Source organism: Luteimonas sp. A478, assembly GCF_054052025.1.
In genome coordinates this window covers 1-113,999 of sequence record NZ_JBSVRF010000004.1, presented here as the reverse complement: position 1 = coordinate 113,999, position 113,999 = coordinate 1, and the positions used below count along the sequence as shown (strand labels likewise).

The window sequence follows — 113,999 nt, the reverse complement described above, 5'->3', positions numbered from 1 at the left end:
ACGGCCTTTGCCGCGCATGCCGGGGCTGATTTCCACCAGCTCCAGCGGCAGCCAGTGCGACAGCCGCTTGCGATATTCGGCAAAGCCTTCCGCCACCCATGCGGGTGCGCGGTCGCCCACGGCAACCAGGCGCGCTTTCATCTATGCAGGGGATGCCGGCCTTCAGCCGGACCGGATTTGCCGCGCTCAGCGCGCGGCATCGTCGCCAGCGGGGCCATCAGACTCTGGCGCGGCGTCATCGCCCACCGACCACAGCCGCTCCAGCGCGTAGAACTCGCGCACCCGGGGCAACATCACGTGCACTACCACGTCGCCCAGATCCACCAGCACCCACTCCGCTTCCTGCTGCCCTTCGACGCCCAGCGGCCGCACATCAAGCACCTTGGCCTGACGCACCACTTCATCGGCAATCGATTTCACATGGCGGCTGGAAGTGCCGGAGGCGACGACCATGAAGTCGCACACGCTGGTCTTGCCGCGCACGTCGATCTCGGTGACCTCCTTGGCTTTCAGCTCCTCAAGGGCCAGGTGAACCTGGCGGAGCAGCGCGTCGGCGGCCGGCGGGGGATCGGGAAGGCGGGTCTTGATGACTTGTGCGGGGTTGCTCAAAGGGTCGGCTCGTGGGATTTGCGGCGATTATAGCGAAGACGCCGTGTTCGCAGCGTCGCGGTACAGGCCGCGGGCTTCGATCCTGGCCGCAACCGGCGCCGGCAGCAGGTGTTTCCAGGGACGGCCATCTGAAATCCTGCTTCTCAGGCCGGTAGCCGAGACATCATGAAGCGGCTGGCCGAGCCGCAACACCTTGCCGGCCGGGGTCGCCGTCAGGGCGTCCGCGGTCCCCACCCAGCGCTCCCGGACCTCTCCGGCCAGTGGCTCGGGCAGCGGATCCAGCACGCTGTCCTGCCCCGGCCGCGCGGCCACCACGAAGTGCGCCAGGCCGAACAGTTCGCGCCAATCCTTCCACCCGGGCAGGCCGAGGAAGCTGTCGGCGCCCAGCAGCAGGGCCACCGGCACGTCCGGCTGCCGGGCGCGGAGTTCGCGGAGCGTATCGACGGTATAGCTGGCGCCGGAGCGCTCGAGCTCGCGACGGTCCACGCACAGACCCTGCTCATCGCCCACGGCCAGATCGAGCATGGCTGCCCGTTCATCGGCCGAGGCGCCAGGCGGGGGGCGGTGCGGCGGATCGGCCGCCGGCATCATCCGTATCGGGCTGCCCAGTGTCTGCCAGGCCGCACGTGCAATGGCGAGATGGCCGTTGTGCACGGGATCAAACGTGCCGCCGTACAGGACAAGCAGGCCGGCCTGTGCCATCACGCCAGCATTGGCAGCGCGCGTCGGTCGGCCACCGCCAGCAGCAGGCGCTCCAGCGCCTGCCAGGGGTCGCCAGCGGCGCGCCCCTTGGCCATGCGGTCGATGTGGCCGGCCTCGGCCAGGAACTTTTCCCAGCGGGCGGCGCCATGGCGCTGCAGGGCGCGGCGGAATACCGCCTGCTTGGCCTCCCACACGCGCAGCGTGCGAAATTCGGACACCAGGTTGCCGCCGCGCGCTTCCACCCGTGCCAGCGCGGCCGCCCGCTGCAGTTCCATCACCACCATGCCCATCAGCGCGGGCACTGCAATGCCTTCGGCACGCAGGCCGGCCAGCATCCGCGCCACCTGGGCGGGTTGGCCGTTGAGGGCGCCATCGATCAGGCGGAACACGTCGAAGCGGGCCGCGTCGGCCACCAGCTCCTGCATCCTGCCCACGTCCAGGCGGGTGTCACCGGCCAGCAGGACCAGCTTGTCGATCTCCTGCGCCGCCGCCAGCAGATTGCCTTCAACCCGGTCGGCCAGCAGTTGCACCGCGTCACGGTCGGCGGCTACGCCGCGGCTGCGCAGGCGCTGCTCGATCCAGCTGGAAATCTCGTGCGGCTTGATCGCCCAGGCCACCACCAGGCAGCCGATGCGGGCGATTGCTTCGCTCCACTTCCCGCCGTGCTGCCGGCTCCATTCTCCGCCGGTGACCAGCAGCAGCACGTCGTCCGGCGGCTGCTCGCAGAACGCGCTGAGCACTGCCGCACCTTCCTTGCCGGGCTTGGTGCTGGGCAGGCGCACCTCGATCACGCGCCGGGAGGCAAACAGGCTCGGCGCGCGGAAGCTGGCTTCCAGCGCGGCCCAATCAAAGCTGCGCCCATCGGCCTCGAATACCTCGCGCTCGGTATAGCCTTGGGTAATGGCCTGGGCACGAACCGCATCGGCGGCTTCCAGCACCCGCAATGTTTCCGGACCGGCGATCAGGTAGGCCGGATGCAGGGTGCCGGCCTGCAGCTGTCGGATCAGCTCCTCGGGGGCCAGCTCGCGGCTCCGGCCCTGCGCGCGTCCTCGACCGGAAGCGCTCAAGGCGCGCGTGACGCGCCGTCGATCCGGCGCACGATCGAGACCACCATGTCGCGGCGCATTTCGCGGCTGAGCAGTTCGCGCTCGCTGTCCGCGCCGGTCAGGTCTGACGGACTCTGGATGTAGTCGCGCGCCAGCTCAACGGCCTGCTGGGGGACCAGGTCTTCGCCATCGGCCCGCACCAGTTCGAACACCACCGCATAGCGCAGGGTGTACTCCTGGGCACGGCCACGGGCGTCGATGCTGATCGGGGTGCTGCCCCAACGCTCGGACAGGATTCGCAGGCGGGCGACCTCATCGTTGCGGCCGCGGCCCTCGACCACGGTAGCGCCGGAGCGGATCAGGGCCTGGGCCAGCGAATCGGCCAGCGGGCTGTAACGCCCCTGCCCCTCCACCTGGATCGGCCCCAGGTCGGGTGGCAGGCTCAACGCGCTGCGCAGTTGGAACCCGCAGCCGGCAAGGATGAGGGCAAGAATGAGGGCGGTTGCGGCTCGGATCATGTGGGCAGTGTGGCTGAGCGGTCGGCGGGCGACAAGATTAGCAATCCGGCGGCGGGTGCACGCAGTGGCCCGCCGCCGGTGGGGGTGGGGTTCAGCCGATCACGATGTTGACGATCCGTCCGGGCACCACAATCACCTTGCGCACCTGTTTGTCTTCCAGGAAGCGGGCCACGGCGGGCTCGGCCAGCGCCTGTGCCTGGATGGCGTCGCGGTCGGCATCGGCCGCCACTTCGATGGTGCCGCGCAGCTTGCCGTTGACCTGCACCGCCAGCGTCGCCGTCTCACTGGCCAGTGCATCGGCATCGACCGCCGGGAAAGGCACGTCTTCCAGCAGGGCTTCAGGATGGCCCAGCAGCTGCCACAGCGCGTGGCTGGTGTGCGGGGTGATCGGGTTGAGCAGCAGCGCCATGGCACTGAACACCTCGTGACGCAGCGCCCGGCCGTTGGCGGACCGGTCGTCGTATCTGGCCACGCTGTTGAGCAGTTCCATCACCGAGGCAATCGCGGTGTTGAAGCTGTAGCGCCGGCCGTAGTCGTCGCCCACCTTCTGGATCGTCTGGTGCAGCTGGCGGTGCAGGGAGCGGCCGGCGTCATCCAGCGCGGCCTTGTCCAGCGCCGGCGCCGGGCCTTCATCGGCATGCTTCTGCACCTGCGCCCACAGCCGCCGCAGGAACCGGGCCATGCCTTCCACCCCGGCCTCGCTCCACTCCAGCGACAGTTCCGGCGGCGAGGCGAACATGGAGAACAGGCGCACGGTATCGGCACCGTAGCGGTCAATCATGGCCTGCGGGTCGACGCCGTTGTTCTTGGACTTGGACATCTTTTCGATGCCACCGATGCCCACCGGCCGGCCATCGGCCGTCAGCGTGGCCCCGGTGACCTTGCCCTTGTCGTCGCGGGTGACCTCGACCTCGGCCGGGTTGAACCAGGTCTTCGAGCCATCGAGGTTCTCGCGGAAATAGGTGTCGGCGATCACCATGCCCTGGGTGAGCAGACGCCGGGCCGGCTCGTCGCTGTCCACAAGCCCCTGGTCGCGCAGCAGCTTGTGGAAGAAGCGGAAGTACAGCAGGTGCAGGATCGCGTGCTCCACCCCGCCGACGTACTGGTCAACCGGCGTCCAGTAGTTGGCCCGGCCGTCCACCATGTCGCCCGCGCCGGGCGAGGTGTAGCGGGCGTAGTACCAGCTGGACTCCATGAAGGTGTCGAAGGTGTCGGTCTCGCGCTCGGCCGCGCCCCCGCACTGCGGGCAGGTGGTCCGGCGCCATTCCGGGTCGGCCTTGATCGGCGACTGCACGGTGCCGCAGGCGAAGGCGTCTTCGACGTCCTCGGGCAGCACCACCGGCAGCTGGTCTTCCGGCACCGGCACCGCGCCGCAGGCGTCGCAGTAGATCACCGGGATCGGGCAGCCCCAGTAGCGTTGGCGGCTCACGCCCCAGTCGCGCAGGCGGAAGTTGATCTTGCGCTGGCCGATACCCTCGTCCTCGAAGCGCTTGGCCAGCGCGTCGAAAGCCGCATCGAAATCCATGCCGTTGTATTCAGCGGAGTTGATCAGGTGACCCTGCTCCACGTAGGCGCCCTGCTGCTCGATGTGCTCCAGGTACTCGCGCACCACGGCCACCGCGGCCGAGGTGTCGTATGCATCCACGGTCGTTCCGGACAGCGCGGCCTGGAACGGGTCCACGTCTGCCGCCACGTCGCGCACCAATTCGTCCAGCGCATCGTGCACTGCAGGCGGCACCACCACCGGCCGCACCGGCAGACCGTACTGCTTGGCGAACTCCCAGTCGCGCTGGTCGTGGGCCGGCACTGCCATCACCGCCCCGGTGCCGTAACCCATCAGCACGAAGTTGGCCACGTAGATCGGCACGTCCTCGCCGGTCACCGGATGGATCGCCCACTGGCCGGTGGCCATGCCGCGCTTTTCCTGCGCGTCCAGCTCAGCCTCGGACACGCCGCCCTTGCGCAGTTCCTCGATGAAGGCGGCCAGTCCGGGATTGTCCTTCGCGGCCTTCTGCGCCAGCGGGTGCTCGGCGGCGATGGAAATGAAGGTCACGCCCATCAGCGTGTCCGGCCGCGTGGTGTAGACCGGCAGCAGCTCATCTTCGCCATCGACGCGGAAGCCGAATTCCAGGCCTTCGCTGCGGCCGATCCAATTGCGCTGCATGGTCTTGACCGACTCCGGCCAGCCATCCAGCGTGTCCAGTCCGTCCAGCAGCTCCTGGGCGTAGTCGGTGATCTTCAGGAACCACTGCGGGATCTCGCGCTTTTCCACGGTGGCACCGGAGCGCCAGCCCTTGCCATCAATCACCTGCTCGTTGGCCAGCACGGTCTGGTCCACCGGATCCCAGTTGACTACCGCGTTCTTCCGGTACGCCATGCCCTTCTTCATCAGGCGCACGAACATGCGCTGCTCGTGCACGTAGTAATCCGGCGAACAGGTGGCGAACTCGCGGCTCCAATCGATCGCGTAGCCCAGCGCCTTGAGCTGCTGGCGCATGTGGTCGATGTTGGCGTAGGTCCACTTGGCCGGCGCGGTCCGGTTCTGGATCGCGGCGTTCTCGGCCGGCAGCCCGAACGCGTCCCAGCCCATCGGCTGCAGCACGTTCTTCCCGGTCATCCGCTGGTAGCGGCTGATCACATCGCCAATGGTGTAGTTGCGCACGTGCCCCATGTGCAGCGCCCCGGAGGGATACGGCAACATGGACAGGCAGAAGAACGAAGGCTTGTCCGGATCCTCGGTCACCTGGAAGGCGCGGGTTTCATCCCAGAAGCGCTGGGCGTCGGATTCAACCCTGGCGGGCTGGTAGCCGGCCTGGTCGGCGGCGGCAGAAGAGGATTCGGACACGGGCATGGACAACTGTGCAAGGGGACCGGAAAGCCTACCGCAGCCCACAAAGTCCCGCCATTGGCCGGGCGGCTTGCCGTCCGGACCGGTCGTGCTTCTAATGGAAGGATTCTGGACCGGGGGACCAACATGCACCGATTCCTGATCGCGAGGCTGGTGGCGTTCGCTGCCCTGCCCTGCTTTCGCCGCCGGCGAAGCCAAAGCCCGCTGGAAAACCTGGAAGCGCTGATGGACGTGCGCTTCGTGATGAAGGACGGCACGGTGTTCAAGCACGCGGACGCGCCATGAGCGTCGAGTGGCTCGGCTACGCCGCGGCGATCCTGACCTCGATCGCATTCGTGCCACAGGCGGTCAAGACCATCCGCAGCCGCGACACCAGCGGCATTTCGCTCGGCATGTACGTGATCTTCACCGTCGGCATCGGCTTCTGGTTCGCGTATGGGCTGGCGCTTGGCTCATGGCCAATGATCCTCGCCAACATCACCACCTTCATACTGGCCGGGACCATCCTGGTGTTGAAGCTGCGACACGGCTGAGCCCGGACGCTCCCGGCATACCCGCGACTGCGGTACCCACTGCGTCTTGCCCCCCCAGTAGGAGCGCGCCATGCGCGCGAAGCCGCGTGACCCTGACGCGGGCGGGCCGGCGGGGCATTCCCGGACGGGACACGCACGTAAATACGTCCATGTAGGCTTATCGGCGCCGTCCATGGCGCCGATAGTCCCGCCCGGGAATGCCCCACCGGCCCCTCAGCATTCGCTGCGATCCCGGGGGGCGGAGTCACGCGGCTTCGCGCGCATGGCGCGCTCCTACATTGGACTACGGTGCAGGCTGGCCAGCCACGGGGCGAGGGCCAGCCATAGCAGCCAGGCGGCAAGCGCGATGCGCTGGGCGATGGGTGGCTCCAGCACCGTCGCAGGGATGAACATCATGGCCAGCACTATGCCCACCGCTGCGCCCGTGATGGCGCGGACGCTCGGCATGCCCACGGCCAGCAGCGGCGCGCCGGCGGCGAAGGCGATCCACCACACCAGCCAGGCGCTGGCATGCAGGCCGCTGGCTGGCGCGTCCAGGTCCTGGGGATCCAGCGGCAACAGCCCCTGGGCGGCAAAGGCGAGCGCGGACAGCAGCAGCATCCGTGCACCAATGCGCGCCAGCCAGCCGGCGCTTGCGGGAAGCCGGAGATACAGCCCATGCGCCACCACCGCCGCCAGAAGGCCCGGCACCGCGAACCCCACCACGTTGAAAGCCATCGCCCCGGGCACTCCATCGGCACCGAGCAGGCCCAGCGGATACAGCCCGTGCGAATAGCCTTCCAACGCCGACCCGGCCACCACCGCAGCTGCGACGCAGCACAGCACCGCGCACCAGGCGGACATCTGCATCCATCGGCTCATCGCTTTCCCTCCCAGCGGAATACCTCTTCCACACCCACCCCGAACGCATGCGCGATGCGGAACGCCAGCTCCAGCGACGGCGCGTAGCGCTCCGCCTCCAGCGCGATGATGGTCTGCCTGGTGACGCCGCAGGCATCGGCCAACGCCTGCTGGGTCATCTCGCCGTGCTCGAAGCGCAGGCGGCGGATTTCATTGGCGATCGGCGTGCCGGTCAATGCCGGTCCCGCCAGTACGCGCGTCCGCTGCCCAGCAGCAGCCACAGGCCGATGCCCGCCACCCCGAGCAGTCCACCCCAGCCCCATCGTTGGATCGTCATGATGTCAACTCAACCGGACTAAACGTAAAGTATCTTTTACTTTGAAGCGCCCGAATGTCAACTTCTTTTTACATCGGCTTGGATTCATGAACCGCCGCCACCATGCTTGCGGCATCGCATCAGGAATTCCCCAATGAACCAGCTGCCCTCTTCGCCCCACGTCTTTGACGCCACCACCGCCAATTTCGAGACCGACGTCCTGCAGAAATCCACGCAGGTTCCGGTGTTGATCGATTTCTGGGCCGAATGGTGCGGCCCGTGCAAAACCCTCGGACCGATCCTTGAAAAGGTGGCGGGCGAGTACAACGGCGCTTTCGTACTGGCCAAGGTGGATGTGGAGGCGGAGCAACAGCTGGCCGCCGCGTTCCAGATCCGCTCGATCCCCACCGTATTTTTGCTGGTCAACGGCCAACCAGTGGATGGATTCGCCAGCGCGGTCGCCGAGGGCGAGGTGCGCGAGTTCCTCAAGCGCAACGGTATCGAGCCCGCCGCGCCTGCGCTGGAAGGGTTTGAGCCGCAGGATGGCGACCCAGCCCCTGGCGCACCGGCCACACCGGCCGATCCGCACGCCGAAGTGGCGCGCGTGCGGGCACAGGTGGAGGCCGAGCCGGACAGCGAGGAACACAAGCTCGACCTGGCACTGGCCCTGCTGCGCACCGGTGCCACCGATGAGGCCCGCAAGCTGCTCGACGCCCTCCCTGCCAACCTGGCCACCGATGACCGCACGGTAGCTGCGCGCGCGCGCCTTGAATTCGCCGCCCTGCTGGCCGACGCGCCGGTGCCCGCTGACCTGGAAGCGGCAATCACGGCTGACCCGGCTGACCTGCGCGCCCGCCATCTGCTCGGCGTGCATCTGATCGTCGGCGGCGATGCCGAAGCAGGCCTGGAACAGTTCATCGAGATGCTGCAGCGTGACCGCGATTACCAGGACGGGCTGCCCCGCAAGGCATTGATCGACGCATTCCAGATCGTCGAGGATCCCGCCGTGGTGGGCCGCTACCGCAGGAAGATGGCCTCGCTGCTGTTCTGAGGCCCGGCATGAAGCCGTCCACCCTGCGCCACGGCATGAACCTGTGGCCCCCGTTCCTGTTCTCCGGCATCCACGTGGCGGCGATCGCGAACGACTGGCGCAGCGCCCGGGTCGAGCTGCGCATGCGCCCCTGGAACCGCAATTACGTTGGCACCCACTTCGGTGGGAGCCTGTTTGCCATGACCGATCCGTTCTGGATGATGCTGGTCAAGGAGCGCCTCGGCCGCGACCACTACGTCTGGGACCAGGCCGGCGAAATCGAGTTCCTCAAGCCCGGTCGCGGCACCGTGCACGCCAGCTTCGAGCTGGACGACGCCACCCTGGACACCATCCGTGAGGCCACCGCTGGCGGCGCGAAGTACCTGCACTGGTTCCAGACCGAGGTGATCGACGCCGAAGGCGACGTGGTCGCCCGAGTGCGCAAGCAGGTCTACGCCCGCCGCAAGCCCGGTCGCTGATACCCAGCGCTCAGTGCCTCGCTGCCGCATGCAGCTCCGGCGGCAGCGGGATCGTCCAGTGCGTCTGCCTGCCGTCATCGGAGAACGGCATGTGCGAAAGCGACATGCGCAAATGGGTGCCGTCAGGGCCCACCTCAAAGCTGCGATCCCCCTCTTGTGGCAGATGCGGGCTGCGGGCCAGCAATGCAGGCACATCGCGGATGTCGCCGGCGCTGGCCTGTTCACGCATCCACGCCAGGGTCTGCAGGAGCCGGATCTTTGCAGCCGCATCCAGCGCCCTGTCTTCGTAATGTACGTACGCCGGTGCCGCGATATCCGAGAGCACGCAGCCGACCAGGTTGGCCCAGCACTCCAGCCGTCCCAGACCCGCAGGCAGTTCCGGAATCGACACGGGCAGGTCCTGCGCGCGCAGGCGGCCGGCTTCATCGCTGCAAGGCCAGGCCAAATGCGCGGCAATGAGCGCGTCGGTCGTGCCGGGGTCATATACCAGTCGGCCGCCCGGGGACATCGTGCCAGCCATCCAGTTCCTCGCCTCCGCACCCCAGGCCCACTCGCCCCGCATGGCCCGGCAGGTACCCAGCTCCTCAGGCTGTAATGGCGCCAACGCTTCATCACATTCACCGGGGAGCACGTGCCCGACCGGCAGTTCGGCCAGCATCTCGGCGAGCAGTGCGCTCTGGCCCCCGATCACCGCGAAACCCATCGTGGAGAACAGCAGGGTGTCTGAATTGGTCGCCAGCCTGCGGTAGCCGGTAATGGCCCGGCAGCTGCCGGCCAGCGCACGGTCATGCTCGCCATCAACGAACCACAGCGCATGGCGTGTCGTCGGCAGGCCCAGCCATTGCAGCCGCGGCAGCCTCGCATCCAACACCGGCGAGATCAGGCTGTACATGTGGTCATAATCGGCGAGGGCTTCCACCCGGTCCACGAGATCGTTGGCCCCAGCCAAGCGGGCGGCATGTGCGTCACGATCGTCGCGCACATGCGCCAAGCAACCGCCGGCCCCCGGGCCGCCCCCCAAGCCGCATGACGCCGGCCCGTCGACCAGTGTCGGCCCCAGGTCGCGATAGCGCCCTGCAGCCACGCTTTCCAGCGCCGCCACCGCTGACTCCCGCTCCGCATCCCCAAACGGTGGCAGCGCGTTGAAGCGGGCGGCGTCCTCCGCCGCCACCGCGTCAACTTCGGACGCGGGCACATCCCATTGCAACAGCCACGCGAGCGGCCAGGCATTACGTCCGGATGGCTCTGGCATCTGCTCGAACAGTTCCAGCGCCGCACGCTGTTCCGGGCTGCCCCCCCGCACCCGCGAGATACTCCACAGCACTGCCACCAGCACAATCAACACCAGCAGCACGCTTCCGATCCGCAACACCCATCGCCGCATTCCCTGCCCTCCCTGACGACCAACCTGGCCACTGATTCTCCATAACCGTAGGCCATTTCACACGACGCAGCGAACGGGGCACCGTATGCTTGCGGGCAGTTCCAGGGGGGAATGTGATGACGATGCAGCCATCGCCACAGAACAGCGCGTCCATGCCGGTCATCGTGGGCTACCGGCTGCTGCGCGTGCTGGCCGAGGGCATCACTTCGATCGTCTATCTGGCCGAGCAGGAGTCACTCGGCCGCCAGGTGGCGCTGAAGGTGATGCGTCCGGATGCGCTGGCCGATGAAGTGAGCCGACGCAGGTTCGAGAACGAGATCCGCACCGTTGGCCGGCTGGATCACCCGCATATCGTCGGCATCTTCCACATCGGCCGTACCGCCGAGGGACTGCCGTATTACTCCATGCCCTATCTGGCCAACGGCCACCTGGGACAGCGTGATTTCCGCAACGACGAAGCAGGCGCACGCGAAGTCCTGCGCGGCCTGCTCTCCGCACTCGCGTATGCCCACGGCCGCGGGGTGATCCACCGTGACGTCAAGGCGGAAAATGTCCTGTTTGACGATGCCGGCGGTCCGTTGCTGGCGGACTTCGGCATCGCCCTGCGCCGGGGCTACGGCAGTCGCGTGACCAGCGCCGGGCTGGCCGTGGGTAGCACCGCCTACATGGCCCCGGAGCAGGCACGGGGCGAAGAAGTCGATCCCCGTGCCGATCTATACAGCGTGGGCGTGCTGGCCTGGGAAATGCTGGCCGGCGAACTGCCCTACCAGGCCCAGGACGCGCTGGCGATGGCGGTGATGCACGCGCGCGACCCGATCCCGCGCCTGCCGCCGCACCTGCGCCATTGGCAGCGCTTCATGGACCGGGCGCTGGCCAAGTACCCCCTCAAGCGCTTCCACGACGCCAACGACATGCTGCAGGCGATCGAGCAGGTGCCTTTGCCCGGCCGCCCGGGACGCCTCGCGCCGGGCGCCTGGCTGCGGGCCGCCGTCTCCAGACCGCGGCACGTACCCGGCTATGCCTGGATCATTGGCGGCTTGGTCCTGGCCGCGCTGCTGGGCCTGGGCCTGCAGCGCTATGGCAGCGTTCCAGGCACTCCGGCAGAGCGCTTCTTCCGTGCTGGCGCGGAAACAACGTCGGACACCCGGCCACGGCTGGGAGCCACGACCGCGGAAGACGGAACCCCGGTGGGCGACGCGGCCGCACCGCAATCGCGGGCCGGACACCTCATCGCCGACGCCCAGCGCCAGATCCAGGCCCGTCGGTTGACCACCCCGGCCGGTGACAACGCCTACGACACCCTGCTTGAAGCCATCGCCGAGGACACCGAGCACCTTGAACTCGGCCCGACGGCGGCGGCGCTGGTCAGTGCGCTGGGACAGGAGGCCGCGCGCAAGCTGCAGGCCGGCGATACCTCCGCGACCGTCGCCGCGCTGGAACGGGCCGGCCGGATCGGTGAGCTGGTGGCCCCCGCCGCAGAAGCGGAACTGGAAACGGCGCGGCGCACCCTGGCCACGGCGATCGAGGCACGGGTGCGGGAGGCCGCGCGGCAGTTTGACCGCGAAGCGGCCCAGCGCAGCCTCGAGCCGATCACAGCGATCGGGCTGGATACCAGTGCACGCGAGCACCTGGCCGGACTTGTACGGGCCATTCCCGCCCTTGGCCAGGTCGTGCCGGGGGATCCGGGCCGGATGACCGTGCAGCGTGGCGGCGATGGGGCGTACGCACTGACCCGGCTGCACATCAGCCGCAATGATTACGCCCGGTTCGCCGAAGCCACTGGACGCGAGCCAGCCCTGTGCCGCGAGCGCGCCTCGTTGCTGCGGATGTTCTCACCGCGTGACTGGACGTCTCCCGGCTTCGAACAATCCGGCAGTGATGCCGTGGTCTGCGTGTCCTGGGATGATGCCGACGCTTACGCACGCTGGCTGGGCCAGCAGAACGGTGCCCGTTACCGCCTGCCCACTGCCGGTGAAGCCGGCGCGCTGCCAGTCACCGCTGGCGTACAGGCGGTGGCGGAGTGGCTGCTGGACTGCAATGGCGATTGCCGCGCCCGCGCCGTGGCCGGTGACAGCTGGCGGCGGAGCGGCGCCGGCCCGCGCTCGACCGAGCGCGGCTACGACGACGTGGGCTTCCGCCTGGTGCGCGAACCCTGAGGCCCGGAAACCCGGCTTTCCGGGCCTGGAACCGGACACCAGAAAGCATGACGGGCGCAATTGCGCCCGTCATGCTGATTACTTCAGAGTCCGCCGTCAGGCGGTGTGGCGCGTCCGTCCGCCGCCACCGCGGTGCTGCTTGGGACCCGCGTGCGGGGTAGCACCACGCTGCTGCGGCTTGCCGTGTCCTCGGGCACCCGGCTTGCGCGGCGGGCGCTGTCCGTCGGGCCTCTGCCCACCACCGCGTCCACCACGACCCTGTGCAGGCCTGGCATCCATGCGCAGCGGCTGGCTGGGCTCGAAGCCCGGCACGGTCTCCAACGCGATCTCGGCCTTGAGCACGCGCTGGATGTCGCGCAGCAGGCCACCCTCTTCGGGAGCGACCAGCGACAGCGCCTCACCCTGCGCGCCGTTGCGGCCGGTGCGGCCGATCCGGTGCACATAGTCTTCGGCCACCATCGGCAGATCGTGGTTGATCACCAGCGGCAGGTCGGGAATATCCAGGCCGCGGGCGGCCACGTCGGTAGCCACCAGGATCCGTGCGCGGCCGGCCTTGAACGCGTCCAGCGCCTTCTGCCGCTGGGCCTGGCTCTTGTTGCCGTGGATCGCCACCGCCGGCAGGCCGGCCTCGCCCAGCTGTTCGGCCAGGCGGTTGCAGCCGTGCTTGGTGCGGCCGAATACCAGCACCCGGTCGGTGTGACGTGCTGCGAGGATGTCGATCAGCAGATCGCGCTTGCGGGCCGAATCAACCGGGTGCACGCGGTGCACGATGGTGTCGGCAATCGTGTTCTGCGTAGCCACCTGCACTTCCACCGGCCGGTCCAGCAGCTCCATGGCCAAAGACCGGATGCGCGGCTCGAAGGTGGCCGAGAACAGCATGGTCTGGCGCTGCTTGGGCACGCGCGAGAGCACCCGCTTGATCGAGGGCAGGAAGCCCATGTCGAGCATGCGGTCAGCTTCGTCCAGCACCAGCACTTCGATGGCGTCCAGCTTCACGTGGCCGGAATCAAGGTGATCCAGTAGGCGACCCGGGCAGGCAACCAGCACATCCACGCCGCGGCGCAGATTGTCGATCTGCGGCTGCATGCCGACGCCACCAAAGATCATGGTGACGTTGAGCCGCAGGTGACGGCCGTAGGCCTTGATGCTGTCGGCAACCTGCACCGCCAGCTCACGCGTGGGCACCAGCACCAGGGCGCGCGGCTTGCGCGGGCCCTTGGGCGGGGTCTCCTTGGCCAGGCGCTGCAGCAGCGGCAGGCCGAAGGCGGCGGTCTTGCCGGTGCCGGTCTGGGCCGCACCGAGCACGTCACGCCCTTCCAGCGCGCCGGGGATCGACTGGGCCTGGATCGGGGTGGGAATGTTGTAGCCGGTTTCATTCAGCGCGCGCAGCAGTGCCGGCGACAGGCCGAGGGTTTCAAACGTCATTGTTGTATTACTCCGAGAAAGCGATCGCGCCGGAGGCGGCACGCAGCTGCGCACCGTTGACCGGCCTGATCTTTGGCTTGCCCGGAGCTATCCAATACCGCGCTGCAGGCAAATTTGTGACGGCTGCCGGAGGTTCCGGGCCGTGTCTGCGCGACGAAAAGGACGTGCGGGATAAGAAGCCTGACCGGAGCCGAGGCGGGCATACCAGGATCGTCACTGCTTGAAAGCAGGGGGCAGCCGTTTTGCAGAACAGGGCGAGTTTACGACAAAACGCGAGCTGGCGCGCATTTACCATCGCGCCATTCACGCGGCGGAAGGCCGGGCCGGATGCCTGCGTGCTTGCTAAACTTCCGCGCTGTCGCGGCCCTGTCACTCCGGTCCGCCCCAAAGGAGCCAGCACATGCCGTTCGACCCGTCCCGCGCTTTCCTGCGTCCGACCGCCCTCGCACTTGCCACGATCCTGTTCGCCGGCCTGGCCGCTGATGCCAGCGCACAGCGCCGTGCCACCGCGCCCGCTGCGCCGACCGCCTGCACCGACTTCTATGCCTTCAGCAACAAGGACTGGCTGGAAGCGAACGCACTGCCCGGCCCGGGCATCGCTTCGGCATCTGCGCTGCAGGAGCTGCGCGACCTGGCTGCGCGGCAGCAGCGGCAGCTGCTGGACCAAGCCATGAATGCGCCGCAGAACGAAATCCAGCAGCTGCTGGGCAACTTCTGGGCCAGCGGGCTGGATGAGGCCGCTGTGGAAGCAGACGGCTCCACGCCCATTGCCCCGCTGCTCGCCCGTATCGATGGCATCCGTCGCGCCCGTGATATTGCGCCCACCATCACCGCCCTGCACCAAGTAGGCATCCCGGTGGCGTTCGGATTCAACGCCGACGTGGACCTTGCCGATCTCGACCGCCACATCGGCTACTTCACCCAGGGCGGCCTGGGTCTGCCGGGCGCGGACTTCTACAGCCGGGATGACGACGAAACCAGTGCCCTGATGGAGCGTTACCGCAAGTACGTGCGCAGCATCCTGGCCCTGACCGGTGTGACTGAAGACGCCCTGGACGCGCAGACCGAAGCAGTGGTGGATCTGGAAACCCAGATCGCAGGCCATTGGCGCGGCGCGGAACAGATGCGTGATCCGCGCACCAACTATGCGCTGGTCCCCGCCGCCGGGCTGCGCAAGCAGTTCCGCCAGCTGCGTCTGGACCAGTTCCTCGGCGAACAGGGTGTGCAGAGCGAACACGTGTCGCTGGCCAACCCGGAGCTGTTCGGCCTGCTGGATCACCTGGTGGCCAATGCCCCGGCTTCGCAGTGGCAGTCGTACCTGCGCTTCCACGTGGGCAATGCGATGGCGCCGTACCTGTCGCAGAGCTTCCGCGACGCGGAGTTCGAGTTCCACGGCAAGGTGCTGCGCGGCGAAACCGCGCCTGCCGCGCGTCCTGAGCAGGTGCTCGCCGCGATCAACCAGGCTGCCGGCCCCATGCTCGCCCGCGAGTACGTTGCCCGCCACCTGCCTGATGCCACCCACACCCGCGCCGAGCGGATCGCCGGGCAGGTGCGCGATGCCCTTTCGGCAGCCCTGCAGGACAACTCCTGGATGGACCCCGCTACCCGTGCCGAGGCGGCCCGCAAACTGCAGGGCCTGCGCATCGAGATCGGTGCGCCGGTCCAGGACCTTGATTTCAGCGTGCAGCCGATGGGCCGCGACAGCTTTGGCGCCAACATGCTGATTGCCTCCACCTGGCGCCACGCCCAGGAGATGCGCCGGATCGGGCAGGCCAACGTGTCCCAGCGCTGGGATGTCCTCCCGCAGCAGCCGGCGCTGGGCTATGACCTGGCCCAGAACCGCCTGATCGTCTCGGCCGCCGTGCTGCAGCCGCCGGTGCTGGACATGGCTGCCGACCCGGCCAGCCACTACGGCAGCTTCGGCGCGCTGGTGGGCCACGAGCTGGGCCGCAGCATCGATATCCTCGGCCGCAACGTGGACTCCGAAGGCAACCTGCGCGACTGGTGGGCACGTGCCGACCAGACCGCCTGGACCGAACGCACCCACGGTCTGGCCACCCAGTACCACGGGTATGTGTTCCCCGGCGCGCCCGACACCATGGTGGACGGCACCCGCAGCCGCGACGCCAACGCAGCCGACCTGGCCGGGCTGGAGCTGGCCTGGGCCGCCTTCCAGACGGCAGAAGACACTGCCTCGGAGGAAGCGTCACAAGGGTTCTTCCGCGGATGGGCCGGCCTCTGGCGCCAGCAGATGTCACCGGATGCGGCCGCCGTCGCCGCGGCCAGCCAGCTGCAGACGCCGGGCCAGTGGCGCACCAACGGCCCGCTGGCCAACCTGCCCGCCTTCGGCGAGGCCTTCGACTGCAAGCCCGGCACGCCAATGCAGCGCGCCGAGGCGGAACAGGTCAGCATCTGGCGCTGAGCTACCCCTAGAACCGGCGTACGTTGCCGCCACCGCCCGGTCGCCTGCTGAAAGGCGGCCGGCCGCGCCACTGCTGGATCAGCAGCCAGCCGAACAGCATGCCGCCCAGGTGGGCGAAATGGGCCACGCCTGAACGCGTGCCGCTGATGCCGGCGACCAGTTCGATCACGCCCAGCGCGATCACCAGGGTGCGCGCCTTCATCGGAATGGGCGGGATCATCAGCATCACCCGCTGGTTCGGAAACAGCATGCCGAATGCGAGCAGCACCCCGAACACGCCGCCCGAAGCGCCAAGGGTGGGATACGGCGGTCCGCCCTGCGCCAGTGACCACGAGACGACCACCAGCTGGCACAGCCCGGCACCCACCACGCAGACCAGGAAATACGTCAGGAAGCGACGCGGCCCCCAGGTATGCTCCAGCGGCGCGCCGAACATGAACAGCACCACCATGTTGAACAGCAGGTGGAACAGGCCGGCATGCAGGAAGCCGTAGCTCACCAGCTGCCAGGGCAGGAACGGCATGCCGCCGGCCTCGCTGCCGCCCAGCGGCCAGAGCATGAACGAGTAGAACAGCTGATTCCCGATCAGTGCCTGCAGCAGGAACACAACTACGTTGATACCCAGCAGGGCCCTGGTAACGGGGGGAAGGTTGGAAAACATCCGCACTCCTGAGATGACTGGCCATCATAACCGCCTGGCCTGTGGCTGTCGGCGCCTACGACAGGATTACGCTGCCGGCATTTGCAATCATGCCTTGCGGCGGCCCTGCGGGCCGGTTGGCTTTGCCTCGCTGCCGGGCCCCCACAGCAGCTGATCCAGCCGCTCGCCGGGCACCGGCGACGACCGGCGAACCCGCCCGTCGGTCACCTCGACGCCTTCGTCGCGCAAGCGCTGCACCTGCTCAATCCAGCTGGCGCTGCCGGCCTCGAACGCGATCCGGCCGTCGCTGCGCAGCACCCGGTGCCAGGGCAGTGACGGGTCTTCGTTGCCTGTCAGGATGCGAGCCACCAGGCGTGCCCGGCCCGGCAGCCCGGCATGCTGGGCCACCTCGCCATAACCCGCCGTCCGACCGTGGCCGATGGCACGCACTGCGGCCAGTATCCGTTTGCGGGCTGCCTCCGAGTCCATCGGAGCAGCATAGCGGGCGCGCTCCCCCGGGGAGGGCAAACCACAACCCGGGCTTACGCCCAACCCAGCGCCTGCAGGGCGCGGAACATTCCGTAGGCCATGCCGCCCGACATCGGGATGGTGAGGATCCAGGCCCAGACCATCTTGTTGACCACGCCCCACTTGATCGCGTTCAGGCGTTTGGCAGTGCCCACGCCCATGATCGCCGAGGAGATGTTGTGGGTGGTCGAGACCGGGATACCCAGCGCCGAGGCGCCAAGGATCACCGAGGCGGCGCTGGTTTCAGCGGCGAACCCGTGGATGGGATGCAGCTTGACCAGCTTGTGGCCGAGGGTCTTGATGATCCGCCAGCCGCCGGCAGCCGTACCGGCCGCCATCACCACCGCACAGGTGATCTTGATCCACAGGTCGATACCGCCCTCGCTGAGGGCTTCCTCGGACGGATGCAGGAAACCCAGCAGGGCCGGCAGGTTGTCCAGCGCACCCGTGGCTTCCGCGCTGACCAGGGTCAGGGCCACGATACCCATGGTCTTCTGCGCGTCGTTCAAGCCGTGGGCAAAGCCCATGCCGGCCGCGGACACGATCTGGCTCTTGCCAAAGAAAGCATTGACCCAGCGCGGACGCACCATGCGCGCGAACACGCCGCCCGCGCGCGCCAACATGGCGATGATGAAAAACAGCACCCCCATCATCAGGAAGCCCGAGGCGAAGCCGAGCACGGGCGAGCCCACCATGGGGATGACCACCTTCCACAGCACCCCGGCGCTGCGCCACACCGGCTCGGTCGGCTCGGACCAGATCACCACGTCGAAATTCATCTCGGCCGCGGCCAGCGCTGCACCGATCAGGCCACCGATCAGCGCGTGCGAGGACGAAGAAGGCAGCCCGAACCACCAGGTGATCAGGTTCCAGATGATGCCGCCCAGCAGCGCGCACAGGATCAGCTGCGATCCAACTTCCACCACGCCGGCGTCGATCAGGCCCGAGGCGATGGTCTGCGCCACCGCGGTACCGGCCAGGGCGCCCAGCAGATTCATGGATGCCGCCAGGCCCACCGCCTGCATCGGCGAGAGCACCTTGGTCGCCACCACGGTGGCGATCGAGTTGGCGGTATCGTGGAAACCGTTGATGTATTCGAACACCAGCGCGGTCAGGACCACGATCAGGACAAGGGTAAGCATCCCGACGGTCCCTTACGAGTTCTTGAGCACGATTTCGTAGGCGACCACGCCGGCTTCGCGGCAGCGGTCGATGGCCTTTTCCAGGATTTCGAAGAACTCCTTGAGCAGGAACATGTGCAGCGGATCGAGCTTGCCCGAATAGATGTCGCCGTAGAGCTCGAGCATCAGCCGGTCGGCCTCGTTTTCGATCGAACGCAGCTCGTCGTTGAGCGCCTTCATCGGCTCCAGCTTCATCTTCGGCAGCAGGCGCACCATCGCCACCACCACGCCGGCGGCCTGCTCGAGCATGGCCGCGCGCGGGGCGAAATCAATGTGCTCCAGGTTCTGCACGGCCAGCGCGTAGCGATCGGCGAACTTTTCGATCTGCTTGGGAATCCGGTACAACGCCGACCCCAGCGCCTCGATGTCCTCGCGCTCCATCGGGGTGATGAAGCTGTCCACCAGCTCCTGGCTGATGAGGCTGGAGGTTTCGCGCGTGCGCGTGCGCGCCAGGCGGAATGCATCCAGCGCAGGCTGGCGATCAGCTTCCCGCAGCATCAGGTGCAGGGCCTGGGCAGCATCCTGGGCGGACACGGCCGCGTCCTCGAGCAGCGAATAGAACCGGTTGCCCCGGCCGAAGATGGTTTGCAGGGAAAACATCTGGAGACCTTTTCAAATGCCAGCGGCGGATGCCCGGCGTCTACGGGGAGCGGATTATGACGGTTTGAAGACGCTTTCGCCTAGTTGTCACACTTTTCGTACAGCGGGGCGTGGTCCCGCCGGCACCGGCCGGCACCGGCCCCTTAGGGGCCGCCAACACATGCTGGCTGGTATCATCCTGCTCCGCGCTGTTGCGCTGAAGATCCCATGGACGACATTCCCCTACCGCCCCGCCGCACCGCCCTCCGCGCTGCCGGCCAGCCCGCCCCGCTCCACCCCGCCCCGGCACGGGAACTCCCCTGATGCTGGAATTCCTGATCGTGCTGGTGCTGATCGCCTGCAACGCGTTCTTCGCGCTGTCGGAAATGTCGGTGGTGACCTCGCGCAAGTCGCGGCTCAGGCAGCGCGCCGGCGACAGCCGCGCCGCCCGCAAGGCACTGGAGCTGGCCAACGAGCCCGAGCGATTCCTGTCCACGGTACAGGTGGGAATCACCCTGATCGGCATCCTGACCGGCATGTTCGGTGGGCGGGCGATCGGCCAGTCGATCAGCGAGCAGCTGCTCCTGGCGGCGCCGGGGCTGGCGGCCACGGTCCCGTTCATGGAGGCCAACTGGGCCGACACCACCGGGCTGCTGCTGGCGGTGGGCCTGATCACCTACCTGACCATCATCTTCGGCGAACTGCTGCCCAAGCGCCTGGCCCTGCTGGCCCCCGAGCGCATCGCCTCGCTGATTGCCCTGCCCATGAACGCCGTCTCGCGGGTGGCCAAGCCTGCCGTGTGGCTGCTCAGTTCCAGCGTGCATGCGGCGTTGCGGCTGCTGCGACTTTCCGACACCGAAGCGGCCAAGGTGAGCGAAGAGGAGATCCTGCTGCTGGTCAGTGAAAGCCATGAGCAGGGCGTGATCGACGACGACGAGCGCAACATGATGAACCGGGTGCTGCAGCTGGGTGACCGCAGCGCCGAGAGCCTCATGACGCCTCGCACCCGGATCGTGTGGCTGGATGACACCGAGAGCTTCGAGGAGAACATGGCCTGCATGCGGGCCACGCCGTTCTCGCGCTATCCGGTCTACCGCGATTCCGATGCCGAGGTAATCGGGGTGCTTGAGGTGAAGTCCCTGCTCGACCGGCTCGATTCGGGCGGTTTCGACCTGTTCACCAACCTGCGCAAAGCCCTGTTCGTGTCCGAATCCACGCCGGCGCTGAAGCTGCTGGAAATATTCCGCGAGGAAAAGCAGTCGCTGGCCCTGGTGGTGGACGAATACGGCGACATCTCCGGCCTGATCACGGTCAATGACCTGCTGGAGGCGGTGATCGGCCGCACCCGCAGCGGCGAGGGTGAGGGCGCGACCCCCCTGGTGATCACCCGTGACGACGGGTCCCTGCTGGTGGACGGCGGCGTGACCAATGACACCATGCGCGAACTGCTTGGCGCGCGCCTGCCCGACGAGCTGGACCACGATTATCACACCGCCGCCGGCATGGTGATTGCGCACTTCGGCCGCATCCCCAATACCGGCGAATGGTTCGAGTGGGCCGGCTGGCGGATCGAAGTGGTGGACCTGGACGGCCCCCGCGTGGACAAGCTGCTGCTGCAGAAGCTGCCCGAACCTGCCCCCGGCGATGACGACTGACGCCACCGGCTCCGGACCTGCCGGCGCCCACGGGCACGGGGACGGCGGGGGCGGCGCCGGCGGGGGCAGGAAGCACCGCCGGGAGGCAGGCGTGCGGGCCCTGCTGGCCGCCTACACCGTAGGTGATCCCGACGAGCCGCTGCGCCTTGATGACCTGCTGGCCGGGCTGGGCAAGCGGGTCTTCGGCATGTTGCTGGTGATCGCCGCGATCCCCGCCTTCATTCCGGTCCCGGGCCTGGCCGGGGCGATCAGCGGGCCGCTCACCGTGGTCGTGGGCGTGCAGCTGCTGTTGGGCTTCCGACGGCCCTGGCTGCCCGGTTTCCTGTCCCGTCGCGGCCCTTACCGGCACACCCTGATCGGCTTTGAACGGCGCATCTCACCGCTGCTGGCGCGGATCGAGCGCCGTATCGGCCCGCGCATGGCGGGAATGCTCGACCACCGCCTGGCCGCCTCGTTCACCGGCCTGCTGGTTGTGCTGCTGGGCATCCTGCTGGCACTGCCAATCCCGTTCACCAATTACCTGTTCGGCGCCCTGCTGATGGCCTACGCGCTGGCGCTGCTGGAGCGCGACGGTGCGCTGATGCTGCTGTGCTGGGCAGCCGGGCTGATTGCGATCGCGGTGTTCGGCGTGGCCAGCGGCGCCCTGGCTGCCGCAGCGGCCCATTGGCTGGCGCCCCTGCTCCAGGGCGCGGGCTAGATCAGCATGCGCAGTTCTTCGCCGCTGACCGGGTGGCCCAGCCAGTAACCCTGGGCCAGGTCGCAGCCGCGCTCACGCAGCAGCTCGAACTGCCCTTCCCGCTCCACCCCTTCGGCCACCACGGTCATGCCCAGTGAACGGGCCATGGCGATGATCGCGGTGGTCAGGGCCAGATCGTCCGGATCGCGCAGCACGTCGGCAATGAAACTGCGGTCGATCTTCACCCCATCGATGGGTATCCGCCGCAGATGACTCAGCCCCGAGAACCCGGTGCCGAAATCATCCAGCCATACCTTGACCCCCGCCTCGCGCAGGCGCGCCAGCGGCCGGTCGGTGCGCAGCTCATCGCCCAGCACCGCGGTCTCGGTCAGCTCCAGGTGCAGTCGCGCGGGCGGCAGGGAAGTCTGGCGCAGCACGTCTTCCACCTGCTGGGCCAGATCGCCGCTGCGCAGCTGGCGCGGGGACACGTTGACCGAGACGAACATGCCTTCCGGCCCGGCGCGCTCCTGCCAGCCCACGGCCTCCTTGCACGCGGCCGCCAGCACCGCCACGCCCAGGCCCTCGATCAAACCGCTCTGTTCGGCCACGTCGATGAATACCGATGGCGCCACCATGCCCTGGGTCGGGTGGCGCCAGCGCAGCAGCGCTTCGGCACCCACCAGGCGGCTGTCCGCCATGTTGAACAGCGGCTGGTACACCACGCTCAGCTCGCCGCGCTCCCAGGCGCCGCGCAGGTCCTGTTCCATGCGCACCCGGCGCTCGACCGCCTGGTCCATGGCCCGGCTGTAGAAGCGATGGCAGTTCTTGCCGGCCACTTTGGCCTGGTACATGGCGATATCGCCGTTTTTCATCAGCAACGCCGCACTGGCCGCATCGTCGGGGAACAGCGTCACGCCGATCGACAGGCCGAGAAACACCGGCCGCTCTGCCACCATCAGCGGCCGACCCACCTCTTCGACAAGTATCCCGGCCAGCTGTCCGGCCGCCTGGCGCGCATCGGCACTGGCCGGGACCGGCTGCAACACCACGAATTCGTCACCGCCAAACCTGGCCACCACCGCCGACGCAGCATGGCGCTCGACCACGTCGCGAATGCGCTCTGCGAACTGCACCAGCACTTCATCCCCGGCATCGTGGCCCAGGGTGTCGTTGATCCGCTTGAAGTTGTCGATATCGGCAAACAGCAGGGCCATGTTGCCGCCAGCGCCGTTCGCAGCAATGCGCTGGTCCAGGATTTCCCGGAACGCCAGCCGGTTGTGCAGCCCGGTCAGGGCGTCGGTATAGGCCATGCGACGGATGTCGCGGTCGTGACGGGCGATGCTCTCGCTCATGCGGCGGAAGCCGCGTTCCAACTCGCCCACCTCGTCGTTGCGGCGGCTGTCGGGCACGTTGACATCGAAGTTCCCCGATTCGATCTCGCGCGCCACTTCGGCCAGGCGGCGCACCGGGCGCACCAGGGTGCGCTGGGCCAGCAGCACCATGATTGCGGCCACCACCACCAGCAACGAGAACAGCGCCGCGATCGCGATTCCGTGGCGGCTCGCAATCTCCTCAAGGCCCGCACGCAAACCGCCGGTCGCCTGGCGCGCGTCCTGGCGCACGGAGTCCAGCGAATAGCCCACCCGTACCCCGCCCAGGCCCTGGTCGCCGATGGTAATCGGCGCCGATACCTCGAATCCGCGGCCTGCGCCGGCCCCCTGGCTTTCCTCGGCACCGATCGCGCCGGAAGCCAGCGCTTCATCCACACTTTGGCCGAAGGTGGCGATCTCACGTGATCCGTCATGCAGCACTTCGCCGGTCGGGGAATACACCACCACGTATTCAACGTCGGCCTGCCGCTGCACGCTGGCGATGGTCTTGCCGATCGCTTCCATGTCGAAGTAGTAGAGCGGATTCACCAGATCCCCGGCCAGCCGGTCCACGCTGGCCTGGACGTTGGCCTGCAGCCTGCTGTGCACCAGCGCATTCATGGCGTCGCGGGCACCGTCCAGCATGTCCTCGCGCATTGCCTCCTGCCGCTGCAGCACCAGGGCCATCACCGTCAGCGTGATCACCAGAGCCGCCAGCAGCGCGGTGAAAACCCTGGCTTGGAGGCCGTAGCGCATCTTCATTCGATTTCGTCGCTGACCCGCAGCACCGCGGCGCGCAGATACTGCAGCTGCTGCGTGGCTTGCCCGTCAATCGGCAGGAAGCGGGTGGTGCCAAAGAAATGCCGCAGCGCCTCTGCGGCCTCCGGATCCCCGGCGGCCTCCACCAGCACATCGCGCAGCCGTTCGCGCACCTTCGGGTCCATGCCGGCCCGGGTGACTTCAAGCGCCCGCGGAAAGTCCGGCGTCTCGTGGATCAATATCAGGTCCTGGCGGTAGGCAGGTGGCGTGGCCCGGGGGTTGTTCCAGTCCAGGTCGCTCATTGCGCCCGCATCCACCAGCCCCTTGTGCACCCAGGTGGCGATGTTGGACTCCGAACCGGCGAACAGGTAACCCACGGAGTCCGGCGACGGCTGGTCGACGGGCGAAAGCAGGATCTCCATCGACAGGCCGCGCGAGAGCAGCTCGGTGGCGGGTACGAAGTAGGCACTGGTGGAGGAGCGGTTCTGGAAGGCGACGCTGCGGCCGCGCAGCGCTTGGAGGGTCTGGATCCCGCTGTCGCGGCGCACAAAAAATAGTGTGCGGTAGCGGCTTACACCGCTGCGCTCGGTCAGCAGCAATGGTTCTGCGCCGGCCAGGCTTTCCAAGAGCATCGCAGCGGCAGCGGTCTCGGTGACCCAGTCCACCCGGCCACGGCGCAGGTAGCTGAGCATCTGCTGCGCATCACGCGCCATCAGGATCCGGCCCTCGCGGATTCCGACGTCGGCCATCCGCGGAACCACGTAATCCAGCAGCGGCTTGAGCTGGGCATAGTGGCTGGCCGGATCATCACTGATCCGCCCCAGCACCAGCTCGTCACCGCCCTCGGCGGCGGCGGGCAACGCGGCCAGCAGCACGGCGAAAGCACCGGACAGGAGAAAAAGAAGGCTGCGGGCCACGGCGCTCAGATGGTTGTCCCCCGGATGACCGGAATCGAGACTAGCCCAATCCCGACGCGCCTGACAGTAACCTTCGTCCCGATCTAGTCGCGGGCCAGGCGGGCCATGCGCTGGCAATCAGCCAGCACTCCACGCAGCAGGCGCACCTCGCCAGCGTTCAGGTCCGTGCGCACGAAAATGCGGCGCAGCTTGCGCATGGCCGCATCCGGGTTGCGGCCCTTGTGGAAGTCGATCTCGTCCAGGGTGTCGTGCAGCTGGCCGAAGAATCCCTCGACTTCGGCATGGCTGGCCAGCTGGTCCCCGCTGGCCGTCCCGGGCACCGGACCTGCCTGGCTCCGCTCCAGCAGGGCCAAGCGCAGCTCGTAGCTGATCACCTGCACCGCCGCAGCGAGATTCAGCGAGCTGTAGCCGGGATTGGAGGGGATATGGATGGCCCGGTGGCACAGCTGCAGCTCGGAGTTTTCCAGCCCGGTGCGCTCGCGCCCGAACACCAGCGCCACTTCCGCAGACTGCGCAGCCTCTACGGTCTGCGCCGCCGCTTCGCGCGGAGCAAGCTGCTGCAGGGCGATCCGCCGATCACGGGCGGTACAGCCCAGCACCAGGTGGCAGTCCGCCACCGCTTCGGCCAGGTCCGCGTGGATGGTGGCCTGCTGCAACACGGAATCGGCGCCGGCAGCCATGGCTTCGGCCTCCGCGTGCGGGAAATGGCGCGGCGCCACCAGCGCCAGCCGGGCCAGGCCCATGGTGAGCATGGCCCGCGCCGCGGCGCCGATATTGCCGGGGTGCTGAGTGCCCACAAGCACGATGCGGATCCTGCTGGACGCACCGGACTGTGCTGCGGAGGGTTCAAGTTCGATCGGATCGTGTGCCATGCGCGGATGTTAAACTGTCCGGCCAGCCAACAGCGCTGCCCGTTCTTTCCCCCTGCTGTTCCCCCAAGCGCCCGGAGCCCGTCGCGATGCTAAAACCTGCCGTCAACATCATGATCAAGGCGGCCCGCGCAGGCGGCAACGTGCTGCTGCGCCACATGCACCGTCTCGATGCGCTGAACGTGGTTGAGAAGGACCGGTACGACTATGCCAGCGAGGTTGACGGCCTGGCCGAGGCCGAGGTCATCAAGGAGCTGCGCCGCGCCAACCCCGAATATGCCGTGCTGGGCGAGGAGAGCGGCCTGCTGAAGGGCAACCGCGGCTCCAGCCGCTCCACGTGGGTGATCGATCCGCTTGATGGCACGAGCAACTACCTGCGCGGCATTCCCCACTGGTGTGTGTCGATCGCGCTGGTCGAGGACGGCGAGCCGCAGCACGGGGTGATCTTCGATCCGCTGCGCAACGAGCTGTTCACCGCCAGCCGCGGCGGCGGCGCGCAGCTCAACGAGCGCCGGATCCGGGTTGCCGATCGCCGCGAGCTCTCCGGCGCGCTGGTGGGTACCGGCTTTGCCCCGCGCGAGCGTGCCCGCGCCGGTGCCCAGCTTGAATGCGTGCGCCAGGTGCTTCGCGACGCGGAAGATGTGCGCCGCAGCGGTTCCGCGGCGCTGGACCTGGCCTACGTGGCCTGCGGCCGCCTGGACGCGTATTTCGAAGCTGGACTCAAGCCCTGGGATATCGCCGCGGGCGCGCTGCTGGTGCGCGAAGCGGGTGGCCGGGTGGCGGATTTCAAGAACGCTGCCACCGGTCCGATGGATGACCGCGGTACGGCCAGCCGCCAGCTGCTGGCGGGCAACGTACGCGTTACCGAGCCGCTGCAGAAGATCATCGTTTCCTCCGGCTATGCGGCGGCATTCACCGGCCTGGCGACCGTGGTTTCGGACTGACTCTTACGGGGCTTGGCTTCGGGGTGGACCCGGCACAAAAAAGGCCGCGCAGTGCGCGGCCTTTTTTGTGGGAACGGCTGAGCCGGATCAGGGGCGCCTTGCCAGCGCCTCTTCATCCTTGGCCTTGGGCAGCAGGTCCTGCTTGGTGACGGTCAGGAAGCCAACGGTCAGCAGCGGACAGGCCAGCAGGATCGATGACAGGGTACCGATCACGGCGCCCATCATCTGGGTCAGTGCCAGGCCTTCCAGTGAGCCGCCGCCGTAGAAGTACAGCGCGGTCACGGACAGCAGGAACACTACCGAGGTGATGATCGTGCGGGAGAGGGTCTGGTTGATCGAGGCGTTGAACACCGTCAGCGGGTCGGCGCGCATGCTGCGGAAGTTCTCGCGCACGCGGTCGAACACCACGATCGTGTCGTTGATCGAGAAGCCCATTACCGCCAGCAGCCCCGCCAGCACGGTCAGGTCGAATTCGCGCCCGGTCATGGCCCAGAAGCCCGCCACCACGATCACGTCGAAGAACGTGGTCACGCTGGCCACCACCGCGAACTTCCACTCGAAGCGGAAGCCGATGTAGATCAGGAACCCGACCAGGACGAAGATCACCGCGTTGATGGCCTTGGCGGCCAGCTCCTCGGACACCTGCGATCCAATCGACTCGCTGCTGATCACCGTGGCCTGGTTGTCCGGCGTGCTCACCGCAGCGATCACGTCCTGCACCACCTGGGCGTTCTGGTCCACGGTCAGCTGCTCTTCTTCAGCACGCAGGCGCACCAGCAGGTCCGCACCGCTGCCGAAGGTCTGCACCTGGGCGTTGTCGTGCCCGGCTTGCGCCAGTTGCTCACGCACGTCGTCGACATCGGGGGCCTCGTCGAAGCGCAGGGTGACCGATGTACCGCCGGTGAAGTCCAGCGCGTAGTTGAAGCCCTGGGTGGCAATCGCACCGATTGCGGCGATGAACACAACCAGCCCGGCGATCATCGTGACCCAGCGCATGCGCATGAAGTCGATGTTCGGGTTCGCGGGAAGCAGGGAAATCGGGAAAATCTTCATATCGTCGGTTCTCCCGTCAGATGGCCAGCGTCTTAAGCTTCTTGCGACGCGCATAGATCAGCGTTGCAATCCCGCGCGTCACCACCAGGGCGGTGAACATCGAAGCACTGATACCGACCACCAGGGTGATGGCGAACCCGCGCAGCGGGCCGGTGCCGAAAGCGTACAGGGCCACACCCGCCAGGATGCCGGTGAGGTTGGCGTCCAGGATCGAGCTCGATGCCTTGTCGTAGCCGGTGGCGATTGCCGACTTGGGCGGCATGCCGTTACGCAATTCCTCGCGTATTCGTTCGTTGATGAGCACGTTGGCGTCCACCGACAGGCCGATCGACAGCGCGAGTCCGGCGAATCCTGGCAGGGTCATGGTGGCGGTGAAGATCGACATAACTGCGATTACCAGAACCAGGTTCATCAGCAGCGCGACGCTGGTGATGAGTCCGAACATCCGGTAATACAGCATGAAGAAGAACAGGGTGAACAGGAACGCATAGCCCACCGCGGTGATGCCCCGGGAAACGTTCTCGGCGCCCAGGCTGGGGCCGACGATGCGCTCCTCGATGAAGTCCATCGGCGCGGCCAGCGAGCCCGAACGCAGCATGCGGGCCAGGTCATCGGCCTCCTGCTTTTCCAGGCCGGTGGTCTGGAACTCACGGCTGAAGACGCCGGAGATGTTGGCGACGCTGATGATCTCTTCGCTGTCGCGGAAGGTACGCACTTCCTCGCCGTTGACCATCCTCACCTGCGGCACGCGCTCGATGTAGACCACCGCCATCGGCTTGCCGACGCTCATGCTGGTGAAGTCGAACATGCGCTTTCCGGCCGACGCGTTCAGGGTCACGCTGACCGCGGGCAGGCCGTTCTGGTCATAGCTGGACTGCGCGTTCACCATTTCCTCGCCGGTGGCGATCACCCGGCGGCTGAGGATGTAGGGAATCGGGTTGCCGTCCAGGCCCATTTCGCGGTGGTAGTAGATCCGCCCGTCCGGTGGCACCACGCCGGTGCGGGCGGCCTCGTAGGCATCGCCGTCCAGCACCGCGTGATAGGCCAGCGTGGCCGTGGCGCCGATCATGCGCTTGGCTTCGGCGGTGTCCTGCACGCCCGGCAGCTGCACCACAACACGGTCGTCGCCCTGGCGCTGGATGACCGGTTCGGACACGCCCACTTCGTCCACGCGGTTGCGCAGGGTGGTGATGTTCTGGTCGATCGCGTCGATGGCGATCTGGTTCAGTTCCGAATCCGGCACCCGGGTAGTGATGCGGTTGCCGCTCACGCTGCGGTTGAGCGTGGGCTGATCGGCGGCCATCAGCCGCATGGCGCGGCTGACATCGGCTTCATCGGCGAGCACAGTCTGGATGCTGCCGTCGGCGCGCCGCTCCACCGAGGTGTAGCGCACGCGGGCATCACGCAGGCTGGCGCGGATGCCCTCGGCGTAGGAATCAAGCCGGCGCTCAAGCGCCGCCTGCTGATCCACCTGCATCACGAAGTGCACGCCACCCTGCAGGTCCAGGCCCAGCACCATCGGGTTGGCACCGAACCGCGTGAGCCAGTCAGGCACCGTGGACGCAAGGTTCAGGGTAACGGTGTAGCCCTCGCCCAGCGATTCGCGCAGCAGGTCCGATGCCAGGGTCTGCGAATCCAGATCGGGCAGGCGCACCATCAGGTTGCCGCCCTCGGTATCGACATCGATCGCCTTGAGCGCGATTCCGGCCTCGTCCAGCTGGGCCCGGATGCGGTCACCCAATGCCTGGCTGATCTGGCTGCCGCGCGTAGCCGTCACCTGCACCGACGGATCCTGCGGATACATGTTCGGCGCCGCATACAGCAGGCCCAACAGCGCCACCAGCACGATCAAGGCGTATTTCCAACGGGGAAATTCCAGCATTGCGGGTCCCTGCGCGCCGGCCTCTCAGCCGGCGCCTGTCATGATTTTGAAGTGGGGTCCGCTCAAGCGGACTTGAGGGTGCCCTTGGGCAGCACGTTGCCGACCGAACCCTTCTGCACGCGGATTTCCACGCGCTCGGAGATCTCCACGGTCACGAAGCTGTCGCCGATCGCACGCACCACGCCGGCGATCCCGCCACCGGTGATGACCTCGTCACCCACCGAGAGCTTCTCGAGCATGGCCCGGTGCTCCTTGTTGCGCTTCATCTGCGGACGGATCAGCAGGAAGTACATGATCGCGATCAGCAGCAGCGGGAACATCAGCGCCTGCAGCATGCTGCCTCCGGCGGGTGCTGCGGCGGCGTGGGCGGGGGCGATGAAGAAGTCGAGCAGGGTCATCGGGAAGTCCATGAAGGGAAAACAGCCGGGAATTATGCCACGGCGGCGGAGGTTGGCGCTTGCGGGGCGCGGCGACGGACTACCCGCCACCCCGGAGAGCCCGCTTAAGCGATGGTCCGGTTCGCGTAGAAGGACTCGCGGAAGGCGGCAAAGGTTCCCGCGGCGATCGCCTCGCGCATGCCGGCCATGAGCTGCTGGTAGTACCAGAGGTTGTGCAGGGTGCCCAGGATCGGCCCCAGCATTTCGTTGCAGCGCACCAGGTGGCGCAGATAGGCGCGGGTGTAGCCGCCGGCGCACGCGGCGCAGCCACAGCCCTCCTCGATCGGTCGCAGATCGCGCTCGTATTTGGCATTCCGGATCCGCACGGTGCCGGTGGAAGTGAAATAGTGGCCGTTGCGGGCGTTCCGGGTGGGCATCACGCAGTCGAACATGTCGACCCCGCGGGCCACCGCCTCCACCAGGTCCTCGGGCCTGCCGACCCCCATCAGGTAGCGCGGCCGGTCAGTCGGCAGCTGCGGGCAGGTGTGGTCGAGCATGGCGTTGCGCTCGTCCTCGGTCTCGCCCACCGCCAGACCGCCGATGGCGTAGCCGTCGAAGCCAATGGCCTTCAATCCTTCCGCCGAGCGCGAGCGCAGATCCTGGAATACCCCGCCCTGGACGATCCCGAACAGCGCCGCGTCGTTGCCCTCGTGCGCGCGCCTGGAGCGCTCGGCCCAGCGCAGAGACAGCTCCATCGAGCGCTCGATCACCTTGCGCTCCACCGGCTTGCCATCCACGTGTACCGGCGGACACTCGTCGAAGATCATCACCACGTCCGAGTCGAGCACCTTCTGGATGCGCATGCTCTCTTCGGGGCCCAGGAACACCGTGCTGCCATCGGTCGGTGCCTGGAAGGTCACGCCCTCCTCGCTGATGCGGCGCTTGTGCGCCAGCGAAAACACCTGGAAGCCGCCTGAATCGGTGAGGATCGGCCCATCCCAGCGGGTGAATCCGTGCAGGCCGCCGTGATCGCCGATCACCTCCAGCCCCGGCCGCAGATACAGATGAAAGGTGTTGCCCAGGATCATCTGCGCGCCCAGCGCGCGTACCTGGTCCGGCAGCACTCCCTTGACCGTGCCGTAAGTGCCCACCGGCATGAACGCCGGTGTTTCCACCGTGCCACGGGGAAAGCTCAGCCGCCCGCGCCGGGCCGCACCGTCGCTGGCCAGCAGTTCAAAATCCATGCGTGAAGTCATTGCGCCTTCCCGGCTCCCTGTCCTTGCGCGGCCGGGCGGGCCGGCACCAGGAGTGGCTCGCCAACCAGGCACAGCCTGATCTCGGCGCCCACCTGGGCCGCGTGCTCATCGCACAGATCCACTTCCACCACTTCGCCGCCACCCAGGCGTACGCAGCCGGTATGGTGCGGACCGCGGAAACCCACGCTGACCAGCTGGCCACAGATGCCGCCAGCGGAATCACAGCTCAGCGATTCCGGTCGCAGCAGCACTTCGCCCCCACCGGCCAGACCCACCGCTGCAGCGGACACAAGGCTGCCGCGACCGATGAAATCCGCCACGAAACGGTCGGCAGGGCGCCGGTAAAGCGTCACTGCCGAGTCCCACTGCAGGATCCGACCGCTCTCCATCACCCCGATCCGGTCCGCCATGGCGAACGCCTCGGACTGGTCGTGGGTCACCATCAACACGGTCGTGCCGGTGGCCTTGAGCAGCACACGCAGTTCGGCAGCCAGGCGCTGGCGGGTATCGATATCCAGATTCGAAAAAGGTTCGTCCAGCAGAAGCAGCGCCGGCTCCGGTGCCAGCGCGCGCGCCAGCGCCACCCGCTGCTGCTGTCCGCCGGACAGCTCATGCGGATACGCACCTGCCGAGCCGGCCAGTCCCACCAGCTCCAGCAGCTCGCTTACCCGCTCAGCGCGCCGCGCCCGCGGCTGGCGCTGCAGACCGAATGCCACGTTGGCAGCCACATCCAGATGCGGGAACAGCGCGTAGTCCTGGAACATCATCCCGACCCTGCGCTGCTCCGGGGCCATGCCGCCGTGCGCGTCGGCGATCGGCTTGCCCTCCAGCTCAAGGCTTCCGGCAATCAGCGGCTCAAAGCCGGCGATGGCCCGCAGCACGGTGGTCTTGCCGCAGCCCGAAGCTCCGAGCAGGCAGCCGATCTCACCAGCCTGGAGCTCCAGCGACAGACCATCCACCACCACTTTCATGCCGGCGGACGTCGGATAGCCCACCTGCACATCGTCCAGCCGCAGCAGTGTCTGGTCGCTCACGATGTCTGCTCCCGGCCATAGCCCAGGCCGGTCCGCGCCAACAGCACCACCGGCAGCAGCCCCACCAAAACGATCATCAAGGCCGCCACCGCGCCCTCCTCATAGGTCCCCCGCGAGGCTTCGGCATACAGCCAGGTCGCAAGGGTTTCGAAATTCAGCGGCCGCAGCAGCAGCGTGGCCGGCAGTTCCTTCATGGTATCGACGAACACCAGCAATGCCGCCGCGGCCATTGCCGGGCGCAGCAACGGCAGGTGCACCCGCTGCAGCATCGCCACCGGCGAATGGCCAAGGCTGGCCGCGGCCTGGTCCAGCGAACGCGGCACCCGGGTCAGCCCGGCCTCGATTCCGCCGGCGGATATCGCCAGGAAGCGCAGCATGTACGCGATCACCAGCGCCGTCGCCGAGCCCATCAGCACCATGCGCGGGGCACCGCCAAAGGCGGCGATCACCACGTTGGCACCGTCATCGAACCAGGCCAGCGGCACCAGCAGGCCGATGGCCAGCACGGTGCCCGGCACGGCGTAGCCGAGGCTGGCGATGCGCAGGTTCAGCCCTGCCAGCCTGCTGCGCCGGCGCCCCTGGGCAAGGCGCAGCGCCCAGGCCACCGTGAGGCCGGCCACCACCGTCACCACCGTTGCGGCCAGCGCGATCAGCAGGGTGTTGCGGGCGCTGGCCAGCAGCTGCGGCGACACCCCGCCATTACCCAGCCGATCAAAAGTTTCCCAGGCCAGATGCGCGGCCGGCACCGCAAAGCCGATCAACACCGGCACCACGCCCAGCCCCAGCGCCAGCAAGGCCGGCGCACCGCGCAGCTGCAGCGGGCGCATGGGCCGCGGTCGTTGCGTGGCGGCGTAGCGCTGGCGGCGGCGTCCATAGCGTTCGATCAGGATCAGCAGCACCACGATCGCCAGCATTGCCAGCGCGATCTGCGAGGCCCCCGGCAGGTCGCTGCGGGTCACCCAGGTGGTGTACACCGCCACGGTCAGGGTCTGCACCCCGAGGAATTCCGAAGCGCCGATATCGTTGAGGGTTTCCAACAGCGCCAGCACCGCGCCGATCGCAATCGCCGGCCGCGCCATCGGCAGCGCCACCCGGGTGAACACCCGCAGCGGCGAGGCGCCCAGCGAGCGCGCCGCTTCCAGCAGGCTGGCCGCCTGGGTCATGAACATGGCCCGGGTGGTGAGATAGACGTAGGGATAGAGCACGAAGCCAAGCAGCACGATGCAGCCGGTCAGCGAACGGATATCCGGCAGGCGGAAATCACGCGGACTGTCGTAGCCCAGCAGGCTGCGCAGCACCCCCTGTACCGGCCCCAACGGATGCAGCAGGTCCAGGTAGGAAAACGCCACGATATAGGTGGGCACTGCCAGCGGAAGCAACAGGCCCCAGGACACGAACCGGCGGCCGGGAAACTCGTACGCCGTGACCAGCCAGGCCGCGCCGGTGCCAATCGCGATCACCAGCGCGCCCACCCCGGCCAGCAGGATCAGCGTATTGAGCGCGGAGCGCGGCAGCACATGGACCGCAATATGCGACCACAGCCCGTCGCTGCCCTGCAGCGCGCTCCAGCCAAGCGCCAGCAGCGGCAACAGCATGACGGCCGCGATCACCGTGGCCGCGGGCTGCCAGAAGTCGGGGCGCAACCGCGAAATCGGTTGCGCCCGCCAGGCCGATGCCAGCGTCATCCCACTGCCGCGCTGGCCCGACACCCAGGCATCAGTTGTCGAACCCGACCTTGTCGGCCAGTTCGCTCGCCTGCTTGCGATAGCGCGCCACCTCGGTCAGCGGCAGCGGATCGATCTTCATCTCGCCAAAGCTGGCCACTACCGGATCCAGTTCCACACCTGCCTTCACCGGGTATTCGTAGTTGGCCATGGCGTACATGCTCTGGGCCTCGTCGGACACCAGGTATTCCAGCAGCTGCACCGCGTTGTCGCGGTTGGGCGAGTTGACGGCGATCGCCCCGCCACTGATGTTCACGTGGGTGCCGCCGTCTTCGGCGCTGGCGAACACCGGCCGCACCACCTGGATCGCATCGCCCCACTGGCGCTGCTCGCTGCCCTCTTCGCTGTTCTTCATCCGGCCGACGTAATAAGCGTTGGCAATGCCGATATCGCAGATCCCGGCGAGGATGTCGCGGGCCACGTCGCGGTCACCGCCGGCAGCTTTGCGGGCCAGGTTGTCCTTGACCCCGCGCAGCCACTGCTCGGTAGCCTCGGCGCCGGCGTGGGCGATCATTGCCGCGAACAGACTGGTGTTGTACGGGTGCTGGCCCGAACGGATGCACACCCTGCCCTTCCACTGCGGGTCGGCCAGGTCCTCGTAGGTGAAACCTTCAAGCTCCAGATCCTTGTCGGCATACAGCACGCGGTCACGCAGCGACAGCGCGAACCACTGGCCGTCCTCGCCACGCAGGTGGGCCGGAATCGCCTCTTCAAGCACATCCGAGTCCACCGCCTGGGTGTAACCGGCGTTGACCACGTCCAGCAGATTGCCGGTATCCACGGTCATCAGCACGTCAGCCGGCGATCGCTCGCCTTCGGCGCCCAGCCGCTCCATCAGGCCGTCCTTGAGGAACACGGTGTTGACCGCGATGCCGGTGTTGCCGGTGAATGCGTCCAGCAGCGGCTGGATCAGGCCGGGCTCACGGGTGGTGTAGAGGTTCACCTCGCCGGAAGCGACGGCGTCCGCGCCGCCCGTTGCGGTTGCGGACGGGGAATCCTGCTGCCCCCCGCACGCGGCCAGCAGCAGCGCAGCGCAGGCGGCGGCCAGCAGGCCGGAGGGACGGGACAGGTGGAATGAACGGGACATCGGACGCATGGGCAACTCCACAGAATTGGTCGACGCTCTGGCTTGCCCGGTTGTTAGGTGGCTGGAGCGAAGATGGGAATTGTAATCATTAACGCCGAACGGCGGGGAACAGCAGCATTGCGTCGCCATAGGAAAAAAAGCGGTAGCGCTGCTTTACCGCGTGTGCGTAAGCCCCCAGCACCCGGTCCTTGCCGGCGAAAGCGGACACCAGCATCAGCAGCGTCGACTCCGGCAGGTGGAAGTTGGTCAACAGCGCATCCACGCTGCGGATCCGATAGCCCGGGAAGATGAAGATCTGCGTCTCGCCGGAAAACGGGTGCAGCTCGCCGTCGCCGGCTTCGTTCAGGCGCATGGCGCTCTCCAGCGCCCGCACCACCGTGGTGCCGACCGCGATCACCCGCCTCCCGGCCTCGCGGGTACGACGGATCTGCGCGACCAGCCCCGCGCCCACGTTCAACCACTCGCTGTGCATGCGGTGCGCGTGCACGTCATCCCCCCGCATCGGCAGGAATGTGCCTGCGCCCACGTGCAGGGTGACGTGGCCGAATTCCACCCCGCGCGCCCGCAGCGCCTCCAGCAGCGGCTCGTCAAAGTGCAGGCCCGCCGTGGGCGCCGCCACCGCCCCGGCCTCGCGGGCGAAAACGGTCTGGTAGCGCTCCGCATCGTCCCGGCCCGGGGGGCGCTGGATATACGGCGGCAGCGGCATCCGGCCCGCGTGCAGCAACCACGACTCCAGCGCCTCCGACACTTCAAAGCGCAACAGGTAAAAACCGCCCTCGCGCTCCAGCACCTGCGCGCTGCCGCCGCCATCCAGCTCGATCAGCGATCCCGGTTTCGGCGGTTTGCTCGCCCTCAGCTGCGCGCGGGCCTGCGAATCCGAAAGCACCCGCTCGATCAGGATCTCCACCCTGCCCCCGCTCTGCTTGTTGCCGAACAGGCGCGCGGGAATGACCCGGGTGTCGTTGAACACCAGCAGGTCGCCGGGCTGCAGCAGCGCTGGCAGATCAGCGACGCTGCGGTCATCGAACCCCGCGCTGTCCGGCGGCACCTGCAGCAGCCGGCTGGCGGATCGTTCCGGCAGCGGCGCCTGGGCGATCAGTTCGGGCGGAAGGCGATAGTTGAAGTCGGACTTTTTCATCAGCGCGAAAACTTGGTGGAGAGAATGATGGAGGATGTGGTGCGTTCAACGCCATCGATGGCGCCGATGCGATCGGTCAGGACGTCCATGTCGCCCACCGTAGGCGCGGCCCCGAGCGCCACCAGGTCGGAAGCCCCGCTGACCGAGTGCAGCTCCCGGACTTCCGGGATGTCATGCAGGGCCTGGACCACCGACGCCATCTGCCGCGGCAGCACCGCGATCAGGATGTGCGCCCTGATCTGGGCGCGCTCGTAATCATCCGAGACCCGCACCGTATAGCCCTCGATCACCCCGCGCCGCTCCAGCCGCTCGACCCGGCTGTGCACCGTGGTGCGCGAGAGCTTCAGCCGCCGCGCGATCTCGGCGGTCGACAACCGTGCGTTTTCCCGCAGCACCGAAAGCAGCTGTTCGTCGGCAGGCGTGAGCTTCATGCAGGCCCCATTGGATTCGTCGTTATGACGAAATTATGCACCAATCCGTGCAATCCATACCTTTCAAGCGACGATTTAATTTCCGACAATGGATAGCATGCGTGTCTGCGTGGGCATCTGCCCCCTGCACACGCCGCGCCCCATCTGGGGCGCCCCAACACTTTTTCGAACCTGAGGAACACGCCCATGTCCGTGATCGACAAGCTTTCCGCGCTCCGCGCTCACTCCGGCGCACGCCGCACCAACGGCCTGGACGACGCCATCATCGAGCGCTTCGCCGCTGGCCACCCCGAGCTGGTGGAAGCGATCGAGGCGGCCGCGGAGGAATATGCGCTGATCCGCGCCGAGCACCCGGAGCTGCTGGACCTGGATGAAGACCAGCAGATCGAGAAGACCCAGGCCGACTTCGTCAACTTCTATCCGCAGGACGGCGTGAACCCCTACGTGGCCCTGACCGCCCGCGGCCCATGGATCGTCACACTCAAGGGCGCCGTGCTTTATGACACCGGTGGCTACGGCATGCTCGGCTTCGGCCATGCCCCCAAGCCGGTGATCGACGCCATGGTCAAGCCGCAGGCGCTGGCCAACATCATGACCCCGAGCGTGTCGCAGATGCGCCTGGCCCAGGTGCTTCGCGCCGAGATCGGCCACACCCGCGGCGGCTGCCCGTTCACGGCCTTCATGTGCCTCAACTCCGGCTCCGAGTCGGTGTCGCTGGCTGCGCGCATCGCCGATACCAACGCCAAGACCATGACCGACCCGGACGGCCGCCACGCCGGCCGCACGGTCAAGCGCCTGGTGGTCAAGGGGGCCTTCCACGGCCGCACCGAAGCCCCGGCCCTGTATTCGGACTCCACCCGCAAGGCGTACGAAGGCGCGCTGGCCAGCTACCGCACCGAAGACAGCGTGCTGGTGATCGAGCCGTACGACCTGGACGCGCTGAAGCAGGCCTTCGCCGATGCCGACAGCAACGGCTGGTTCATCGAAGCCATGTTCCTGGAGCCGGTGATGGGCGAAGGCGACCCCGGCCGCAGCGTGCCGCCGGAGTTCTACGCCGCTGCGCGTGAGCTCACCAAGGCCCACGGCTCGCTGCTGCTGATCGACTCGATCCAGGCCGGCCTGCGCGCCACCGGTACCCTGTCCATCGTCGACTACCCAGGCTTCGAGGGCCAGGAAGCCCCCGACATGGAAACCTATTCCAAGGCGCTCAACGCCGGCCAGTTCCCGCTGTCGGTGCTGGCGTGCAACGAGCGCGCCGCCGGCATCTACAAGCGCGGAACCTATGGCAACACCATGACCGCCAACCCGCGCGCCGCCGATGTCGGCTCGGCGGTGCTGGGCATGGTGACCCCGCAGGTACGGGCCAACATCCAGCAGCGCGGCCGCCAGGCGGTGGAGAAGCTGGAGGCGCTGAAGGCCGAGCTGGGCGGGCTGATCACCAAGGTGCAGGGCACCGGCCTGCTGTTCTCGTGCGAGCTGTCGCCGGAGTTCAAGGGCTATGGCGCGGGTTCGAGCGAGGAGTGGCTGCGCGAAAACGGCCTGGGCGTGATCCACGGCGGCGAGAACTCGCTGCGCTTCACCCCGCGCTTTGAAATGGGCGAGGACGAGCTCGACCTGCTGGTCGACATGGTTCGCCGGGTGCTGAAGGAAGGCCCGCGCAAGGCCTGACTACACGGCCCGGGCACCCGCCCGGGCCTTTGCTTGCCTGTGCAGGAGTGCGCCATGCGCGCTCCTGCCGGGATCATGGGCCGATCAGGGAATCGCTGACCAGGGCGCGGGCTTCTGCGGCATCGCCGAAGCCGTGCAGGCGCACCGGGCTTGCCTCTTCGCCGCCTGGCAGGTCCTTGTACACACGGAAGAACGCTTCGATCCTCTCGAGCTCCATTGCCGGCAGGTCGGCAAGTTCCCGCACGCCCGCATAGTGCGGATCCACATCGTCGGCGGGCACGCCGATGAGCTTGGCGTCTTCCTCTCCGCCGTCCAGCATGCGCAGCACCCCGATCGGACGGAACCTGATCAGCACGCCCGGATGCAGCGGCGCCCGGGTCAGCACCAGCGCGTCGAGGGGATCGGCGTCGCCGGCAAGCGTGCCGGGCATCGAGCCGTAGTTCGCCGGGTACACCACCGGCATCGACAGGAAGCGGTCCACATGCACGTGGCCGTCCGCGTCGATCTCGTACTTGGTGAAGCTGCCGGCGGGGATCTCCACCATCAGCAGGGCCTCGTCCGGCGCCATCGCGGGCTGCAAAGGCCCGCCCGCGCTGGCCATGCCTGCAGCCATCAGCGCAAAGGCCACCCCCATGCAGGAGCGCGTCACGCGTGTGATGCTCATTCCCAGCAGCGGTCGGTGCGGCCCTTGAGGGTCGCGGGACGGGGGCAGTCACGCTGGTCGATCCTGCCTTCCATACGCTCCACCAGCTGGCGACCCGAAGCACGATCCCCCACCAGCGAGAACGCGTCGTACAGGCGACCGGTCACGGTGCGGGACTCGTAGCGCAGTTCGCCGTCTTCGATCCGGATCACCTGGAACAGCTGGGTGTCCTCAGCCACTGGCGCCATGGTGTCGCGGGCCTCCGGCGACAGCCGGTACTGCTTGGCGCCCACCACGCTGACCAGGTACTGCGGCGTGCCCTGCCCTTCCACCAGGCCGCCGCGACGGCCGTAGACGTGGTCATGGCCCTGCAGCACCAGATCCACCCGGTGCCGCTCGAGCACCGGCAGCACGTGTTCGCGCAGCAGCGCGTTGTCGCGATCCTGGCGGGGCGAGAACATCGGCTGGTGGATGGCCACGATGAGCCACTCCGGCGGATTCGCCGACAGCACGTCGTCCAGCCATCGCGCCTGTGTCCGGGCGGTGCCCAGGTCCAGCGCGGAGGTGCCGTCCAGCACCACGAAGCGCGCATCGTGCATGTCGAACCAGTAGGTGCTTGCTTCCGCACCCGGCGCGCCGTTGTCCGGCAGCGCATGCGCGTGTGGCCAATGGGCACCGAGCACGCGCCGCTCCTGCGGCGTGTCCTCGAATTCCTTGGCGTATTCGTGGTTACCGGTCACCGGTGCGACCAGCATGGTCGCCGTCACCGGCGCGACTGCATCAAACCACTCACCCCACTCGCTGTCGTCCTCGCCGTCGCCACCGCTGACCTGGTCACCGGTGAACAGCGCCAGGCGCGCCCGCGGCGCATGGCGCAATGCTTCCAGCACCGCACGGGTGGAATGGCTGGCGTTCTTGTTCTGGGTGTCGGCAAAGTACAGAAACTCCAACGGCTGGCCTGATTGACCGGCGGTACGCAGCTGCCGCCAGGGGCTCCACCAGCCGTTCGCCCCTTGCACCCGGAACGCGTACAGCGTGTCCGGCTCGAGCCCGTCAACCTCGACCCGATGCTGGTGCCCTGCCCCGGTCTCCGACTCCAGCCTGCTGCTGCGGGCCACCAGTCTGCGCGGCTCGCCCGGGTCCGGTGAATCGCCGGCCAGCGCAACCTCCAGCACCGGGCTCTCAATCGCCAGCGAGGTGCGCCACGCCACCTGGAAGCCGCGCGCCGGATCGGCGGCGGGAGAAGCAATGATCCTGTCCGGATGCGCAGCCGGCGCATAGTGCAGGTCGCCCGGAGGCACGAGGACATTGGGTTCCAGCTGCCGCGGCTGCGACGCACCAGTATCGGCAAGCGCCAGGCCCGGAGCGCCCAGCAGTGCCGCCAGCAGCAGTACGGCCAGGCCGCGATTCAGGGGGCGCATGGCAACGGGTTTCATCGCGGACACTCCTGCAGTCCCAGGCCCACCGCAATCTCGCGCCAGTCGATGGCCACCATGCCCTGGTCGTCGTGCACTGCATACAGCACACCGGCCGGGAAGCGCGGCGTGGGTTGGTCATGCAGCCAGATGCCGTCGGTGTTGGCAACGGTGGTGCCGGTCACGGCGCCAACGTGTTCCAGGCTTTCACGGTCGAACAGATGGAAGGTGGTCCGGTCGCGGCCCTGGGCGGTGGTGATCCACCAGCCGTCGCCATTGCCGCAGGCCTTGAGCATGATGCCCTCGGCCTGGGCTTCCAGCACGCTGTCGCCTACAAGCTCGCCGGTGAAGTTGCCTTCCAGGTCGTACACCTTGAACTCGTTTGAATAGGTTTCGTCTTCCTCGGCCACCAGCAGGCGGTTGTTGGCGGGGTCACCCCACAGTGACTCCACCACCCGCAGCGCGCCTTCGGGAGAGGTGTCGCCAAACGCGCCGAGATGCTTCGCACCGGCATCCCCTTCCTCCGGATTGAAGACAAAGCGATGCACCCGGCGGTCCAGCTCCGCGAGCGGCGGCAGGATGTCTTCGCCTTCCGCGTCCTCACCGGCCATATAGGCGTCGGTGACATAGAGCTGGTAGCCATCGCCCACGGCGTGTATCCACAGGCCATAGGGCAGTTCGAGCACGTCGCTGCCGAACATGGCCACCGTTTCCATGCCCGGCAGCTGCAGCACCTGCACACGGCGGTTATCGCGTTCGACCACGAAGGCCAGGTCATCCGCCACCGCGATTCCGTTGGGACGATCGAACTCGCCACGGCCTGCGCCCGGCCCACCCACGTGCCGCACGAACTTCCCGGTGAAGCCGTCGTAGACCACCAGTCGGTCGGTGGACTTGGCGGTGGCCAGCACCAGCACCTCGCCGTCCGGACTGCTCCAGCTGGCCACCGAATCGATGTTGTCTTCCGGCGTCATCGGCGTGGCGAAGGTCTCGTTCACCAGCACGGGGCCGAGTGCGGCTTCGTCGGCCGCGCCATCAGCGGCGGCGGGCGCGGCCAGCTCCTGCTGGGCGCAGGCGGCCAACGCAAGCGCCAGCAGGCTGACGCCGGCCAGGCGCCAGCCCCGCACCGTGGAGCGGCTGCCGCAAGCGAAGAAGGAGGAGGAAGGTCGGGAGGAACGGCAGATCGTCATTGGCTGGTCACAAAGGCATTGGAAAGCCGGCGATTGTCGCCAGCGCATGTGTCCATTCGATGACAGGCAGGCGCCGCTGTAAGCGAACTGCAGCAATTCAGTCATAAGGCGGCAACCACCCCCCGTGACCATATGCGGCATCCGCGATCACCCCCGACCGCGCTTCCACCTGTCCGTTACCAGAGTAATCAATGACCATCCAACGCTCACTGATCGCTGCCGCCATCGCCTCCGCACTCACTTTCGCCGCCGCTCCCGCCCATGCCGAGCCCCAGGCGGCCGCCCTCGTCGGTGAAGCCGTCTCAGCAGGCACCATCGTAGGCCGCGTGCGCGAAGCCTCGGTTGGCGCATCCCTCGACGGCGCCATGGTGTCGCTCGACGGTGAACAGGTGGCGATCACCCGCCGCAACGGCGAGTTCCGCATTGCAGGCGTATCGCCCGGTGTCCACACCGTCACCATCGACTATCTCGGCTACCACAGCGTGGACACCCAGGTGGAGGTGCCCGCACACGAGGGCGCACGGGTAGAGGTCAGTCTGTACAGCACTGCCGGCGCCGCCGATGCCGCCACGCTGGGCACCGTGGAAGTGCGCGCCACCCGCGACGCCAACGCGCAGGCCCTCAACCAGCAGCGCGCCTCGACCAACTACATCAACGTGGTATCGGCCGACCTGCTGGGCCAGTTCCCGGACAACAACATCGCCGAATCCACCCAGCGCATTCCCGGCGTGTCGATCGAGCGCGACCAGGGCGAAGGCCGCTACGTGACCATGCGCGGCGCGCCCAAGGAGTTCACCACCGTCTCCATCGACGGCGTGCAGCTTGCCAACCCGGATGCGGAAAGCCGCGGCGTTGAGCTGGACACCATCCCCGCGGACGTGATCGCGGCGCTGGAAGTGACCAAGGCACTGACCCCCGACATGGACGGCGACGCCATCGCCGGCAACATCAACATCCGCACCCAGAGCGCGCTCGACCGGGATGGTCTGACCCTGCGCGCCTCGGCGGCGCAGGGCGCGTTCGAACTCGGCAGCGGTGACAACGAGCGTTACAACGCCACTATCGGCAACCGCTTCGGCGCAGACGACAACATCGGGATCCTGATCGCCGCCTCGCGCAGCAAGCAGGAGCGCTTTACCGACAACGTTGAAGCCGTGTTCGACGATTTCGACGGCGTGATCATGCCTGCGGAAATCGAGGTCAAGGACTACGAAGGCACCCGTACCCGCACCGGCCTCACCGGCCGCTTCGACTTCCGAATCAACCCTGACAACCTGCTGTACTTCATTGCCTCGGACTCGTCCTTCAAGGACCGCGAGTTCCGCGACGCCATGGCGATCGAGCTCGAGCGTCACGAGGACGGCTCCGACGAGGTCACCGGCGTGGCCGGTCGCGCCACATTCGACAAGGAGCTGCGTGAACGCACCTACGACAAGTCGATCCGCACCTACAACCTTGGTGGCGAACACTGGCTGGGCCAGGACTGGAAGCTGGACTGGCAGGCCGCGCAGAGCAAGGCCGACAAAACCACCAGCCCGCGGATGCAGTACATCTTCCGCTCGCAGGTGCGTCCGCGGATGGCCTATGACTACAGCAATCCGGACTTCCCCGAGTGGACGATCCTGGACGTGGCCGATGCCCCCGCCACCGGTGTCAACCTGCCGGAGGACTGGTACCAGTTCCGACGCCTCAACGACCGCTATGAATACAGCGAGGAAAAGGAGAACAGCTTCCGCGTCGATCTGAGCCGCGACCAGAATTTCATTGGCGAAAGCGGCGACATCAAGTTCGGCCTGCGCGCGCGCCAGCGTGACAAACTGTTCAACGAAGAGCGCCATCGCAACAGCTCGGCGGCCGATTTCGATGCGATGGGCATCGGCTATTCGGACCTGCTATGCGACAGCTGGTCCAACAACTTCGACTACTTCCTGACCGGCCGCCGCTTCTGTCGCGATGTGTTCTCCAGCAATGCCGGCCCGCTGATCGGCAGCGACAACCACGGCCGACTGATTGCCGACTCGATCACCGCCGACTACACGGCTTCCGAAGACGTCTACGGCACTTACGTGCGCCTGGATGCCAACTGGGGCGACCTGACCATGATCGCTGGTGCCCGCTACGAGCACACCGAGCTGGAGGGCAGTGCCACGGAATTCAATGAGGACACGGAGGAGTTCACCCCGCAGCATGCCAGTCGCAGCTACGGCCACTTCCTCCCGAGTCTGCACTTCCGCTACGAGTTCGATCCGGACACCATCCTGCGCGCTTCGTACTCGACCGGCCTGAACCGCCCGGACTTCATGCACACCGCGCCCTACCGGATCCGCGGCGAGCGTGACTGGGACGATCTCTCGGTCGGCAACCCCAACGTGAAGGCGGCTTACGCGCACAACCTCGACGTGTCCTTCGAGCACTACCTGCGCCCGCTGGGCCTGGTATCCGCCGCGGCCTTCTACAAGCGCATCAATGACCCGCTGTTCGTGGCCAGCAGCACCGTGGTGTGGGAAGACGTGGTGATGGATGACGGCGAAATCCGCGATATCCGCCAGGACGTCACCCGCCCGGAGAACGGCGACAAGGGCAGCATGTACGGCCTGGAACTGGCCTGGCAGCAGACGTTTGACATGCTGCCCGGTCCGTTCGACGGCCTGGGCGTGTATGCCAACTACACCTGGGCGAAGTCAAAGGCCGAGCTGCCGTTCGGCCTGGGCGAGACCGAGCTGCCCGGCACGTCGCGCCACAACTACAACCTGGCGCTGACCTACGAGAAGTCGGGCTTCAACGCGCGCCTGGCCTACAACCACCGTTCGGAGTTCATCCAGGAGTTCAACATCACCAACCCCGAGCTCAACATTCTCTGGGACGGCCGCTCGAGCCTGGATTTCACCACCAGCTATCGCTTCGACAGCGGCATCAGCCTGTTCGGCGAGGTCAACAACATCAACGACACCCGTCAGGTGCGCTACCAGGGCCAGCGCAACCGCGTGCTGGAGATGGAGGGGTTCGGTCGTTCGTGGCTGGTGGGCGTGCGCTACGACTACTGATTTCACGCTGTCCTGACCCAGGAAACGGGGCCGGTTGATCCGGCCCCGTTTTTTTGTGCGCGGGCTTTCCGGGGCGGGGGCCGGCCTTGGACTCCGGGCACCCCGGCGGCGCCGGGGCACGCGGCTGGGGCCGGAGCTCCGCCAGGCCACGGCTCACCCCAACGTTATTGGCGGCTCTCCTGTAGGAGCGCGCCATGCGCGCGAAGCCGCGTGACATTGGGCAACACGATGGAGCTTCGAGAGCGGCACCGGCACCGGCACCGAGACTACGCCGCGCGATCATGATTCACGCGGCTTCGCGCGCATGGCGCGCTCCTACACGGACTCCGGTCCAGGACCACGCAGCGAGTGATGCAGGCCATGATGGGGTGGCCGCTGCAACTTCCTTGGGTTCTGGGCGACACTGGCGGATGCCTTCGTCGCGCCACTGACCAATATGAAAATTATCGAAGTCCAACACCCGCTGGTGCAGCACAAACTCGGCCTCATGCGCCGGCTCGACAACAGCACCAAGACGTTCCGCGAGCTGTCGGCCGAGGTGGCAGCCCTGTTGACCTACGAGGCCACGGCGGATCTGGAAACCGAAGATGCCGAAGTCGACGGTTGGGCCGGGGCGGTGCGGGTTCGCAGGATCAAGGGCCGCAAGGTGACCCTGGTGCCGATCCTGCGAGCGGGAATCGGCATGCTGCCCGGGGTGCTGGAGATGATTCCCGCGGCCAAGGTCAGCGTGGTGGGCCTGGCCCGCGACGAAGACACGCTGGCGGCGGTGACCTATTACGAGAAGCTTGTCGACAACATGGCCGACCGCACCGCCCTGATCCTGGATCCGATGCTGGCCACCGGCGGCACCCTGATCGCCACCATCGACATGCTCAAGGCGGCAGGCGCGACCCGGATCAAGGGGCTGTTCCTTGTGGCCGCGCCGGAAGGATTGCGTGCGGTCGAAGCCAGGCACCCCGACGTGGAGATCTACACCGCATCCATCGACGATCGCCTGGACGAACGCGGCTACATCCTGCCCGGCCTCGGCGACGCCGGCGACAAGATCTTCGGCACCCCCGGCAGCTGACTCTCCCCTGTAGGAGCGCGCCATGCGCGCGAAGCCGCGTGAATCATTCCCGTACGTGGCGGCTTCGGTTGCGACATACCATCCGACGCCCCTCGGCACCGCCATGTGTCACGCGGCTTCGCGCGCGTGGCGCGCTCCTACGGGAGGGGACGGGCCTTCAGGGCTGCGGTTTCGTGGGTTGGGGCGTAGCGGCCACGATCATCGCGGGTGAGCTGGACCAGTGCGATGTCCGGATCATGGGTGAGGAACAGGTGCACGTTCCGCTCCAACTTGTCCTCGAGGAAGGCACGCTTCTCGTCGATCAGCAGTTCGGGGCTGCGGTCGTAGCCCATGGTGATCGGCAGGTGGACCCAGGGCCGCCCCGGCACCAGATCGGCGCAGAAGGCTATGCCGCCGTGCGGGCGACCGTCCGGACCCGGCGCTCCGTGGATCTCCGCCAGCATCATGCCCGGGGTGTGGCCGTCGCTGTAGGTGAAGCTGACCGCGTCGCCCAACACCTCCGAGCGGCCGCCTTCGACGAACTGCAGCCTGCCACTGGCCTCCAGCAGCGCCGGCAGTTCGGGAATGAAACTGGCCCGGTCGCGGGCGTGCGGGTTGCATGCGCGCTCCCAATGCGGCCGGCTGGTGAGATAGATGGCATTGGGGAACAGCAGCTCGTGCGGCTCGCCCTCGCGGTACTCGCGCAGCAGCCCCCCCACATGATCGAAGTGCAGGTGCGAGAGCACCACCACGTCGATGTCTTCATGCGAGAAGCCCGCCTCTCGCAGCGAATCCAGCAGCACGTGGCGCTCTTCCACCACGCCGTAGCGATCGCGATATTTCGGTTCGAAGAACGCACCCACGCCCGTCTCGAACAGCACCGTTTTGCCATTGAGCGGCTGGGCCAGCAGGGCCCGGCAGGCGAGCGGGATGCGGTTCAGCTCATCCGGCTGCATCCAGCGCGTCCACAGGGCGCGCGGCGCATTGCCGAACATCGCGCCACCGTCGAGCTTCTGGGTGTTGCCCTCGAGCGACCAGAGTTTCATGGCTGCAGTTCGACCTTGGCCGAACCGACCTCGTTGCGCGGATCGGTGCCGCCTTCCAGCGTATTGGTGCGCAGGTTCCAGGCCACGGTCTGCAGGTTGCCCCAGCTGTGGCTGGAGGTGCGGCCACCGCTGCGGCGCATCTCGTCTTCTTCGTCGGGCGCATCCACCACGTGGCCCATCTCCCGCAGGCGGGCGATGACTTCGGGGCTGAACGCACCGCGCTCGGCGGAGATGCGGTCGGGCAGCCACTGGTGGTGGAAGCGCGGCAGGGCGGCCACTGCCTGGGCATCCAGGCCGGCGTCGTAGCCGAGGATGCCCAGCATCACCATGGTGATGATGCGGGTGCCACCGGGCGTGCCCAGCACCGCGATGCGGTCGTCGGACAGCATGAAGGTCGGGGTCATGGAGCTGAGCATGCGCTTGCCCGGCTCCGGGGCGTTGGCATCAAAGCCCATGACGCCAAACGCGTTCGCCTCGCCCGGCTGCAGGGCGAAATCATCCATCTCGTTGTTCAGCAGCACGCCGGTGCCCGGCGGCACCAGGCCCGAGCCGTACAGCAGGTTCACCGTCTGCGTGGCGGCCACGCGGTTGCCCTCGGCATCGATGATGGAGAAGTGGGTGGTCTCATCACCCTCCAGCGGCGTCGGCTCGCCGGAGAGCATGTCGCTCGGCGTTGCCCGCTCGGGATGGATGGTGGCGCGCAACCCGGCCGCGTAGTCGCGGCTGGTCAGGGTGTCCATCGGGATATCGACGAAGTCCGGATCACCCAGGTAGAAGGTGCGGTCGCGGAACGCCCGGCGCATGGATTCGACGGTCAGGTGCGCGCGCAGGGCCGGGTCAAGTTCCTCCAGCTCCCAGCCCGCCAGGATCTGCAGCATCTGGGCCAGCGCCACCCCGCCCGAAGACGGCGGCGGCGCCGTCACGATGTCCCACTCGTGGTACTTCAGGCGCAGCGGCTCACGCTCCACCACCTTGTAGGACGCCAGGTCTTCCGCGGTCCACACGCCACCCTCGGCCTGCACGCCTTCCAGCAGCAGCTCCGCAGTGCGGCCGCGATAGAAACCGTCGAAGCCGTCGGCAGCCAGGCGCTCAAGGGTACGGGCCAGGTCCGGCTGGCGGAAGGTGTCGCCCTCGCGCATCGCCCGGCCCTCGATCAGGAAGGTATCGCGCGTGCCGGGGTAACGCTCCATCACCTCGGCCCGGTTCTCATAGCCGCGCACCATGCGGCCGTAGACGGGGAAGCCCTCGTCGGCCAGGCGGATCGCCGGCGCCAGCGATTGGGCCAGTGACAGCTCGCCATACTCGTCCGCCAGGTGCACGAACGCCGCCGGCAGGCCAGGGATGCCGGCAGCCCACGGACCGTTGGTGGCCCGGTCACGGTTGAACTGGCCGTCTTCGGTCAGGTAGTCATCGGATGTAACGGCGGCAGGTGACGTCTCGCGCGCGTCCAGGAACACATCGCGCCCATCATCCGCGTTGTGCAGCAGGAAGAAACCTCCACCGCCGATGCCGGAGCTGATCGGCTCCACCACCGACAGCGCGGCGGACACCGCGATTGCGGCATCGAATGCGTTGCCACCCTCGCGGATCATTTCCAGTCCGGCCTCAGTCGCCAACGAGTGCGCCGAGGCAATAGCAACACCCGGCGGCGTGGCGGTGCTGGCAGCGTTCTGCTCAGGCTGGGCAACCGCATCGCGGCCACAGGCAGGGGTGGCGACCAGGGCCACCGCGATGATCACACCGGACCAGAACTTCATAATTGCTCCACGACTCAGGAAATCAGTTGCGCATCACGCTCCAGCCATTTCGCCGGTAGCGGCATCGGCCGGTGCGGCGCCCTGCTCCTGCAGCCTGCGCAGCTTGGCCAGGAGCTGGCTCTCGGTCTCGGGGTGCTCCGGGTCCGGGTCGATGCATTCCACCGGACACACCTCCATGCACTGCGGCTCGTCAAAGTGGCCGACGCACTCGGTACACAGGGCGGGGTCGATCACGTAGATGACCTCGCCCTGTGAAATCGCGTTGTTCGGACACGCGGGCTCACAGACATCGCAGTTGATGCACAGCTCGTTGATCTTCAGCGACATCTGCTTTCCAGCGCGACCCGGCGCGACTTATTTCTCGATGAAAACGTATTCAACCTGGGCCGGTGCCACCGCGGCTTCAACCCGCGGGTTGTCCACCGCATCGCCGATGAACAGCACGCGCACGCCTTCCATGGTGCCTTCGGGCACGTTTTCGAACGCGCGCACCGCCAGGTCCGCAACGCGGTTGGAATCGTGGCCGGCGTAGGCCAGCAGGTTGCCGCGCACGATGCCGCGGGCAAGATCGTTCTCGGCGCGCTCGGCCAGGCGCTCGTACTCGTCATCAAAGTTCTCGCCGCCTTCGGCGGGCACCAGGTACACGAAGGGCTGGCTGTAGATCCCCTCCATGTTCCGGCCCACGACGTCGTTGAGATACGTGCGCCACTCTTCGCGATCACCGCTCTGCGGCGCAGCCATCGGGGCAGTTACCACCTGCTCCACGGCCTCTTCTTTCTGACAGGCTGCCAGCGGCAGGGCAAGGCTGGCGCACAGCAGCAGTCGGGTCATGATCTTCATTTCAGCGTTCCCTTCAGGATTTACAAGGTCAGGTTGATGCTTTACGCCGCCACTCGGTCTGCAGCGCTTCGGCCACCGCCGCCGGCACGAACGCGGAGACGTCGCCGCCAAGGCGGGATATCTCGCGGACCAGCGACGAGGATATGAAACCGTATTTTTCGGCAGGGGTCAGGAACAGGGTTTCCACTTCGGGAATCAGATGCCTGTTCATGCTTGCCATCTGGAATTCGTACTCGAAATCCGACACCGCCCGCAGGCCACGCAGCAGCACGCCACCGCTCACTTCACGCACGAAGTCCGCCAGCAGGCAGTTGAAGCTGCACACCTCGACGTTGTCGTGTCCGCGCAGCGCGAGGCGCGCCAGTTCCAGGCGCAGATCCAGCTCCAGGGTAGGCCCCTTGCCCGGACTCTCGGCAATGCCCACGATGATCTTCGCGAACAACGGCGAGGCACGGTGGATCAGATCGATGTGCCCGTTGGTGATCGGATCGAAGGTTCCGGGATAGACCGCGATGCGGTTGCGCGCCACGCTCATGTCAGCAAATCGCCTGTCGGAAACGGCCGGGTCGGTGGGCTGCCAGTGTAACAGCGTCGCATCATCCGGAACCCGTATCCGCCACGCACCGGTACAGCGCGTGCCGTGCATCGCGGGTCCGTGATTCGCGATGCGGAAGCCAGCCTGCTCCAGGCTCCACCCGTCCATCCACCGGTGACTCAAGGTAAAGCCACGCCTGATCGGCAAGCCACGGATCCAGCTGGGCCAGAACTGGCTGCCAGAGGTCGGCATCAAAAGGGGGATCAACGAATACCAGGTTGAAGCGGCCGTGCAGCGGTGCAGCCAGAAACTGAAGCGCGTCGGCACGCACAACACGCGCGACAGCGCCGGCATCCAGCCGCTGCACGGTCTCTTCCAGCCCCTGTGCCAGGTTGGCATCGCGCTCCACCATCAGGGCGTCGGCAGCGCCGCGGGAGAGCGCCTCAAGCCCAAGCGCTCCGCTGCCGGCAAACAGGTCCAGTACCCGCGCTCCCGGCAATACCGGCTGCAGCCAGTTGAACAGGGTCTCGCGGGCACGGTCGGAAGTGGGCCGCAGGCCGGGCGCATCGGCCACCGGCAGGCGGGTGCCGCGCCAGCGCCCGCCAATGATCCGCACCCTGCCCGGAACCGGCTTCATAGGGCGCTTTCCACGGCTGGAGGCTGGGGGCCGAGTGATACCATTCGGCCATTCTCCCCCATCAAGGACTTGATCGCGGCATGTCCAGCTGGTTCCGACGCAAAAAATCCGATGCAGACCAGGCTGACGGCCGCCGCCGGCTGAGCATCGAGGAGCTGGCCGCAGCATTCCCGGAGAGTCACCAGACCGCACCTCCGGCCGCAGAGACTGTGGCGGCGGAAGAGCCTGTCGCAAGAACTGCTGTTGAAACCGCCCCCGCACCGGCTGTTCCTGTCAGCACCCCGGTCGCCCGGGAACCCGTATCGGCATCTGTCGCGCCTGTTCCGATCGTTACGCCGGCACCGGGGGCCGTCCCGCCGGCACCCGCGGCCGAGCCGGAATCAGCCCCCGCTGCCGCTCCCGGAAAAACCGGCTGGCGACAGCGCCTGGGCGGGAGCGGCTTTGCCGTCAGCCTGGGCGGCCTGTTCTCGCGCAATCCGCGCCTGGATGACGATCTACTGGACGAGATCGAGACCGCGCTGCTGATGGCAGACGTCGGCGTGGCTGCGACTACCGGACTGGTGGAGGCCATGCGCAAACGCATGAAGGCGCGCGAGTTCGCCGACTCCGCTGCATTGCTGGCCAGCCTGCGCGCCGAGATGATCGCCTTGTTGCAGCCGGTTGCCAGGCCGCTGCAGATCAACGCTTCCGCCAAGCCTTTCGTGATCCTCACCGTGGGCGTGAACGGCGTCGGCAAGACCACCACCATTGGCAAGCTGGCACGGCGCTACAAGGAAGAAGGCCACGGCCTCATGCTGGCCGCAGGGGATACCTTCCGCGCCGCCGCCGTGGCCCAGCTGCAGGCATGGGGCGAGCGCAATGGCGTGCCAGTGGTTGCCCAGGGCCAGAACGCGGATGCCGCATCAGTGGCTTTTGACGCGCTGCAGTCGGCCCGTTCGCGCGGTACCGATATCCTCATTGCCGATACGGCTGGCCGCCTGCACACCCAGCAGGGACTGATGGCCGAGCTTGGCAAGATCGGGCGCGTGCTGGGCAAGATCGACCCCACCGCCCCGCACGAAGTGCTGATGGTGGTGGACGGAACCACCGGGCAAAACGCCGTCTCCCAGGTGCGCCAGTTCAACGTCGCGGTCAAGGTGACCGGACTGGTGGTGACCAAGCTGGACGGCACCGCCAAGGGCGGCGTGGTGTTCGCCCTGGCCCGCGAGTTCGGCATTCCGATCCGCTATGCCGGCATCGGCGAAAGGTCTGAGGACCTGCGCGTGTTCGATGCCGAAGCCTTCGTAGACGCCCTGCTGCCGGAGGCGCTGGGCGGGTGAAACGCCGTTCCGCGATCGCGCTGGTCGTGGTCGTTGCCCTCCTGCTGTTGGTCGCGGTCGTGCTGCACTGGGCGATGCGGCCGCAGGTGCTGGGCCCGCGGGTGATGGCGCTGGCCGGACAGGCCACGGGACTGGACATCAGTGCCAACGAATTCGATTACCGCCTGCGCGGCAGTCCGCAGCTGGTGGCTCGTGGCGTCAGCGCGCGCATCCCGGGCGCGCCGGACACGGTGCTGGAAGCAGAGCGGGTCCTGGTGTCGGTGCCCTGGTCCACGCTGCGCTCGCGAGGCGCTGATCCGGTGATCACCCGCATCGAAGTCGACGCGCCGCGGATACAGCTGCAACCCGCGCTGGAGTGGTGGGCAAGTCGCCCCCGGGGCGACGGCCCCCCGCCGGTGCTGGCGGAGGGCCTGCATGTGCGGCGCGGCACCCTCCAGGCGGACACCTGGTCGGTTGGCGACCTCTCGATCCGCCTGCCCCGATTCGCCCAGCAGGCCCGGCTCGGCGCCGACATCGGTGGCCGCTACCAGGCAGGCAGCCTGTCGGCGCCTTTCCACCTGCATCTGGCCATGACCCGTCCCGGGATGGGTGCCGGCATCGGCGTCGCCGGCACCCTGGCTCCCCAGGACAGCAGCTGGCGACTGCCCACCCATGCCGTGCTTTCCACCCACCTGAAGGACTCACCTGCCGCCGCCGGCGTACAGCTGTCCGCACTTCGACTCTCGGCAAGCTCACGTCTCGTTTCGACAGGCAAGGAACAGCCGTTCGCGCTCGGGCTTGCCGGCGAAGGCGCATTTGCCGAAGGCGCCTTCACCCTGCAGCCCGCGGCGCTGGTGCTTCGCGGCCAGGCGATGATCCCCCGCCTGCAGGGTCGCGGCCACGTCGCTGTTGGCCATCAGCTTGAGCTGGCGCTCACCGGGCAGCTCGAGCGCTGGCCCGCTACATGGCCCGAACTGCCATCACCGATCGGCGACTCCGATGCCGCGCTGCCGTTTGAACTTGACTATCGGGGTGCTTCCAACCTGTCCGATCCGCTGCTGCTGCGCCTGACCCGTGACCAGGCCCGCTTTGAAGGCCGGCTGCGCGTGGGCGAATTGGGGGCATGGATGGGCGACATGGACTCCGGCTCCCCCCTGCCACCACTTGACGGCCATCTCAGCGTGCCACGTGTGGATATCGCAGGCGCTGTCCTGCACGGCGTGGAGATCACGATCGAAGACGCCCCTGCAGCGACAGGCCCGGAGCCATGACGGACAGCTTCGCCTCGCGCCTGCTGGCCTGGTTCGACGTCAACGGCCGCCACGACCTGCCCTGGCAACATCCGCGCGCGCCGTACCGAGTATGGCTGTCGGAGATCATGCTGCAGCAGACCCAGGTGCGGGTGGTGGTGCCCTACTTCGAGCGCTTTGTCGCTGCCCTGCCCGATCTTCCCGCGCTTGCCGCCGCGCCGCTGGACGACGTGCTCGCGCTCTGGTCCGGACTTGGCTACTACGCCCGTGCCCGCAACCTGCATGCGACCGCCCGGACCTGCGTAGAGCTGCACGGTGGCGAACTGCCGCGCGATCACGCCGCGCTGATGAGCCTGCCCGGCATTGGCCGCAGCACCGCCGCCGCCATCCTGGCCCAGGCCTGGGGAGACCGGCACGCCATCCTGGACGGCAACGTGAAGCGCGTGCTGTGCCGCTGGCACGCGGTGGAAGGCTGGCCCGCAACATCCCGGGTCGAGCGGCAGCTGTGGACGCTGGCCGGATCGCACCTGCCAGACGATCGCTTGGCCGACTACACCCAGGCGCAGATGGATTTCGGCGCCACCCTCTGCACCCGTCACGAGCCCGCCTGCACGCTCTGCCCGATCAGCGAAGGCTGCGCGGCCCTCACCCAGGGACGGGTGGCCGAGCTGCCGACCCCCAAACGGGGCAAGCCGCTCCCCGAACGGGAAGCGACGGTCCTGCTGCTCTACGACGGTGCCGGCCGCATCCTGCTGCAGCGCCGCCCGCCGACCGGCATCTGGGGCTCGCTGTGGTCACTGCCGGAAGCCACCGGTGACGATGACGCACGCAGCTGGTTCAACGCCAATGTGGACGGCGACTACGCAGCCGCCCACGCGCTGGACCCGGTTGCACACGCCTTCACCCATTACCGGCTGACGCTGCACCCATTGCGCTGGCAGGGCATCGCTCCGAGACCAGCTGTACGCGATGGGGACGACCACCGCTGGGTGGCGGTGACCGCTCTGGAGGGCCTGGGCATCCCGGCCCCTATCCGCAGGCTCTTGTCAGGCCACTCCTGAGCGCCGTCATCGTGGGCCATCCAGGCCGGGCCGGTGCCGGCACCCTACAATGGGATGTCCCCCACTTTGAGAGCTGACCATCATGCGCACCGTCTTCTGCCAGAGAGAACAGGTCGAAACCGAGGGTCTGGATTTCGCCCCCTGGCCGGGCGAGCTGGGCAAGCGGATCTACGCCAACATCGGCAAGAGCGCATGGTCGGCATGGCTGGCCCACCAGACCATGCTGATCAACGAAAACCGCCTCTCGCCGCTGGACCCCAAGCACCGCGCCTTCCTGGAAGCGGAGATGCGCAAGTTCCTGTTCGAAGGCGGCGCTGAAAAACCTGCCGGCTACGTGCCAACACCCGACGACTGATCCGCGTCTTCCGGCGGCTGGTCGATCACCTCGCCGCCCTCACGCCAGTCACGCTCCGCATCGCGCAGCGCACTGACATCCAGCGGCCTGATCTCACCGATCTGGCAGGCAATCGCCATCGGTCCAGCACCCATCGGACGCACCCGATCAAACCGGGCGTGAACAGTGTTGAGGCTGCTGGTGATCGATACGGAGTGGGCGAAGGCCAGGTCCGGGCAGCTGCCCGTCAGCTCCAGCAGCCACGCTTCGCGCGGCTTGGTCCACACCGCCAGCGCACGATCGCCAAGCGGCGTCCAGCTGTGCAGCCGTCCAAAGAAGTGGAAGCTGCGCACGGGCTCACCCGCGCTGGTCCGGTACATGGCCAGCTTCTCGCCGCTGTCCATTCCCGTGCTGGCGCAGCCGGCCAGCAACAGCGCTGACAGCAGCCCAGCCGATACCGCTTTGATGGATCTGATCATGGCCATCTCCTGCAGGTTGCAAGGAATCTTCAGGATAATGATCTGGACAATGTGAATCGAGCCACATGGAGAAAATGCCTGTGGAGGAAAAAACCCCGATTCCGGTACCCGCTGAAAAGACATCCGAGCCAGCAGATCCAGTCGAATTGTGCGGAATTCCGCATCAATTCCGCACTAAATCCACGTGCCCACGGACCCCGATTTTCCGACAATGTCCTGCTACATCGTCGAAGGTGGATTAAAGCATGTCGGACTCCACGGTACGGCTGGACCTGGACGAATGCGAGGCGCTGGTTTCGCGCATCCTCACCCTCGCCGGCTTCAGCGCCGGACACGTGCGCACCCTGACCGCTACCATCGTCGCCGGGGAGCGCGACCACTGTCCATCGCATGGCCTGTACCGGACCCTGGTCTGCGTGCATTCGCTGCAGACCGGCAAGGTGGATGGCCGGGCAGAGCCGGAAGTGCACGATCAGGCGCCCGGCATTATCCGGGTCGACGCGCGCGGTGGGTATTCCCTGCTGGCCTTCGAAAAGGGGCTCCCACACCTGGTCGCCAAGGCGCGGCGGAACGGCCTGGCCGCGATGGCGATCAACCGCTGCCTGCACTTTTCGGCGCTGTGGCCGGAAGTCGAGCGGATCGCCGGCGAGGGCCTGGCCGCGCTGGCATGCAACCCGAGCCACGCCTGGGTGGCGCCGGCAGGAGGCCGGACCCCGCTGCTGGGCACCAACCCGTTCGCCTTCGCCTGGCCCCGCCCCACCGGCCTGCCCTACGTTTTCGACTTTGCCACCAGTGCCGTCGCCCGCGGTGAGATCGAGCTGCGGGCCCGCGATGGTTCGCCAATTCCGGCGGATTGGGGAGTGGACGCCACGGGATTGCCGACCACGGACCCGGGAGCGGTGCTCAACGGCGGCGCGATGCAGACTTTCGGCGGCTACAAGGGCTCCGCGCTGTCGACCATGATCGAGCTGATTGCCGGTCCGCTGATCGGCGACCTGACCAGCATGGAGTCGCTTGAGCACGATGGCGGGGCCGGGGCATCGCCGTACCACGGCGAGCTGATCATCGCGATGGATCCGGCCGGCTTCCTCGGCGCGGACGCAGCGGCCCACATGGACCGCGCCGAGTCGCTGTTCGACGCGCTCACCGGATCTGGCGCCCGGCTACCTTCGCAGCGTCGCCACGCGGCCCGCGAAACCAGTCTCGCCCAGGGCGTGACCGTGCCCGGGCACCTGTACCGCGAACTGCTGGCCCTGCTCGACTGACTTTCCCGCGCCCGGGCAGCGACATCCCGCCGGGCCGGCAACTCAGCTCATCGATTGTGCATAAATCTGCATGTCAAGAGGGGATTATCCGCTAGCTGCAGCCACGGCGTTCCACCAAGAATGACAGTCACGTGACGGCCCCACGCAACGTCACGGTGCGCGGATGCTCCGCATCGCTGACAGTTACTCTGGAGAAAGGACGTCGATGAAAAATTTCTGCTTGCCCAGTGCCCTGGCACTGGCGATCTGCCTGGCGCTGAACCCGTCTGCGGCATCAGCCCAGCAACCACCCCCTGCCGACCCTCCGTCCGCCGCGGCCCTGGACGCAATCAACCCTGAAGCTGCTTCCACTGATGACCAGGCATCGTCCGGGGACGCGTTGGAACTGGACACGGTCTCCGTCACCGGGTCCAGGATCAAGCGCACCGAGATCGAAGGCGTCGAGCCGGTTCAGATCTACACCTCCCAGGACCTGCAGCAGCAGGGGTTCTCGACGCTTTACGACGCGCTCACCAACCTCAATGCCAACACCGGCATCGTCGTCGGCGAAGAGGTCACCAACAACTTCAACGCCAACGCCCAGGCGCTCAACCTGCGTGGCTTCGGGGCCGGCTACACCCTGGTGCTGCTCAACGGCAGGCGCATGCCGATCCTGCCCAAGCCCGCCGGCTCGGTCTCCGGCAACGTCATCAACCTGGCGATGATTCCGTACTCGGCGGTGGAGCGGGTGGAGGTCCTGACCAGCGGCGCGTCGGCCATCTACGGCTCCGACGCCGTCGCCGGCGTGGTCAACGTGATCCTCAAGGACGACATCGACGCCACCACTTTCTCCTACCGCTACGGCGACACCGTCAACGGGGGCGGCCGCTCGGACAACTTCACGGTCTCCTCCGGCTTCGCGCGCGGCGACACCCGGGCCAGCTTCGGCCTGGAATGGGACCGGCGGCGTCCGATCCGCGGCGACCAGCGTGACTGGTTCGACCACCCGCAGAAATCGCCCGACCCGGCCTACCGTGAGCTCGAGCAGGTCGTCTCGTTCTGGGACGTCGGCAGCGGGTGGGACCTGCTGGATATCGGCGATCGTTGCGGGGCACTGGGATACGACGCGGTGCGGCCGGGCTGGATGGCGGCGGGACCGGAGCGCTACTGCGGCGACAACGTGTTCGACACCTACACCGTCCGCAATGGACGGGATCGGGTGTTCGGCTTTGCCAATCTCACCCATGACTTCGCCGGCGGACAGGTGTTCCAGGCAACCCTCATGTCGGCGCGCTCGGAAGCCGACGCCGGCCTTTACCGCTACAGCTACGGTGTCGACTACGACGTGGTCGAAGACATCGACTCGCCGAACCCGGGCTACTACGGGTCGCGCCACTTCTGGCGCTCCTTCCGCGATTTCGAGACGCCCACCAGCAACCAGAGGTTCGAGGAGACCAGCCACACACTCAGCCTCGACCTTGGCGGACAGATCGGGAGCTACGATTACAGCGTCGGTTACACCTACGGGATCTACAACTACGAGGATTCGGTGGAGCGGTTCGACGACCAGACGATGCTGTCGATGCTGTTCGGCACCCGCGGCGTCGACTGGAGCCAGCCTTGGGCTGGCAGCCGCTGGCTGCAGGTCAACCGCAGCAGCCTGGACGCCAATTACCTGCCCACTAACATCGACTACTTCGGGCCGCTCACGCCGGACATGTTCACCGAGGCCCTGCGCACGTCGGTGGGGGACGGGCGCTCGACGTCGCAGACGCTCAGCGCCGACCTGGCCGGCACCCTGTTCAACGTGCCGGCCGGCCCGGTCGACTTCGCCACGGTGGTGGAAGCCAACCGGGAGACCTACCGGTTCCTGACCGACCAGGCCACCGTCGACGGCGAGATCTACGGCTGGAGCGGCATCCGCGGCGAGGGCGACCGCAATCGCTACGCCCTGGGCGCTGAGCTGGCCATTCCACTGGCCGGGCCGGATTCTCCGATAGGCCGTCTGGATGCCAAGGTCGCAGCGCGCTACGACTACTACGACGACGCGTCCGATGTGTCCGGCGCGCCCACCTACCAGGTCGGGCTGGCGTGGCGGCCGATCGAGTCGCTGATGTTCCGCGCCTCGCGCGCAACCTCGTTCCGGGCGCCGGACCTGCACGTCATGTTCGCCGAACGCAGCTCGTCCTACGCCAGCGCGGTGGACTACCTGGCCTGCGTGCAGGAGGAGGGGCTGGAGCCCGGGATGAGCTGGGAGGCCTGCGGCAACAACTACGGCACCGGATCCTTCCGCCAGTATTCCGAGGGCGATCCGTCCCTGCGCGAGGAGAAGGGATACACCAACACCGTCGGGATGGTGGCCCAGCTGGGCGATCACCACTCGCTGACCCTTGACTGGTTCCGCATCCACCTGACCGACCAGGTCGGCATCATCAACGCGCAGACCGTGGTCCGGTACGCGGCCGAGTGCGAACTCGGCTTCGACGCCCAGGGCAACGACGTGGACATCAATTCGCCCAAGTGCCAGGAGATGATGTCCCGGATGACCCGCGGCGGCCCGAACGGCTCGGTGGTCTCGGCGATCACCAGCCCGTTCAACACCGGGATGCGCCAACAGGAAGGATTCGACCTGACCTGGCTTTCAAAGGTCCCGACCGAGCGGTGGGGCGAATTCACCTTCCGCTTCGCCCACACCCACATCCTGGAGACGCTCAACCGCTACCTGCCCGAGGACGAGGTCGAGGACATCCGGGACGAGCAGTGGAATACCGAGTTCCGCACCCGCAGCAACGCGACCCTGGCCTGGGTCAACGGCCGCTTCAACGCCAGCGTCCACGTCAACCGCCTTGGAACGTCTCCGGCGCGGTGGGCGGATGGCTATGTCAGGCTGCCGGCGTGGACGACGACCAACGTTTCGCTGGGATACAAGTTCACCGATGCCCTTTCTGCGAACTTCAGCGTGGTCAACGTGTTCGACAAGGAGCCGCCGAGCCATGAGTCGGAGGCATGGTGGCCCTATGCGGACATCCGCAAGCACAACCCCGCCGGCGCGGAGTACTTCCTGACCCTGGAATACCGACTGTAGGACGTCGGAACAGGGCGGGCCAGGAAATTGGCCCGCCCTTTTTTTGTTCTTCACCCAACTCCGGGAGGTGCGAGGAGGAGCAACTGCTTCTTCGCTTCGCCTCGCCGTGACCTGACGGGCCCCGTCATGTCCCCCGGCATCCGCCTGGCGGCGGATGCCTCCTCCTTTACTTCCCCGCGAAGGCCTGCCGGCCACGACGGGGCTCGGCTTGCGGATGCAGAAACGGACTCAGTCTTGCCCGATCCGGTTCCAGTCGGGGGTCGGCTGGTCGAGCAGGTGGCGGACGAAGAAATCGAACTTGCGCCGCTGGATGTAGCGCAGCGGTTCCTCCGATCGCCCCACCCCGTGGCCCGTTCCGGGGACGGCCAGCAGGTCGAAGTCCTTGCCGGCGCGGATCAGCGCATCGGCCACCTGGTAGGTGGATGCCGGATCGACGTTGGCATCCTGTTCGCCGACGATCATCAGCAGCCTGCCCTGCATCAGCCCTGCGTGCTCCACCCCCGATGCACGGACATAACTCTCATCCACCGGCCAGCCCATCCACTGCTCGTTCCAGCTGAGCTTGTCCATCCGGTTGTCGTAGTTGCCGTTGTAGGCCACCGCGACGGTGTAGAAGTCCGGCTCGAAGAGCAGCGCGTGCAGGGCGTTCTGGGCCCCGGCCGATGCGCCGTAGATGCCCACTCCGCGGATGATGTCGTATGACCGGTCGCGTTCCGCCAGGGCCCGGTGCCAGGCGATGCGATCGGGGAAGCCCCCGTCCTGCAGGTTCTTCCAGGCCACGTCGTGGAACGCCTTGGACCGGTGCATGGTGCCCATGCCGTCGATCTGCACCACGATGAAGCCCAGGTCCGCCAGCGCCTGCGCGTCCACCAGGCGCTCGTTGCTGGACTGCGAATCGAACGGCCAGAACTTCTTCTGCACCGAGGCGGTGTGCGGGCCGGCATAGATGTTCTCGATCACCGGGTAGCGGCGGCCGGGGTCGTGGTCGCGCGGGCGGACAACGAGGCCCCAGATCGGCGTGCGACCGTCGCGTCCCGGGGCGACGAACGCTTCCGGCGGCCTGTAGCCCCCCGCGAACAGCTCGCTGGCATCGGCCTTCTCGATACGGGCCACCACGCTGCCGTCGCGCGCATCGCGCAGCAGTGTTTCCCCGGGATGGTCCAGGCGTGACCAGGTCTGCACGTAGTGGCCCAGGTCGGGCGACAGGCTGATCTCGTGCCAGCCGTCGCCGGGCGTCATGTGCACCAGGTTGCGCCCGTCGAAATCGACCCGGTAGAAATGCTGGTGGTACGGGTCGCCGTCCTCGCGCCCGTTGGCCGCAAACCAGATTTGCCTGCGCTCCTCGTCGACCTCGACGATCTCGCGCACCACCCAATCACCGCGGGTGAGCTGGCGCGCGCGCCCACTACGCCCGTCGACCAGGTACAGATGGTTCCATCCGTCCCGCTCCGACATCCAGACGATCTCCCGTCCCTCGCCTCCGACGTCGTGGAAATGGCTGCGCTGCCACCAGTCATTGACGAAGGTGTCGCTGTGCTCCTCCACCACGGTGCGGGCATTGCCGCGGAGCGCGTCGATCTCCACCAGACGCACGCGCTGGTGACCGCGTTCGGTATAGCGCAGCGCCAGGGTCCGGCCGTCGGCGCGGAACTCCAGCGGCGAAAGCTGGAACGGATTGGAGAACAGCTCGCTGGACACCGGTATGCGCCGCCCGGAGTCCGCCTCGAAGATCACCGGCCGCTCGATGTCCACCGGATCGCCCGGCTTGGGATAGAGCTGGGTGCGGACCCGGGGCTCGATCCGGTCACGCGGCAAGGTCTCCACCCGGGTGACCTGGCGCTGCAAGCCGGGGCGCACCTTGTACAGCGCGAAACGGCTGGAGTCCGGGGACCAGACGATGCTTTCCGGATCGAAGAAATCGCCTTCGGCACCGTCATGACTGAGCATGCGGACGGCACCGTCGGCGACGGTGCGCAAGGCTGCGTTGTCGCCGCGCACGAACGCCTCGTAGCGTCCGTCGGGCGAGCGCCGCGGCGTATCGTCGGCGACGACCGACAGATCGCGCGTCACACCCCATCCACGCGGACGGCGCCGGCCGTCACGGTCCTGCACACGCGTGCAGGCGTATTCCGCACCCAGGTCGCAGCGCACCCAGCCGCCGTCGATCCATGCGCGGATCGCGCGTTCGTCATCCAGGTACTCATAGCCGGCGAACGGCAACCGGCGCCCGTCGTGCTCGCTTCCCAGCGCCTGTCCCAGCGCGCGCGCCAGGCGCGCCTGGTCGAACGCCGGCTGCCCCCCTTCTTCGCCAACCCCGCGCACGACGAACTCGAACCCTCCCTGCACCGTGCGCCGGTAGTAGTAGCGTCCGTCGTCGATCCAGCGCACCGGGCCGACGATCCCGCTGGTCAGGTGCATCCACTGCCCGCGCAGTTCAAGCGAGCGTCGGTAGTCGGCCGCGTCCGGGGTTTCCGGCCCTGCCGCCGTGGACGCGGCGGAAGCAGTAGCCGCCGCGCAGACCAACACCATCATTGCGATCAGCGCCTTGATCCGCTGGATTCGGGACATCTAGTTCTCCTTCTGAAGTACGGTTCGATCGGCCGGCGCACGTGCGGCCCCGCGCCAGGCCGACAGCAGCAGCTGCGCTGCCGCGATCAACACCACCAGCAGCACCATCCAGCGCAGCCATGCGAGCGGAAGCGACTTGACCACGAAGGCCGCGACCAGCACGCCGGGAATTCCGCCCAGCGCCAGGCCCAGGGCCGCGCGCAGGTCATAGCGGCCCACGCGCGCGAAGGCGGCACCGCCCACCGGCATCAGGAATGCGCAGGCACCCATCATCACCGGGAACGCGGCCAGCGGATTCATGCCGAGCAGGCTCACCAGGATCAGGCAGGGCGCGTACAGCCCGATGCCCAGCATCATCAGCGCGCCCAGGACGAAGGTTGCCGCGACCGCGAACACCAGCACGCCGCCCTGCAGTCCCAATGCGTCGCCACCACCCGGCAGCCAGTCCAGGTTGGTGGCCAGGAACAGCGCCGCCGAGAGCAGCAGCGCGGTCCCCATGCCGATCTGGATCGCCCTGCGCGGCAGCCGGGCCACCACGCCCACCCCGAACCAGGCCCCCGCCACCGCGGCGGCGATCATGCTCACCAGGGTCACGAACTCCACCGACACCACCGCGATGAAGATCAGCGCCTGGGTCATGGTCGGCAGCGCGTGGCCAACGTTCAGGGTCCCGGGGATGTCCTCGTCCGCGATCCGGCCGCGCAGCTTGAACACCGCGGTGGTCGTCGCGAACGAGCCGATCCCGAGGGTATCGAGGAAATTGGCGCCCAGGCCGGTCAGCAGGCCCGGCGCATCCGGGCGCCGCGGCGACGCGTCACCGGAACCGCCGCGGCGGCGCCAGCGTTCAATCAGGTACCACCGCACGGCATAGCCGATCGCCAGCGCGGCCAGCGCCGAAAGCAGGAGCAAGGTGCTGGTGCCCATAGTCATGCCTCCCCGGACCGCATCAGGCCCCGGTCATGCGAACGGTTGGTCGATGGCCACCGCCGGCGCCGTGAACCACTGCGCACCGTCCGTGGTGACGTGGAAGTGGTCCTCCAGGCGCACGCCGAACCGGTCTGGAACCACGATCATCGGCTCGTTGCTCGCGCACATGCCCGGCTCAAGCACGGTGCGGTCGCCCCGCACCAGGTAGGGGGCTTCGTGGATGGCCAGGCCGCAGCCGTGGCCAGTGCGGTGCGGCAAGCCGGGAAGGCGATACCCGGGGCCCAGCCCCGCCGCCTCGATCACGCCCCGCGCCGCGGCATCCACCGCTTCGCAAGTCACTCCCGGCCTGGCCGCCGCAAACGCGGCCGCCTGGGCCGCCTGCTCCAGATCCCAGATGCGGCGCTGCGCGTCATCAGGCCTGCCAAAACACCAGGTGCGGGTGATGTCGGAGTGGTAACCCTGGACCGCGCAGCCAGTGTCGATCAGCACCAGGTCGTCCGCGGCCAGCCGCTGCACTCCCGGCACGCCGTGCGGAAACGCCGTGGCGCTGCCGAACTGCACGATGCAGAACGCGGACCCGGCGTCGGCTCCCAGCGCACGGTGGGCTTCATCGATGAAGCGGACCAGTTCGTCGGTACCAATTCCCTCGCGTGCCACCCCGGCGGCCGCCCGGTGCACCTGCAGGGTGATATCGCAGGCATGCTGCATCAGCGCCAGTTCGGCATCCGACTTGCGCATGCGGCAGCCGTCGATCACCGGGGTCGCATCGACGATCCCGCTGATGCCGTGGTGGGCCGACAGCCCCGAATGCACCGCGAACGCAGCGGCCGGATCCAGGGCCACGATCCGCGCCCCGTCTGCGACCATTGCCTCGGCCACCAGCGCATACGGATCCTCGTGCTCTTCCCACAGGTGCTTGCGTACCGGAACCTGCAGCACCGCGTCCAGCGAACCTTCCTCGAACGCCGGACAAACCAGCACGGGGTCGCCCCGGCCGGTGAGGAGCAGCGCCACCAGGCGTTCGCTCGCGTTCCACGGCACGCCGGTGAAGTAGCGCAGCGATGGGCCCGCAGTGACCAGCAGCGCGTCCGCGCCCAGGCTGCGCATCAGCGACCGTGCGCGCTCGATGCGGCGGCCGTGCTCAGCGGAGGTTATCGGCGCTGGCGCCGACCCGGAGGGGCTCAGCAGCGCCCGCGCCCCGGCCATCGTCAGGTGCCCGATCTGCGCGCTCATCGCACACCCTCCAGCGATTCCCGGCTCCACTCCCCGTCGGCCAGCCGCCACACGCCGGCCGGATTGGCGTCCTGCAGTTCCGGAGGAAGCAGATGGTCGGGGGTGTGGTCGTAGCTGTGCAAGCCGGCGAACCGCCGGATCGTGCCGGGCAGGCCAACCGCACTGAAGCCCGGATGGGAGCTGGACGGGTACGGCCCGCCATGGTTCATCGCCGGGCTGACGGCCACGCCAGTGGGCATGCGGTCGAAGATCACCCTGCCCACGCGGGGACGCAGGACCGGCAGCAGCGCCGCGGCGGCGGCATCGTCGCTGCGATCCGTGGCCCGGTACACGGTGGCGGTCAGGTTCCCTTCCAGCGCTTCGGCGATCGCCAGCCCCTGCCCGGCATCGCGACAGCGCACGACCAGCGCGGCCGGCCCGAAGGCCTCGGACTGCAGTTCCGATGCACCGGCAAAAAATTCCCTGGCGCCAACCGTCAGCAGCACCGGAGTGGCACCGAACCCCGTTACTTCCCCCGGCTGTCCCTTCGCGACCTCCACCGCGCCGGCAGCGCGCAGCCGTGCAAGACCGGCCAGGAAGCCCTCCACGCCGCCGGCCGAGAACAGCGGCGTCGCCGGAGCATCACGGAACCGGGACGCCACCGCCTCGACCAGCGCATCGCCCGCCTCGCCCTCCGGCACCACCACCACGCCGGGCTTGGTGCAGAACTGGCCGCTGCCCATGGTGCAGGAGGCGAAGAGTTCGCCGGCGATGTCCGCGCCGCGCTCGCGCAGCGCTCCTTCCAGCAGGAACACAGGATTGATGCTCGACATCTCGGCATAGAACGGCACGCCAGCCGCGTCGGCCAGGGCCTTCAACCGCAGGCCGCCGCTGCGGCTGCCGGTGAACCCCACCGCGCCAATTGACTGCTGCCCAACCAGCAGGTGACTGTCCTCGGCCTGGACGCCGTACAGCACCTGTATCCCTGCGGCCGGCAGCCCGCACGCAACCAGCGCCGCGTGCGCGATGCGCGCAAGCGCCTGGCTGGTGGCCGGGTGCAGCGGATGGACCTTCGCGATCACCGGATTGCGGGCCGCGATAGCCGAGACGAAGTCGCTTCCCGCCACCGCGTTGAAGGCGAACGGGAAGTTGTTCGGCCCGAACACCACCACCGGCTTGCCCAATGGCCCGAACATGGAGCGAAGTCCACCGGCGGTGTCGATCACTGGGTGGGTCCAGCTCGACTCGCGCACGGCTCGCGCCGCCTGCCGGAGCTGGCCGGTGGTGCGGACGAGCTCCACGTCGCGCAGGCGGGGTGCTACCGGCAACGCGGTTTCCGCGTGCGCCAGGTAGACCAGCGCGTCCGCGTCGGCCTCGATGCCGTCGGCGTAGCCCTCCAGGAACGCCGCGATCCGCTCCGGAGGCGCGGCCGCCATCGCCGCCGCCGCGCCGCTGGCCGCCGCAACCGCATCAGCGACCTCCAGCCGGCCGCTGACCGGAAACTCCGGGCCGATGGCATCCCCGGTGAGCGGAGAGCGGGCGCGCAGCGAGTGTGCCGGATCCACCGGATCCCGCCACTGCCCGCCCACCAGTACCTGCTGAAGGTCACCCATGTTCAGACCTCCGGACGATGCTGGAGGGCATGTTCGATGACGCGCACCGCCGCTTCGCGCTCGGCGCCAGTCACCTGCAGGCGCGGAGCACGCACGCGCTCGCTTCCCCAGCCCACGTGCTGCTGGGTCAGCTTGATCATCTGCACGAACTTGGGCCCCACATCCAGGCGCAGCAGCGGCAGGAACCAGCTGTACAGATCCTTGACCGCCGGATAGCCTCCCTGGAGCGCGCGCTCGAACAGCACCACCGATTCACGCGGGAAGGCGTTGACCTGGCCCGCGATCCAGCCCGTGGCGCCCATCGCAATGCCTTCCACGATCGCGTCGTCGATACCCGTCATCAGCACCAGCCGGTCGCCGATCAGTTCCTGGATAGCCGCCAGGCGGCGAATGTCGCCGGATGACTCCTTGACCGCTTCCACCTGCGGGAATTCGGCAGCCAGCTCGGCGATCTGGGCCGGGGTGAAGTCGGTCTTGTAGGCGATCGGGTTGTTGTACAAGAGGATCGGCAGATCGGTGGCGCGGATCACCGCGCGGATCGACTCGCCCATTTCCGCCCAATCGGTGGAATACGCGTATGGCGGCAGGATCATCAGGCCGCGCGCGCCTTCCTGCTTGCAGGCCTTCGCAAGGCGTACCGACTCGTCGGTCGACAGCGCCGCGATGCCGGCGATCACCGGGGCGCGATCGCCGATGGCCTCGACCAGAGTGCGTACCACTGCGACCTTTTCGTCGAAAGACAGGGTGGCGCTTTCCCCGAGAGAACCCAGCGGCAGGACACCCGAACACCCTGCATCGAGTTGCCACAGCGCGTGCTTGGCGAGGAACCCGTGATCTACTTCGCCGTTCTCGGAAAACGGCGTAGTGATTGCGGGAATGACGCCTTGCCACATGCTCTTGCTCATTTCATGACTCCTGGAGAATTGCCCGCTGGCGCTCCGGGCCCACGCCCGAAAGGGCTGCCAGCGGAATGGGAAAAATCGGAAAGCGGAAACCGCCCCTTCGAATGCCTCGCATTTCAGCGATGGCGCTACCGCAGATACGGCCCTGGCAAGGGCCCATGCCGCAACGGCTGACCAGCTTCATTTCGCGGTCGCTGCGGTGGCCCTCGAGTTCGCCGCAGGTCACGTCTTCGCAGCGGCAGACCACGGTGTCCGCCTCGGCCAGCGCGCGGACTTCATCGCGCAACCTGAAGCCGCGCTGCAAGTGGGATGCGAAGTGCCGTGCACGGATCCGCCGGCCAAACAGTCGCCGTGCACGCTCCGGCATCCCGGCGGCGGCCAACCCGGCGATGGTGCCTTCCACCCGGGCGCAGTCGACGCCGCCAATCCCGCACGCCTCGCCGGCGGCGTAGATGCCCGCCACGCTCGTGCCCTGAAAGTCATCGACCGGAACGACCGGATGCGCCGCGCCATCCTCAAGGCGGCAGCCCAGCGCATGCGCCAGCTCGACGTTGGCCACCAGGCCGTAGCCGCACGCGAGCATGTCACATTCAACGCGCTTCACCCGCCCGGCACGAACGATGTCAACCGCGGTGAGTCCAGCATCACCATGCGCCCGCACAACGTGGCTGCCCAACCGGTAGGGCACCCCGCGCAGAATCGTGCGCAGGCGCAGCGCCTGGCCCAGCTTGCCCGGCCAGCGCCACAGCCCCGCTGTGAAAGCGGCCACAGCCGCCGGGCCGGCCTGCTCATGAATGCCGAGCACCTGCGCGCCGTGTCGATGCAGGGTGGCTGCAGCGGCCAGCAGCAACGGGCCGCTGCCCGCAACCACCACGCGTTTGCCGCGCACCCCACACCCCTGCTTGACCAACGCCTGGGCCCCACCGGCCCCGGTCACCCCGGGAAGGGTCCAACCCGGGAACGGCAAGAAAAGCTCGCGCGCGCCGGACGCAATCACCAGAGCTTCGAAATCCACCTGAAGCAGCTGCGCATCGACGCGGATCACCAGGCGCTGCCCGGTCGCCCCGACAACTTCCGCCTGGCGCAACTGCTCCACGCCCAGATCTTCCAGCCGCCCCTGCAGCGCATCCGCCTCGGCGGGCGCACCGAAGGCGACATCGCGACGCCATACCTGGCCGCCCGGGGCCGGCTGCGCGTCCACCAGCAGCACGCGCCTGCCGGAGGAAGCGGCGGCCACCGCAGCGGACATCCCCCCCGGGCCCGCACCGACCACGACCACCTGGAAGCTGCGCACCTGCTCACCCATGGGTGCGCACCTCCATGCCGGCGACCACCGGCAGGACGCAGGTCCGCACTTGCTCGCGCCCGTCCACGGTCGCGCGGCATTCGAAGCAGACGCCCATCCCGCACAGGGCCCCCCGAGGCTCACCCCGGACCGAGCGCCTGGACGCAGCGGCGCCGGCCGCATGGATCGCCGCCACCACCATGCTGCCCTCGGCCACGCGGACGGGCGCGCCGTTGACGCGCAGCGTGACCTCGCGTGTGGATGCGGCGCTCACGCAAACCTCCGTGCCGGGTCGTAGGGCGCCGGGTCGATCGCCGGACTGCGGCCACCCAACAGATCGCACAGCAGCCGCGCGGTTCCCAGGGCCATGCTGACCCCGAGGCCCTCATGGCCCGCGGCCACCCACACCCCAGGCTGCTCCGGCACCGCACCGATATAAGGCCGGCCATCCGGCGTGCGCGGCCGCAACCCCGTCCACACCCGGATCGCCTGCAAGGCCCGCAGCCCCGGCATGAAACCGCAGGCCCGCTCGACCATGCGCCGCAGGACCGGGAGATTGACATCGTCCCCGGCACTATCCTCGCGGGAAGAACCAATCAGCAGCTGACCGGTCGGGCGCGGCTGCACGTTGAAAGCCACGCTGACCGGCTCCTCCCCCTGGGCGCTGTCGGCGTAACCCACCTCCAGCACCTGGTGCCGCACCCGCCCGGGGTGTCGGTCCGTCACCACCAGGTGCCCCTTCCTCGCCGCCATCGCCAGTGCAGGCACCAGGGCGGCCGTGGCCAGCCCGGTCGCCAGCAGAACCTGTCCGTCCAGCCTGCTGCCATCGTCAAGCAGGACTCCGCCCGGGCGCAGCCGGACGACGCTACGCCCCTGGTAAAGAACAGCCCGGGACCGGAGGCAGCGGTCAAGCATCCATTGCACTGCACGCGGGGGATAGACAATCGATTCATCCGGCACCAGGAGTCCCCCGGCCATGCCCGGGGCAAGCTCTGGCTCGAGTTCACGCAGCTGCGGTCCGGTGACGGTTTGCGCGCGCACCCCCGCTGCCTCCAGCCTGGCCAGCTTGGGGGGGATCGCCTCCGCGTCCTGCTCGCCCGCGGCGACCCACAGGGTCCCGCAGCGCCGGTATTCGGCCACCTCCAGGCTCCCGTGGCTGTTCCACAGCTCCAGCGAATAGCGGCACAGGGCGAACTCCGAAGGTTCATCGTCCATCGCCACCAGATGGCCCATCGACGCCGCAGTACTGCCCCCGCCGAGCGCCGAATGCTCCACGATGGCGACGGAGAGTCCGTCCACCACGGCCTGCTCGGCGCAGGCCGCACCAATGATGCCGGCTCCCACAACGATCAGATCGAATCCGGCGGAATTGCTCACGCCGACGACCCGTTGAATCCCCAGGCGAACGGATCATCCGGATCGATGACCAACTCGCCCCGGGCCATGATCCATGCCTGTCCGGTGACCTCCGGAAGGATCCCACGCTCGCCCTTGTGGTAGCGCCCTTGGAACCTGCTGCCGAGGATGCCTTCCTGGATCCAGGTCTCGCCCTCGGCAAGCAGCCCGTCGGCTGCCAGACACGCCAGTTTCGCGCTCGTACCGGTACCGCAAGGGGAACGGTCGTACGCTCCTCCAGGGCACATTACGAAGTTGCGAGATACCCCGGGGGTGTCCGGCGACGGCCCGCTGATCTCGATGTGATCGATCAGGCTGCCGCCTTCACCAGTGATTCCCGCATCGGCCAGGGCCCGCCGTACCGCAAGGGTATAGCGGCTGAGCTCGCCCTGTCCTTGCAGTTTCAAAGGCACCGGCGTGTCCCGGGTGATGAAGAACCAGTTGCCGCCCCAGGCGACATCACCCGTGACCTGCCCGTAACCGGGAACAACCACGGCCACATCGCGCGCATGACGGTAGCTCTCCACGTTCGAAACGGTGACGGCTCCGTCTTCATGCAGCCGCACCGCAACCGTGCCTACCGGCGTTTCAATGCGGTGCTGCCCCAACCCGATCCTGCCCAGGTGCGCCAGGGCCCGGGTGACGCCGATCGTGCCGTGGCCGCACATTCCCAGGTAGCCGACGTTATTGAAGAAGATCACGCCGGCGCAGCATTCCGGATCCACCGGCTCGACCAGGAGCGCACCTACCCAGACATCCGAACCCCGCGGCTCGCACACGATCGCACTGCGCCAGCGGTCATGCTGTTCGCGAAAAACCTCGCAGCGCCGGGCGACGGACCCCTCACCCAGGGCCGGGAAACCTGACACGACGATCCGGGTCGGTTCGCCAGCGGTATGGAAGTCGATGAACTGGATCGTCTGCATGCGGCCATCTTCCGGCGGGCCGCCCTGGAGCCGATAGCACGACATCTCTGAAGACGATGCGGAAATGTGCATAATCAAAGTGCATCGGCGTCTGAAACCCGCGGGTTTTCATGCACTTATGAAGTAACCTATAGTTTGCGGATGTCGCAATACGGTCTAATCAGGGGGCCTTGAATGCACACTAGGCTATGCTCCACCCAGATCCAGGAGATGTTCGACGCGCTGCCCGACGTTGTTTTTTTCATCAAGGATGTTGGCGGCAACTACACCCACGTGAACCTCACCGCCGTGCAGAGGCTGGGGCTCAAAGATCGCTCGGACCTGATTGGTCGAACCGTGAGCCAGCTCTTTCCCGATCGGCTCGCCAGCTCCTACCGGGCGCAGGACAACCGGGTGCTGCACGGACATTCGATCGAGAACCACCTGGAAACCCATTTCTATGCGAACCGCGCCCCCGGCTGGTGTCTGACCTTCAAGCACGCGCTGTATTCCGGCAGCGAGGTCATCGGCATGATGGGAATCTCCCGCGACCTGGGGATGCCGGACGATCGTCACTCATCGTTCAACCGGCTGCAGAAGGCCGTCGACTACATGCGGGAGAATTTCGACTCTTCGCTCCGAATCAAGACCCTGGCCGATATCGCCGGGATCTCGGTCGCCCAGCTCGAGCGCCTGTTCAAGCGGGTGTTCCAGCTCACCCCGCAGCAAATGCTCACCAAGACCCGGATCGAAGAGGCGATGCGACTGCTGCAGACGGACATCTCCATCGCCAAGATCAGCCAGGCGTGCGGCTACTTCGACCAGAGCGCCTTCGCCCGGCAGTTCAAGGCCACGGTCGGGATGGCCCCGCGGGATTACCGCGCCCTGTCGCACTGATCCGGGACCGCGCCGGAGCACACCTGCAAGGCCCGCCGCGGCAGGGCGCCTGACCGGAGAATTTCCGGACAAAAAAAAGGGGCCCGAGGGGCCCCTTACTCATAATTCATTGAGAAACATGGTGGCCAGGGAGGGAATCGAACCCCCTACACGGGGATTTTCAATCCCCAAGTAAAGCATTTCGCACATCTCACGGAAGCCACTCATGGCGCCATTCTCCGGCTCGTAAACAGCCAAACAATGCGGACTTGTTGACTTCCACGGGGACAAACGGATACAAAGGGGATACAAAGCTACTACGCGAACCGCCGGAGAATTGCCGGAGAAATCGGAGAAAGGCAGCGTGGCAAAGTTCCCCTTTGATGACCGTTCCATCCGTGCATTGCCGGCACCGGCGAAGGGCGTGCGCATCGACTACGACGATGGCCCGGTTCGTGGCCTGGCGATCCAGACCAGCTACACCGGTGACCAGCGATTCCTCATGGTCTACGTGGCCAAGGCCAGCGGTCGCGAGCGGCGCATGGTCATCGGGGAATACGGCCGGGCGCCCAAGCTCTCTGTGTCCGCAGCACGTCGCCTGGCAGCCGAGAAGCGCGCGCTGGTCGACCTGGGGCGGGATCCATGGCAGGAGGCGCGGGACGCGCGCGCAGAAGCCGAGAAGCAGGCGAGCCGGACCGCCGCAACCTTTGGGGGCCTCATGGCCGCCTATGTCGAGCACCTCAAGGGCGGAGGCAAGGCCAGCTGGCCCGAGGTTGAACGTGCCATCGAGCGCCATATCACCCCGCGCAAGGCACTGGCGGCCACTCCTGCGGACCAGATCACGATCGATGCCGTGATGCCGGTGTTCCACGGCCTGACCCGACAGGGGAAGCTCCGGGAGGCTGAGAAGCTCCGGGCCTACATGCGAGCGGCCTACACCGCGGCGCGCAAGGCCAGGACCGACGCATCCATGCATGCGTTCGAGGGCTTCTCGATCACCACCCACCCGCTCCTGGATCTGTCCGTGTCCCGGCCCAAGGAAGCCGCCGACAAGGCCGCCGTGGCAGCGCGCGAACGCAAGTGGGCATTTTCAGAGGCGCAGCTGGCGGCCTACTGGCGCCGACTCAAGGCGGACACCTCGCCGGCGGGCGCCCTGCTTCGCTTCCACCTACTCACCGGTGGCCAGCGGGTGGAGCAACTCTCCCGGCTCACCGTCCACGACTACGACCCCGACGCACGGACCATCACGCTCCGCGACACCAAGGGCCGGCGCCGGACCGTATACGAGCACGTGGTGCCCCTGCTGCCGGAAGCCGTCAAAGCCCTGGAGGCAATGCGGACGGATGAGCCTGCAGGTCCCCACCTGTTCACGCTCACGGCCGGCGCTACACCCGCGGCCTACCACTCAGTCTGGGAGGCCACGCAAGCCGTCGCTGAGGCAATGGTTGAGGCCGAGGAGCTCCCACGGCTGTTCACACCAGGGACGATCCGCAAGACCGTAGAGACGCGCCTTGCGGCCAAGGGCGTCTCCCGTGAGATACGCGGTCGGCTGCTGTCGCACGGCCTGGGCGGCGTCCAGGACACGCATTACGACGATCACACCTACATGACCGAGAAGCTCGCCACGCTCGAGAAGCTGCGCGCGCTGCTGATGCCCAAGGGCAGGGTCATCAAGTTCCCGGCAACCGCCGGTAGCAAGCGGTGAGGCCGGGCGTTGATCCCGCCCGACCTCACCTTCCACAACCGTTCAACAGGAGAACGATCATGGCAAACGAGACTTTAGCTGACCCGCAGCTTATCGAGCTGTCATTGAGCGAAAGCTCGGCCCAGGAAGATCAATACACCGACACGTGGCGGAAGTGCACCACCATCCCCCTCGGCATCACCTGGAGGCTGGCCGATACTGAAGAAGCTGTGGTCGGGTTGGCGGGTGTAACCACCCTCCTGTTGCGCGACCTTGCCCACGAAGAAGACAGCTTGACGAGTGACGGTGTGAAGTACACCAAGCTCAACGGCAATGAGCGAGCCAGGCTGGCGTCAGCGGTCCGCAGCCTTGTGAGAACGGCGGAGCACGGCTTTGAAGATGTGCGCAAAAGGCTTGAAGAGCAAGCGGACCGCAAGAGCGGATGACGTGAGCAAGAAGCGAGCCGATGAAGGGGGTGGTGCAACGCCACCCCCAGAGACTGAGCGGAAGGGGATGGATGTTCCAGCTCTGAGGGAGTACTTCCTCAAGGATTACCTGGAGGCCCGCGATGAAGGTGACCCCGACGCTGCCCTAAGCGTGCACTCCGAGCTCGCTGAAGCCTTGCGTGCCGGCGAGCTGACGCCTTTCATGGTGGACTTGTTGGCGGGCATGCACGAAGCCATCGCCGCAGGTGAGCCGCCGGGGGTCGCTATGGGCATGAAGAAGCCCTCCCATCGGCCGCCGAAAATCCTGCGCGATAGACGCATCATCAACAGTGTCGAGGGCAAGTTGAGCGCGAGTCGCATGATCGAACGTGACCCGAGGGTGCGCCAGTTACTCGCGATTGAGACGTTCAAGCCGCCATCCAAAACCGAAATCTTCAAGCGCGTAGGGAAGGAGTTTGAGCTCCACTGGACGACAGTTAAACGCATCTACCTGGATTACAGGCCAGTGAAGGAGTGAAAAGCAGGGGCTATTAACGCTCCGCTTGTGTGCTCACTAATAGACACACCCCAACAAAAGGAGGTGTGTCCAGTGTCATCCTTACTCGCCCAGAAACTCACCACACGGGAGCTGGCCGCGGAATTGAAGCGCGCGCCAGGAACCATCGCGCGCTGGCGCCGGCTGCGCATCGGCCCTCCGTTCCAGCGCATCCACAGCCGCGTGCTCTACGACCGACGCCAGGTTGAAGCCTGGCTCGCTGCACAGAGCAGCGAAGGCGGTGGCCAATGATTCCGGGCATGGACAGGTTCCGCGGCGCCGCTACCGGCGCCAGGCGTTTAGCCGCGACGATCAGCGGCCTGACGGAACGCCACGCCGCAGAGATTCCCGGCCTGGTGGCAATGCCCAGCGGCCGCAGGGGCGCCCGATCGATGGCAGAGGAAATGCAGACCCTTGCGAAGGCCGCCCGCCAGTTGGCCCAGGCGGCAGAGGCCTGCCACGCCGAATTTGCTCGCCACCTTCCGGATGACGACGAATGAACGATTCCAACAGAAACGCCCTGGCCGGTGACGCGGCTCAGGGCGCGGAAAACGCAGGCTTTGCGAGGCTGCCCAACGATTCTAACACCGGCACCCCTCCCCGCCCTCAGCCAGGTACAGCGCGCGCTGCAGTCCTGGACGCGCTCCTGGCCGGCGAACACCTGACCAGCCTCAGTGCCTGGGAGAAGTACGGGGCTTCCCGGCTGGCGGCAGACGTCTATGCGCTGCGCCGAATGGGTTGGCGGATCATCGGTGTAGATGCCTGCGTCGCGTGCCGATACGGGCGCTCATCAGTCGTCAAGGCCTACAGCTTGGACCGGGGCCCGAGGCATGAACGATGAGTCGACGCTGCTGCAACAGCACTTGCTACTGCGCAATGCCTGTGTCGATCCGAATCTCAGCAATGCAGCCAAGGCGGTGCTGGCTGTGATTCTGGACCACTACAACATCCGCCAGCGGACGGCATACCCGGGCTTCGATCGGATGGCCCGGATCGCCGGCATCCACCGCTCATCCGTGATGCGCGCCGTCGATGCCTTGGAGGCCGCTGGTTACCTGGAAGTCACGCGCCGTGAGCGCCGTGCCAACGTCTATTCAATCCCCAGCTGGCCAACCACACGCGACTGGCCGGGTTCAACTGGTAGCACCGGTGCCACCAGTCCAGCCGAGCAAGAGAACCAAGGACAATCTCTGCAGAACAGCAGAGTTGCACCTCGCAGGGGCTCTGCTGTCGAACGCGTGCGAGCGAACGTGGAAGCGGCTGAGCGCAACGACCGTGCAACTGGTAGCGCCCATGCCACCAGTCCGCACGCAGCCCACGGCATCACTGGTAGCACCGGTGCAACGCAACTGGTAGTACCGGCGCCCTCAACTGGTAGCACCGCTGCACACCAACTGGTAGCACCAGCGGTACCCGAACCTTCTTTTAAACCTACTGAACCTGCTGTTGAACCTGCGGCGACGGATCAGCTCGCGAACAAGAGAGCCTGGATCAACCATCGGTTCCGACTCGGAGACCTGACGCAAGAAGAGGCAGCCGCGGAGCTGCGCGCGCTGTGCTGAGGCACCAGGGGGATCTGCGAATCTGCAGATCCCCCTCAACTGCACAGATCCGTGCAGTTTGCGGGGGATCTGCAGATTCGCAGATCGGGGGGGGGCCATGAAAGTTAAAAGCCATCCACTTTCGCGACACGTGCGCCCAGCTGAATTTTCGCACCGTCAAAATTGAGATTTGAAAAAATGAGCGACAGAGCCAGGCTGGTAGCCCTCACCAAGCGAGCCATTGAGCGCCGCATGATGCGCGGCGGCAGGACCAAGCGCGAGGCGTTGACGATGATTGCCACGACGCCGCACGCTGAGCTGTGGGAGATGTTGCCGCTCCGGGTGCGAGCGCGGATTACCTGGATGGCTCGGCACCGATGAACACACAGGTCAACCAGCTCGCGCAGTTGCGCGCAACATTGGACGGAACCGCACACGCTACTGCGCAGCTTCTGCGCCGAGAAGCCGAGGCAGCGGGTTACTGGATCTCAGCGGATGGCCGAATCGGGGAATCCGACTTGGCGGCACTGTTGGGCATGACGCCTGGCGCATTGGCGAACCGGAGACGTGAGGGAACGGCGCCAGCCTCCTACGCGCTGGGCGGCGGAAAGCATCGTGTCACATATCGCTTGATCGACGCAGCGCGCTGGATTGAATCGCACCGGGGATAAATCGAGTCGGCGGACCCCATGTAACCCCATCGGACCTGATGGTTCGGAGGTGCCGGTCGGCCGATGATGCGAGCAAATCCCGAACACGAGGGTCGGAATGCCCGGCTCAGCAGAAGAAAAAGTACAACGAATCCTGCGCGACCAGGGCTACAGCACCAAAGAGGTCGGAGCGTTGATTCGGGACGCCCGGGCAGCTTTTCAGCAAGAAGCTGCTGCCGATAACCCCACCATCAGGAACCAGAACATGGGCAACCCCAGCGAGATAAAAGCTCTTGTCGAAAGACTGAACAACGGCTTTGATGACTTCAAGGACCGCTACGACCAGAGAGTTGATGCCCTGACCAAGGGCATGGATGAGCACGCCACCAAATTGGCATCCATCGAGATGAACGGCGGTCTGTCTGCTGGTGGATTGGCCGGTCCGGCCGCCGGCGCTGCCGCCAGCAAGAGACTGCGGGAGAACGGCCAGTTCGAAGAGGCCGCCCTCGCGGTGTCCAGGGGCTCCAATCCCGCCCCGTTCGCAGCCCGAATCCATCTCGACTCCAACATCAACGCGGCGTTAACCAATCCTGACAAGGGCGGCGAGACGGACAGCGAGTTTCCATCGCGCCCCGACTACCAGGGCATTCGTGGTCCGGTGCAGCGCACCCTGACCCTGCTGGACGCACTGCCGATCCGGAAGGTGAGTTCGGATGTTGTCGAGTTCATCCAGATGGGCTCCAGCGGCGACGCGGGCTATCAGCTCAAGGAAGGCGACGAGAAGCAGGAAGTTGAGTTCGAAGGCGAGCTCAAGCGGGCATACGTGGCGACCATCGCCGGCCACACGACTGCTAGCCGCCAGGTCCTCGAGGATGAGACCGCGCTGCAGGCACTGATCGACCAGATCCTCCGCCACAAGGTGCGGGGCAAGCTGGAGTTTGAGACGGTGAACGGCGCCGGCGGTTCCGGGCAGATCCACGGTCTGCTGAGCCAGGCGCAGGCATTCACCCCGGACATCGGGGTGACCCCGGCCGACCGGATCGGAGAGGCATTGGTGACGCAGGCGGACGCCGGGTTTGAGCCGAACTTGATCGTCTTGAACCCGCGGGACTGGTTCCGGATCCAGCTCACCAGGAAGAACACCACGGACGATGAGTACGTCTTCGGGTCGCCGACCGTGCCGGTGCCACCTTCGCTGTGGAACACCCGCATCGTGCGAACACCGAGCCTCGCTGCCGGCACTGCCCTGACGCTCGACACCAGATTTACCACCGTGCTGGATCGCCGGCAGGTGTCGGTTCTGGTGAGCAATAGCCACAAAGACAACTTCACCAAGAACCTGATCACCATCCTGTGCGAGCTGCGAGCCGGTCTGGAGGTGATCGACACCCGGGCCGTCCGCAAGTTCGCCCTGACTGAATAACCGAACGGTTAGGCGCGACGGGGCCCGTTCGGTTTCTCACAGCACCCCCTAGCGGTCGGTCTGCCTACCGGCGAAAGAAACAGGCACGGCCCTGGCTCGGATGGCTCACCCGGGCCAGGGCCTTTTCTTTTAGGAGGGGGCGATGAGTCTCTACACATTGACAGTTGATTTATTGGCGAAGACCGGCTCCTTCGGGCGGGACATGGGCAAGGCCGCGTGGATCGCTGACCGGGACGGAAAGCGCATCGAAGCGGCGGCCTTGAAGATCGGGGCGGCCCTGGGCACTGCCGTTGCCGGCGCCGCCACCGGCATCGCCTTCATGGTCCGGCAGAACATTGCGGCGATGGAGTCCACGTCCAAGATGGCCGGGCAGATCGGCGTTGCGACGGAGGAGCTGACCGCGCTCCGCTATGCCGCTGAGCAGATGGCTGGGGTGTCGAGTGGCCAGTTCGACATGGCCCTTCGCCGGATGACGCGCCGGATTTCTGAAGCCGCCGCCGGCGGTGGCCCGGCCGCCAAGGCAATCGAGTCCATGGGGCTCAGCGCAAAGGAGCTTGCCCGCCAGTCTCCGGACGAACAGTTCCGCCGCATCGCTGATGGGATCAAGGCGACCGGCGACCAGGGAGCGCGGCTGCGTCACGTCATGGCGCTGATGGACACCGAAGGCATGCCCTTGGTGAACATGCTGCAGCAGGGCGCCGCGGCCACCAGGGAGTGGGAGCTCGCCGCTGCAAAGCTGGGCTTGACCTTCACCGACGCTACGGCGCGCCAGGCGGAAGAGTTCCGGCAGACGATGGACCGCGTGAACGCGGCAGTGGCAGGGTTCGGCCGGCAGGTCACTGCCGAGCTGCTGCCGGACTTACTGCACCTGACTGATGAGTTCGAGAACGTAGCCGCTGAGGGAGACCGGGTAAACGAGACGGCACAGGACGTTGCCAACTCGATCCGGGCCATCGGCACGGCGACCAGGTTCGGCATCGACGGGCTTCGCGTCTTTGGGCACGTGGCGGCAGGTGCTTGGTCTTCCATGACCCCGTGGGTTGATGGAATGGAGCACTGGCGGAAAGCCGGTGGCATTGCCCGCGGTATGTTTGACGGGCAGGACCGGGACCTGTCCCCCGTCTTCGCCGGTGAAGGGAGAGAGCCGGCCGGCCTGTTCCGCATGACTGAGGCCCAGCTTCAGCAGCAACGCGCGCGCCAGGCGGCAGCAGCGGCTGCGGCAGGGTCGGCGCAAGCAGAAGCAGCGACCCGTAAGGCGCAGCTGGAGCTGGAGCGTCAGCTCGAAGCCATCGCCCGCTATAACCGCGAGGCTGAGATGGTGGCCGCCACGATGGCCGGCCCGTTGGAGGCAGCGGAGGAGTCGCACCGCCAGCGCCTGGCCGAGATCCGGAAGGAGCTGGACGCCGGCAATATGTCCCAGGAGGCGGACAACGCCCTGAAGGCAGACGCCACCGACCAGCTGGAGCGGACCACGCGCGCGCTGGAAGCCCAGATGCGGGCGCCTGATGATCTGCTGGGGGCCATGCGGGAAGAGATCGAACTGCTGGGCATGATCGGCCCCGAGCGCGACCTGTACCGCCGCGGGCTGCAGGCCGAGCACCAGATGCGCAACGCTATCAACCGGGCGAATGAGGCCGGGGCCGGGATCAACGATGACGTGGCCGCCAGCCTGATCCGCCAAGCACGCAGCTATGCAGTCACCAGCCAGGAAGTGGAGGAAGCCACCCGGGCGGTTGAAGACTGGCGCTACACCATCGGCCGGAACGTGGAAGGCGTTGCAGACCTGTTCTCGGATTTGTTCTCGGGCCAGATCAAGGGCACCCGCGACTTCTTCACCGAATTGAAGGACATCTGGAAGCGCGGCTGGTGGGACATCGTGCGCATGTCGCTGCAGCAGTCGTTCGTGAACCCGATCCAGAAGGCCATCTCGGGCATGCTCAATCGCCAGGGTTACGCCGCCGCCGGCGTCGGTCCGGCCAACCTGGCCCAGGGCTTCGCAGGGAACCTGCTGCTGGGCAGTGGGGCCACGGCCATCGGTGGCGGCGCGGCCGCTGCTGCTGGGGCTCCAGGATGGGCAATTCCGGGCTATGGCGTCGGCACGGTTGATCCGGCTATCGCCGCGGCCTCCGGCATGGGCAAGGGCGGGCTGTCGGGCGGCCTGCTGACCGGGAGCTTCAAAGGCGGGTTGCCGTACGCATCCGCCGCCCTGGGCGCCATGGGCGCGTACTACGGCCTCACGCAGCGCGGGAACAATCCGCTGGTGTCGGGCATCGCCGGCCTCTCCTACGGGGCTGCAGGCATCGCGGCAGGCGGCGCCATCGCTGGCGGGCTGGGAGCGATGGGAGCCGGGGCAACCCTGGGGACTGTAGGCGCCGGTGCGGTGTCTGGTGCCACCGGAGCGATGGGCACCGCCGCTGGCATGGCGGGCAGCGCAGGTTGGATCCCTGTCGTGGGCTGGGCGCTCGCCGCCGTGGCCGTGGTCGACATCATCAGCGGCGGGCGACTGTTCGGCACCAAGTACAAGCCGCAGAACGTCACGCAGCAGCTCGGGATCGATGCCAGCGGCGGCATGGTGTCCGCGTCCGTGCATGAAACCCGCAAGCGGTCCCTGTTCCGAGGCACGGCTCGCCGGGATCGGGAGCTCGACGCCACGCCTGAGCAGCGGCAGGCCGCGCAGGACCTGTACGAAGCAATGGAACGGGTGGCCCGGTCTGCATCGCGTCAGCTGGGCCTGGCCACGGTCGACATCATCGCCGGATCTGTCGCCCAGGTTTACGATCGCGACGGCGAACTGCAGTCGGAGTTGTCTCGGGTGTTGGGGCAGACCTACGCGGAGACGTTCGAGGAATTCACCAGCCGCCTAGCCAGTGAACAGCTCATCGCAGCAGTGGCCCGGATCGATCCAGCCGCAAACCGCATTGCCCAGGACTGGCGCCGCTCGGCTGAGGTGCTGGCCGGCGGCGCCGAGTTCTTCATGACGGCCGCCAGCGATGCCCGCAACGGCATGGACCTGTGGACAGGCATTGGCCTGCAGGCGCTCACCGACTTCGTCGAAAAGATGCAGATGGCGGATGAGTCGCTGGCACGGACCTATGCCCGGGTGGCCGGGACCGCCGGCGAGTACGGCAAGCTGGTCGCTGATATCAACACCTCGATCATGACCGATGGCCTGAACGAAATTCAGCGGCAGGCACTCGAGGTGGAACGGAACTACCGCCAGCAGGTGAAGGCTGCCAACGATTACGCCAAGGCTCTGGGCCTGTCCGGGGCGCGGTCACAGGACCTGGCCAAGATCGAAGAGCTGCGCGCGCTGAACATGGGCAAGCTGCAGGCCCAAATGGAAGCGAGCAACGCCGCCTTCCTTGGCCAGCTCGGCCTATCGGACCTGTCGACGCTGCGCGATGACCAGAAGCTTGCCGAGGCAATGCGCCAGCTGAGCGATGCCGCGGGCACCGGCGACACCCAGGCGGCGCAGCAGGCCGCGCAAGCCGCGCTCGGGTTCGGGCGGAACCTCTACGCCAGTGGCCGGGACTACCAGGCGCTGTATGACCAGGTGACCGGCCAGCTCAGCGGCATGACGATGGTTCCTGCGGATCTGGACCAGGGCCGGTTGGCTGATGAGATTGACGCCATGCACGAGGGCATCAGCCGCGCCATCTTCGAACTGGCGGCGCAGGGCGAGCACACCATCACCGCGCCGATCCGGGCGGAGCAGCAGAAGACGAACGAGCTGCTGGGCCACGTCATCGATCGCCTGGACCGGATCCAGGGGAACACTGACCAGCGAAGCCGGGAGCTGCGAGACAGTTTGAATTCCAGGCACGCGGTGTTGGTGCGCTGACCGGAGAACTGCCGGAGAAAAAAAAGGGGCCCGAGGGCCCCTTACTCATAACTTATTGAGAAACATGGTGGCCAGGGAGGGAATCGAACCCCCGACACGGGGATTTTCAATCCCCTGCTCTACCAACTGAGCTACCTGGCCGGAATACATTGCACGGCCAAACCGTGAAAGCGGAAATGATACGTAGCGAACTGCGTTTGGGCAAGCCTTTGTGCATTGCCTTCACACGGCAAGGGTCAGTACTTGTCCCTCGGACGCAGGCACCGTAAACTAGCCGGCCCGCCGAGGCCCAACAGCCCCGGCACGCAGCATCAGGGCGGTTAGCTCAGCGGTAGAGCATTGCCTTCACACGGCAAGGGTCAGTGGTTCGATCCCACTACCGCCCACCAGATCTATCAGTCCGGAGATCTCCATCCCCGTGCTGCAAAAAAAACCCCCCAGGCTCTGGCCCGGGGGTTTTTTGTTTCCATGGAGGCCCCGGAGCCGCAGCGGCAATCCGTGCGCCACTGCTCCGAGGCGCGAAACTGCCGGGCATATGCCCGGCAGGCCGCAACTCAGCCCTGGGGCGGGCTCAAGGCAGCACGCCACTCGTCCAGGAAATGCCGCACGGCACCCCAGCGGCGCTGCACCAGCTCCGGGGACTGGCTGAGATTGTTCTCGAACACCTGGGCCACGCCATCAAGGTCTTCCCAGAACTTCGGCTTGTCAGCCACTGGCCTGACCAGAGTCAGCAGCATGACTTCCATGGCCATCAACTTGGCTACAAGCAGATCGGTTTCGTTTGGGGGCTGGGACATCTTTGATTCCTGATATGTGGGGCTGCAAGGATACCGGTCAGCGCACCGGGCAGTCGCCGGTGCGCACGAAAGCCAGGTCCTGGAAGTTGTAGCTGGAGCCGACGCGCGGATTGATGCGGGTCACCGCCAGGGTGGGCTTGCCGCCGTCTTCGGGCTGGCTGAAATCCAGCCACGGCTCGGCGCTCACGGTCACTTCGCTCCAGTCCACCAGCAGCCGCCCACCGCTCTCCATGACGGTACCGGTGAGCATGGGCGAGCGTTCGGAGGCGAACTGCACCTGGCCCCCTTCAACAGCGCATACCGATGCGCGGCCGAACCAGAGGTCTTCATAGAGACCCAGCCAGCGCGTCATGGATGCAGGCTCGGCTGGCACTCGATCGCTGGTGTCGGGCAGCGGCTCACCATCGGATGCCAGGCCGGCCGTTGCCGCGCGGTCCTGCTCGATCAGGTTGGCGTAGTGGTTCACGTCCAGGCCGCTATCCGGATTGGTGAAATACATGCCCAGCGCCTGCCCCAGCGCGCTCCGGGCGTCACCGCCCGAGCCGTTGATCATCAACACGAAACCAGCGTCCTTCTGGGGCAGCAGGGTCAGCGCCGAGAACATCCCTGAGAGGGTTCCGGTGTGGCCGACCTTGAACATGCCGCCGCTGTCGCTGATCCGCCAGCCCAGGCCGTAGGCGTAGAAACTCGCGCCTTCCCAGTCGCGCATGCGCTGGCCCAGTGGCATCGGCATGTGCACGCTCCACAGGTTGCGACGCTGCTCTTCCGACAGCCACGGCTGTCCGTCCGTCAGGCCATGGGTGTCCGGCTGCAGCCACATCTGGATCCAGGAGGTCATGTCGCGCAGGCTGCAGCGGATACCACCGGCCGCTGCCATCGGCACCGCGGGCACTACTTCGCCATCCTCGCGGATGACCACGTTGCTGCCGTCCAACTGCATGTGCGGCTGGGCCACGTTGCCCACATCATCCCGCTGCCACTCACCCACTTGGCAGCGCTCCAGACCCAGTGGATCAAACAGCTCCTGGCGCAGCGCCTGCTCGTAGGACCCGGCACCCGATGCCGCCGCAGCCACTTCGCCAGCCACGATATACATCACGTTGCTGTAGTTGTAGCGAGTACGGAAGCTGGATGCCGGTGGCAGGTGGGCAATGCCGGCCACTACCTGCTCGCGGGTGAACAGATTGGGCTCCGGCCACAGCATCAAGTCGCCAGCTGCAGGTCCCAGGCCGCTGTTGTGGATCACCAGGTCGCGGACCTGGATCTGGTCGCTTACCCACGGATCGGCCATGCGGAAATCAGGAAGGTGCCGGGTCACCGGATCGTCCCAGGCCAGCTTGCCCTGGTCCGCCAGCCGTGCCAGCAGCGCAGTGGTCATTGCCTTGCCGTTGGAGGCGATCTTGAACAGCGTGTCCTCATTGATCCGGTCGCCCTCGCCTGCACGCAGCTCACCATCGGCGCGCACGTAGATGACCTCGCCATCCTGCACCACGCCCACGGCCATGCCAGGCAGGTTCCAGCGCTCCATGGCCTGGTCGAACAGCTCATCCAGCCTGGGGTTGGCCCAGGCCGGCGCCAGGGCCAGGGTGGAAAGGATGGCAATTGCGCAGGAGCGCTTCAGCAGTGGGGTCATGCGCAGCGGGGTCATGTTTTCATCCAAATAAAAAGCCGGCCGCACCATGAGGTGTGCGGCCGGCGAAGTGGAGCCTGGTTCAGAAGCGGTATTCGGCAAGCAGCGAATAAGCCCGCCCACGCGGATCGGCTACCCGGGGCTCCCAGCCCGCACCGCTGGCCCAGTCATTCTTGTGGGCAGTGAACGGCGGATCGCGATCGGTCAGGTTCTTCACTCCGAACACCAACCTCAGGCCTTCGAAGCCGGTGTAGCTCAGGCTGTAATTGTAGGTGACATAGCGGCCCACATCCGGATCCCAGTTGCTGGGGATGTAATGGCCGCTGGAGACGCTTGTGGGCTCTTCATCCTTGTAACCATGACGGTAGATCTGGGTCAGGCTGTGCGCCCAGTCGCCCTTGGCCCAGGAGAAACCAAGGGTGTGCTTCCACTTCAGGGGCAGGCTCCAGTAACGGATGTAGTTGCCCACCAGGTTGTCCGAATACGGCTGGGACTCCAGCAGCTTTTCCTGGTAGTTGTCCAGGTAGCTGCCGTTGAAGTTGACCCGATAGCTGCCGCCCGCCAGCTCGCCCATGATGTTGGCGTCCAGCTCAAGGCCACTCATCAAGGAACCACCGGAGTTGATGAAGCGGCGGTCGATCAGTTCCACATCACCATTGGCATCGCGGATCCAGTTGTTACGGAACAGCTCGTAATTGTCACGCAGCACGTCCAGATCCGGGCCCGTGCGGATGGTGTTGGTGCGCTCGATCTCCCACCAGTCGAGGCTGGCGTTGAACCAGTCGACCGGCGCAAATACCACGCCCAAGCTCTTCTGGCGCGCCTCCTCCGGCTCCAGATCCGCCTTGCCGCCCACCAGGATGTCGGGACGGATGGATTCGCACCCCGGCCGGGAATCATCCACCACTCCGCCCGGGCACTTCTCCGGGTCGGCCACGTCCAGGGCGGTGTTCTGGGTTGCAGTGGCGCCACTGAACAGCTTGCTGAACTCCGGCGCCTTGAAGCCGGTGCTGTACGCGCCGCGGAAGGCCACCGCGCCGATCGGTTTCCACATGAAGGAAACCTTCGGGTTGGTGGTGCCGCCGAAACCGTCATAGTGGTCGTAGCGGCCGGCCACGGTGACTTCCAGTGTGTCGTGCAGGGGCAGGTATATCTCGGTGAACACCGCCTTCACGTCGCGGCTCACGGATGGCAGGGTATTGGCCGCGTCGAACGGCGCGTTGAAGATCGCGGGGCGCGCTTCCACTTCGTGGTGGTCGCCGTTGAACTCGAACTGCTCACGCCGCAGGTCCGTGCCGAAGGCCACCTGCAGCGGACCGCCGGCGAGGTTCCAGAAGCTGGTGGAGACCACGGCGTCCAGGCTGGTCACGGTGGAGCGGCCGCCATAGAGCACCACACCCGCAGCCGAAGCCGCTTCCAGCGCAGCCAGCCCCTGCGGATTCTGCTGCTGTCCCGGCATCAGGAAGGGATTGAGCAGGCCGCTGCCGAGCACCTGCTGCAGCCCTTCCACGTAGTGATAGCCGCTGCCAAGACGTGATTCGGATTCACTGGACGCCCGCGACAGGCCCGCGCTGTACTCCCAGCGCCCGGCCTCGCCTTCAAAGCCCGCCATCACCCGGTAGGCCTTGGTGTTGGTCAGCACCTCGCGCGGTCCGCAGGCGTAACAGCGCCAGCGGTAAGCAATCGGCGCGCCGTACTCGAGCTGGTCCGGGCCGAAGAAGTCTTCAAGCGACCCGTACACCATGTCGTAGGTGTCCCGGGTCAGGTCATTGAGCGGGAACCAGGTGCCTGGATTGAACGTGGCCGTGGCGGTGGCGCTGGAGGAGATCTGGTTGGGCTCGAACTGGCGGTTCACGTCCACGTCCGAGCCCATGAACTCCACGAATGCCTGACTCGCCTCGCCCACCTTGAAGGTGGCCCGCCCGATGAACTGCACGCTCTCCTGCGGCTGCTGCATCACCGCCGCGGCCGGGTAGTCCCACGAACAACCATATTTGGAGGCGACGTTGGTCGCCGTGGTGGCCCAGAGACGGTAGTCATACGGCCCCATCATGGGGTCGCCGGCTTCGCAGCCCGGGCCGCCAGGCAGGTTCAGGGTATTGACCCCGTTCACGACCTGCCCGGAGTCCGGATCGATCAGGCCCGCCCCGGTCATCGAGTCGGCCAGGTTGAAGATGGTGGCGAACGGCGTGCCGCGTGTATCGGGCGAGAGGCCGCGGCTGGGCTGGAAGCTGTTGGAGAAGTGGCGGGCGTTGCCGCGCAGGATGTCGTTCTTCTTCACCGAGATGGTGGCAAATGCATTCCAGCCCCGGGTGTCCAGGTCACCGCCGCCCACCAGCAGGTTGGAGCTGTAGATATTGCCGCCGCCCTCCTCGGGCAGGTCGACGAAGCCGCTGATCTGCGCACCGGAGAAATCATTGCGGGTAATGAAGTTGATCACGCCGCCTATCGCATCGGTGCCGTACACCGCCGAGGCGCCGTCGCGCAGCACCTCGACCCGGTCGATCGCTGCGAAGGGAATGGAGTTCAGGTCAACCGTGGTGCCCCGCAGTCCGTGAGCGGCGACTCGGCGGCCGTTGAGCAGCACCAGCGTGGCGTCCGCGCCCTGCCCGCGCAGGTTGGCACCCGACACCCCGTTGTTGCCACGCAGGTCCGCCGGCGCGATACCGGCGTTGGCCGACAGGTTGTCCGATCCGTTACCGCCGATGTTGAGATAGCTCAGCAGTTGCTCGGCCGAGGAGATGCCCTGCGCCTCGATCCGTTCCCGCTGGATCACCGTCACCGGAAGCGCGGCTTCCACATCGGTGCGCTTGATCCGGGATCCGGTCACCCTGACCGTATCGAGAGTCTGGGCCGAGGCCTGCGACGGCTGTTCGGCCTCGGAGTCCTGTGCCGCCGCAATTCCCGGCAGCGCAAGGCCCAGCAATACCGCAACGGCAAGATGACTGTGTTTCAGGAACGGCTGACTCGCATGCATTCGTGCTCTCCGGTGAAAGTAATGCCGCTGATCAAGAGACACGGGCAGCCGGACAACAGCGGGTGACACGCTCTGCCGGGCACACTCCCATTGACGGGCGTGCCGGCAGCGTCATGTCCAATTCAACCGCTCCTGCGGTAAAAGCCTTGCTCCCCTTGCCCCTGGACGGAAGCATGCGATCCCCCACCGCACGCTTGCCCATTCACACGTATGTAGCACGGCCCCTGTAAAGGGTCAAAGCTCACCGATCAGCCGTGCTTGGCCCCAATGCGCACTCGCCCTCGCGAACAAAGCCGAGGTCCTCGTAGTCGTAGCTGAAGTCCGCTTCCGGATCGACCTTGGCCATCGTCAGTCGGGCCACTCCACCATCGTCGCGGCTGAACTCCAGCCACGCATCGGCATCAGCGCCGAGCGTGTCGAAATCAACCAGCAGGCGGCCGGCCGCGGTATGCACCGGACCTGCAAGACGCGGAGACTTGGCCGACTCGAAGCGCACGCCGTCAGCGGCAGCGCAGATGCTGACCTCGCCGAACCACGGGTCACGATAGTGGCCAAGCCATTGCGCCATGCCTTCGACCACCGCCGCGGTGCGTGGCGCCCTGGCGTCCGCCGGCAGCCCGGCAGTGCCAGCAGCCAGCGCTACCTCCCGCTCGCGCGCCATGGCTTCGGCGTAATGCGCCACCGTCCTTCCGGCGCCCGGATCGGTGAAGTGCTTGGCCAGGGTCTGCTCCAGCACGGTGCGTGCCTGGCGCGCATTGGAATGGATCAGGATCACGAAGCCCACATCCAGCTCCGGCAGCAGGGTGACCGCCGAGTACATCCCCGACAGCGTGCCGGTGTGCGAGACCTTGGCGGTGCCATCCACATCGGTCAGGCGCCAGCCGTAGCCATAGGCGGAGAAGTGGCTGCTGTTCCAGTCGCGCATGCGCTGGCTCATGGGCATCGGCATATGCGCCGTCCAGACCGCCTCGCGCTGCTCTGTGGACAGCCACGGGCCGCCATCCGTCTCGCTGGCGGTATCCGGATCCAGCCAGACCTGCACCCAGCGCAGCATGTCATCCAGTCCGCAGCGCACGCCACCCGCTGCAGCCATGGGCATATCAGTCACCACCTCACCATCCGGACGCGCCACCCAGGCGCCATCGCGACGGGCGTGGGGAGCCGCTACGCTGCCTGCCCCGTCCACCCTCCACTCGCCGATGCGGCAACCCTGCATTCCCAGCTGGGCGAACACCTCGCGCCGCAACAGCTCGTCGAACGGCGCACCACCTGCAGCGGCAGCCACCTCGCCGGCCACGATGTACAACGTGTTGTCATAGGCGTAGCGCGAGCGGAAGCTCCATAGCGGTTTGAGATGCGCCAGCCCGGCAATCACATCCTCGCGGGTGAAGTGGTTGGGCTCCGGCCACAGCATCAGGTCGCCGGCCCCCGGCCCCATGCCGCTGTTGTGGATCAGCAGGTCGCGCACCTGGATCTCACGCGTTACCCAGTCTTCGTACATGCGGAAGTCCGGCAGATGGCTGATGACCGGGTCATCCCAGGCCAGCAGACCTGCGTCCACCTGCCGTGCCAGCAGCGCCGCCGTCATGGCCTTGGTGTTGGACGCCACCTTGAACAGCGTAGCGCTGCGGATCGGATCGCCGCTGCCGGTGGCGGTCTCGCCGCGCAGCTCGATCTGTCGCACCTGGCCATCGACGACCACGCCAACCGCAATGCCGGGCAGGCCGTAGCGCTCAATGACATCGTCCACCGCGGCGGTCACTTCAGGAATCGGCCCGCTTGCTGCAGCCGGGGCAAAAAAAATCGCGGCCGTGAAAGCGGCCGCGACGAGGGAAAGATGACGGGTCACAGCCAGAACTGCTCCTTGATTGAGGACCCCCGCCGGCCGTAGCCGGCGGAGGTGCCTGTTACTGCGTCGCTTGGACTCAGAAGTTCCAGGTCACCACCAGCTGCGCGTAGCGCGGGGACTGCCAGCGGGTACCGGTGCCGTGCAGGCCACGGGTCACGCCCGGGCCCATCTCGTAGCGCTGGCGCACGTTGATCACCTGATCGTTGTCGAGCAGGTTGTACACCGACAGCCTGGCCTTGAGGTCGATGCCGTCGACCGGCAGGGTCCAGGTCACGTTCGCGGCCAGGTTGTAGGTCCACGGCAGGCGCCCACCGGAACCACGCCCGACGTACTCGTACTGGCGCTCCTCCCAGGTGCCCGAGCAGTCCGCCACGCAGTGCCAGAACGTTCCTCCGCCCAGGCCTTCGCTCACGAAGCTGGCTCCTGAGTTCGTGTCGCCCGGCCAGGTCACGCCCAGCTCGTTGATTGGGCCACCCGACATGGCGGTCAGCATGCCGCCGAACGACCACTGCTCGTTGGGTGCATAGCTGCCGCGCAGCTTGATCTGGTGGCGGCGATCATTGAACAACGCTCCATAGGCCTCGTTGTTGGCCGGGTGGTCCCAGTGCTGGACCATGCCGGTGTCACCGTAGTTGGTGTCGGAGTTGACTGGGCCTTCATGGTTGCCATCTGACTTGGACCAGATGTAGGACGCGTTGAGCGCCCACTTGCCGTCCCATGCCCGGTCGAGCTGCAGCTCCATCGACTTGTAGGTGCGCTTGGGCTCGAAGTAGCCGATCACGTTGCCGCTGCCACCCATGATGTAGCCGTCCTGCGAGGTGTCGATGGTGATCCAGCCCTCGGTATCACAACCGATGCTGGAATCACCCCAGATCGTCAGGTCCTTGCCCGGGTTGGCAATCGGCCACAGGTTGTAGCCCACCGGCCCGCACGGCGTATGGTTGATGCGCACGTCGTCCAGCGCGTTCTTCATCCGCCGGTAGGTCGCGTTGACGCCCCACGACCAGGCCTGGCTGAGCATGGTCTGGAACCCAAGGATGGCCTCGTCCTGGTACACCGCATCCAGGTCGTTGTCGACCTGCTGCCGCAGATCGTTGACCACCACGTTGCCACTGGTATCAATCGGCCCGAGCTGCTGGCCGATGATCGGCTGCATGTAGGAGCCACCGGTCACCGGATTGGCCTGCTCGCGCCAGCCATCGAGCTGGTAGTACGAGCGTTCGTCGGTGAGTCCGCCGGCAAACGTGTAGGCGATGTTGTTGGTGACCGGCAGGTAGTAGCGGCCCAGGTTGCCGAACAGCTTGGTGCTGCCGTCGCCCTTCATGTCCCAGGAAAAGCCCAGGCGCGGCGAAAACAGGTCATCCATCTTGATGAAGGCGTCACCGGCAGCGGTCTTGTTCTCGAAGGTGTCCAGGCGCACGCCGAGGTTGAGCAGCAGGTTCGGGGTGACGCTCCAGATGTCCTCGATGTAGTACGCACTGGCGGTGGTTTCAAATACGCCACCGTCCAGGCGGCGACGCGCGAACATGACCTCGTTTATGCCCGGGGGAACCACCGTACCGTTGCCCAGGTCCGAGCCCGGCGCCAGGTCATATGCGGTGTACTGCATTCCCGTGGGGCCGGGGTAGTAGGTGATGCGGTCCGTGGTCATGATCTCGTGGTCAAGCCCGAACCGGAGCTGGTGGTTGCCCAGCGTCCATTCGAAGTCCAGCCGCCCCACTTCACGCTCGTCTTCGTGGGACACAATCGTGCCGCCGGTGGGGTGGCAGCCCAGCGGCGGGTTGCCCATCGCGTCGTAGATGTCGCTGTAGCTGGAATTGAAGAACACGCCTTCGCAGGGGATGTCCGCCGGGGACGAAGTGAATTGCTGGCTCTCGTTGATGCCATACATCGCCTTGGCAACGAAGCTCTCGCCGAAATAGCCCGTGTAGGCGATCGACCCGCTCTTGCCGCCGGTGTCGGTGATGCTGGTACCGGTGGCATCAGTGCGCTCGCCGGTGTCCCAGTTGTAGCCGTAGGTCGTCAGCTCGCTGTCGCCCTCGTCGGAAAACGCCAGCAGTTCCAGCAGGTGGTTGTCGCTGATGCGCCAGTCCATCTTGGCGCCCCAGAAGCCGTTGTCGGAACCGCTGTTGTACCAGGTGGAGCCGGTGCTGCTGGTGTACTTGGAGTCGTTGTCGCGCTGCTCGTACATGGCGAACAGGAACAGCCTGTCGCGGACAATCGGTCCGGAAGCCCACACATTCGCCTTGGTGAAGCTGGCGCGGTCGCGGCTGCCGCGGTAGGTCGCGGTGGACGTGGTGCCGTCGGAGTTCTCGCCGGTGATGATGCGGTCCTGGCCTGAGGTCTTCCACGCATTCGGCTCGAATGTCACCTCCACGCCGCCTTCGAACTCGTTGCTGCCCGAGCGCGACACCGCGTTGATCACGCCGCCGGTGGCACGGCCGAACTCGACCGAATAACCGCCGGTCTTGACCTGGTATTCCTGGAAGAACCCGAACGGCGCGGTCGAAAAGCTGCGCCGCGTGTAGAAGTCAGTGACGTTCAGTCCGTTGATGAAGACCGAGTTTTCAGCCACCGACGCGCCGCCGAACGAGATCCCGCCGAAGCTCGAGTTGCCTCCGACCACGCCCGGCGCCAGCATCGCCACCGAACTCAGGCTCTGCTCCACGGGCAGGCGCGCCCACTCCTCGCGGGTGATGTTGGTGGCCGATTCCGTGGAGTGCACGTCGACCCGGTTCACCACGCGGTTGCCGACCACCTGCACCGCGGAGAGGTCGGCGATGCCGCCCTGCGACCCGAGGTTGACGGTGGTGGTGCCGCCCAGCGATACGTTGACCTGCACCGGCTCACCCAGCGGCTGGCCATCGCGGCGAACGCTCAATGTGTAATCACCGACCGGCAGCTGGCCAAGGCGATAGTTGCCATCGGCGCCGACGGTTGACGTGCGTGTCAGCCCGGTAGCCGGGTTGTTGACCACGATCTGGTCGCCGGTGGTGGCACGGCCGGCCACGGCGCCGGTGACCTGCTGCGCCACAACCACGGGTACCACGGCGGTCAGGCACGCGCCCAGGGCGAGGCTCAAGGCAGCTCGGCGGAGGTTGATACGACTGGCCTTCATTTGGATGCTCTCCGGTACAGATATTCGGGGTAGTTGGTCGATCGGGCGAATCCATCCGCGCCCTGTGGCAGCGGGAGCCACCTGGATCGGTCGTTGTATTGATCGGGGGATCGGCCGGGCTGTTGGCCCGGATCCGTTGACATGCTGATGGCTGTGACACTCGCCCTGCTCACTGCAGTTCTCTCCTCCCCAGGGAAACTGTCAGAGCTGTGTAACATGGCCGTCAGAGTCTCGTCAATAATTTATTCTCGATTGTTGCTTTTGATGAATGATGTATTCCATGATGGGGCAACATCCCACTATTGGAAGGAACCCATGCGCCTTGCGGTTTTGCTCCTGGGCCTGGTGCTCACGTTGCCCGGAACGCTGTCAGCGCGCGGGCCAACGGCCTCCACGCCGCCCTTCGCCGTCCCGGGTCTGACCGAAGCCCAGCTCTCACCGGATTACTGGATCAACGCGCTGCCCGATGCCGACAGGGTGATCCTTACCCCTGCGCAGATCACGCAGCAGAACGCACGGATGGTGGCCGAAGAGCCTTCCATCTTTGATCTGGAAACGCTGCCGGCGCGCCTGTCGAGCGAGCAGGTCAGCGCCTGGATCGAAGACCTTTCCTCCATGCCCAGCCGCGACCTGTTTGATGAGCAGGGGCAGCAGGTGGGCGCGGATATGCTGGCCCGGATCGAAGCCAACCTCGCCCTGGATGCCATTCCCGCCGACCAGGCCATCCGCTACGGCATGGCCGTGCAGCGTGCGGACCTGCGCGCCTTCCCTACCCCGCTCCGGGTGTTCCATTCGCCTGGTGACAGCGATATCGACCGCTTCCAGGAAAGCGCCCTGTTCCCCGGTGACCCGCTGGTGATCACCCACCAGAGCGCCGACGGCGAATGGCTGTTCGTGGTCAGCCAGCGCTATGCCGCCTGGATCAAGCGCCAGCATGTGGCCGAAGGCGACCGCGAGGAGATCTTCGCCTGGGGCCGTGCCGAGCCGTTCCTCGTCGTGACCGGCGCCACGGCGCACACCGTGTACACCCCGGAAAATCCGCACGTCTCGCAGGTGCAGCTGGAAATGGGCCTGCGCGTACCGGTGCTGCAGGACCGGTCGCCGCTGGAAGTCATCAACGGCCAGCTGGCCTCGGCCCACCACGTGATCCAGCTGCCGGTGCGCGGCGATGACGGCACGCTGTCATTCGAGCCGGCGCTGCTGCCGCGCTCGGCCGACGTCGCCGATGATTACCTGCCGCTGACCGAAGCCAACCTGATCCGCCAGTCGTTCAAGTTCCTGGGCGAGCGCTATGGCTGGGGCCATTCCTACGACACCCGCGACTGCAGCGGCTTCGTCTCCGAAATCTATCGCAGCTTCGGCGTGCTGCTGCCGCGCAACACCAGCCGGCAGTCCATCACCCCCGCGCTCAACCGCCTCGCCTTCTCGGCCGAAGACGATCACCAGGCACGGATGGACGCGCTGGCCCAAGCACGCCCAGGCGATCTGGTGTTCATCCCCGGCCACGTGATGATGATCATCGGCCACGTGGACGGCGAGCCCGTGGCCATCCACGACACCGCCGGCATGAGCTGGCTGCCCGATCCGGACGGCGAACTGGTCCGGCTGCGGCTCAACGGCGTGGTGGTGACACCGGTACTGCCGATGATGTCCAACGCCAGCACCCGCACCACCGATCGCATCACCAATATCCAGCGTATCCGGCCCTGAGCCGCGGAAGCCGCCACACCCATGAAAATCACTGAAGTACGGCTCGGCATGCTCCGGGTCCCGCTCAAGACCCCGTTCAAGACCGCCCTGCGCACCGTCGATATGGTGGAAGACATCATCGTCAGCATCCACACCGACACCGGCAACGTCGGCTACGGCGAGGCACCCGCCACGGCGGTGATCACCGGCGATACCCACGGGTCGATCATCGAGGTGATCCGAAAGATCATCGGCCCGCGCCTGATCGGCATGGACGTGGCCGAGCTCAACGCGATCCTGCAGCTGATCCACACCTCCGCCGAGCGCAACACCAGCGCCAAGGCCGCGGTGGAGATCGCCGTCTACGACCTGTGGGCGCAGCTGTACGGTGCTCCGCTCTACCGCATGCTTGGCGGCGGCGACCCTGCCATCACCACCGACCTGACCATCAGCGTGGACTACATCGACAAGATGGTGGCCGACTCGCTGTCAGCGGTGGACCGCGGCTTCGAATCGCTGAAGATCAAGGTGGGCAAGGAGATCAACGTTGACCTGGAGCGGGTCAAGGCGATCTACGCCGCGGTCGAGGGCCGTGCGCTGCTGCGGCTGGACGCGAACCAGGGCTGGACCGCAAAACAGGCGGTGTACGCCATCCGCACGCTGGAGGACGCGGGCGTGGAGCTGGAACTGGTGGAGCAACCGGTGAAGGCGCGCGACGTTGCCGGGCTGAAGTTCGTCACCGAGCGGGTGCACACACCGATCATGGCCGACGAGAGCGTGTTCGGCCCGTCCGAGGTGATCGAGCTACTGCGCCAGCAGGCCGCCGACATCATCAATATCAAGCTGATGAAGACCGGCGGTATTTCCAATGCCATCCGGGTTGCCGATATCGCCGCCCTGTATGACGTGGAGTGCATGATCGGCTGCATGATCGAGACCAGCATCAGCGTGGCCGCGGCGGTTCACCTGGCGGTGGCCAAGTCGGACATCATCCGCAAGGTGGACCTGGACGGACCTTCGCTGTGCGCGTTCGACCCGGTCGACGGTGGGGTGGTTTTCAACGAGTCGGAGATCTCCATCAGCGATGCGCCGGGACTGGGCATCCGCGAGATCCGCGGGCTTGAACCGTTGGCCCCCTGAGCGGAGTACTGTCATGCCGTCGCTGCTGAAGATCCGCGCCCAGCGGGACCAGATGTCGGCAATCGAACGGCGCATCGCGGATTTCATCCTCGAAAACGCCCACCTGCTGCGCGACTACTCCTCTCAGCAGCTCGCAAACGCCCTGGAAATCAGCCAGTCGAGCGTGGTGAAGTTCAGCCAGAAGCTCGGCTTCAAGGGCTATCCGGACCTGAAGTACGCCATCGGCCAGGACCTTGTGCGCAACAACGGCGACAACGGCACGCCGATCCCCGCGGCTCTGGATGACGGAGCCGCCATGGATGAGCTGCTGTGGCAGGCCAAGACCGACGCGGTGCGCGAGACCAGGCTGCTGAATCCCAGGGCGCGGCTCGAGGCCGTAGTCGATGCGATCCGCGGAGCGCGCACGGTCTTCGTGATCGGCCTGGGCCAGGACGGCATCGTGGCCCGCGCCTTCACCTTGCGCCTGGCCCAGCTGGGAATTCTCGCGGTCTACCACTTCGATCCGGTACTGATGCCCACCAGCCTGGCCAATGCCAGCCGGGAAGACGTGATGATGGTCTTTTCCGAACACGGGCGGCGCACGGTGCTGACCGAGCTCAGCCGCCTGTTCCGAACCCGCGTGGGCAAGGTGGTCAGCGTTACCCGCAACACGCCCAACCCCCTGCGCGCGCACGCCGATCTGAATCTGGTGGTCTCGGGCCACGACGAACGCAGGCACGTGGAGCCGCTGCTCTACCAGGCCGCACTGCAGCAGCTTCTGGACGTGGTGTTCATGCTGCTGTGTGAACACGGCCAGGAACGTCTGCAGCTGCTTGACCACGACGCCAGCAGGATCCGCCAGCTGCTCGAGTCCTGAACGGCATTGCCGCGGCTTGCATGCCGCGGCACGATGGGGAACCCCCCTTTGCCGGAGTCGGCATGACCGGATACGTGCTGTACCACAACCCGCGCTGCTCGAAGTCCCGTAGCGCGCTTGAACTTCTCAACAGGCGTGGCATCGAGCCGGTGATCGTCCGCTACCTCGACACCCCGCCGGATGCCGACGCACTTGGCGAACTGCTGCGCAAGCTGGGCATCGGCCCGCGTGAACTGCTGCGTCGGGGCGAAGAGGAGTATGCCAGCCTCGGCCTGGCCGATCCCGCGCTGGATGACACGGCAATCATCCAGGCCATGGCCGCGCATCCGCGGCTGATCGAGCGTCCGATCCTGGTCCGCGGCGATCGCGCCGTGATCGGCCGTCCTCCCGAGCGCGTGCTTGAACTGATCGACTGAGCCCGCTCAGCGGCTCTTGGTCTCGCGCATCCGCCGCATGCGCTCGGGCGGCTCGAAGGAGTCGCTGCGCGCATCCGCCCAAAAGGCCTTGAACACGGTGTGCTCCGGCGCACCGTGGATCAGCTCGCCCGGCTCGAGGAAGCGATACATCGCGCCCAGCGAACGGATCCTGGTCGGGGACTCGCGCCGCAGGATGTGCTCGGGACCCAGCTGCTGCGGATGCACCAGCCCTGCTGCCCCGATCAGATCACGCAGCGCGATCAGGGTGTTGTCGTGGAACCGCTGCACCCGCAGCGCCTTGTCCGCCACGTCCAGATGCTTCCAGCGCGACGGATCCTGGGTGGCCACGCCGGTGGGACACAGATCGTTGTGACAGCTCTGGGCCTGGATGCAGCCCAGGGCAAACATGAAGCCGCGCCCGGAATTGCACCAGTCCGCGCCCAGGGCGATGGTGCGCGCCAGGTCGAACGCGCTGGTGATGCGTCCGGCCGCGCCGATACGAATCCGTTCGCGCAGGTCCAGTCCCACCAGGGTGTTGTGCACCAGCATCAGCGCTTCCTGCAGCGGCACCCCCACATGATCGATGAACTCCGCCGGCGCGGCACCCGTACCGCCTTCCGATCCGTCCACCACGATGAAATCCGGCAGCAGGCCGGTCTCGAGCATGGCCTTGGCGATGCCGAACCACTCCCACGGGTGACCGATCGCCAATTTGAAGCCCACCGGCTTGCCGCCTGACAGCGCGCGCAGCCGGGCGAGGAACTGCAGCAGCTCCACCGGCGTCGAGAACGCCGAATGGCGCGAGGGCGACTCGCAGTCAACGCCCACCGGAATACCGCGCGCGGCGGCGATCTCCAGCGTGACCTTGGCCCCGGGCAGCAGTCCGCCCTTGCCCGGTTTGGCCCCCTGCGAGAGCTTGAGTTCGATCATCTTCACCTGCGGGTCGCAGGCATTGGCGATGAAGCGCTCCTCGTTGAAGCTGCCGAACTCGTCGCGGCAGCCGAAGTAACCCGAACCGATCTCCCACACCAGGTCGCCGCCGTGCTCGCGGTGATAGCGCGAGATCGATCCCTCGCCGGTGTCGTGATAAAAGCCGCCCGCGCGTGCCCCGGCATTGAGGGCCAGGATGGCGTTGGCCGACAGCGCGCCGAAGCTCATCGCCGAGATATTGAACACGCTGGCCGAGTACGGCTGTTCGCAGTCCGGACCGATCACGATGCGGAAATCATGCGATTCGATGTCCACCGAAGCCAGCGAATGGTTGATCCACTCGAAGTCCGACGCATACACATCGTGCTGGGTCCCGAACGGACGCACATCGCTCACCGACTTCGACCGCTGGTACACCAGCGCCCGCTGCTGGCGCGAGAACGGCACCTCGGCGGTGTCGTCCTCGATCAGGTACTGGCGCATCTCCGGGCCGATGGATTCCAGTCCGTAGCGGAAATGGGCCAGCAGCGGGTAATTGCGCCTCAGGGTGCTGCGCCGCTGGGTCAGATCCACCACCCCGACCACAGCCAGCGCGCCAAACACGGCCATGCCCCACCACCACTGCTGCTGCCAGGTCAGCGCCAGTACCGCCGACAGCAGCGCCAGCGCAATGCTTGCCCACCACGCGAAATAGCGACTCATCAATGTCCCACACAGCGGATTCGAGCCAAGTCTAACGCGGCACCCGTGGTCGGGGTTTGACGTCGCCAGCTGCGATAATCGGGAGTTATGGGTAATGGACTGTTCAACCTGATCGGCGGCATCGGCCTGTTCCTGCTGGGCATGCGCCTGATGACCGACGGTCTCACCGCTTCGGCGGGTGGCGGGCTGCGCACCATCCTGGCCGGCGCTACCCGCAGCCGCCTGCGTGCGCTGGGCTCGGGCCTGCTGATCACTACCGGAGTGCAATCCTCCAGCGCGGTGATCTTCGCCACCATCGGCTTCGTCAACGCCGGGCTGCTCAGCCTCGGCCAGGCGATCGGCCTCGTGTATGGAGCCAACCTCGGCACCACCCTGACGTCATGGCTGGTGGCCCTGGCCGGCTTCAACCTCAACCTGCGGGTTATCGCCCTGCCGGCCATCGGCGTGGGCGCGGTCGCATGGGCGCTCTCGCGCAATTCGCGCTGGGGCGCACTGGGCCAGGCCGCGGCCGGGTTCGGGCTGTTCTTCCTGGGCATCGATGTGCTGCGCGAAGCCTTCGCCGGGCTCGGCCCGGGGTTCGCCCTGCACGAGCAGGTGCAGGGCGGGCTCCTGGGCATGGCTGCGTTCGTGCTGTCGGGGATGGTGGTGACCCTGCTGACCCAGTCCTCCAGCGCCACGCTGGCGATCACCCTCACCGCGGCAGCGGGCGGGATGATGCCAATCGAAGCCGCCGCCGCCATGATCGTCGGCGCCAACGTAGGCACCACCTCCACCGCAGTGCTGGCCGCCATTGGCGCCACCTCGCCGGCCAAGCGCGTGGCGGCCGCACACGTGACCTTCAACGTCGTTACCGCCACCGTGGCCCTGGCCCTGCTGCCGGCCCTGCTGTGGCTGGCCCAGGCGATGGTCGGGCTGCTGGTGAACGAGCCACATATCGCACTGGCCCTGGCCCTGTTCCACACCCTGACCAAACTGCTCGGCGTGGGCGTGATGTGGCCACTCACCCCGCGTTTCGTCACCTTCCTCGAACGCCGTTTCCGCAGCGCCGAGGAAGACCAGGCGCGGACCCGTCATCTGGATACCAACCTGCTGGTGACCCCCGCGCTGGCCATGGACGCACTGGGCATGGAGCTGCGGCGCATGGAGGCATTGGCGCTCGGATATTGCCGCTCGGCGCTGGAGGCACCCCGCGGGCGTGGATCACAGCTGGAAGCCGGGAGGCGGGTGATCGAATCTCTGCAGGCCGAAGTGGGGGAATATGCCGCCCGCATCCACGGCCAGATCCGCGATCCGGCGCTTGAAGCCCGCCTCCCGAACGCCTTGCGCGTGTCCCAGTACCACATGAACCTGGCCGAGCTTGCGCCGGAGCTGGCCCGGCTGCGTCCGCACGCCCACCTGGAGGTGGATGAGGCGGCGGCCAGCCTGGACCGGCTGCGCGAGACCGCCGCGCGCTTGCTGCAGGAGATCGAGGCGCCTTCACCAGATCAGTCGCAGCGACCGTCCGCCGCCCTGGCAGCGGTGCTCGAGGAGGTCTACCAGAGCTTCAAGGCCGCGGTACTGCGGGCCGGCTCCAGCGGCGATATCGTGCCCCGGCGCATGGTGGTGGTACTGGAGTACGGCAGCGTGCTGCACCGCATCTGCGAACAGAGCGCGAAGGCGGCGCACTACCTGGACCGCTTCCTGGCAGAGCAGGACAGCGGCGAAGTGGCGAACTGATCCCCAGCTGTGTTCGGCAATCCGGAAAGATGCTGGGGTCAGACTTTTCCTACCCGGTGTCGGGAACCTAGCCGACTGCCTTTGGTCCGCAGAAAAGCCATTCTGGCCGTGCCCCGGCAGCACGGTCATGCACAAGGCAACGGATGCCGCTCTGCAAAGGATTTGGCCGCGACCATGAGCAAGTCGTCAGCTGGGCCGGGGCGCCCTCCTCACCGCATGGAGCGCGCCCATGAATACGGCCACCCTGCAACTGGTCAAGTCATATGGCGGCTGGCAACTTCTGGACGCCGGCAATCCTGTTTTCTGGTTCCCCGAACGGGCCAAGGGCCTGGAGATCGCCACGATCATGGCCGATGCCAGAAGCCTGTACCACGGCCTGCCCGCCAGCGTTGAAGCGGAGAATGATGACGGCAAGTTCGAAATCGTCGCTACTTTCGGCTGATCCGCCCGCGCCACTCGGCCTCCCGGGCTTTCCACACAGGCCACTCTCAGGCACGCTACTGCGTTGCCGGCCCGGGTGGCGAAACTGGTATACGCAAGGGACTTAAAATCCCTCGGTGGCAACACCATGCGGGTTCGACCCCCGCTCCGGGCACCAGTCGTTCCGCCTAGCCACGTTTTTTTGGCGCACGGCTTGTCAGCTCAACGCAAAGCAACACGCAAAAAGGCCCGCCAAAGCGGGCCTTTTGCTTGCTCAATATGGAGGCCTGGGTCGGAATCGAACCGGCGTACGCGGATTTGCAGTCCGCTGCATGACCACTCTGCCACCAGGCCGGTGACGTAACGCCGTTAAAGTTGGCGCAGGTGGGCGCCAATTTCAAGCGCCCGACGCGACGAAACCCCGCGTACGGGGTTTCGTCGGATCAAATCTGGAGCGGGAAACGAGACTCGAACTCGCGACCTCAACCTTGGCAAGGTTGCGCTCTACCAACTGAGCTATTCCCGCGTTGAACCCGTTATTTTACGGGTTCAGAAATGTATGTCAACCGTTTCCATCCGGTCCCCGCAGCACGGGCCACGCCGCACGCAGATACATCAACCCGGACCACAAGGTCAGTACCGCAGCGCCAGCCAGCAGCCAGTCGCCAAGCAGGAACACCATGTCGTTCCACCACGGCTTGAGCGCCTCGGGCCGGCTCTTCGGGGTGACCGCGTACAGCAGGCACAGGATGGCCACCATCTGCACTACGGTCTTGATCTTGCCGATCATCGCCACCCGCACGGTAGCCCGCTGACCCAGTTCGGCCATCCACTCGCGCAGCGCCGAAACCGCGATCTCGCGGCCGACGATCACCGCCGCCCAGAATGCCATCCACGGCGTTGGATGCGCCTGCACGATCAGGAACAGGGCCACCGCCACCATCAGCTTGTCGGCCACCGGATCGAGGAAGGCGCCAAAGGCCGAAAACTGGTTGAAGCGGCGCGCGATCCAGCCGTCCAGCCAGTCGGTGATCGCCGCCACGGCAAAGATCGCCGCAGCAGCCAGATTGGTCCAACTGAAGGGCAGATAGAAGACCAGCACCAGCAGCGGGATCATCATCATCCGCAGCAGGGTCAGCCAGGTGGGGATAGTGAGCTTCATTTGCACGCGGCCATTCTACGGGGTGGGCAGTGGAGTTGCTGCGACAGAGTGCGAATCAGGACCCGTCCTGCGACTCAATCCCGTGCAGGCTGGCATGGATGCGCTTGGCCAGGGCGTTGCTGATCCCTTCCACGTGGGCGATCTCTTCCACGCCCGCGGCGCGCAGGCCAACCAGGCCGCCGAAGTGGCGCAGCAGATTGCCGCGCCGGCGCGGGCCGATCCCGGGAATATCCTCCAACCGGCTGACGCTGCGCGCCTTCTGGCGGCGGCCACGATGGCCGGTGATGGCAAACCGGTGCGCCTCGTCGCGGACCTGCTGGATCAGCTGCAGGCCGGGCGCGGCCGGTCCCGGACGCAGCTCACGCCCGTCCGGCAGCAGCAGAGTTTCATGACCTGCGCGCCGCTCCGGGCCCTTGGCCACGCCGACCACGATCACGTCCGCCACGCCGAGCTCCGCCAGCACCTCGTTCGCCTGACGCACCTGACCTGCCCCACCGTCGATCAGCAGCACGTCGGGCACCACTCCGCCCGCCTCGGCCGCACGCCGGAAGCGGCGCATCAGCGCCTGGCCCATGGCCGCGTAGTCGTCGCCCGGAATCACGCCGGTGATGTTGTAGCGGCGGTATTGCCCACGCACCGGACCTTCACCATCGAATACAACGCAGGAGGCCACCGTGGCCTCGCCCATGGTGTGGCTGATATCGAAGCACTCGATCCGCTGCGGCGGTTCGTCCATGCCGAGCAGCTCACGCAGCCCTTCCAGCCGTGCCTGCTGGGCGGACTGGCTGTCCACCCGCACGGCCAGCGACAGTTCGGCGTTGCGCCGCGCCAGGTCCAGATAGCCGGCGCGGTCGCCGCGCACGCTGGAGCGGATGCGCACCCGGCGCCCGGCCGATTCCGAGAACGCCTGCTCCAGCAGCTCGCCCTCCTCGATCGGGCGATCCAGCACGATCTCGGGCGGCGGCGGCTGTGCGGCGTAGTACTGCGATACGAACGCGGACAGCACTTCGGCCGCGTCCTCGCTGCCGCGGGTCTGCGGATAGAACGCCCGCGTCCCCAGGTTGCGTCCGTCACGAAACGCCAGCAGCAGCACGCAGGCCTCGCTGCCGCGCATGGCGCAGGCCAATACGTCCAGATCGGCCACGTGCCCGTCCACATACTGGCGCGACTGCAGGCTGCGGATCGCGGCAACCTGGTCACGCAGCCGGGCGGCGAGCTCGAAGTCCAGATCCGCGCTGGCCCGTTCCATCGCCGTGCTCAGCTCGTTGGTCAACTCGTCGCTGCGACCGTCCAGGAACAGGGTGACCCGGTGCACCGCATCGGCATATTCCTCCGCCGGCGCCAGGCCCACGCAGGGCGCGCTGCAGCGGCCGATCTGATATTGCAGGCACGGCCGCGAACGGTTGCGGAACACGCTGTCCTCGCAGCTGCGCAGGCGGAACAGCTTGTGCATCAGGTTGAGCGTGTCGCGCACCGTGCCCGCATTGGGATACGGGCCGAAATAGCGGCCAGGGGTGCTGCGCGGGCCGCGGTGGAAGGCGAGACGGGGCCATTCGTCTCCGGTCAGCAACACGTAGGGATAGCTCTTGTCGTCACGCAGCATCACGTTGTAACGCGGCTTGAGCGACTTGATCAGCTGGTTCTCGAGCAGCAGCGCCTCGATCTCGGTACGGGTGACCGTGACCTCCATGCTCGCCACCTGGGCCAGCATGGACATGATCCTCGCCGACTTGGGCGAGGCGCTGAAATAGCTGGCCACCCGCTTGCGCAGCGAGCCGGCCTTGCCCACGTACAGCACCCCGCCATCGGCGGCGAGCATGCGGTACACGCCGGGCGCATTGGGCAAGCCGGCCACGTAGGCCTTGCCGTCAAACGCTTCCGGCGCCGGACCGGGCACGCTGTCCCCGCCCGGGCTCATTCGCCGAGGGGGATGTGGTGCAGATCCCCGGTAGAAGTGTCCAGACGCAGCACGGCGTGCGCATCGGTATCGGCGATCCAGACCACTCCGGAACCCACCGCCAGCCCGGCTGGGCCGTGCAGCGGACGCGGCAGCGCAAAGGTGGAGACCTCGCCGCCGCCCAGGCGCAGGCAGCGCAGCTGGTCGTTGCCCGAATCCGCAATCCACAGCCGCGGCGAATCAGGATCCAGGGCAATCGCCTGCGGCTGCTGCAACCGGGCTTCACTGCGCCGGCCGTCCTGGCTGCCGAACTCCCATGCGCTGCGGCCCATCACCGTCTGCACCTGGCCACTGCGTGCGTTGACGCTGCGCACCGCCGAGCCGGCTGCATCGCACACATAGACCGTCTGCTGCACGGCCGCGAGCCCGGTGGGCTCTGCGAACGCCGCTTCCGCGCCCACGCCGTCAGTCACTTCCAGGCGGCCGGAGCCCGCCAGGCAGCGCAGCGAGTGATCGCCCAGCCCATAGGCCCACACCCGGTTGTCGCCGCTGCTGCACACGTAAAGGCAGCCAGCGGCCAGAGCCACGCCGGTGGGCCGATCCATGACCGTGTCACGCGGATTGGCCACGGTGCCGTCGGCCGGCGTACCGGGCCGACCGGCGCCGAGCACGGTGTCGATATCACCGGTACGCAGCTGCACCCGGCGCACCGCGTGGTTGCCCGCGTCGGCCACGTACAGCAGGTCGCGCTCCACCGCGATGCCCTGCGGCTGGTTGAACGCGGCCAGCTCCATCGGTCCGTCGATGAAGCCCACTCCGCCGCTGCCGAACTGACGCAGGATGCGTCCGCTCTGGTCGCACTCCAGCACGCGGTGGTGGGCGCTGTCGGCCACGTAGAGATAGTTGCCGGCCAGGGCCAGGCCCATGGGGAAGCGCAGCGGCAACGGCGGCTCGCCGCCCCGCCGCAGTTCGATCGGTTCGGGGTTGATTGACTGCGGCACCAGCGCGCGCACCAGATCCGCCACCTGGGCGTCCAACTCGCGCAGCGGACCATCGCCGACCACCCGGCCGGAGACCACGCCATTACCGTCAACCAGAACCACCGTCGGCCAGGCCTGCACATCGTAGTGCTGCCACAGGGTCCAGTCGGGATCGTGCCCCAGCGGGAACTCGAAGCCATACCTGCGCAGCCGCTTGGCCACCCGGCGCCCCTCGCGCTCGTGCTCGAAGCGCGGCACGTGCACGGCCACCACGTTGAGTCCCTCGCGATGGCGCCCGAGCAGGGTCACCAGGTCTTTCAGCCGCTGGATGGACCAGGCCGAGCCTGCGTTGACGAACGCAAGGGCGCAGACCTTTCCGCGCAGCTGCGACATGCGCAGCGGCCCGGCAAGGTTGAGCCATTCAATGGAGTCCGGAAACTCGGGAGCGACCTGTGCATCCATGGGAACGGGGCGAAACGGGCGAGCGCCAGATTATGCGTCAATACCGGTGTGAAGGCGTGCAACGACCGCTTCGGCTACCGCGTCCACCATTTTCCAGACGTGTTCGAACTCGTCACGCCCGCCGGTATACGGATCCGGGATCGCTCCCTCATCCACATCGGCATGCACGCCGGCCCAGCGGGTCAGGAGGTCGATCTGCGCGCTGGCGTCCTCTGGCCTGCGGGCCTGCACATCGGCAAGGTTCTGCAGATCGGCGCACAGCACCCAGTCAAAGCGCCGGTAATCGTCTTCGTGGAGCTGGCGTGCCCGCTGGCCGGAAATGTCCACGCCATGCCGCGCCGCGGTAGCGATGGAGCGGCTGTCGGGCGGCTTGCCCACGTGCCAATCGCTGGTGCCGGCCGAATCCACCCGCACGTGGCCCAGTCCCGCCTCGTCCAGACGGGCGCGCAGCGCGCCTTCGGCCATCGGCGAGCGGCAGATGTTGCCCAGGCACACCACCAGCAGGTTCACGGGTCGGGTCATTCTTTTTGCTCCATGCGCTTGCGTGCGCGCTCCAGGTCAGCGGGCGTATCCACGCCCGGGGGAAAGGGTTCGGGGGTAACACCAACCGCAATGCGATATCCGGCTTCCAGCACGCGCAGCTGCTCCAGCGCCTCCAGCTGCTCCAGCCGGCCCGGCGCCATCGCTGCGAATGTGCGCAGGAACCCGGCGCGATAGGCGTAGATGCCGATGTGGCGCAGCCACGGTCCGCCGTCGGGCAGCCGGCTGCGGTCGCTGGCAAAGGCATCGCGCGCCCACGGCAGCGGCGCGCGGCTGAAGTACATGGCGTCACCGCTGGCGGCGCGCACCAGCTTCACTGCGTTGGGGTCGAACAGGGCTTCTGCGCTTTCCACCGGGGTGGCGAGGGTGGCCATCGGCGCGCCGGACTCGACCAGGATGGCTGCGACGGCCTGGATACCGGCGGCCGGGGCGAAAGGTTCATCGCCCTGCAGGTTCACCACCACCACGTCATCGCTCCATCCGGCGATGTCAGCGCACTCGGCCAGGCGATCGGTACCGGACTGGTGGCTGCCGGCGGTCATGGCCACGTGCACGCCGCTGTCCTCCAGCACCGTGGCGATGCGCGCATCGTCGGCCGCGACCCAGACTTCCCGCGCGCCGGCGGCCAGTGCCCGACGGGCAACGTGCAGGATCATCGGCTCGCCGGCGATCAGCTGCAGGGGCTTTCCGGGCAGGCGGGTGGAGGCGAAGCGCGCGGGGATGGCGACGACGAAATCGGGCGTTGTGGTCATGGCGTGCGGGACGGGCTTGTGAGGCGGTCGAGGAGGGCGATCCAGAATGCCTCGGGCAGCTCGGCGGTGATGGGCACGCTGTAGTGGCGATCGGCGGCAAAGCCGCGGCACTTGACCGCGTCCTTCTCGGTCATCAGCACCGGCAGGTCGCTGCCGAACTGCAGGTCGGCGGCGATGTAGCGATGGTGGTCGGGGAACGCATGTGGCACCACCGCAATGCCCTGCGCCCGCAGGGTGGCGAAGAAGCGCTCCGGATCGCCGATGCCGGCCACCGCATGCACCCGGCTGTTGGCGAACATGGACAGCGGCAGCGGACGCCCGCCGTACAGCGGCTGGACCCGGCTGGTCTGCAGGCGCATTGGCCATTCGCCAAAGCCCGGCTGGTCCACGCCCTCCCCGCCGCCGTTGACCACACGGAAATCAAAGCTGCTGCTGCGCTCGGGGCGTTCGCGCAGCGGGCCTGCAGGGATCAGGCGGCCATTGCCATAGCGGCGGCGGCCATCGATCACTTCAATCTCGATATCCCGGCGCAGACGGTAATGCTGCAGGCCGTCATCGCACACCACCACGTCGCAGCCCGCTTTCGCCAGTGCGCGGGCGGCGGCAACGCGATTGCGGTCCACGCGCACCTTTGCCCCGGTGCGATAGGCAATGAGCACCGGCTCGTCACCGCCGAGGCGTGGATCAGTATCCGCCTCCACCCAGCGCGCGCGCTTTTCGTCCTCACGCCCGTAGCCACGACTGGCCACGCCCGGGGTAAAGCCCGCGGCGCGCAGGCGCTCCACCAGTGCGATGGCCAGCGGAGTCTTGCCGCTGCCGCCAGCGATCAGGTTGCCGACCACGATCACCGGGACATCGATGCCGGCGCTGCGGCGCAGGCGCTTGTCGTAGAGCCAGCGGCGGGTGGACACGGCACCGGCATAGACGTGGGACAGGGCGCGGGCGGCGAGAGGGACGCGGGCGCCGTCGAACCACCAGGCGGGGGGTTTACGGGCCATGATTCACGCGGCTTCGCGCGCGTGGCGCGCTCCTACGGGTGTGGGCAGGCCGTCCGCGTTGGCGCCAAACGCCATGTTCATTCGGGGGACTCGCGGAACTGCATGTTGTGCAGGTGGGCGTAGAGGCCGCCGCGGGTGAGCAGCTCGGCGTGGGTGCCCTGCTCCACCAGCCGGCCGTGGTCGAGCACCAGCACCTGGTCGGCGTGTTCGATAGTGGACAGGCGATGGGCGATCACCAGGGTGGTCCGGTCCGGCATCAGGCGGTTGAGCGCGTCCTGCACCAGCCGCTCGGATTCGGTATCCAGCGCCGCCGTGGCCTCGTCCAGGATCAGGATCGGGGCATCGCGCAGGATGGCGCGGGCGATCGCCAGGCGCTGGCGCTGGCCGCCGGAGAGCAGCGAGCCGTTCTCACCGATCGGCGTCTCCATGCCCTGCGGCAGGCGCTCGATGAACTCCAGCGCGTTGGCATCCTTGGCAGCCTGCTCCAGCGCGTCGGGGCCGGCTTCGGCGGCGTAGGCGATGTTGGCTGCCACGGTGTCGTCAAACAGCATCACCCGCTGCCCGACCAAGGCGATCTGCCGGCGCAGGTCGGCCAGGCGATAGTCGTCCAGCGGCACCCCATCCAAGGTGATCCGGCCTGCACTGGGTTCATAGAAGCGCGGTACCAAGCGCACCAGGCTGGTCTTGCCACTGCCCGAGCGCCCGACGATCGCGGTCACCGTGCCCGGACGAGCAGTGAAGCTGATGTCCTGCAGGGCCATGCCCGGCGTGTCATCGCCCTCGCGGCTGTAGCGCAGATCGACGTTCCTGAATTCCAGCTCGCCGCGGGCACGGCCAAGTGTCACCTTGCCGGTGTCGCGCTCTTCTTCCGTGTCCAGCACCTGGAACAGGCGCTCGGCCGCGGCGACGCCACGCCCGATGACGCTCTGCACATTGGTGATCCGGCGCAGCGACGGAATGATGCCCATCATCGCGGTCATCAGCTTGACGAATTCGCCGGGGTTGAGCTGGCCTACCAGCGCTTCGCGGGTGGCCACCCAGACGATCCCGGCCAGCGCGATCGCGGCCAGGATCTGGACCATTGCCGACGCCATCGCGCGGGTGGTCTCGACCTTCATGTTCAGGCGCAGGATGCGGTTGGCCAGACCCGAATAGCGGGTGCGCTCGAACTGCTGCGCGCCGTAGACCTTCACGTCCTGCTGGGCGGCCAAAGACTGTTCGGCCGCCTGGGCCAGGTCGCCCATGCCGGTCTGGATGCCGCCGCTGATGCGCCGGTAGCGCTTGCCTACCACCCACACCAGCACCCCGATCAGCGGCGCGATCACGATCATCGCCAGAGTCACCTTGACGCTGGTGAGGAACATGATCACCAGCAGCAGCAGGATGGTCAGCCCGTCGGCCACGATCACCTTGAGCGCGTCGGCGCTGGCTTGGGTGACCTGTTCGGTATCGAAATTGAGGCGGCTCACCATCACCGGCACCGACTCGCGGTCAAAGCTGGTGCTGGGCAGGCGCAGGTACTTGGCCAGCACCAGTTCGCGCAGGTCACGCACCACGCTGCGGCCGGCGCGGGCCATGCCGTAGTCGGTGGCGAATGTGGCAACGCCGCGCATCAGGAACAGGGCCACGATGGCCAGCGGCAGCAGGACCGCCATGCGCGGCTGCGGATCGACAAAACCGTCGTTCACCAGCGGGTCCATCAGCTGGACGAAAGCGGCGCCGGCGACCGCCTCGATGGTCATGCCCACCAGCGCCACCAGCAGCAGCGGCCAGTAACGCCAGGCATAGCCCAGCAGCCGCCGGTAGATCGGCCAGGCTGCCTGCTCCTCTTGCGCAGCCGGCCCGCTCACGGCGCCACCGCCTGGTCCGGCGCGGTGGCGATGGATACATGGCGGAAGCCGAGCTGGCCCAGCGCTTCCATCGCAGTCACCACCGCCTGGTGCGGGGTGCGGGCATCGGCCCGCAGCAGCACCGGGCGCTGGCGGTCGTCACCGGCTACTTCGATGATGGTGCGCTTGAGCGACTCCACATCGGTGCGCAGCGCCTCGTGCTCATCAATGAAATAGCGGCCATCGGCGTTCACCAGCACGCTCAGCGCCTGGCTGGGCGCCTCGGTCTGGTCGCTGCTGGCACTGGGCAGCTGCAGCTTGAGCACCGAGCTGGTATCGAAGGTGGTGGTGACGACGAAAAAGATGATCAGCACCAGGATCACGTCGATCAGCGGCACGAGGTTGATCTCGGGCTCGGACTCGGCACGGCGGTCGCGGATGCGCACGGTGGATCAGCTCCGCGCGGGAAGCGGGTTGGCGGGCGGTGCGGATTCGGCGGCAACGCTGGCGCCGGCGCGGCGTGAACGCGGATCCAACACGTCCAACAGCAGGATGGCTTCCTTCTCCATCTGCACGATGTAGGAATCGATCCGGCTGCGGAACCAGCGGTGGAAGATCAGTGCCGGTATCGCCACCACCATGCCCATGGCCGCGCACACCAGCGCCTTGCCGATGCCGCCGGCCAGCTGGCTGACATCGCCCACGCCGTACTCCATTGCCCCAAGGAACATCTGGATCATGCCCACCACCGTGCCGAACAGCCCCAGCAACGGACCGGTGGAAGCAACGGTGGCCAGTCCGTCCAGGTAACGCTCCATGCGGTGCACCAGGTGCCGGCCGGTATCCTCGATCCGCTCGCGGATCTCTTCGCGCGGGCGGTTGCGTACATCCAGCGCCGCGGCCAGCAGCTCGCCCAGCGGAGAGTTGGTGCGCAGGGAATCGATATGGGCCGGATCCAGCCGTCCGCGCCCGGCCCAGCTGCGTACTTCCGCGCCCAGCCCGGCCGGCATCACCGCCTGCCGCCGCAACGCCCACAGGCGCTCGACCACGATCGCCAGCCCCACCGCCGAAAGCATCAGCAGTGGAATCATCGGCCAGCCGCCAGCCTTGACCAGTTCCAGCACGTATATCCCCAGGGCCCCGCGGGCCTGATAAAACCGGCGAATAGGATAGCGTAGGGCGGCGGCCAAGCCGTTATCCGCCCGGACGGTGATCGGCATCCCACAAACGGCGACGGGCCAGCCGCCGCTGCTCCGCAACCACGCCGCCTTCCGCCAGCCTCAGCCGCAGGGCACCGCCGGTGGCCGTGGACAGCACCTGGGCGCCGGCCTCCTGCCAGCGCTGCACCGCGCCGCCGTCCGGATGCCCGAACCGGTTGCCATAGCCAGCCGACACCAAGGCATGGCTGGCCCCGGTGGCGGCCACGAACATGGGATCGGACGAACCGCGACTGCCGTGGTGCCCCATCAACACCAGGTCAGCGCGGACGGATTGCGGATCCCGCCGGGTCATTTCGCGCTCGACCACGTGGCCGACATCGCCGGTCAACAGCGCCGCGCCGTGGTCCGTTTCCACCCGCAGCACGCAGCTGGCCTCGTTGCCCAGGTAGGGGAAGTGCATGGTCGGGTGGAGGAAACTGAAGCGAACCCCGTCCGCCTCCCACGCGGTTCCGGCCAGGCAAGGCGCCGCCTCCACGGGCGACCCGTGTGGCGCAAACAGCGCCCGCGCCGGGAAGCGGCGCATTACCGCCCCCAGGCCGCCGGCGTGATCGGCATCGCCATGGCTGACGAAGGCGCCATCCAGCCGGCGCACGCCCAGCGCAAGCAGGGCCGGCACCACCACCCGCTCACCGGCGTCGTACCCATCGGGGACGGCCGGACCCATGTCATACAGATAGGCGTGATTGGCAGTACGTATCAGTACTGACAGCCCCTGCCCCACGTCCAGCACCACCAGCTCGGCCTCACCATGGCGTGGAAGCTCCCGGTCGGGCCACAGCAGCGGCAGCCACAGCAGCGCCGCCAATGGTTTGCCGGGCACACCCCGCGGCAGCAACAGCCAGAACGCGCCGATCAGTGCCAGCGGCAGCGCAACCCAGCGCGCTTCAGGCAGCCACCACAGTGAGAAGCGGCTCTCCGCCAGCCAGCCAAACAGCGGCCAGGACAGGTCAAAGCACCATGCAGCCAGCCGCCATGCCCAGCCGCCCCATCCTGGATTCACCGCCTCCAGCCCGGTGCCCAGCAGCGACAGCGGCACCACCACCAGGCTCCACCACGGAATCGCCACCAGGTTGGCCAGCGGCCCGGCCAGCGAGGCCTGGCCAAACAGCACCGCGGTCAAGGGCAGCAACCCCAATGTGGCAACCCACTGCGCACCCAGGAAGCCCGACACCAGACGCTGCTCGGCTACCCGCGGCAGGCACCACACCAGCCATGCCACGCCGGCAAAGCTGAGCCAGAACCCGGCTGTGAGCAGCGACAGCGGATCAACCAACAATATGGCAGCCGCCGCCAGCGCCAACGAATCAGCCACACGCAGCGAGCGCCGCGACAAGCGCGCCACCACCACCACGCCAATCATCAGCACCGTGCGCACGGTCGGCAGCTCCCAGCCGGCAACCGCCGCGTACACCAGCGACCCTGCCAGCGCCACGATCGCCGCCGCCTGGGGCCGGGGCAGCCACCGCCCCAGCCGGGGCAGCAGCTTCCAGATGCCGGCCGCGATCAATGCGAAAAATCCCGCCACCAGGCCCACGTGGAAGCCGGAGATCGCGATCAGATGGGTCAGCCCGGTGGCCCTCAGCGCCTCCCAGTCCCCTTCGGCCAGCTGGCGCGTATCCCCCAGCGCCAGCGCCCGCACATAGCGCGATGATTCGCTGGCCACCGCCCTATCGATGCGCGTGGCCATCGCATCTCGCCAAGCGTCCATTCCGCGCGCATCGCCCAGCCACTCCACCGGATCCCTGTCACGCACATAGCCGATGGCCGCGATCCGTCGGGACAGCGCCTGTTTCTCCCCATCGAACCAGCCGGGATTGCGCAGCCCGCGCGGCGCCCGTACCCGCGCGGTGAAACGCCACCCGCTGCCGGGCTCGATCTCGCCCCGACGCGATGCTTCCTGGCCCCAGCCGTCGTACCACGACAGCCTGAGTACCCTGCCCTGCAGGAACTCCGGGTTCTCCGCCGACCGATCCACCCGGAACATGAAGCGGGTGCGATCGGCATCGTGCTCGGGCAGCTGGACTACCCGTCCGGTGAGCTCCAGATCGGCGCGCTCGTGCTCCACCGGAAGCTGCAGCGCCAACGCCCAGGCCGCATGCAACCCGCACCACATGAAACCTGCCAGCAACGCGGCGGGCACCCGCAGTGCCATCCGTCGGCCGAACAGCCACCCCACCAGACCGACCCCAGCCCCGACCCACATCCAACCCGCTGATGGCAGCGCGGGCAGGCGCAATGCCAGCGTCGCGCCTGCCAACAGCGCCGCAACCAACGCCAGACCGAACGGCGACTGCCTGCGGGACGAGGACTTCGCGTCCATCAGCGATCCAACGGGCTGCGCACCGCCATCCCGCCCCGGTTGAGTACGTGGGTGTAGATCTGCGTGGTGGCCAGATCCTTGTGGCCCAACAGCTCCTGGATGGTGCGGATGTCGTAGCCCGCTTCCAGCAGATGGGTGGCGAACGAATGGCGCAACGTGTGGCAGGTGGCGGGCTTGATGATCCCCGCCCGCTGCCGCGCTGCACGTACCGACCGCTGCAGCACGCTGTCGTCCAGATGGTGGCGCCTGATGGCGCCAGTGCGCGGATCCGTGGAAAGCCGCGGCGAGGGAAACAGATACTGCCAGCCAAACTCGACCGCGGCATTTGGATATTTCCGCTCAAGGGCGGCGGGCAGCCACACTCCACCAAGTCCGGCCGCCAGATCAGCCTCGTGGGTGATCCTCACCCTTTCAATCGCAGCCAGCAGTGGATCACGCACGCTGTCGGGCAACGGGACCCGGCGATCCTTCCCGCCCTTGCCGCTCCGGACCAGGATCTCCCGGCGTTCGAAGTCAACGTCCTTCACCCGCAGCCGCAGGCACTCCATCAACCGCATCCCGGTGCCGTACAGCAGTGCCACCATCAGCCAAGCGCGCTCATCCACCGCCGCCAGCAGGCGCCGCACTTCCGTCTGCGACAGAACCACAGGAAGGCGCCGCGGCCGCTTGGCCCGAATCACCGAGTCCATCCAGGGCAACTTGACCTGCAGCACTTCCCGATACAGGAACAGCAGCGCCGCAAGCGCCTGGTTCTGCGTGGCGGCCGCCACCCGCCCCCGGGTAGCCAGCCCGGTCAGGAACGCCTCAACATGCCGTCCCTCCAGCTCCCGCGGGTGACGCTTGCCATTCGCCAGGATGAAACGCCGGATCCAGCTCACGTAGGCCTGTTCGGTACGCAGGCTGTAGTGGCGCACCCTCAACCGGGCCCGCACCTGATCCAGCAGGCGAGGCTCGCCCGCTTCGGCATCGGCTTTCTGACCCGTTACACCCTCTTTTCGGCCGCCTAAGCCCATAGCGCTTCCTTGCGCACCGGATAACGCCTTCAGGCTAGTGCCGGGAGAAAGCTGCGACAGTCATCCAACCTGTTGAAGAGCGGTAGGATTTTCCCTATTGGCCCCTCTCGCCCTGCCGGGCATACTCGGGGCGACGCCTCATTTCAGGGGGCTAATTGTTGTTAGGCACCACAGGGGAATTTCATGGCAGCTGACATCCAAGCAATTCAGGCCCACCTCTGGGTGCTTACCGGCCTCCTTGCATTGATTTTTCTTGCAGCCGGCTACTGCAACTACTCCCGAATCAAGGAGCGAGACAAGACTTCGCCCGAAGACCTGATGGCTGAGATGTTCGATAAGAACAAGATCGCGGAGTTGTATCAGTTCGCGACGGACAGGCTTGTCGAGCTACCCAATAACGCGGATGCGCTCGTGTTCCAGGCGGTGGCTCTCCTTGAGTTGGATCGGCCGAGCGAAGCACTTGTTGTGGCGGAGCGGGTAGCGCAGATCTCTCCCCGACTTCGCGACAGCGGCAAGTCTCTGATTGAGATGGCGCGTGAGGCTGGTGCCTAACAATGCGTTCAAGCCGAAGCCGCTTCGTTCCGCAAACCACATGGCAGAAAGAGCTTGCCATGTGGTTCACTCCACTACGCGTCTCGGCTTAACTCAGGCGTTAGGCCACTGGGGAGCTACATGGCCAGTCCAACCAACAAGTTTCTGGTAGTCGGCGCCGCCCTTAGCGGGATCGCAGCGCTGATGCATCTGGCGTGCCTGGCCGTGGGTGCTCCGCTGTTTCGGCTCTTGGGCGCCGGAGAGCAAATGGCACAATTGCACTTGGCCGGCCACTGGTACCCCAGCGTCGTTACCCTGGTCATTGCCGCCGTTCTTGCTGGGTGGAGTGCTTACGCTCTCTCCGGTGCCGGTGTAATTCGCCAGCTGCCGTTGCGACGTACCATCCTCTCCGCAATCACGACCATCTACATCGTTCGGGGCATCGCATTCGTGCCGGTCATGGCGCACTTCCCCGGAACAGCATGACGTTCTGGGTTGTGAGTTCTTCCATCTGCCTACTGATCGGCCTCGTCCATCTTGTGGGCCTTCGGCAGTCTGGGGGCAGGCTTTCTGGCGGTGCGGCCTAACAATGCGTTCAAGCCGAAGCCGCTTCGTTCCGCAAATTACATGGCAGATACAGCTTGCCATGTGCTTTGCTCTACTACGCGTCTCGGCTTAACTTAGGCGTTAGCCGCCATGAATCCTCATCGAATCCTTCTGATCGCGGTGCTGGTGTCAATCTTGCTTCCCGCGCCGGCACTGGGCTGCATCCAACCCAATCCAAGTCCGGAGGAGAAGTTCAACGCACACCAAGTGGTAGTGCTGGCGCACCCTGTCGGTGTACTCAACGAACCTGAAGACGCGACCTCGCCAAGCTTCACCGGCCCATTCCAGCAAAGCATCCGGTGGAGGGTTCTCGTCAGCTGGAAAGGTCCCTTTGACGTTGGGGATATCGTTCTGACTCGAGCTTATTACAAGGCGGGCGGGCCGTGCGGCAGCGGTGCTCTTTACACCAGAGAGCCACGCTTACTGTATTTGGATGGGACCGAGCCGTTCGAGACGCTAATCAGCGAACGCCCCATCTCAAGGTCGGCGGACATGAAGTACCTAAGCGAGAGGTCGCGTGGCGGCTAACTGGTCATTCAAGCCGAAACCGCTTCGCGGTTCGGCTTAACTCAAGTGTTAGGCCCCTAAATCATGCTCACCACGGTCGGACGCTACTTTGATCCTTGGGAGGCGCATATCCTTCGCGCTCGTCTTGAGGCTGAGG

Annotated in this window: 98 protein-coding genes, 6 tRNA genes and 1 pseudogene (1 of these 105 running past the window's edge); 38 read left to right on the top strand and 67 right to left on the bottom strand. The window is 66.8% G+C overall.

The window, feature by feature from the left end; translation table 11 throughout:
- The 6 genes from rlmH to leuS all read right to left on the bottom strand — a co-directional run.
- Nucleotides 1-141, bottom strand: the start of a protein-coding gene (rlmH, locus tag ACW7G3_RS09495; protein WP_456974678.1) for a 23S rRNA (pseudouridine(1915)-N(3))-methyltransferase RlmH. 330 nt of this gene lie to the left of the window's left edge; 141 of the gene's 471 nt are visible here — the first part of the coding sequence; its start codon is at nt 139-141; its stop codon lies beyond the left edge, outside the window.
- 45 nt (nt 142-186) lie between these two features.
- Entirely contained in the window at nt 187-609 is a 423-nt protein-coding gene (rsfS, locus tag ACW7G3_RS09490; RefSeq protein ID WP_456974676.1) for a ribosome silencing factor, read from the bottom strand.
- Between the two features lie 27 nt (nt 610-636).
- Nucleotides 637-1,311: a nicotinate-nucleotide adenylyltransferase gene (gene nadD / locus ACW7G3_RS09485; protein WP_456982529.1), complete on the bottom strand. Its 675-nt coding sequence runs from the start codon at nt 1,309-1,311 to the stop codon at nt 637-639.
- On the bottom strand, nt 1,311-2,378 hold the full coding sequence (holA, locus tag ACW7G3_RS09480) for a DNA polymerase III subunit delta (protein WP_456974672.1): 1,068 nt from the start codon (nt 2,376-2,378) through the stop codon (nt 1,311-1,313). The genes nadD and holA overlap by 1 nt, the downstream gene beginning before the upstream one ends.
- Entirely contained in the window at nt 2,375-2,875 is a 501-nt protein-coding gene (locus ACW7G3_RS09475; protein WP_456974670.1) for an LPS-assembly lipoprotein LptE, read from the bottom strand. The genes holA and ACW7G3_RS09475 overlap by 4 nt, the downstream gene beginning before the upstream one ends.
- A 91-nt stretch (nt 2,876-2,966) precedes the next feature.
- Nucleotides 2,967-5,726 (bottom strand): leucine--tRNA ligase, encoded by a 2,760-nt coding sequence (gene leuS / locus ACW7G3_RS09470; RefSeq protein ID WP_456982527.1) that lies wholly within the window; start codon nt 5,724-5,726, stop codon nt 2,967-2,969.
- Nucleotides 5,727-5,849: 123 nt separating this feature from the next.
- Between leuS and ACW7G3_RS09465 the strand changes: the two genes are divergently transcribed.
- Both ACW7G3_RS09465 and ACW7G3_RS09460 read left to right on the top strand, forming a co-directional pair.
- A complete protein-coding gene (locus tag ACW7G3_RS09465; RefSeq protein ID WP_456982525.1) occupies nt 5,850-6,008 on the top strand; it encodes a hypothetical protein in 159 nt (52 codons plus the stop codon).
- Nucleotides 6,005-6,256, top strand: coding sequence for a SemiSWEET transporter (locus tag ACW7G3_RS09460; RefSeq protein WP_456982524.1), 252 nt, complete (start codon nt 6,005-6,007; stop codon nt 6,254-6,256). The genes ACW7G3_RS09465 and ACW7G3_RS09460 overlap by 4 nt, the downstream gene beginning before the upstream one ends.
- Before the next feature lie 273 nt (nt 6,257-6,529).
- Here the strand turns inward: ACW7G3_RS09460 and ACW7G3_RS09455 are convergent, their stop codons facing one another.
- On the bottom strand, nt 6,530-7,117 hold the full coding sequence (locus ACW7G3_RS09455; protein ID WP_456982523.1) for a DUF998 domain-containing protein: 588 nt from the start codon (nt 7,115-7,117) through the stop codon (nt 6,530-6,532).
- Nucleotides 7,114-7,332, bottom strand: coding sequence for a helix-turn-helix transcriptional regulator (locus tag ACW7G3_RS09450; protein WP_456974660.1), 219 nt, complete (start codon nt 7,330-7,332; stop codon nt 7,114-7,116). Before ACW7G3_RS09450 ends, ACW7G3_RS09455 begins: the two co-directional genes overlap by 4 nt.
- A 243-nt stretch (nt 7,333-7,575) precedes the next feature.
- On the opposite strand from ACW7G3_RS09450, the gene trxA reads away from it, so the two are divergent.
- Together trxA and ACW7G3_RS09440 are read left to right on the top strand one after the other, a co-directional pair.
- The gene (trxA, locus tag ACW7G3_RS09445) at nt 7,576-8,463 is read left to right on the top strand and encodes a thioredoxin (RefSeq protein ID WP_456974893.1); all 888 of its coding nucleotides are present in this window, start codon (nt 7,576-7,578) and stop codon (nt 8,461-8,463) included.
- Between the two features lie 8 nt (nt 8,464-8,471).
- Nucleotides 8,472-8,921, top strand: a complete 450-nt coding sequence (locus tag ACW7G3_RS09440; RefSeq protein ID WP_456982521.1) for a DUF4442 domain-containing protein — start codon at nt 8,472-8,474, stop codon at nt 8,919-8,921.
- Nucleotides 8,922-8,931: 10 nt separating this feature from the next.
- Here ACW7G3_RS09440 and ACW7G3_RS09435 read toward each other — a convergent pair whose 3' ends face one another.
- Nucleotides 8,932-10,305: a hypothetical protein gene (locus ACW7G3_RS09435; protein ID WP_456982520.1), complete on the bottom strand. Its 1,374-nt coding sequence runs from the start codon at nt 10,303-10,305 to the stop codon at nt 8,932-8,934.
- Nucleotides 10,306-10,421: 116 nt separating this feature from the next.
- Here ACW7G3_RS09435 and ACW7G3_RS09430 point away from each other — a divergent pair, with 116 nt between their 5' ends.
- A complete protein-coding gene (locus ACW7G3_RS09430) occupies nt 10,422-12,461 on the top strand; it encodes a bifunctional serine/threonine-protein kinase/formylglycine-generating enzyme family protein (RefSeq protein WP_456982518.1) in 2,040 nt (679 codons plus the stop codon).
- 96 nt (nt 12,462-12,557) lie between these two features.
- Here ACW7G3_RS09430 and ACW7G3_RS09425 read toward each other — a convergent pair whose 3' ends face one another.
- Nucleotides 12,558-13,886, bottom strand: a complete 1,329-nt coding sequence (locus ACW7G3_RS09425; protein WP_456974652.1) for a DEAD/DEAH box helicase — start codon at nt 13,884-13,886, stop codon at nt 12,558-12,560.
- A gap of 400 nt (nt 13,887-14,286) precedes the next feature.
- Between ACW7G3_RS09425 and ACW7G3_RS09420 the strand changes: the two genes are divergently transcribed.
- Nucleotides 14,287-16,308: a M13 family metallopeptidase gene (locus ACW7G3_RS09420; RefSeq protein ID WP_456982517.1), complete on the top strand. Its 2,022-nt coding sequence runs from the start codon at nt 14,287-14,289 to the stop codon at nt 16,306-16,308.
- Between the two features lie 7 nt (nt 16,309-16,315).
- Here ACW7G3_RS09420 and ACW7G3_RS09415 read toward each other — a convergent pair whose 3' ends face one another.
- The 4 genes from ACW7G3_RS09415 to ACW7G3_RS09400 all read right to left on the bottom strand — a co-directional run bounded on the left by ACW7G3_RS09415 (nt 16,316) and on the right by ACW7G3_RS09400 (nt 19,257).
- Complete coding sequence (locus ACW7G3_RS09415; protein WP_456982515.1) at nt 16,316-16,969, bottom strand: rhomboid family intramembrane serine protease; 654 nt, start codon at nt 16,967-16,969, stop codon at nt 16,316-16,318.
- Nucleotides 16,970-17,056: 87 nt separating this feature from the next.
- A complete protein-coding gene (locus tag ACW7G3_RS09410; RefSeq protein WP_456982513.1) occupies nt 17,057-17,437 on the bottom strand; it encodes an MGMT family protein in 381 nt (126 codons plus the stop codon).
- A gap of 53 nt (nt 17,438-17,490) precedes the next feature.
- Nucleotides 17,491-18,618, bottom strand: coding sequence for an anion permease (locus ACW7G3_RS09405; RefSeq protein ID WP_456974644.1), 1,128 nt, complete (start codon nt 18,616-18,618; stop codon nt 17,491-17,493).
- A 12-nt stretch (nt 18,619-18,630) separates the two neighbouring features.
- On the bottom strand, nt 18,631-19,257 hold the full coding sequence (locus ACW7G3_RS09400; RefSeq protein WP_456974642.1) for a DUF47 domain-containing protein: 627 nt from the start codon (nt 19,255-19,257) through the stop codon (nt 18,631-18,633).
- 302 nt (nt 19,258-19,559) lie between these two features.
- Here ACW7G3_RS09400 and ACW7G3_RS09395 point away from each other — a divergent pair, with 302 nt between their 5' ends.
- Entirely contained in the window at nt 19,560-20,891 is a 1,332-nt protein-coding gene (locus ACW7G3_RS09395; RefSeq protein WP_456982512.1) for a hemolysin family protein, read from the top strand.
- 91 nt (nt 20,892-20,982) lie between these two features.
- Nucleotides 20,983-21,588 carry an exopolysaccharide biosynthesis protein gene (locus ACW7G3_RS09390; protein WP_456982511.1) on the top strand — a complete coding sequence of 202 codons (606 nt, stop codon included), beginning with the start codon at nt 20,983-20,985 and terminating at the stop codon, nt 21,586-21,588.
- Here the strand turns inward: ACW7G3_RS09390 and ACW7G3_RS09385 are convergent.
- The 3 genes from ACW7G3_RS09385 to ACW7G3_RS09375 all read right to left on the bottom strand — a co-directional run bounded on the left by ACW7G3_RS09385 (nt 21,585) and on the right by ACW7G3_RS09375 (nt 25,485).
- Nucleotides 21,585-23,699: a putative bifunctional diguanylate cyclase/phosphodiesterase gene (locus tag ACW7G3_RS09385; protein WP_456982510.1), complete on the bottom strand. Its 2,115-nt coding sequence runs from the start codon at nt 23,697-23,699 to the stop codon at nt 21,585-21,587. The genes ACW7G3_RS09390 and ACW7G3_RS09385 overlap by 4 nt on opposite strands.
- Entirely contained in the window at nt 23,696-24,622 is a 927-nt protein-coding gene (locus tag ACW7G3_RS09380; RefSeq protein WP_456982715.1) for a phosphate/phosphite/phosphonate ABC transporter substrate-binding protein, read from the bottom strand. Before ACW7G3_RS09380 ends, ACW7G3_RS09385 begins: the two co-directional genes overlap by 4 nt.
- Nucleotides 24,623-24,696: 74 nt before the next feature.
- Nucleotides 24,697-25,485 carry an RNA methyltransferase gene (locus tag ACW7G3_RS09375; protein ID WP_456982508.1) on the bottom strand — a complete coding sequence of 263 codons (789 nt, stop codon included), beginning with the start codon at nt 25,483-25,485 and terminating at the stop codon, nt 24,697-24,699.
- 86 nt (nt 25,486-25,571) lie between these two features.
- On the opposite strand from ACW7G3_RS09375, the gene ACW7G3_RS09370 reads away from it, so the two are divergent.
- Nucleotides 25,572-26,426: an inositol monophosphatase family protein gene (locus tag ACW7G3_RS09370; RefSeq protein ID WP_456974632.1), complete on the top strand. Its 855-nt coding sequence runs from the start codon at nt 25,572-25,574 to the stop codon at nt 26,424-26,426.
- 87 nt (nt 26,427-26,513) lie between these two features.
- Here ACW7G3_RS09370 and secF read toward each other — a convergent pair whose 3' ends face one another.
- The 9 genes from secF to ACW7G3_RS09325 all read right to left on the bottom strand — a co-directional run bounded on the left by secF (nt 26,514) and on the right by ACW7G3_RS09325 (nt 36,408).
- Nucleotides 26,514-27,479 (bottom strand): protein translocase subunit SecF, encoded by a 966-nt coding sequence (gene secF / locus ACW7G3_RS09365; protein ID WP_456982506.1) that lies wholly within the window; start codon nt 27,477-27,479, stop codon nt 26,514-26,516.
- A gap of 16 nt (nt 27,480-27,495) precedes the next feature.
- Nucleotides 27,496-29,361, bottom strand: coding sequence for a protein translocase subunit SecD (gene secD, locus ACW7G3_RS09360; protein WP_456982504.1), 1,866 nt, complete (start codon nt 29,359-29,361; stop codon nt 27,496-27,498).
- A 62-nt stretch (nt 29,362-29,423) separates the two neighbouring features.
- On the bottom strand, nt 29,424-29,759 hold the full coding sequence (yajC, locus tag ACW7G3_RS09355; RefSeq protein ID WP_456974626.1) for a preprotein translocase subunit YajC: 336 nt from the start codon (nt 29,757-29,759) through the stop codon (nt 29,424-29,426).
- Between the two features lie 104 nt (nt 29,760-29,863).
- Complete coding sequence (gene tgt, locus ACW7G3_RS09350; protein WP_456982502.1) at nt 29,864-30,994, bottom strand: tRNA guanosine(34) transglycosylase Tgt; 1,131 nt, start codon at nt 30,992-30,994, stop codon at nt 29,864-29,866.
- On the bottom strand, nt 30,991-32,028 hold the full coding sequence (locus tag ACW7G3_RS09345) for an ABC transporter ATP-binding protein (RefSeq protein WP_456974622.1): 1,038 nt from the start codon (nt 32,026-32,028) through the stop codon (nt 30,991-30,993). The genes tgt and ACW7G3_RS09345 overlap by 4 nt, the downstream gene beginning before the upstream one ends.
- Nucleotides 32,025-33,713 carry an ABC transporter permease gene (locus ACW7G3_RS09340; RefSeq protein ID WP_456982500.1) on the bottom strand — a complete coding sequence of 563 codons (1,689 nt, stop codon included), beginning with the start codon at nt 33,711-33,713 and terminating at the stop codon, nt 32,025-32,027. Before ACW7G3_RS09340 ends, ACW7G3_RS09345 begins: the two co-directional genes overlap by 4 nt.
- A gap of 31 nt (nt 33,714-33,744) precedes the next feature.
- Nucleotides 33,745-34,848 carry a Fe(3+) ABC transporter substrate-binding protein gene (locus tag ACW7G3_RS09335; protein ID WP_456982498.1) on the bottom strand — a complete coding sequence of 368 codons (1,104 nt, stop codon included), beginning with the start codon at nt 34,846-34,848 and terminating at the stop codon, nt 33,745-33,747.
- 79 nt (nt 34,849-34,927) lie between these two features.
- A complete protein-coding gene (gene queA / locus ACW7G3_RS09330; RefSeq protein ID WP_456982496.1) occupies nt 34,928-35,977 on the bottom strand; it encodes a tRNA preQ1(34) S-adenosylmethionine ribosyltransferase-isomerase QueA in 1,050 nt (349 codons plus the stop codon).
- Nucleotides 35,977-36,408 carry an Lrp/AsnC family transcriptional regulator gene (locus ACW7G3_RS09325; RefSeq protein WP_456974614.1) on the bottom strand — a complete coding sequence of 144 codons (432 nt, stop codon included), beginning with the start codon at nt 36,406-36,408 and terminating at the stop codon, nt 35,977-35,979. Before ACW7G3_RS09325 ends, queA begins: the two co-directional genes overlap by 1 nt.
- A gap of 186 nt (nt 36,409-36,594) precedes the next feature.
- Here ACW7G3_RS09325 and ACW7G3_RS09320 point away from each other — a divergent pair, with 186 nt between their 5' ends.
- Nucleotides 36,595-38,076, top strand: coding sequence for an aminotransferase class III-fold pyridoxal phosphate-dependent enzyme (locus ACW7G3_RS09320; RefSeq protein WP_456982494.1), 1,482 nt, complete (start codon nt 36,595-36,597; stop codon nt 38,074-38,076).
- A 73-nt stretch (nt 38,077-38,149) separates the two neighbouring features.
- Here ACW7G3_RS09320 and ACW7G3_RS09315 read toward each other — a convergent pair whose 3' ends face one another.
- From ACW7G3_RS09315 to ACW7G3_RS09305, 3 genes are read right to left on the bottom strand one after another with little or no spacing between them, the layout of a single operon-like run.
- Nucleotides 38,150-38,710, bottom strand: coding sequence for an inorganic diphosphatase (locus ACW7G3_RS09315; protein WP_456982714.1), 561 nt, complete (start codon nt 38,708-38,710; stop codon nt 38,150-38,152).
- Nucleotides 38,711-38,736: 26 nt separating this feature from the next.
- Nucleotides 38,737-40,155 carry a metallophosphoesterase gene (locus tag ACW7G3_RS09310; protein ID WP_456982492.1) on the bottom strand — a complete coding sequence of 473 codons (1,419 nt, stop codon included), beginning with the start codon at nt 40,153-40,155 and terminating at the stop codon, nt 38,737-38,739.
- A complete protein-coding gene (locus ACW7G3_RS09305; protein ID WP_456982490.1) occupies nt 40,152-41,324 on the bottom strand; it encodes a phytase in 1,173 nt (390 codons plus the stop codon). The genes ACW7G3_RS09310 and ACW7G3_RS09305 overlap by 4 nt, the downstream gene beginning before the upstream one ends.
- Before the next feature lie 191 nt (nt 41,325-41,515).
- Between ACW7G3_RS09305 and ACW7G3_RS09300 the strand changes: the two genes are divergently transcribed.
- Together ACW7G3_RS09300 and upp are read left to right on the top strand one after the other, a co-directional pair.
- Nucleotides 41,516-44,368, top strand: coding sequence for a TonB-dependent receptor (locus tag ACW7G3_RS09300; protein ID WP_456982488.1), 2,853 nt, complete (start codon nt 41,516-41,518; stop codon nt 44,366-44,368).
- 436 nt (nt 44,369-44,804) lie between these two features.
- Nucleotides 44,805-45,437: a uracil phosphoribosyltransferase gene (gene upp / locus ACW7G3_RS09295; protein ID WP_456982486.1), complete on the top strand. Its 633-nt coding sequence runs from the start codon at nt 44,805-44,807 to the stop codon at nt 45,435-45,437.
- A 137-nt stretch (nt 45,438-45,574) separates the two neighbouring features.
- On the opposite strand, the gene ACW7G3_RS09290 is transcribed toward upp, so the two are convergent.
- The 6 genes from ACW7G3_RS09290 to rsmD form a co-directional block, all read right to left on the bottom strand.
- Complete coding sequence (locus tag ACW7G3_RS09290) at nt 45,575-46,462, bottom strand: MBL fold metallo-hydrolase (protein WP_456982484.1); 888 nt, start codon at nt 46,460-46,462, stop codon at nt 45,575-45,577.
- Nucleotides 46,459-48,219 (bottom strand): gamma-glutamyltransferase, encoded by a 1,761-nt coding sequence (ggt, locus tag ACW7G3_RS09285; protein ID WP_456982482.1) that lies wholly within the window; start codon nt 48,217-48,219, stop codon nt 46,459-46,461. The genes ACW7G3_RS09290 and ggt overlap by 4 nt, the downstream gene beginning before the upstream one ends.
- A 33-nt stretch (nt 48,220-48,252) precedes the next feature.
- Complete coding sequence (locus ACW7G3_RS09280) at nt 48,253-48,546, bottom strand: YfhL family 4Fe-4S dicluster ferredoxin (RefSeq protein WP_456974594.1); 294 nt, start codon at nt 48,544-48,546, stop codon at nt 48,253-48,255.
- Between the two features lie 27 nt (nt 48,547-48,573).
- Nucleotides 48,574-49,050, bottom strand: a complete 477-nt coding sequence (locus tag ACW7G3_RS09275; protein WP_456982481.1) for a hypothetical protein — start codon at nt 49,048-49,050, stop codon at nt 48,574-48,576.
- Nucleotides 49,051-49,087: 37 nt separating this feature from the next.
- Nucleotides 49,088-49,594: a pantetheine-phosphate adenylyltransferase gene (coaD, locus tag ACW7G3_RS09270; RefSeq protein WP_456974889.1), complete on the bottom strand. Its 507-nt coding sequence runs from the start codon at nt 49,592-49,594 to the stop codon at nt 49,088-49,090.
- 61 nt (nt 49,595-49,655) lie between these two features.
- Entirely contained in the window at nt 49,656-50,231 is a 576-nt protein-coding gene (rsmD, locus tag ACW7G3_RS09265; protein ID WP_456982480.1) for a 16S rRNA (guanine(966)-N(2))-methyltransferase RsmD, read from the bottom strand.
- 80 nt (nt 50,232-50,311) lie between these two features.
- Here rsmD and ftsY point away from each other — a divergent pair, with 80 nt between their 5' ends.
- The 4 genes from ftsY (at nt 50,312) to ACW7G3_RS09245 (ending at nt 54,195) form a co-directional block, all read left to right on the top strand.
- On the top strand, nt 50,312-51,550 hold the full coding sequence (gene ftsY / locus ACW7G3_RS09260; RefSeq protein WP_456982478.1) for a signal recognition particle-docking protein FtsY: 1,239 nt from the start codon (nt 50,312-50,314) through the stop codon (nt 51,548-51,550).
- Nucleotides 51,547-52,800, top strand: a complete 1,254-nt coding sequence (locus ACW7G3_RS09255; RefSeq protein WP_456982476.1) for a hypothetical protein — start codon at nt 51,547-51,549, stop codon at nt 52,798-52,800. Before ftsY ends, ACW7G3_RS09255 begins: the two co-directional genes overlap by 4 nt.
- Nucleotides 52,797-53,840 (top strand): A/G-specific adenine glycosylase, encoded by a 1,044-nt coding sequence (mutY, locus tag ACW7G3_RS09250; protein ID WP_456982474.1) that lies wholly within the window; start codon nt 52,797-52,799, stop codon nt 53,838-53,840. Before ACW7G3_RS09255 ends, mutY begins: the two co-directional genes overlap by 4 nt.
- 79 nt (nt 53,841-53,919) lie before the next feature.
- The gene (locus ACW7G3_RS09245; RefSeq protein ID WP_456982713.1) at nt 53,920-54,195 is read left to right on the top strand and encodes an oxidative damage protection protein; all 276 of its coding nucleotides are present in this window, start codon (nt 53,920-53,922) and stop codon (nt 54,193-54,195) included.
- Here the strand turns inward: ACW7G3_RS09245 and ACW7G3_RS09240 are convergent.
- The gene (locus ACW7G3_RS09240; RefSeq protein WP_456982472.1) at nt 54,171-54,653 is read right to left on the bottom strand and encodes a DUF6491 family protein; all 483 of its coding nucleotides are present in this window, start codon (nt 54,651-54,653) and stop codon (nt 54,171-54,173) included. The two genes, ACW7G3_RS09245 and ACW7G3_RS09240, sit on opposite strands and share 25 nt — an antisense overlap.
- 245 nt (nt 54,654-54,898) lie before the next feature.
- Between ACW7G3_RS09240 and ACW7G3_RS09235 the strand changes: the two genes are divergently transcribed.
- Both ACW7G3_RS09235 and ACW7G3_RS09230 read left to right on the top strand, forming a co-directional pair.
- Complete coding sequence (locus ACW7G3_RS09235; RefSeq protein ID WP_456982471.1) at nt 54,899-55,918, top strand: Ldh family oxidoreductase; 1,020 nt, start codon at nt 54,899-54,901, stop codon at nt 55,916-55,918.
- Nucleotides 55,919-56,123: 205 nt separating this feature from the next.
- Nucleotides 56,124-58,982 carry a TonB-dependent receptor domain-containing protein gene (locus ACW7G3_RS09230; protein WP_456982469.1) on the top strand — a complete coding sequence of 953 codons (2,859 nt, stop codon included), beginning with the start codon at nt 56,124-56,126 and terminating at the stop codon, nt 58,980-58,982.
- Nucleotides 58,983-59,210: 228 nt separating this feature from the next.
- Here ACW7G3_RS09230 and ACW7G3_RS09225 read toward each other — a convergent pair whose 3' ends face one another.
- The 9 genes from ACW7G3_RS09225 to ACW7G3_RS09185 are packed head-to-tail and all read right to left on the bottom strand — an operon-like array spanning nt 59,211 to nt 69,810.
- Nucleotides 59,211-61,550, bottom strand: a complete 2,340-nt coding sequence (locus tag ACW7G3_RS09225; protein ID WP_456982468.1) for a DPP IV N-terminal domain-containing protein — start codon at nt 61,548-61,550, stop codon at nt 59,211-59,213.
- Nucleotides 61,551-62,474, bottom strand: coding sequence for a hypothetical protein (locus ACW7G3_RS09220; protein WP_456982466.1), 924 nt, complete (start codon nt 62,472-62,474; stop codon nt 61,551-61,553). It lies immediately after the preceding gene.
- A 33-nt stretch (nt 62,475-62,507) separates the two neighbouring features.
- Entirely contained in the window at nt 62,508-63,710 is a 1,203-nt protein-coding gene (locus tag ACW7G3_RS09215; protein ID WP_456982464.1) for a M24 family metallopeptidase, read from the bottom strand.
- Nucleotides 63,707-65,302 carry an aldehyde dehydrogenase (NADP(+)) gene (locus tag ACW7G3_RS09210; protein ID WP_456982463.1) on the bottom strand — a complete coding sequence of 532 codons (1,596 nt, stop codon included), beginning with the start codon at nt 65,300-65,302 and terminating at the stop codon, nt 63,707-63,709. The genes ACW7G3_RS09215 and ACW7G3_RS09210 overlap by 4 nt, the downstream gene beginning before the upstream one ends.
- A gap of 2 nt (nt 65,303-65,304) precedes the next feature.
- Entirely contained in the window at nt 65,305-66,207 is a 903-nt protein-coding gene (locus ACW7G3_RS09205) for a dihydrodipicolinate synthase family protein (protein ID WP_456982461.1), read from the bottom strand.
- A 1-nt stretch (nt 66,208) separates the two neighbouring features.
- Nucleotides 66,209-67,510, bottom strand: a complete 1,302-nt coding sequence (locus ACW7G3_RS09200) for an FAD-dependent oxidoreductase (RefSeq protein ID WP_456982459.1) — start codon at nt 67,508-67,510, stop codon at nt 66,209-66,211.
- On the bottom strand, nt 67,503-67,763 hold the full coding sequence (locus tag ACW7G3_RS09195; RefSeq protein ID WP_456982457.1) for a (2Fe-2S)-binding protein: 261 nt from the start codon (nt 67,761-67,763) through the stop codon (nt 67,503-67,505). Before ACW7G3_RS09195 ends, ACW7G3_RS09200 begins: the two co-directional genes overlap by 8 nt.
- Nucleotides 67,760-68,890: an NAD(P)/FAD-dependent oxidoreductase gene (locus tag ACW7G3_RS09190; protein WP_456982712.1), complete on the bottom strand. Its 1,131-nt coding sequence runs from the start codon at nt 68,888-68,890 to the stop codon at nt 67,760-67,762. Before ACW7G3_RS09190 ends, ACW7G3_RS09195 begins: the two co-directional genes overlap by 4 nt.
- Nucleotides 68,863-69,810 carry a proline racemase family protein gene (locus ACW7G3_RS09185; RefSeq protein ID WP_456982711.1) on the bottom strand — a complete coding sequence of 316 codons (948 nt, stop codon included), beginning with the start codon at nt 69,808-69,810 and terminating at the stop codon, nt 68,863-68,865. The genes ACW7G3_RS09190 and ACW7G3_RS09185 overlap by 28 nt, the downstream gene beginning before the upstream one ends.
- Nucleotides 69,811-69,984: 174 nt before the next feature.
- On the opposite strand from ACW7G3_RS09185, the gene ACW7G3_RS09180 reads away from it, so the two are divergent.
- Entirely contained in the window at nt 69,985-70,686 is a 702-nt protein-coding gene (locus ACW7G3_RS09180) for a helix-turn-helix domain-containing protein (protein WP_456982456.1), read from the top strand.
- 119 nt (nt 70,687-70,805) lie between these two features.
- On the opposite strand, the gene ACW7G3_RS09175 is transcribed toward ACW7G3_RS09180, so the two are convergent.
- Nucleotides 70,806-70,899 (bottom strand) — tRNA-Phe (locus ACW7G3_RS09175).
- 130 nt (nt 70,900-71,029) lie between these two features.
- On the opposite strand from ACW7G3_RS09175, the gene ACW7G3_RS09170 reads away from it, so the two are divergent.
- The 7 genes from ACW7G3_RS09170 (at nt 71,030) to ACW7G3_RS09140 (ending at nt 74,892) form a co-directional block, all read left to right on the top strand.
- The gene (locus ACW7G3_RS09170; protein WP_456982454.1) at nt 71,030-72,370 is read left to right on the top strand and encodes a tyrosine-type recombinase/integrase; all 1,341 of its coding nucleotides are present in this window, start codon (nt 71,030-71,032) and stop codon (nt 72,368-72,370) included.
- Between the two features lie 59 nt (nt 72,371-72,429).
- Nucleotides 72,430-72,795, top strand: coding sequence for a hypothetical protein (locus tag ACW7G3_RS09165; protein WP_456982452.1), 366 nt, complete (start codon nt 72,430-72,432; stop codon nt 72,793-72,795).
- A 1-nt stretch (nt 72,796) separates the two neighbouring features.
- The gene (locus ACW7G3_RS09160) at nt 72,797-73,312 is read left to right on the top strand and encodes a hypothetical protein (RefSeq protein WP_456982450.1); all 516 of its coding nucleotides are present in this window, start codon (nt 72,797-72,799) and stop codon (nt 73,310-73,312) included.
- Nucleotides 73,313-73,384: 72 nt separating this feature from the next.
- Entirely contained in the window at nt 73,385-73,582 is a 198-nt protein-coding gene (locus ACW7G3_RS09155; protein WP_456982449.1) for a helix-turn-helix transcriptional regulator, read from the top strand.
- Nucleotides 73,583-73,590: 8 nt separating this feature from the next.
- Complete coding sequence (locus tag ACW7G3_RS09150) at nt 73,591-73,830, top strand: hypothetical protein (RefSeq protein WP_456982447.1); 240 nt, start codon at nt 73,591-73,593, stop codon at nt 73,828-73,830.
- Complete coding sequence (locus tag ACW7G3_RS09145; protein ID WP_456982445.1) at nt 73,827-74,171, top strand: helix-turn-helix domain-containing protein; 345 nt, start codon at nt 73,827-73,829, stop codon at nt 74,169-74,171. Before ACW7G3_RS09150 ends, ACW7G3_RS09145 begins: the two co-directional genes overlap by 4 nt.
- Entirely contained in the window at nt 74,161-74,892 is a 732-nt protein-coding gene (locus ACW7G3_RS09140) for a helix-turn-helix domain-containing protein (protein WP_456982444.1), read from the top strand. The genes ACW7G3_RS09145 and ACW7G3_RS09140 overlap by 11 nt, the downstream gene beginning before the upstream one ends.
- Before the next feature lie 104 nt (nt 74,893-74,996).
- Here ACW7G3_RS09140 and ACW7G3_RS09135 read toward each other — a convergent pair whose 3' ends face one another.
- On the bottom strand, nt 74,997-75,173 hold the full coding sequence (locus ACW7G3_RS09135) for a hypothetical protein (protein ID WP_456982442.1): 177 nt from the start codon (nt 75,171-75,173) through the stop codon (nt 74,997-74,999).
- Between the two features lie 466 nt (nt 75,174-75,639).
- Here ACW7G3_RS09135 and ACW7G3_RS09130 point away from each other — a divergent pair, with 466 nt between their 5' ends.
- Together ACW7G3_RS09130 and ACW7G3_RS09125 are read left to right on the top strand one after the other, a co-directional pair.
- Nucleotides 75,640-76,944: a phage major capsid protein gene (locus ACW7G3_RS09130; RefSeq protein WP_456982441.1), complete on the top strand. Its 1,305-nt coding sequence runs from the start codon at nt 75,640-75,642 to the stop codon at nt 76,942-76,944.
- A 142-nt stretch (nt 76,945-77,086) separates the two neighbouring features.
- Nucleotides 77,087-80,785: a hypothetical protein gene (locus ACW7G3_RS09125; RefSeq protein ID WP_456982440.1), complete on the top strand. Its 3,699-nt coding sequence runs from the start codon at nt 77,087-77,089 to the stop codon at nt 80,783-80,785.
- 65 nt (nt 80,786-80,850) lie between these two features.
- Here ACW7G3_RS09125 and ACW7G3_RS09120 read toward each other — a convergent pair.
- Nucleotides 80,851-80,926, bottom strand: a tRNA-Phe gene (locus tag ACW7G3_RS09120).
- Between the two features lie 173 nt (nt 80,927-81,099).
- Here ACW7G3_RS09120 and ACW7G3_RS09115 point away from each other — a divergent pair.
- Nucleotides 81,100-81,174 (top strand) — tRNA-Val (locus ACW7G3_RS09115).
- Between the two features lie 165 nt (nt 81,175-81,339).
- Here ACW7G3_RS09115 and ACW7G3_RS09110 read toward each other — a convergent pair.
- The 5 genes from ACW7G3_RS09110 to ACW7G3_RS09090 form a co-directional block, all read right to left on the bottom strand.
- Entirely contained in the window at nt 81,340-81,582 is a 243-nt protein-coding gene (locus tag ACW7G3_RS09110) for a hypothetical protein (RefSeq protein ID WP_456982438.1), read from the bottom strand.
- Nucleotides 81,583-81,619: 37 nt separating this feature from the next.
- Nucleotides 81,620-83,230, bottom strand: a complete 1,611-nt coding sequence (locus ACW7G3_RS09105) for a serine hydrolase domain-containing protein (protein ID WP_456982437.1) — start codon at nt 83,228-83,230, stop codon at nt 81,620-81,622.
- Nucleotides 83,231-83,294: 64 nt separating this feature from the next.
- Complete coding sequence (locus ACW7G3_RS09100) at nt 83,295-86,189, bottom strand: TonB-dependent receptor domain-containing protein (RefSeq protein WP_456982436.1); 2,895 nt, start codon at nt 86,187-86,189, stop codon at nt 83,295-83,297.
- A gap of 241 nt (nt 86,190-86,430) precedes the next feature.
- Nucleotides 86,431-87,951: a serine hydrolase gene (locus tag ACW7G3_RS09095; RefSeq protein ID WP_456982434.1), complete on the bottom strand. Its 1,521-nt coding sequence runs from the start codon at nt 87,949-87,951 to the stop codon at nt 86,431-86,433.
- A 163-nt stretch (nt 87,952-88,114) separates the two neighbouring features.
- Nucleotides 88,115-91,156, bottom strand: a complete 3,042-nt coding sequence (locus tag ACW7G3_RS09090) for a TonB-dependent receptor (protein WP_456982432.1) — start codon at nt 91,154-91,156, stop codon at nt 88,115-88,117.
- A gap of 315 nt (nt 91,157-91,471) precedes the next feature.
- Here ACW7G3_RS09090 and ACW7G3_RS09085 point away from each other — a divergent pair, with 315 nt between their 5' ends.
- The 4 genes from ACW7G3_RS09085 (at nt 91,472) to arsC (ending at nt 95,257) form a co-directional block, all read left to right on the top strand.
- A complete protein-coding gene (locus tag ACW7G3_RS09085; protein WP_456982430.1) occupies nt 91,472-92,866 on the top strand; it encodes a C40 family peptidase in 1,395 nt (464 codons plus the stop codon).
- A 21-nt stretch (nt 92,867-92,887) separates the two neighbouring features.
- Nucleotides 92,888-93,985 carry a dipeptide epimerase gene (locus ACW7G3_RS09080; protein ID WP_456974570.1) on the top strand — a complete coding sequence of 366 codons (1,098 nt, stop codon included), beginning with the start codon at nt 92,888-92,890 and terminating at the stop codon, nt 93,983-93,985.
- Nucleotides 93,986-93,998: 13 nt separating this feature from the next.
- Nucleotides 93,999-94,841 (top strand): MurR/RpiR family transcriptional regulator, encoded by an 843-nt coding sequence (locus ACW7G3_RS09075; protein WP_456974568.1) that lies wholly within the window; start codon nt 93,999-94,001, stop codon nt 94,839-94,841.
- Nucleotides 94,842-94,903: 62 nt separating this feature from the next.
- Entirely contained in the window at nt 94,904-95,257 is a 354-nt protein-coding gene (gene arsC / locus ACW7G3_RS09070; RefSeq protein ID WP_456974566.1) for an arsenate reductase (glutaredoxin), read from the top strand.
- 6 nt (nt 95,258-95,263) lie between these two features.
- On the opposite strand, the gene ACW7G3_RS09065 is transcribed toward arsC, so the two are convergent.
- Nucleotides 95,264-96,889 carry an FMN-binding glutamate synthase family protein gene (locus tag ACW7G3_RS09065; protein ID WP_456982429.1) on the bottom strand — a complete coding sequence of 542 codons (1,626 nt, stop codon included), beginning with the start codon at nt 96,887-96,889 and terminating at the stop codon, nt 95,264-95,266.
- Nucleotides 96,890-96,976: 87 nt separating this feature from the next.
- On the opposite strand from ACW7G3_RS09065, the gene ACW7G3_RS09060 reads away from it, so the two are divergent.
- The 3 genes from ACW7G3_RS09060 (at nt 96,977) to ACW7G3_RS09050 (ending at nt 99,203) form a co-directional block, all read left to right on the top strand.
- Entirely contained in the window at nt 96,977-98,605 is a 1,629-nt protein-coding gene (locus tag ACW7G3_RS09060; protein ID WP_456974562.1) for a Na/Pi cotransporter family protein, read from the top strand.
- 229 nt (nt 98,606-98,834) lie between these two features.
- Nucleotides 98,835-99,047: a hypothetical protein gene (locus ACW7G3_RS09055; protein ID WP_456974560.1), complete on the top strand. Its 213-nt coding sequence runs from the start codon at nt 98,835-98,837 to the stop codon at nt 99,045-99,047.
- 69 nt (nt 99,048-99,116) lie between these two features.
- Nucleotides 99,117-99,203: transfer RNA gene (locus tag ACW7G3_RS09050), tRNA-Leu, on the top strand.
- Between the two features lie 102 nt (nt 99,204-99,305).
- Here ACW7G3_RS09050 and ACW7G3_RS09045 read toward each other — a convergent pair.
- The 13 genes and pseudogenes from ACW7G3_RS09045 to ACW7G3_RS08985 all read right to left on the bottom strand — a co-directional run bounded on the left by ACW7G3_RS09045 (nt 99,306) and on the right by ACW7G3_RS08985 (nt 112,198).
- Nucleotides 99,306-99,379 (bottom strand) — tRNA-Cys (locus ACW7G3_RS09045).
- A gap of 96 nt (nt 99,380-99,475) precedes the next feature.
- Nucleotides 99,476-99,551 (bottom strand) — tRNA-Gly (locus ACW7G3_RS09040).
- A gap of 36 nt (nt 99,552-99,587) precedes the next feature.
- On the bottom strand, nt 99,588-100,187 hold the full coding sequence (pgsA, locus tag ACW7G3_RS09035; protein WP_456974558.1) for a CDP-diacylglycerol--glycerol-3-phosphate 3-phosphatidyltransferase: 600 nt from the start codon (nt 100,185-100,187) through the stop codon (nt 99,588-99,590).
- Nucleotides 100,188-100,242: 55 nt separating this feature from the next.
- Complete coding sequence (gene uvrC, locus ACW7G3_RS09030; protein ID WP_456982427.1) at nt 100,243-102,105, bottom strand: excinuclease ABC subunit UvrC; 1,863 nt, start codon at nt 102,103-102,105, stop codon at nt 100,243-100,245.
- Nucleotides 102,102-103,526, bottom strand: a complete 1,425-nt coding sequence (locus tag ACW7G3_RS09025; RefSeq protein ID WP_456982425.1) for a thioredoxin-like domain-containing protein — start codon at nt 103,524-103,526, stop codon at nt 102,102-102,104. The genes uvrC and ACW7G3_RS09025 overlap by 4 nt, the downstream gene beginning before the upstream one ends.
- Before the next feature lie 30 nt (nt 103,527-103,556).
- The gene (locus tag ACW7G3_RS09020; RefSeq protein ID WP_456982710.1) at nt 103,557-104,036 is read right to left on the bottom strand and encodes a low molecular weight protein-tyrosine-phosphatase; all 480 of its coding nucleotides are present in this window, start codon (nt 104,034-104,036) and stop codon (nt 103,557-103,559) included.
- A gap of 8 nt (nt 104,037-104,044) precedes the next feature.
- On the bottom strand, nt 104,045-104,818 hold the full coding sequence (gene kdsB / locus ACW7G3_RS09015; RefSeq protein ID WP_456982424.1) for a 3-deoxy-manno-octulosonate cytidylyltransferase: 774 nt from the start codon (nt 104,816-104,818) through the stop codon (nt 104,045-104,047).
- Nucleotides 104,815-105,816 carry a tetraacyldisaccharide 4'-kinase gene (gene lpxK / locus ACW7G3_RS09010; RefSeq protein WP_456982422.1) on the bottom strand — a complete coding sequence of 334 codons (1,002 nt, stop codon included), beginning with the start codon at nt 105,814-105,816 and terminating at the stop codon, nt 104,815-104,817. Before lpxK ends, kdsB begins: the two co-directional genes overlap by 4 nt.
- A 77-nt stretch (nt 105,817-105,893) precedes the next feature.
- Nucleotides 105,894-107,666, bottom strand: a complete 1,773-nt coding sequence (gene msbA, locus ACW7G3_RS09005) for a lipid A export permease/ATP-binding protein MsbA (protein ID WP_456982421.1) — start codon at nt 107,664-107,666, stop codon at nt 105,894-105,896.
- On the bottom strand, nt 107,663-108,091 hold the full coding sequence (locus ACW7G3_RS09000) for an ExbD/TolR family protein (RefSeq protein ID WP_456974546.1): 429 nt from the start codon (nt 108,089-108,091) through the stop codon (nt 107,663-107,665). The genes msbA and ACW7G3_RS09000 overlap by 4 nt, the downstream gene beginning before the upstream one ends.
- A gap of 6 nt (nt 108,092-108,097) precedes the next feature.
- Complete coding sequence (locus ACW7G3_RS08995; protein WP_456974544.1) at nt 108,098-108,769, bottom strand: MotA/TolQ/ExbB proton channel family protein; 672 nt, start codon at nt 108,767-108,769, stop codon at nt 108,098-108,100.
- Nucleotides 108,663-111,185: pseudogene (locus ACW7G3_RS08990) on the bottom strand (DNA internalization-related competence protein ComEC/Rec2); the annotation flags it as partial. The pseudogene ACW7G3_RS08990 and the gene ACW7G3_RS08995, both read right to left, overlap by 107 nt.
- A complete protein-coding gene (locus tag ACW7G3_RS08985) occupies nt 111,185-112,198 on the bottom strand; it encodes an integron integrase (RefSeq protein ID WP_456982420.1) in 1,014 nt (337 codons plus the stop codon). The pseudogene ACW7G3_RS08990 and the gene ACW7G3_RS08985, both read right to left, overlap by 1 nt.
- 183 nt (nt 112,199-112,381) lie before the next feature.
- Between ACW7G3_RS08985 and ACW7G3_RS08980 the strand changes: the two genes are divergently transcribed.
- Both ACW7G3_RS08980 and ACW7G3_RS08975 read left to right on the top strand, forming a co-directional pair.
- Nucleotides 112,382-112,750, top strand: a complete 369-nt coding sequence (locus tag ACW7G3_RS08980) for a hypothetical protein (RefSeq protein WP_456982419.1) — start codon at nt 112,382-112,384, stop codon at nt 112,748-112,750.
- Between the two features lie 120 nt (nt 112,751-112,870).
- Nucleotides 112,871-113,215: a hypothetical protein gene (locus ACW7G3_RS08975; RefSeq protein WP_456982418.1), complete on the top strand. Its 345-nt coding sequence runs from the start codon at nt 112,871-112,873 to the stop codon at nt 113,213-113,215.
- The last annotated feature ends 784 nt before the right edge of the window (nt 113,216-113,999 follow it).

Bases quoted from the DNA above. Each gene is read 5' to 3' on its own strand.
- queA (WP_456982496.1), bottom strand. From the start codon at position 35,977: ATGAAAAAGTCCGACTTCAACTATCGCCTTCCGCCCGAACTGATCGCC.
- ACW7G3_RS09415 (WP_456982515.1), bottom strand. From the start codon at position 16,969: ATGTTTTCCAACCTTCCCCCCGTTACCAGGGCCCTGCTGGGTATCAAC.
- ACW7G3_RS09105 (WP_456982437.1), bottom strand. From the start codon at position 83,230: ATGACCCCGCTGCGCATGACCCCACTGCTGAAGCGCTCCTGCGCAATT.
- ACW7G3_RS09320 (WP_456982494.1), top strand. From the start codon at position 36,595: ATGTCCGTGATCGACAAGCTTTCCGCGCTCCGCGCTCACTCCGGCGCA.
- ACW7G3_RS09280 (WP_456974594.1), bottom strand. From the start codon at position 48,546: ATGTCGCTGAAGATCAACGAGCTGTGCATCAACTGCGATGTCTGTGAG.
- ACW7G3_RS09290 (WP_456982484.1), bottom strand. From the start codon at position 46,462: ATGAAACTCTGGTCGCTCGAGGGCAACACCCAGAAGCTCGACGGTGGC.
- ACW7G3_RS09335 (WP_456982498.1), bottom strand. From the start codon at position 34,848: ATGCGTCCGATGTCCCGTTCATTCCACCTGTCCCGTCCCTCCGGCCTG.
- kdsB (WP_456982424.1), bottom strand. From the start codon at position 104,818: ATGACCACAACGCCCGATTTCGTCGTCGCCATCCCCGCGCGCTTCGCC.
- ACW7G3_RS08980 (WP_456982419.1), top strand. From the start codon at position 112,382: ATGGCAGCTGACATCCAAGCAATTCAGGCCCACCTCTGGGTGCTTACC.
- upp (WP_456982486.1), top strand. From the start codon at position 44,805: ATGAAAATTATCGAAGTCCAACACCCGCTGGTGCAGCACAAACTCGGC.
- tgt (WP_456982502.1), bottom strand. From the start codon at position 30,994: ATGACTTCACGCATGGATTTTGAACTGCTGGCCAGCGACGGTGCGGCC.
- secD (WP_456982504.1), bottom strand. From the start codon at position 29,361: ATGCTGGAATTTCCCCGTTGGAAATACGCCTTGATCGTGCTGGTGGCG.
- ACW7G3_RS09395 (WP_456982512.1), top strand. From the start codon at position 19,560: ATGCTGGAATTCCTGATCGTGCTGGTGCTGATCGCCTGCAACGCGTTC.
- ACW7G3_RS09410 (WP_456982513.1), bottom strand. From the start codon at position 17,437: ATGGACTCGGAGGCAGCCCGCAAACGGATACTGGCCGCAGTGCGTGCC.
- ACW7G3_RS09305 (WP_456982490.1), bottom strand. From the start codon at position 41,324: ATGACGATCTGCCGTTCCTCCCGACCTTCCTCCTCCTTCTTCGCTTGC.
- ACW7G3_RS09185 (WP_456982711.1), bottom strand. From the start codon at position 69,810: ATGCAGACGATCCAGTTCATCGACTTCCATACCGCTGGCGAACCGACC.
- ACW7G3_RS09025 (WP_456982425.1), bottom strand. From the start codon at position 103,526: ATGGATGCACAGGTCGCTCCCGAGTTTCCGGACTCCATTGAATGGCTC.
- arsC (WP_456974566.1), top strand. From the start codon at position 94,904: ATGACCGGATACGTGCTGTACCACAACCCGCGCTGCTCGAAGTCCCGT.
- ACW7G3_RS09220 (WP_456982466.1), bottom strand. From the start codon at position 62,474: ATGGGCACCAGCACCTTGCTCCTGCTTTCGGCGCTGGCCGCGCTGGCG.
- mutY (WP_456982474.1), top strand. From the start codon at position 52,797: ATGACGGACAGCTTCGCCTCGCGCCTGCTGGCCTGGTTCGACGTCAAC.
- ACW7G3_RS09400 (WP_456974642.1), bottom strand. From the start codon at position 19,257: ATGTTTTCCCTGCAAACCATCTTCGGCCGGGGCAACCGGTTCTATTCG.
- yajC (WP_456974626.1), bottom strand. From the start codon at position 29,759: ATGACCCTGCTCGACTTCTTCATCGCCCCCGCCCACGCCGCCGCAGCA.
- ACW7G3_RS09210 (WP_456982463.1), bottom strand. From the start codon at position 65,302: ATGGGTGACCTTCAGCAGGTACTGGTGGGCGGGCAGTGGCGGGATCCG.
- ACW7G3_RS08985 (WP_456982420.1), bottom strand. From the start codon at position 112,198: ATGGGCTTAGGCGGCCGAAAAGAGGGTGTAACGGGTCAGAAAGCCGAT.
- ACW7G3_RS09150 (WP_456982447.1), top strand. From the start codon at position 73,591: ATGGACAGGTTCCGCGGCGCCGCTACCGGCGCCAGGCGTTTAGCCGCG.
- ACW7G3_RS09340 (WP_456982500.1), bottom strand. From the start codon at position 33,713: ATGACGCTGGCATCGGCCTGGCGGGCGCAACCGATTTCGCGGTTGCGC.
- uvrC (WP_456982427.1), bottom strand. From the start codon at position 102,105: ATGAGCCCGGGCGGGGACAGCGTGCCCGGTCCGGCGCCGGAAGCGTTT.
- ACW7G3_RS09405 (WP_456974644.1), bottom strand. From the start codon at position 18,618: ATGCTTACCCTTGTCCTGATCGTGGTCCTGACCGCGCTGGTGTTCGAA.
- ACW7G3_RS09240 (WP_456982472.1), bottom strand. From the start codon at position 54,653: ATGATCAGATCCATCAAAGCGGTATCGGCTGGGCTGCTGTCAGCGCTG.
- ACW7G3_RS09430 (WP_456982518.1), top strand. From the start codon at position 10,422: ATGACGATGCAGCCATCGCCACAGAACAGCGCGTCCATGCCGGTCATC.
- ACW7G3_RS09055 (WP_456974560.1), top strand. From the start codon at position 98,835: ATGAATACGGCCACCCTGCAACTGGTCAAGTCATATGGCGGCTGGCAA.
- ACW7G3_RS09465 (WP_456982525.1), top strand. From the start codon at position 5,850: ATGCACCGATTCCTGATCGCGAGGCTGGTGGCGTTCGCTGCCCTGCCC.
- ACW7G3_RS09440 (WP_456982521.1), top strand. From the start codon at position 8,472: ATGAAGCCGTCCACCCTGCGCCACGGCATGAACCTGTGGCCCCCGTTC.
- ACW7G3_RS09370 (WP_456974632.1), top strand. From the start codon at position 25,572: ATGCTAAAACCTGCCGTCAACATCATGATCAAGGCGGCCCGCGCAGGC.
- ACW7G3_RS09075 (WP_456974568.1), top strand. From the start codon at position 93,999: ATGCCGTCGCTGCTGAAGATCCGCGCCCAGCGGGACCAGATGTCGGCA.
- ACW7G3_RS09200 (WP_456982459.1), bottom strand. From the start codon at position 67,510: ATGGGTGAGCAGGTGCGCAGCTTCCAGGTGGTCGTGGTCGGTGCGGGC.
- ACW7G3_RS09275 (WP_456982481.1), bottom strand. From the start codon at position 49,050: ATGACCCGACTGCTGCTGTGCGCCAGCCTTGCCCTGCCGCTGGCAGCC.
- ACW7G3_RS09130 (WP_456982441.1), top strand. From the start codon at position 75,640: ATGCCCGGCTCAGCAGAAGAAAAAGTACAACGAATCCTGCGCGACCAG.
- ftsY (WP_456982478.1), top strand. From the start codon at position 50,312: ATGTCCAGCTGGTTCCGACGCAAAAAATCCGATGCAGACCAGGCTGAC.
- pgsA (WP_456974558.1), bottom strand. From the start codon at position 100,187: ATGAAGCTCACTATCCCCACCTGGCTGACCCTGCTGCGGATGATGATG.
- ACW7G3_RS09460 (WP_456982524.1), top strand. From the start codon at position 6,005: ATGAGCGTCGAGTGGCTCGGCTACGCCGCGGCGATCCTGACCTCGATC.
- ACW7G3_RS09165 (WP_456982452.1), top strand. From the start codon at position 72,430: ATGGCAAACGAGACTTTAGCTGACCCGCAGCTTATCGAGCTGTCATTG.
- ACW7G3_RS09225 (WP_456982468.1), bottom strand. From the start codon at position 61,550: ATGTCCCGAATCCAGCGGATCAAGGCGCTGATCGCAATGATGGTGTTG.
- ACW7G3_RS09125 (WP_456982440.1), top strand. From the start codon at position 77,087: ATGAGTCTCTACACATTGACAGTTGATTTATTGGCGAAGACCGGCTCC.
- ACW7G3_RS09385 (WP_456982510.1), bottom strand. From the start codon at position 23,699: ATGAAGATGCGCTACGGCCTCCAAGCCAGGGTTTTCACCGCGCTGCTG.
- ACW7G3_RS09310 (WP_456982492.1), bottom strand. From the start codon at position 40,155: ATGAAACCCGTTGCCATGCGCCCCCTGAATCGCGGCCTGGCCGTACTG.
- ACW7G3_RS09110 (WP_456982438.1), bottom strand. From the start codon at position 81,582: ATGTCCCAGCCCCCAAACGAAACCGATCTGCTTGTAGCCAAGTTGATG.
- ACW7G3_RS09215 (WP_456982464.1), bottom strand. From the start codon at position 63,710: ATGAGCGCGCAGATCGGGCACCTGACGATGGCCGGGGCGCGGGCGCTG.
- leuS (WP_456982527.1), bottom strand. From the start codon at position 5,726: ATGCCCGTGTCCGAATCCTCTTCTGCCGCCGCCGACCAGGCCGGCTAC.
- ACW7G3_RS08975 (WP_456982418.1), top strand. From the start codon at position 112,871: ATGGCCAGTCCAACCAACAAGTTTCTGGTAGTCGGCGCCGCCCTTAGC.
- nadD (WP_456982529.1), bottom strand. From the start codon at position 1,311: ATGGCACAGGCCGGCCTGCTTGTCCTGTACGGCGGCACGTTTGATCCC.
- ACW7G3_RS09100 (WP_456982436.1), bottom strand. From the start codon at position 86,189: ATGCATGCGAGTCAGCCGTTCCTGAAACACAGTCATCTTGCCGTTGCG.
- ACW7G3_RS09375 (WP_456982508.1), bottom strand. From the start codon at position 25,485: ATGGCACACGATCCGATCGAACTTGAACCCTCCGCAGCACAGTCCGGT.
- ACW7G3_RS09065 (WP_456982429.1), bottom strand. From the start codon at position 96,889: ATGAGTCGCTATTTCGCGTGGTGGGCAAGCATTGCGCTGGCGCTGCTG.
- ACW7G3_RS09085 (WP_456982430.1), top strand. From the start codon at position 91,472: ATGCGCCTTGCGGTTTTGCTCCTGGGCCTGGTGCTCACGTTGCCCGGA.
- ACW7G3_RS09145 (WP_456982445.1), top strand. From the start codon at position 73,827: ATGAACGATTCCAACAGAAACGCCCTGGCCGGTGACGCGGCTCAGGGC.
- ACW7G3_RS09300 (WP_456982488.1), top strand. From the start codon at position 41,516: ATGACCATCCAACGCTCACTGATCGCTGCCGCCATCGCCTCCGCACTC.
- ACW7G3_RS09435 (WP_456982520.1), bottom strand. From the start codon at position 10,305: ATGCGGCGATGGGTGTTGCGGATCGGAAGCGTGCTGCTGGTGTTGATT.
- ACW7G3_RS09090 (WP_456982432.1), bottom strand. From the start codon at position 91,156: ATGAAGGCCAGTCGTATCAACCTCCGCCGAGCTGCCTTGAGCCTCGCC.
- ggt (WP_456982482.1), bottom strand. From the start codon at position 48,219: ATGAAGTTCTGGTCCGGTGTGATCATCGCGGTGGCCCTGGTCGCCACC.
- ACW7G3_RS09230 (WP_456982469.1), top strand. From the start codon at position 56,124: ATGAAAAATTTCTGCTTGCCCAGTGCCCTGGCACTGGCGATCTGCCTG.
- ACW7G3_RS09205 (WP_456982461.1), bottom strand. From the start codon at position 66,207: ATGAGCAAGAGCATGTGGCAAGGCGTCATTCCCGCAATCACTACGCCG.
- ACW7G3_RS09475 (WP_456974670.1), bottom strand. From the start codon at position 2,875: ATGATCCGAGCCGCAACCGCCCTCATTCTTGCCCTCATCCTTGCCGGC.
- ACW7G3_RS09235 (WP_456982471.1), top strand. From the start codon at position 54,899: ATGTCGGACTCCACGGTACGGCTGGACCTGGACGAATGCGAGGCGCTG.
- ACW7G3_RS09455 (WP_456982523.1), bottom strand. From the start codon at position 7,117: ATGAGCCGATGGATGCAGATGTCCGCCTGGTGCGCGGTGCTGTGCTGC.
- ACW7G3_RS09140 (WP_456982444.1), top strand. From the start codon at position 74,161: ATGAACGATGAGTCGACGCTGCTGCAACAGCACTTGCTACTGCGCAAT.
- ACW7G3_RS09420 (WP_456982517.1), top strand. From the start codon at position 14,287: ATGCCGTTCGACCCGTCCCGCGCTTTCCTGCGTCCGACCGCCCTCGCA.
- ACW7G3_RS09180 (WP_456982456.1), top strand. From the start codon at position 69,985: ATGCACACTAGGCTATGCTCCACCCAGATCCAGGAGATGTTCGACGCG.
- lpxK (WP_456982422.1), bottom strand. From the start codon at position 105,816: ATGGCCCGTAAACCCCCCGCCTGGTGGTTCGACGGCGCCCGCGTCCCT.
- secF (WP_456982506.1), bottom strand. From the start codon at position 27,479: ATGAAGATTTTCCCGATTTCCCTGCTTCCCGCGAACCCGAACATCGAC.
- ACW7G3_RS09325 (WP_456974614.1), bottom strand. From the start codon at position 36,408: ATGAAGCTCACGCCTGCCGACGAACAGCTGCTTTCGGTGCTGCGGGAA.
- ACW7G3_RS09425 (WP_456974652.1), bottom strand. From the start codon at position 13,886: ATGACGTTTGAAACCCTCGGCCTGTCGCCGGCACTGCTGCGCGCGCTG.
- ACW7G3_RS09315 (WP_456982714.1), bottom strand. From the start codon at position 38,710: ATGGGGGTGGCCTTTGCGCTGATGGCTGCAGGCATGGCCAGCGCGGGC.
- coaD (WP_456974889.1), bottom strand. From the start codon at position 49,594: ATGAGCGTGGCGCGCAACCGCATCGCGGTCTATCCCGGAACCTTCGAT.
- rsmD (WP_456982480.1), bottom strand. From the start codon at position 50,231: ATGAAGCCGGTTCCGGGCAGGGTGCGGATCATTGGCGGGCGCTGGCGC.
- ACW7G3_RS09060 (WP_456974562.1), top strand. From the start codon at position 96,977: ATGGGTAATGGACTGTTCAACCTGATCGGCGGCATCGGCCTGTTCCTG.
- ACW7G3_RS09080 (WP_456974570.1), top strand. From the start codon at position 92,888: ATGAAAATCACTGAAGTACGGCTCGGCATGCTCCGGGTCCCGCTCAAG.